A 112,890-nucleotide genomic window follows, 5' to 3' on the forward strand; every position below is an offset into this window, starting at 1 on the left:
CGCAGGCGGGCCGGTCGAAGGACGCCCTCGGCACGGTCAATTACCGGCTGATCGGCGTGCCCGCCTCGGTCACCTACGATTCCACCGACAGTCTCCTCGACCCGACCCGGGGCGTCCGGGCCATCGCGTCGCTGGCGGTCTATCCCGGCGCGATCTCCTCGCCCGGCATCGTCGTGGCCAAGGCGCAGGGCTCCACCTACTACGCCCTCGACGACGAGGCCCGCGTGATCCTGGCCGGCCGTGTCGGCTTCGGCTCGGTCTCGGGCGCGCCGCTGGGGGAGATCCCCGACAATTTCAGGTTCTTCGCCGGCGGCGGCGGCTCGGTGCGGGGCTACCCGTACCGGACCCTCGGGCCGATCGGTCCCTTCAACCTGCCGATCGGCGGCCGCAGCCTGCTGGAGGCCTCGCTCGAGGCGCGCATCAAGGTCACCGACACGATCGGCGTCGTGCCGTTCTTCGACGCGGGCACCGCCTTCGCCTCGGCGACGCCGGATTTCGACGAGAAGATCCGCAAATCCGTGGGCATCGGCCTGCGCTACTACACCGGCATCGGGCCGATCCGCGCGGACGTCGCCTTCCCGCTCGACCCCTACAAGGGCGGACACGTGCGTCCCGCCGTCCTGTATCTCAGCCTGGGGCAGGCGTTCTGAATGGTGTTCCGAACCGGACTCACGCCGCGCACCGCGCGTCCGACCGCCCGTCCCGGCCGGTGGAGCCTGGCGCTCGTCCTGGTCTGCCTCGCCCTGCTGCCCTGGACCCTCGCGGCGACGCGCGCCGACGAGGGCGACAAGTCCGTCCTCGGCGGCCTCCTGTCCCGCGCCCTGTCGACGCCCTCGTCGCGGGTGGCGATCGGCGCCATCGACGGCGCCCTGTCCTCGGACGCGACCATCCGGGACGTGGCGATCAGCGACCGCGACGGCGTCTGGCTGAAGCTCGACCGGGCCCGCATCGTCTGGCGGCGGCTGGCCCTCCTGTCGGGACGGCTGGAGGTCGACAGCCTCGAGATCGGGCATCTCGACGTGCTGCGCCGCCCGATCCCCGGACCGCCGCCGCCCGAGGCCAAGCCCGACGGGCGGCTCCTCCCGGACCTGCCGGTCAAGGTCGAGATCAAGGGGTTCAAGCTGGCCGAGCTGACGCTGGGCGAGGCGGTGGCCGGGCAGCCGGCGCGGCTGTCGGCGGAGGGCCGGGCGAAGCTCGGCGCCGCCAGCGAGGGGCTCGACCTGCAGGCGAGGGCGCAGCGCCTCGACGCGCCGGGCCGCTTCCTGCTGTCGCTGCTGTTCGTGCCGAACGGCGAGCGGCTGGAACTCAAGGCGAACCTGGTCGAGCCGGCGGGCGGCCTGCTCTCGAAGGCCGCCAACCTGCCCGGCACCCCGCCGATCGACTTCGAGCTCGACGGGACCGGGACACTGGATGCCTGGGGGGCCAAGCTCGACTTCACGGCCGGTCCCGACATCGGCGCCACGGGCGGGGCGAAGATCTCCCGCATCGGGGCCGAGCGGCGCCTCGCCCTCGACCTCGCGGCCCGGATCGAGGGACTGATGCCCGGTCCGGCGGCGGCGGTCTTCGCCGGCACCACCAAGCTCGACGGCGGCCTCGCCTTCGCGGATAGCGGCGCCTTCCGGATCGACCGGCTGGAGCTGACCTCCCGCACGGCGCGCCTGACGGCCGGCGGCAGCCTCACCCGCGACCGGGTCGCCGACCTGACGTTGCAGGCGCGCGCCCTGCCGACGGAGGGCGACGTCACCCGGGCCGGCGAGGCCGAGATCGGCAAGCTCGTCTTCGACGGCAGCCTCAAGGGACCGCTGGCGGCGCCCACCGTCCGGGGCCGTCTCGACGCGGCCGCCCTGCGCAGCCGCGATTCCAGCCTCGACCGGATCGAGGCCAGCCTCGGCATCGACCCGCAGGGCGAGCCGTCGGCGCAGCGTTTCGCCATCGCGGCGGACGGCCGGGTCGACGGGCTGAAGCTCGCCGACCCGGCCCTGCGTCGGGCGATCGGCAGCCGGGCCACCGTGACGCTCCGGGCCTCGGCCGGCGCCGACGGCGTTCTCGATATCGCGGCGCTCAACCTCGATTCCGACACGGCGCGGGCCGCCTATGCCGGCCGGGTCGGCCAGAACACCCTGACCGGCACCGTGGACGCGGCGCTGCCGGACCTCTCCGTCTTCTCGGGCCTCGCGGGCCAGGGTCTCGCGGGCAGCCTCGACGCCAAGGCGCGGCTCAGCGGCGATCCGGCGCGCAAGGCCGTCGCCGCCGACCTCGCCGTGACGACGAGCGGCGTCGTCACCGGGGTCCGGGCGGCCGACCGCACCCTCGGCCCCGCGCCGAGCCTCCAGGGGCGCGTCTCCCAGACCTTCGACGGGTACGGCTTCGACCATCTGCGCCTGGAAGGCTCCGGCGTCACCGCGACCCTGCAGGGCGAGGCGACGGCGACCCGCGCGGACGTCACCGGCAGGATCGACCTCAAGAGCCTCGCGGATCTCGACGGGCGCCTCACCGGCAGGGCGGGCGTCGACGCGCGCCTGACCGGATCCCTCGAGCATCCGGACGTGACCGCGACCCTGACGGCGCCCTCCGCCACGGCGGCCGGCAAGCCGATCCGGGACCTGCGCGTCGAGGCGGTCCTGCGGGACGCGCTCCTCGCGCCGGACGGCACGGTCCGGCTCGGCGGCGACGTCGGCGGCAAGCCGCTGACCGGCGGCGCGCACCTCGCGCGCGTCGGCGGGGACTGGGTCCTCGACCGGCTCGGCCTCGATCTCGGCTCGGTCTCCGTCGCGGGCCAGGCGACGGTCGCGGCCGACACGTGGCTGTCGGCCGGCGCGCTCACCGTGCGGGCCGGCGACCTGACGGACATCGCGCCCCTGGTCCCGGAACCGGTCGCGGGCCGCCTCGACGCCGCGCTGACCCTCGCCCGCGACGGCGGGCGCCAGGACGTGACCGTCCGTGCCACCGGGGCCGGTCTCCGCTACGGCGAGACCGCCCTCGCGCGGCTCGACGCGGACCTCTCGGGACGAGACCTGCGCGCCCACCCGGTCCTCGACGGGCGCGTCGAGGCCGACCGGCTCGTGGCCGCCGGCCAGCAGGTCGACACGATCCGGCTCCTCGCGAACGGCACGCCCGCCTTCAGCGACGTGAGCCTCACCGCCCGGGCGCGCGGCTTCACGCTCGACGGTGCCGCGCGGGTCGTCCCGGCCGCGGACACGCGGATCGAGATCCAGCGCCTGTCGGCGGCCCGCGGCAACGACCGCTTCGCCCTCACCGGGCCGGCGGCGATCACCCTCCGGGACGGCGGCGCGGTGATCGACGGCCTGTCGATCGCGGCGGGCTCCGGCCGCGTCACGGTCGCGGGCCGCGCCGGGCGGGATCTCGACCTCAAGGTGGCGATCCGGTCGCTGCCCCTGTCGCTCGCCCGAATCGCCGCACCGAGCCTCGCCCTCTCGGGGACCCTGGACGGGGAGGCGGATCTCCGCGGCCGCGCGACGCGGCCGGAGGGGCGCTACGCGGTCAGCGTCGCCAAGCTCGTCGCCCCGCAGACGCGGCAGGCCGGCTTGCCGGCGATCGACGCGACCGCCAAGGGCACGCTGTCGGACGGGCAGGCGAGCCTGGACGGGCGGGTCACGGCCGGGCGCGGCGTCGCCCTGACGGTCTCCGGGTCGCTGCCCGTGGAGGCCGGGGGTCCGCTGGACCTACGCGCGCGCGGGACGCTCGACGCCGCCCTCGCCAATTCCCTCCTGAGCGTCGGCGGCCAGAGCGTCACCGGCAAGATCGCCATCGACGGCGGCGTCACCGGCACGCTCGCGGCGCCGCGGGCCCAGGGCGCGGCGGTGCTGAGCGGCGGGAGTTTCACCGATCCGCTGAACGGGCTCCGCTTCACCGGGATCGAGGGCCGCGTCACCGGCCGCGGCGACAGCGTCGTGGTCGAGCGCCTGACCGCGACCGCCCGCAACGGCGGTCAGGTCTCCGTAACCGGCCGCGTCTCCCTCGCGCCCGACTTCCCGGGCAATTTCCACGTCGTCGCCGACAAGGCCGAACTCGTCTCGAGCCCTCTGATGACGGCCGTGTCGAGCGTCGACATCACGCTGGCGGGGCCGCTGGCGCGGACGCCGCGGATCGCCGGCCGGGTGAACGTCGTGTCGATCGACGTCGCGGTTCCGGACCGGCTGCCGGCCACTATCCGGCCGCTGCCGGGCGTCCGCCACGTCAACACGCCGCCGGCCCTGAAGGCGCGCCTGGCGCAGCGGGCGGAGCGGAAGGCCGCGACCCGGTCCGGGCGACGGGGCGGGAAGCCGGCCGTCCCGTTCGACGCCACCCTCGACGTGACGATCGACGCGCCGAGCCGCATCTTCGTGCGCGGGCGCGGCATCGACGCGGAACTCGGCGGTGCGCTGCGCGTCACCGGCACCTCCGCGTCGCCCAACGCCAACGGCGCGTTCTCGCTGCGGCGCGGACAGTTCGAGCTCGTCGGCCAGCGCCTGGATTTCAGCCGCGGCCGGCTGACCTTCGCCGGCAGCCTGACCACGCCGGAGCTCGATTTCGTCGCCGAGACCAAGGCCACCGACGTGACCGCCCGCATCGCGGTCTCGGGCTTCGCGGACGCGCCGCAATTCTCCCTGACCTCGGATCCGGTCCTGCCGCAGGACGAGATCCTGTCGCGGATCCTGTTCAAGAAGGCCTCGGCCGGCCTGTCGCCGTTCCAGGCGCTGCAGCTCGCCCAGGCGGTCGCCCAGCTCTCGGGGGGCGCCGCCGGTCCGGACGTGTTCGAGCAGGCGCGCAAGAGCCTCGGCCTCGACAGCCTCGACGTCTCCACCGGCGCGAGCGGCGGGCCGGCGATCGGCGCCTCGCGCTACATCTCGGATCGGGTCAGCGTCGGCGTGAAGGCCGGGGCGAAGCCCGCCGACACCGCCGTCGGGGTCGACTTCGACGTCACCCGCCGGATCAAGCTGAAGGGCGAGGCCGGGACCGACGGCCGCACCAGCCTCGGCGTCGGCGCCGAGTACGAGTGGTAGCCGGCACGGTCACACAGCCGCCCGTTCCACCGCGCCCGCGGGGCTGCGGGATCGACACGCCCGGTCAATGGTTTAGGTTCGGGACGAGCGGCCGCCAGGGCCGCCGATCGGGCGGGAAACACCACGGGCGATGGACGAGCTTTTCGAGACCGATGACGATCCGCCGGTTCCGGAGGGCGGCCTTATCCGCAAGCTCCCGATCATCAACAGGCGGGGCCTCCACGCCCGCGCCTCCGCGAAGTTCGTGCAGACCGTGGAGCGCTACGACGCCGCCGTGACGGTCACCCGGGCCGGCGAGACAGTCGGCGGACGCTCGATCATGGGCCTGCTGACGCTCGGCGCCGCCATGGGCACACGCATCGCCGTCACCGCCGTCGGCCCGGACGCGGAGAGCTGCCTCGACGCCATCGAGGCCCTGCTGGCCAACCGCTTCGGCGAGGACGAGTAGCGTCTAGGCCGTCGCCTTGCCCGGCCACGCGCACAGGTCGGAGACCGGGCACCGGGGGCAGGCGGGCTTCCGGGCCGTGCAGGTGTCGCGCCCGTGCCGGAACAGCCAGACATGGGCGTTGTCCTTGAACGCGTCCGGCACGACTCGGGCGAGGCCGTCGGCCACCGCGTCGACGGTCGCGGCCGGGGCGAGGGGGATCCGGTTCGCGATCCGGAAGATGTGGGTGTCGACCGCGATCACCGGCTCGTGGAAGGCGAAGTTCGCCGTGACCTCGGCGCTCTTCCGGCCGATCCCCGGCAGGCGGCGCATCTCCGCGGCGCTGCGCGGGACGGCGCCGCCGTGCTCCGCGAGCAGGACCGCCGACAGCCTGACGATGTTGCGCGCCTTGGAGGGCCCGAGCCCGACCGGCCGGACGATCTCGGTGATCCGGGCCTCCCCCAGGGCCGCCATGGCGGCGGGATCGCGGGCCTCGGCGAACAGCGCGTCCGCGATCCGCGAGACGGTCGGGCCGGTGGACTGGGCCGAGAGCAGCACGGTCACGAGCAGGCGGAACGGGTCGGTGCGGTCGAATCCGGCCTTCGGATCCGGGTCCCGCTCGGCGAGGCGCGCGAGGATGGCGGCCACCCGGTCGGCCTCGCCCGCCCCGCGCGAGCGCGGCACAGTCTGTGCGGCCGCCTTCCGGCGCGGAGCGGGTCGAACGCCGTGGGGCAGGTCGCGGGTCATGTCGGCCAGCTAGGGTTCGCCGCCCCCGTCGACAGGCGCCCCGGACGCGGCGGATTGACCGCTCACCGACCACTCAGGCCCGGGCGCGGCGCCAGGGCACCGCGTTGGCGCCGGCGCACAGGTGGAGCGTCCCGGCGACCACCGCGCCGGCCCGCCGGCGGAACTCGACCCGCAGCGCGCCGCGGCGGGCGAACAGCCGGGTGACCACACGCACCAGCGACGCCTCGGCCGGATCGGCGATGATCGGCCGCGCGGCCGTGCGGGCGTCGAGGGCGAGGAAGGTCTCGACGGCGTCGCGGACCGCTTCCGGCTCGGTGACGGCGAGCATCTCGGTCTCCGCGGGCTCCCAGCCCTCGGGACGCACGCCGAGCAGGTTCCCGGCCGGGATCGGCCGGGAACGCGCCGGGCGGCTGGCCGCCAGGACGGGGCGCCGCGGCTCCGGATCCGGGGCGGGTGCGGACTGGCCGGCGAGTCGGAGCGGGCGGCGCAGCGCCCCGAGCCGCTCCCGCAGCGCCCGGTCGACGGCCTCCGCGGCCGCGCGCTCCACGAGGGCAGCCGCGTCGGGCTCGGCGAGCTGCCAGGGCCGGGCGCGGCGGCCCCAGACCGGATGCGGCATCGCCAGCGGGACCACGCCGCGCAGGGTCTCGTGGCCGTCGCGCGCGTCGCGGCTCCAGGCGAGGGCGACGGCGACGGGACGACCGGCCGGGCGGTGCTGGGCGAGCGGGAGAAGGTGGTCCGGGTCGCGCAGCGGGTCGGTCACCGCGTTGCGCACCAGCATGGCCCGCCACGCGGCGACGGAGGCCGCGTCGACGGCACCGGGTCGCCGCAGATCGACCCGCCAGGTCCCGGTCTCGGCGCCGTCCTCGGCGCCGTCCTCGGCACCGGCTCCGGCTTCCGGATCCGCCGCGCGGTCCGGCCGCTCGGTGAGCCCGCCCTGTATCACGGTGAAGCGTCGCGCCATCCGCGTGTCCTGCCTCTCGACGACCCGTCCCGATCCGGGACGATCCGGCGCCTCCAGGGCGCCCTTCGCGTCGAGGGCTTCAAGGACGGTGCCGACCGCCGGCGTCAGGGGCCGGGGATCGCCAGGGGATTGTCGAAGAGGGCGGCGGCATCCGGCGCGTCGACCCGGGGTCGGCCGAGGAAGGCGTCCCAGAGCTGGCGCACGAAGGCCGGATCGAGGTCGCGCAGGATCAGGACGAGGCGCGAGGTGTGGTCGGGATCCGGCCAGGCCGGCAGGGTGACCGGCGCGTGGAACACGTGCTGGACGCCGTGGACGACGAGGGGACGCTCGGGATCGTCGGCGAGGGCGACGAGGCCCTTGAGCCGGAGCAGCTTCGGCCCGTGGCCGGAGCGCAGGAGATCCATGAACATCTCGAAGGCGGGGCGCGGCACGGGCGCCGCGCTGGTCAGGCAGATCGCCCGGATCGACGCGTCGTGGCGGTTCACGTCGGCGTGGCGGTGATGCGCCTGCTCCAGCGCCGCGTCGCCGAGCCACGCGCGCACGTCGGCGGTCTTGCCGTCGAGGCCGAACAGGCCGCCGAGGAGCGTGTCCGCGGGGGCGTCGGGCGCGACGATCGGGGCGGCCGGGTTGAGCGCCGCGAGGCGCGCGCGGATCCCCGAGAGGTCGCCCGCGAGGTCGGCCTTGGTCAGCACGATCCGGTCGGCGACCGCGGCCTGCCGCAGGGCTTCCGGATGGGCGTCGAGGGTCGCGGCGCCGGTAGCCGCGTCCACCACCGTCACCACGGCCTGGAGACGGTACCGCAGCACGAGGTAGGGATGGTAGATCAGCGCGTGCAGGATCGGCGCCGGATCGGCGAGGCCCGTCGTCTCGATCACGACCCGGCGGAACGGCCGGATCCGGCCGTTGTCGCGCTTGCGCAGCAGATCCTCGAGGGTCGCGATCAGGTCGCCCCGCACTGTGCAGCACAGGCAGCCGGCGCCGAGCAGGATCATGTCCTCGTCGACGGTCTCGATCAGCAGGTGGTCCAGGCCGATCTCGCCGAACTCGTTGACGATCACCACCGTGTCGGCGAGCGCGGGATCGCGCAGCAGCCGGTTCAGCAGGGTGGTCTTCCCGGCTCCGAGGAAGCCGGTGACCACGGTCAGCGGGATCGGCTCCGGGCGGCGCGGGTCCGGAGCGGGGGCGGGGGTCTCTGACAGAGGCGGCGACATGGGCGACGAAGTGGGGTGTGGCGGCCTCCGCGGCAACGCGGCGGCCGCACGGACACCCGCGCGGGCCTACTCGTCGGCCGCCGCCTTCTTGGCGGCCGGCTTCCTGGCCGGGGCCTTGGCCGCCGCCTTGTGGGACGTCGTATCGGCCTTGGCGGGCGACGGCTTGTGGGCGGCCGCCTTCGGAGCCGGCTTGGTCAGGCCCTTCCCGGGCTTGGCCTCCGGCATCCCGGGCGTGACGTCCGACGTGTAGGCGCTGGCGTTGCGCGGCACGCCGTGGCCCGGCTTCGCGGCGACCTTGGGAGCGGATTTGGCGGCCGCCTTCGCGGCCTCGGCCCGCTCCAGGCGCGCCGCGCGCGCCTGCTTGGCCGCCTCGAGGGCCGCCGCGCGCTTGGCCTTGGCGGCCTCGAGCTTGGCGGCGCGGGTGTTGGCGGCGGCGGCCTTCTGCTCGGCCTCCTGCGCCTCGAGGATCTGCTGGCCCTCGGCCGGGTTGCGACCGACCCAGACGGCGATCGGCTGGAGCGGCGCCCGCGGCGGCAGGGACCGCGCCCGCAGGGCCGGGTTGGAGAACGCGGCGAGCGCCAGCGCCGGCGAGTTCGCCGCCGAGCCGCCGATCAGCTGCGCGGCCGAACCGGGGGCGCTCAGCGCGCCGGGACCGTCCTCGATGGCCGGGGGCTTCTTGCCGCCGCACACGAAGGGACGCATGTCCGGCGGCGCCGGGATCGCGGAGGCCGGCAGCGCGTCGAGGGTCGGGCTGGTCCAGCCGGCGCTCTGGCCGAAGGCGTAGTCGAACAGGTCGGCGGTCTTCACGTCGCGCTCGCGCGGGGTCGGCTGCCCCATCACGATGGTGACGATCCGCCGGCCGTTGCGCGTGGCGGTCGCCACGACGTTGAAGCCGCCCGAGCAGATGAAGCCCGTCTTCATCCCGTCCGTGCCGGGATAGCGCCCGAGCAGGCCGTTGTGGTTCGCCATCACGGCGCGGCCGAACTGGATCGCCGAGATCGAGAACAGGTCGTGGGAATCCGGGAAGTCGCGGATCAGCGCCCGGGCGAGGACCGCCATGTCGCGGGCGGAGGTCCACTGGCGCGGGTCGGGCAGGCCGTTCGGGTTGAACCAGCGGCTGTCGTGCATGCCGATCCGCTGCCCGGTCTCGTTCATCAGCGCGGCGAAGTTCTCGACGGATCCCCCGAGCGACTCGCCGATCGCGTAGGCGACGTCGTTCGCCGACTTGACCATGATGATCTTCAGGGCGTTGTCGAGGGTGAGCTGCGTGCCCGGCTTGAAGCCCATCTTCGACGGCGGCTCGGCGGCGGCGGCGGCCGAGATGGTGATCATCGAGTCGAGCGAGACCTTGCCCTGGCGGACGAGGTCCAGGGCGACGTAGGTCGTCATCAGCTTCGTGATCGAGGCCGGGTACCAGGGATCGGTCGGCGCCTGCGCGTAGATGACCTTGCCCGAATCCACGTCGGCCACGAGGATCGGCACCGTCACGGCGTTCGCGGCGCCGATCCCGACCAGGCCTGCCCCGAGCAGACCCGTCAGCGCCGCAAGCCCGACGGTGAGGCGTCGGTAGAGAGAAGAGGACATTCGAGCCCGACTCGTCAGAGGATCGCCTGGATCGACGCCCTGGGGGCGTCGGATTTCCGGCCGGCCAGCCGGAGAGCGGCGCAGCCCGGTCGGCCGAAGGCGGTCGCCGGACTGCATCTCGGCATGAACGAGCCTACCGTGGCAAGAGCAAGGCGAGATCACATCGCGGGTCTGCACGGCGCGGTTGTCGGTGGCCCGCGCGGGCGGCACGGCTTATGTGCAGACCGGGCGCGCAAGCCGGATCGCGCGCGACGGTGACTGGGACGGTTGTGGCTTACGCGGTCAAGGAGATCTTCCACACGCTCCAGGGCGAGGGCGCGCAGGCGGGCCGTGCCGCCGTGTTCTGCCGGTTCGCCGGATGCAACCTCTGGTCCGGGCGCGAGGCCGATCGCGCCGCCGCGGCCTGCCGGTTCTGCGACACCGATTTCGTCGGGATGGACGGGGAGGGCGGCGGGCGCTTCGCGGACGCGGCCTCCCTCGCCGACGTGATCGCCGCCACCTGGGCGGGCGGCACCGCGAACCGCTACGTTGTCTTCACCGGCGGCGAGCCGCTGCTCCAGCTCGACACGCCGCTGATCGAGGCCGTCCACGCGGCCGGGTTCGAGATCGCCATCGAGACCAACGGCACGCTGCCGGCGCCCCCGGGGATCGACTGGATCTGCGTCAGCCCCAAGGGGAGCAACGCCCTCGCACAGGTCTCCGGCCACGAGCTGAAGCTCGTCTACCCGCAGGCGGACGCCGATCCCGCGGCCTTCGTGGATCTCGCTTTCCAGCACCGCTTCCTCCAGCCCATGGATGGCCCCGACCGGGTCGCCAGCACCGAGGCGGCGATCGCCTATTGCCGCCGGGACGCCCGCTGGCGGCTCTCGCTGCAGACCCACAAGATGATCGGCATTCCCTGAGAGGCCTGGATTCGGTCCCGGGATTGGGTTCGGACGAAGTGATCGCCAAGCCGGTGCCGCACGAGGCGCCGGTCCCCTCTCCCGTGCGGGAGAGGGACAGGGTGAGTCGCGGCCTGTCGGCAACCCGAGAGCGCGCCTGATCCTGAAGCTTCTCGTCCCTCACCCCGACCCTCTCCCGCACGGGAGAGGGGGTTACGGCGCGGTTGTCTCGACCGGGATCGCCGCCTCTCCGAACCATCAGGACGCGATCAGGGACGGCACTACCTGACGATAGCCCCCCGCTGGGCGCGCGCCGCACGGATCGCCGAGCGCGCGAACCGTCCGCCCGCGCGCGGCGGATCGGGATCCTGGCCGTCCAGCACAGCGCGGCGCAGGGCCACCAGCGCGGGATCGCCCCATCGGTCGAGGACGCGTCCGAACGCGGCGTGGCGCCCGGCATCGAACGGGACCGGTCGCCCGGCCCCGTCCCGCGCGGGATGGGCCGGATGCAGCGTCCCGCAGGGTATCCAACCCGGCGGGATCGGCGCGGTGGCCGCGTGCGTGCGTGCGAGTCGCAGGAGTTGCGGCAGCAGGTGGCACCGCGGCCCGGGCCCCGCGGCCGCCCGATCGGCCTCCGGCGCGAAGACCTCGACACGACCGATGCGGGTGATGACGATCTGGTCCAGGCTCGAGATGACAGCGGACGGCATCGCCGCGGCGCCGGCGGCGAGGAGCGGACGGCCCGCCAGCGCGCGCAAGCGGGCGATCCGCGCGGGGTCGGCGGTCCGGATGCAGGCATCCGCGGCGCGCAGACCGAGGCCGAGATCGAACAGGCGCGCGGCGCGGTCCTCCGGCCGGATTGCCGCCTCGTCGGGACCCAGTTCGGTCAGAACGGTGCGCCGGCCCATCGCGCAGGCGGCCTCGGGAAGGCAGAGCGCGAGCGTCTGGCTCCAGCCGTCGGCGAAGCCGGTCTCGTAGGCGAACGGCCTGAGATCCGGATGCACCCGGACCGCGAGCGCGCCGCGGGCCGTGCGGAGCCCGATCGCGTCGTCCTCGAGGGGCCGTGCCGGCTCGTCGGGTTCCCGCGCGAACACGGCGGCGGCTCCGTAGCCGCCGAGGCTCCACAAGCAGGCCGGATCGGCCAGCTGGGCACGCAGCAGGCCGTCCACCGCGGGTCCGGCTCCGCCCGTCATCGGCTCCCCTCGTGCACGCCACCGCAGCCCGCACGCCTTGACACGGACGGCGAATGACCGGAAGTCGCGGTGCATCACCGAGGTTGTGGTCGGCGAGGCGGGCGCGCGACCCGGAACGACCGACGCGGAGACGTCCGCTGGACCTCGCGACGGGATCCGCAAGAAGGGCGCTGGCATGGACGTCATCGAGACCGAGATCCCGGACGTGAAGCGCATCGTCCTGAAGCGCTTCGGCGACGCGCGGGGCTGGTTCTCGGAGACCTTCCGGGCCGACACCCTGGCGCGGGCCGGCATCACCACGCCCTTCGTGCAGGACAACCAGTCCTTCTCGGCCCCGCAGGGGACAGTCCGCGGCCTGCACTTCCAGATCGCCCCCCGCGCGCAGGCCAAGCTGATCCGCGTGCTGCAGGGCGCGATCCTCGACGTCGCGGTCGACATCCGCAGCGACTCGCCGACCTACGGGAAGTACGTCGCCGTCACGCTCGACGCCGAGAACGGCGAGCAGCTCTACATCCCGCACGGCTTCGCGCACGGCTTCTGCACCCTGACCCCCGACGTCATGGTCGCCTACAAGGTCGACGACTACTACAGCCCCGAGCACGACCGGGCGCTGTTCTGGAACGATCCGGCGATCGGGATCCCGTGGCCGGTCTCCGGCGAGGCGGCGATCCTGTCCGACAAGGATCGCCGGGCGCCGAAGCTCGCCGATCTCGGCCGCGTCTTCTGAAGAGCGCGGCCCGGCCGCAATTTTGTCACGACGGCCGGTCTTAGGCTGCCCCGGCTTTCTCAGTTCTCGATCGATCCGAAGAGGTAATCCGCCATGCGCATCCTGGTGACCGGAGGCTGCGGCTTCATCGGCTCGGCGCTGGTGCTGCACCTCGTCAACGATCTCGGCCACGACGTCTGCACCCTCGACGCGATGACCTACGCGGCCAACCCGGTCTCGCTGGCGCCGCTCGCCGACAACCCGCGCCATCGCCTGGTCGAGGCCGACATCTGCGACCGCGCCGCCGTGCAGAAGGCCTACGCGGACTTCAAGCCCGAGGCGGTGATGCACCTGGCCGCCGAGAGCCACGTCGACCGCTCGATCACCGACCCGGGCGCCTTCGTGCGCACCAACGTGATCGGCACGCAGACCATGCTGGACGGCGCCCGCGGCCATTACGAGACGCTGCCGGAGGCCGAGAGGAAGACCTTCCGCTTCCTCCACGTCTCCACCGACGAGGTCTACGGCTCGCTGCCGCCGGACGCGTTCTTCACGGAGGAGAGCCGCTACGATCCGCGCTCGCCCTACTCGGCCTCGAAGGCGGCCTCCGACCACCTCGCCCGCGCGTGGCACGAGACCTACGGCCTGCCGGTCCTGGTGACCAACTGCTCGAACAATTACGGGCCGCGTCACTTCCCCGAGAAGCTGATCCCGCTGATGATCCTCAACGCCCTCGAGGGCAAGAAGCTGCCCGTCTACGGCGACGGCCTGAACGAGCGCGACTGGATCCACGTGGAGGACCACGCCAAGGGCCTCGTGGCCGTGCTGGAGCGCGGCCGGATCGGCGAGACCTACCTGCTCGGCGGCCGCGCGGTACGCAACAACCTCGCGGTGGTCAAGGCGCTGTGCGCCGCCTTCGACCGGCTGCGCCCGCAGGGCGCGCCGCACGAGCAGCTGATCAGCTTCGTGGCCGACCGCCCGGGCCATGACCGGCGCTACGCGATCGACTGCACCAAGGCCGAGACCGAGCTCGGCTGGCGCCCGCAGAAGACCTTCGAGCAGGCGCTGGAGGAGACCGTGGCGTGGTACCTCGGCAACGAGGGCTGGTGGCGCCCGATCCGCGAGGGCCGCTACAAGGGCGAGCGCCTGGGGCTTAACGGCTGATGGACGTCCTCGTCCTCGGCGGCGCCGGCCAGGTCGGCACCGAGTTGCAGGCCCTGACGTGGCCGGACGGCGTCACCGTCCACGCGCCGGGCCGTGCGGACCTCGACATCACCGACGCGGACGCCGTCGCGGCGGCGCTCGCCGCCCGCGCCTACCGGGCGGTGATCAACACCGCCGCCTACACGGCGGTCGACAAGGCCGAGTCCGACGTCGTCGCGGCGTGGCGCCTCAACGCGCTGGCCCCGGCGATCCTGGCGGCCGCGACCGCCGCCAAGCGAATCCCGCTGGTGCACGTCTCGACCGACTACGTCTTCGCCGGGACCAAGCCCGACGGGGCCTACGCGCCCGACGCGCCGATCGACCCGCAGAGCGTCTACGGTGCCAGCAAGGCCGCCGGCGAGCTGGCGGTGCGCACCGGCAACCCGCGCCACGCCATCATGCGGACCGCCTGGGTGGTGAGCCCGCACCGGGGCAACTTCGTCAAGACGATGCTGCGGCTCGCGGCCGAGCGCGACGCCCTGACCGTGGTGAACGACCAGCACGGGTGCCCGACTTCGGCCGCCGACCTCGCCGCGGCCCTCGCGACGATCGCGCAGGCCATGGCCGCGGATCCGGAGGCGCCGACCGGCACGTTCCACTGCGTGAACCGGGGCGACACCACGTGGTGCGGCTTCGCCGAGGCGATCGTGGCGGGCTCGGCCCGGCGCGGCGGGCGCTCCGTGCCGGTCAAGGGCATCCCGACATCCGCCTACCCGACACCGGCCCGGCGGCCGGCCAATTCGCGCCTGTCCACCGACAGCCTCACGGCCGCCTACGGCATCGCGCCGCGGCCCTGGCAGGCGGCGCTCGACGACATCCTGGACCGGCTCGTCGGGCCGGTCTCAGAGGGAGTTTCCAAGCCATGAAGGGCATCGTTCTGGCCGGCGGATCCGGCACGCGCCTGCACCCGGCCACGCTGTCGATCAACAAGCAGCTCCTGCCGGTCTACGACAAGCCGATGATCTACTACCCGGTCTCGGTGCTGATGCTCGCCGGCATCCGCGAGATCCTGATCATCTCGTCGCCGGAGCACCTCGACAACTACAAGCGCCTGTTCGGCACCGGCGAGCAGTTCGGCCTCAAGTTCTCCTACGCCCTGCAGCCGCGGCCGGAGGGCCTCGCCCAGGCCTTCGTGATCGGGCGCGACTTCGTCGGCGACGACGACGTGGCGCTGATCCTCGGCGACAACCTGTTCTTCGGCGCCGGCATGGGCGAGCTCCTGGAGCGCGCGTCGAGCCGCAAGCAGGGCGCGACCGTCTTCGCCTACCACGTCGACAACCCCCAGGCCTACGGCGTCGTCAACCTCGACAAGTCGGGGCGGCCGACGAAGATCGTCGAGAAGCCGCAGAACCCGGAATCGACCTGGGCGGTGACCGGCCTGTACTTCTACGACAACCAAGTGCTCGACATCGCCGCCGACGTGAAGCCCTCGGCCCGGGGCGAGCTGGAGATCACCAGCGTCAACGAGGCCTACCTGCAGCGCGGCCAGCTGCACGTGGAGCGCATGTCGCGCGGCTACGCGTGGCTCGACACCGGGACCCACGACAGCCTGCTGGAGGCGAGCGAGTTCGTCCGCACCTTGCAGAACCGGCAGGGCCTGCAGGTGGCGTGTCTCGAGGAGATCGCCTACCTGCAGAAGTTCATCACCCGCGACCAGCTCGTGGCCCGCGGCGAGATGTTCGCCAAGACCGCCTACGGGCAGAACCTGCTGCGCCTCTCCCGCGAGAGCGAGGACGACCTGCGCCTGCGCCGCGGCAAGTAGCGCCGCCGGCGGCGCGGGGTCGCCACCCCGTCGCTGCCCCCCTTATCGGGGGGCGCAGCCGATGCAGATGCCGCGCATGAGCTTGTCGTTCTTCGCCTCGCGCGGCGTCCGCACGCGCCGGTCGTCCGGCGTCTCGGCACCGGCGCCGCGGCTCGGCGGCATGACGCGGCCGACCGACGAGGTGTTGGGGGCGGTCGCCGTGGAGGCGGGGCCGCCGCCGGTGCCGGTCTGGGCCTGAGCCAGCGCGGGGCCGGTCGCCAGGACCGGCAGGAGGATCGCGAGGCCGAGGGCGGTGAGGGGGCGGGTCATGGGTGCGGAACTCCGTGCCGGGCCATAACGCGGGTGTGACCGTCCGGTTCGATCGGGCCGCGCGATCCCCACCTTTGTTCGCCTTTGCAGAAGCGATGCGGCGCCGTATCAGGGGCCGCGTTCCCGCCGCCGCCATCCTGATGCGTCGAAACTCGGAGCCGCCGCGACGATGCGGGACCCCAACGCGATCGACTTCTGGCGCGGCTTCGCCCTGATCACGATCTTCATCAACCACATCCCCGGCAACACCTTCGAGCGCTACACCTTCTCGCAGTACGGCATCTCGGACGCGGCCGAGCTGTTCGTGTTTCTGGCCGGCTGGTCGATCGGGATCGCCACCCGCGGGCGAGACGGCAACCCGGAGCCGCCGGGCCGGAGCGTCGTGCGGCTCCTCGCCCGCACCGTCGAGGTCTACCGGGCGCAGCTCACCGTGATGCTGCTGGCGCTCGCGATCATCGCGGGGGCGGCGCTGCTGCTCGACAACCCGCTGATCCTCGAGTGGCACAATGCCGGCAATTTCTTCGCGGACCCGATCCAGTCGGTCTGCGGGATGGCGCTGCTGACCTACCAGCTCGGCTACTTCAACATCCTGCCGCTCTACGTGCTGCTGATCGGCATCGCGCCCGTCTTCGTCCTGGTCGGCCGCTTCAGCCTGCTCGGGGCCCTGGGCCTGTCCGTGAGCGTCTATCTCGCGAGCCTCGTCTTCGGGTGGAACGTCCCGTCCTGGCCGGGCGAGGGCGACTGGTTCTTCGATCCGCTCTGCTGGCAGCTCCTGCTCGTCCTGGGCTTCGTCCTGCAGGGCTGGAACCTCCGCTCCGACGCCCTGCGCCGCTGGTCGCGGCGCCTGATCCCGGCGGGCGTCGTGATCGTTATCCTCGGGATCGTGCTCGCCGTGACGGAGATCCGCCCGGATCCGATGCTCGTTCCGGAGCCGCGCCTGCTGTTCACGTTCGAGAAGACTTACCTGACCCCGGCGCGACTGGTTCATTTCCTGGGGGTATTGTTAGCGTTTGCACCGCTTTACGCGGTGCTCGCCCCCCGAATCGGCCGCGTCGTCGGTTATCTGAGTCAGATGGGCCGGAATTCACTGGCTGTCTTCTCGATGGGCTCGATCCTGAGCCTGATCGGACAGCTCGTGCGTTTCCAGACGGGCGGCGGCGCGCTGATCGATATGCTGGTCGCCGGCTCGGGCCTGGTCGGGCTGGGGTTTACGGCATGGTTCGTCGAATGGCGCAGCCGCAGCAGATCGTCGCGACCCCGCGCATGACGCGGGCCCGGCTCGCCGCGGCGCTGGCCGCGCTCCTGCTGTCGGGCCCCGCCGGCGGCGCGGCCGCGGCCGAGCAGGCCGCCGGCCCCGTGGCGGACGATCCGGCCCTGTCGCAGGAATGCCGGGTCCCGGGGGCGCAGCTCTACAGCGTCGCCCAGCTCGGCGCCGTCAAGGCGGCGCTGGCGGAGAACCGTCCGCTCAAGATCCTGGCGATCGGCGGCAGCGCGGCGCCGGGCGCCTCGGCCTCCTACCCGGCCAAGCTCGAGGCCGCGCTGGAACACGCCCTGCCGAAGGTCGACGTGGTGATCGACCACCGCGGCCTGCCGGGCGAGATCGCCTCCGGGGCCGCCGAGCGCCTGCGCACCATGGTGGCCGAGGCCGAGCCCGACCTCGTCGTCTGGCAGGTCGGCACCCACGACGCCATCGCCCGCGTCGACGTGGACGCCTTCGCGAGCGCGCTGGCCGAGGCCGTGGGCTGGATGCGGTCGCACGGGATCGACGTGGTGCTGGTCGACCCGATCTACACGGCCAGCATGGCGGCCGACGTCGACTACAACCGGATCGTCGAGGCCGTCCGGAGCGTCGCGACCCAGCAGGGCGTACCGCTGGTCCGGCGCTACGAGGCCCTGCAGTACCTGTCGCGCCGCAGCGACAAGGGCGAGGGTCACATGCTCGGCCGCCAGTTCCGGCTCAACGACCTCGGCCTGCGCTGCATGGCCGAGCACGTGGCGCTGACGATCGCCACCTCGCTGATGCGGACCGAGGCGCCCAAGGAGCCCAAGGCGGCCCCGGCCCAGCCGCCCTTAACCGAGCCGCAACGCGCCCCGGGCTAGACCGGACGGCCAGAGATCGGCCTCCCGCCGAGTTCGGGACCGGCGCGGAGCGCGTAGTGTCAGCCACGGCCCTCCCTGTCCTCGCGCTCCGGCACCTCCGGGCGCTGCGCAGCGGCCCGCAGCGGGCGGCCCTGACGGTCTTCGCGATCCGCGTGGGGTCGGCCGGCTTCGCCTACGGCGCCCAGGTGCTCGCGGCGCGGCTGATGGGCTGGGACGCCTACGGGATCTTCGCGTCGGTCTGGGTCTGGACCGCGATGCTGGGCCACACCCTGACCCTCGGCCTCTCGCAGGGCGCCTGCCGGTTCGTGCCGGGCGACCAGGCGCAGGGCGACCTCGACCTCGCGCGCGGCTACATCCGGGCCGGCGCCCTCGTGACAAGCGGGGCGGCGCTCGCCGTCGCCTGCCTCGGCGCGGCGCTGCTCGCGCTCGAGCCGGACCTGTTCGCCCCCGCCTACTGGGCACCGATCCTGGTCGCGCTCTGCGTGATGCCGCTCTTCGCGCTCCAGGACTACCTCGAGGGTGTGGCGCGCAGCCAGAACTGGGTCGGGCTCGCCATCGCGCCGCCCTACCTGCTGCGCCAGACTCTGATGATGGCCTGCATGGTCGCGGCGATCCTGCTCGGCGCGCCGCCCCGGGCCGAGGTCGCGATGGCCTGCATGCTGGTCGCCGCCGCGGTCGCGACCGCCCTGCAGGCCGCCCTCCTCGCCGCGCGGCTCCGGCGGGAGCTGCCGGCCGGGCCGCACCGCTACCGGTGGCGCACGTGGCTCGGCACGGGCCTGCCGATCGCCGCGATCGACCTCGCCAATGCCGGCTTCACCTTCGTCGACGTGATCGTGCTCGGCGCCCTGGTGAGCCCGGCCGAGGTCGGGATCTACTTCGCGGCGACCCGCATCCAGCAATTCGTGGTGTTCGTGCACTACGCGGTCAGCGCGGCGACGCTCCAGCGCTACAGCGCCGCCCAAGCGCAGGCCAACCGCTTCCTCCTCGCCGAGCTGGTCCGGCGCCAGGGCCGTCTGACGGCGGCCGCGACGCTCGTGGTCGGCGGCGCGATCCTGGCCGTCAGCCCCCTGCTGCTGGCCATGTTCGGGCCGGGTCTGGGCGACAGCGTGCCGATCCTGTGCATCCTGATCACCGGCAGCGTCGGGGCGAGCCTGTTCGGCCCGGGCGAGGATCTGCTGACCATGCTGGGCGGGGAGCGGCTCTGCGCCGGCATCACGGCGGGGAGTCTCCTCGCCGCCGCCGGCCTGTGCCTCGCCCTGGTCCCGGCGCTCGGGACGCTCGGCGCGGCCGTGGCGGTCGCGGTGGCGAGCGTGGGCCGGGCCGCCCTGCTCGCGCGCGCCGCGGGGCGGATCCACGGGCTTCCGACCCCGGTCTGGGCCGCCGGAGCGGTCCGATGATCCCGGCGAGCCCCCTCCGCGCGCCGTCCGGAGCCGTCGTCACCCTCGGCGACGCGCCGGAGCCGGAGGCCTGGGACGCGCTGGTCGCGGCGGCCGCCGCGGCGCACCCGCACTTCTCCCGGCACGTCATCGAGGCCCATCGGACCGCCGGGCTGCTGCCGGAGGCCCTCCGCTACGTCACGGTCCGCGCGGGCGACTGTCTCGTCGGGCTGCTCCCGTACCGTGAGGCCCGGGACCTGACGGGCCTTGGCGGCCGGGTCCTGCGGCCCTTCCTCTCGCCCTACGTGACCGCCACGGCTCCCCTGGTCGCCGACGGTCCGGACCGGGCCGCGCACGCGCTGGCCCTGGTGGCCGGCCTCGAGGCCGCCTCCGGCGGATGCCCCTGGCGCTGGCCGCTGCTGCCGACCGGGGAGGGCGCCGTGCCGGAGATGCTCGCGGCGATGCGCGCGCGCGGCTGGGCCATCGGCACGGTGGCGGGCTTCGACCGCCCGGTCATGGACCGGCGCGCCGACCACGCGGCGTTCCTCGCCGACCATCCCGGCCGGGCGCGCTTCAAGGATCTGCGCCGCCGGGCGCGCCGCCTGTCGGAGACCGGAACCGTCGCCCACGCGTGCGCCACGGGCGGATCGGACCTCGCCCGCCTCGTCGCGGCCTTCCTCGACCTGGAGCGCGCCGGCTGGAAGGGGCAGGCCGGCACCGCCATGGCCTGCCGGCCCGAGGGCGCCGCGCTGGCCAGGGCGCTGTTCAGCGCGGTTCCGGGCCCGGTCGCCGTCCGGGCCGACGCGCTGACCCTCGACGGCCGGCCTGTCGCCGTCAGCCTCGCCCTGGTCAGCGGCGGCACCGCGACCCTGCTGAAGACCGCCTACGACGAGGATCTGCGCGGCCACGCCCCGGGCCTGCTGCTCGAGGCCGAGATCGTGCGGGCCTGCCACGAGACCGGCTTCGCCGACCGGCTCGACTCGGCGACGCTGGAAGGATCGGCGCTGGAAGGTCTCTACCGCGACCGGGTTCCGGTCGCCGAGATCATCGCGGTCCCGCCCGGTCGACAGGTGATCTCGCTGGAGCGGCGCCTCCGGCTCGCCCGGTTCGAGCGGGACGCGCGCGCGGCCGCGAAGCGGGCCCTGCGGCGGCGCTAGGGCCGGTTCAGCGCGTTCCGCACGCGGCGCTGGTCCCCTCTCCCGTGCGGGAGAGGGACAGGGTGAGGGATCGGGTCTGTCCGAACGAAGCGCAGTCTGGCCGACCGGCAATGGCGCGCTCGACCGAGAGGCCTCTTGTCCCTCACCCCAACCCTCTCCCGCACGGGAGAGGGGGCGATGGCGCGGCTGTCGCGTTCGGAGCCGCCGCCCTATCAAACCGTTCCAGAGCGATCGGGACAGGTTCTCGCGCCTCAACCCCATCCTCTCGCGGCGAGTCCACGGCGCCCTGAAACCGCGGTGCGGCCCGCTACCGGCCCCGGTACAGACCGTCGCCCTGCACCCGATCGTAGACGCCGTGCCCGGTCCGGGCACGATAGGCGCGGCCGGCGATCGCGCCCGGGGTCGGCGGCGTGCCGGGCTGCGCGAAGCTCGTCTCGGGCCGGTAGGCCGGTCCCCAGCCGATCTCCTCGTCGCCCGCGGGATCCTTGCCCGGGAAGCCCGTGACGTAGCCCGTGCTCTGCGCGAGCGCGGGCCCGGCGGCGAGCCCGAGCAGGAGCGCCAGCGTGCAGCGGTACGTTGTCCTGAATCGCATCGGCCGTATTCTCCAGTCCGGTCCGCCGGGCGGACCACCTGCGGGGCAAACCCGGATCCGGAACGGGGGGTTTTCCGGCGTGTACTCATGCCGCGGGCGAGACGGCGGGCGGGCTGTTGGGAATTCCGGCCGGCCGCGGGGGCGGGCGATGATCGCGGAGGCGGGCGTCATGGACGACTGGAAGGCGGGGCTCCGGGCGGAAATGCGGGCCATCGACATCGCCACGGGCGAGGCGGCCTCGGCGCAGCTGCCGGACCTGCTGCGACGCCTGAGCCGGCATCAGGCCGGTCTCGGCGGCAACCCGGTCCTGTCGCTGTACCGGCGCTGGCGCATCCGGCGCCTGGCACGCGCCGTCGCGGACGCGCGCTGGCACGCGGAACAGGGCCGCCTCGCACGCCGCGGCGGGCTCGATCCGCGTCCGTGAACGGTCCCGCTCAGGCGGCGGAACGGCCCGCCCGCGGCGCCTCGCGCCTGACAATCGTGGAATCGGCCGTCGCGGAAGGGGCCGAGCCGGCCGGTACGACGGCCTCCGGGCGCTCGGCCGGCGTGGCCGGCAGGCGGACGAGCACGATGGTGCCCACCGTCTCCTCGGAGCGGATCCGCAGCGAGCCGCCGTGGAGCTCGACCATCGAGCGGGTGATGGCGAGGCCCAGGCCCGAACCCTTGTGGCACCGGGTCATCTGCCGCTCGACCTGCGTGAAGGGCCGGCCGAGGCGGGCGAGGTCGGAAGTCGGGATGCCGATGCCGTTGTCCTCGATATAGAGGTGGGTGCACGCGCCGGCGCGGCGGCCCCGGACGGCGACGCGGCCGCCGGCGGGCGTGAACTTCACGGCGTTCTGCACGAGGTTGGCGAGGATCTGCCGGATCGCCTGCGGATCGGCCAGCAGCTCGAGGCCGGGCACGACGTCGACGCTGACGGTAATCGCCTTCTCGCGGGCGGCCGCCTCGACGGGCGCGAGGGCCGCGCTGATCGCGGTCTCGGCGGAGATCGCCCTGGGGCTCAGGCGCACGCGCCGGGCCTCGAGCCGGGCCATGTCGAGGATGTCGTCGATCATGGACAGCAGGTGTGAACCGCTCTCGCGGATGTCGCGGCAATACTCGGTGTAGCGCGGGGTGCCGAGCGGCCCGAGAACCGCGTTCTCCATCACGTCGGCGAAGCCGATGATGGCGTTGAGCGGCGTGCGCAGCTCGTGGCTCATATTGGCCAGGAACTCGGCCTTGGCCTGGTTGGCCGCCTCGGCGGCCGCCTTCTGGTCGAGGTAGCGCTCGGCGAGGTCCGCGAGCTGCTGGGTCTGGAGTTCGAGGGTGCGGCGGGACCGTTTGAGGTCCTTGACGGTCTCGATCAGCTCGCGCTCGGAGGCGAGGAGCTGCTCCTGGTTGCGCTTCAGGCTGGTGATGTCGGTCCCGACCGACACGTAGCCCCCGTCCTTCGTGCGCCGCTCGCTGATCTGCAGCCAGCGGCCGTCGGCGAGTTCCGCCTCGAAGGTGCGGGCGGCCATGTCGGTCAGCGCCATCCCGGCCTCGGGCGATTCCCGCCGGACCTGGGGCAGCACGCCGCGTCCCATCACGTCCGTGTAGCTCCGGCCCGCCTGCGCATCCTCGGGGCTCAGGGCGTGGAGGTGGCGGAATTTCGAGTTGCACAGGACCAGGCGGTTGCCGGTATCCCAGAGCACGAAGGCTTCCGAGATCGCCTCGACGGCGTCGCGCAGGCGCATGTCGGCCGCGGCGTTGGTCTCCTCCAGGGCCCGCTGCTCGCTGATGTCGTTGGCGATGCCGACGAGGTGGCGGCCGCCGTCGGCGGCGTCCGCCACGACCTCGGCGCGGGCGCGCAGCCAGACGTAGGCCCCGTCGGCGCCGCGCATGCGGAAGGCGTGATCGATATGCGTCTGGTTGGCCGCGAGCCCCCGGGCGAGGCTGTACAGGTCGCCGTCGTCGGGATGGACGAGGCCGTTGACGTCCCCGAACGAGAGGTACTCGTGCTGCCGCCTGTAGCCGAGCAGCGTGTACATCGAATCGGACCAGTAGATCCGGCCGCGCGCGATGTCCCAGTCCCACAACCCGCAGGCGCCCCGGCGCAGGGCGGTCTCCAGGCGGCCGCGGATCTGCTCGCGGGCCCGGTCGGCGCGGGCGGCCTGGCGGGTCTGCAGGCCGTAGGCGAGCCCGACTCCGACGATCACGATCGCGGCGGCGGCGATCAGGACGATCTGGTCGCGGGTCCGGGCGCTCCAGCCACGCAGCAGCGGCTCGATGGGCTGGAGCACCGCCACCTGTCCCGCGCCGCCGGGCAGGCTGTGCACCGCGGCGAGCACGCTCTCGCCGCCGGGAAGCTCGAGGGCCATCGCGCCGGCGCGCTCGCCGAGGCCGGAGAGCGGCTCGCTCTCGCCGAGCACCGCCGAGAGGGTCGTGCGGTCGGCCGGCAGCGGCGGATGGGCGGCGACGATGCGGGTGTCGGGGCGGACCACCAGCAGGCGGCGGCCGGGATGCCGCTCGCTCTCGGGCATCAGGGCGCGCAGGTCCTCCGCCACGGTGCCGGCCGGATCCACCGCCCGCGCGGCCAGACGGGCGAAGCCTTCGACCTCGGCCTTCGCGCCCGCCAGGATCTCGGCACGCTGGCCCTGGATATGGAGGGTGGCGAGCCCGACGAGGCAGGCCAGGAACACCGCGAGCGTTCCCGGCACGGCGTAGCGCAGCCAGCGCTCGGCCTGGCCGAGCCGCGGATCCCGGCTCCGCATGGGCCACGAGATCGTGAGACTCGAATCCGCACGCGCGGAGAAGGAAGCGGAAGCCGCCTCCGGCATGGCCGAACCTCGCCCGTGGGAACTGTGATCCGGTGTGGGCACCCGGCCCCCGAAGGCCCCCCGAATCTGACTGAATACAATCACTTCGGGGGGCAGTTTGTCCACGGATTTTTTACCATAAGGGCTTGACGGAACCCAGGTGTTGCCCGGGAGCCCGAGAATCGATTTCTACCGCAGGTTCAGACGGTTAGCCGCCTCCGAGGGTGCGCGCGAGGATGTCGGCGGTGTCCCGGGAAAGCCCCGGGATCGCCTTGATCCCATTCAGCATTTCGACCGCTTTGGCGCCGCGTGATTTTTCCAGCCGGCGCCAGGATCCGAAGGCCGTGAGGAGCCGTGCGGCCACCTGTGGGTTGGTCGAATCGAGCGCCGCGACCGTCTCGGTCACGCGGGCGAATCCCGCCCCGTCCCGCCGGGCGAACTGGGTCGGGTTGCCGAACGCGAAGCTCCCGATCAGCGCCCGCACGCGGTTCGGGTTGGTCATGGTGAAGGCCGGGTGTTCCTGCAGCCGCGCGATCCGGTCGAGGGTGCCGGGCTCGGGGATCTGGGCCTGGAGGGCGAACCACTTGTCGAGGACCAGGGGCTCGTCGGCGTAGCGGGCCGCGAACTCCGCGAAGGCGGCCTCGCGGGTCTCCCCCGGGATCAGCGCCAGCGTGCCGAGGGCCGCGAGCCGGTCGGTCATGTTGGTGGCCTCGGCCAGCCGCGCGGCGGCGCGGGCGGCCCCCTCCCGGGGATCGCCGGCGGCGACCAGGTCGAGGGCCGCGTTGCGGAGCGACCGGCGCCCCGCCGAGGCGGCGTCGGGGCTGTAGGGCGCACCGGCCACCGGCGCGAGCGCCGCGTCGATCGATTCGAGCCGCGGCCGCAGGGCCTGGCCCAGATGCGCCCGCAGGTTGAATCGCGCCCGGTGGATCGCGTCGGGATCCACGTCGGCCGGCACCGCGTCGGCGGCCTCGCCCTCGCTCGGCAGCGCCAGGACCAGGGCCGCGAAGGCCGGGTCGGCCAGGGCCTCGTCTTCGAGGAACTGGCCGAGTGCCGCGGCGAACGCCTCCGTCCGATCGGCGTCTGGCTCGAGGATCAGCCGCAAAGCGACGTCCTGCGCGGCCTGCCAGCGGTTGAACGGGTCGCTGTCCTGCGCGAGGAGCCGCATCCGCTCCGCGTCGGTCAGGGCGAGGTCGAGCCGCACCGGGGCGGAGAAGTCGCGCAGGAGCGAGGGGACCGGCTCCTCGGCGACCGCGTCGAACACGATCTCGGCCTCGGGGCGGTCGAGCACGTAGACGCCGTCCCGCACGTCCGGGCAGGTCGCGCCGGTCAGCGACCCGGACGCCCCGACCAGCCCGAGGGCCACGGGGATCACCAGGGGCGGCCCGTCGGGCTCCGCGCCGCCGCCGGGCAGGCTCTGGGCGAACCGGAGGGTGTAGCGGGCGGCGGCCGGATCGTACGCGGCCGCGACGGCGAGGCGGGGCGTGCCGGGACGCTCGTACCAGCGGGCGAAGGCGCCGAGATCGCGCCCGGTCACCGCCGCGAAGGCCGCCAGGAAGTCCTCGACGGTGGCGGCGCGGCCGTCATTGTCGGCGTAGTACCGGTCCATGCCGGCCCGGAAGGCCTCGGGACCGATCAGCGTCCGCAGCATCCGGACGATCTCGGCGCCCTTGTCGTAGACGGTCGCCGTGTAGAAGTTGTTGATCTCCGCGTAGGCCCGCGGCCGCACCGGGTGCCGCAGCGGCCCGGCATCCTCGGGGAACTGGCGCGCCCGCAGGGAGCGCACCTCGGCGATGCGGTGCACCGGCCGGGAGCGCATGTCGGATGAGAATTCCTGGTCTCGGAAGACCGTGAGACCCTCCTTCAGGCAGAGCTGGAACCAGTCCCGGCACGTGACGCGGTTGCCGGACCAGTTGTGGAAGTACTCGTGCGCGATGATCGCCTCGATCGCCGCGTAGTCGCCGTCCGTCGCGGTCTCGGGACTCGCCAGGACGTATTTGTCGTTGAAGATGTTGAGGCCCTTGTTCTCCATGGCGCCCATGTTGAAGTCGGACACCGCGACAACGTTGAACACGTCGAGGTCGTAGGCGCGGCCGAAGGCGGTCTCGTCCCAGGCCATGGAGCGGATGACGGCGTCGAGGGCGTAGCCCGCCCGGTCCTCCTTGCCGGGCTCGACGTAGACCGCGCAGGTGACGGGGCGGCCCTCCATCGTGGTGAAGCGCGTCTCGACCTTCCCGAGCCGACCGCCCACGAGGGCGAACAGGTAGGCGGGCTTCGGGTGGGGATCGTGCCAGATCGCGAAGTGGCGGTCCGGCCCGGCCGCGCCGGTCTCGACGGGATTGCCGTTGCCGAGCAGGACCGGCGCCTCGGCCCGGTCGGCCTCGATGCGCGTGGTGTAGACCGACAGCACGTCCGGCCGATCGAGGAAGTAGGTGATCCGGCGGAAGCCGTCCGCCTCGCACTGGGTGCAGTAGACGCCGTTCGACCGGTAGAGGCCCATCAGCTTGGTGTTGGAGGTCGGATCCACCTCCGTGACGAGACACAGCGCGAAGGGCCGCTGCGGCGGATCGCGGAGGACGAGGCCGGACGGCGTCGCCGCGTAGGCGTCGGGCGCCAGCGGCGCGCCGTCGAGCGCGACCGAGACCAGCCGGAGATCGTCGCCGTCGAGGGTGAGCGGCGCCGCCGGCACGCCGGCCGGGTTCGGCCGCAGCGTCAGCGTCGCGTCGACGCGGGTCGCGTGCGGGTCGAGACGGATGTCGAGGTCGACGCGATCGATCAGGTAGTCGCTGGGCCGGTATTCCTCGAGGCGGATCAGCGGCGGCGTCTCGGTGCGCATTCGGCTCACTCCGGGTGCGGGGCGGGCCCGTTCTGGTCCCTCGGAGCGCGCGGCGCAACGATCGGAGCCGTCGAAACGGCCGGCGTGGCGCGGTCCTCGCCCGGCTCAGAGCCCCGGGGCGGGGCGGCCCTCCGCGCGGAGCGGCCGCTCGAGGCCGACCCTGTCGAGCGTGGCGGACAGGCGGGCGCGGACGAACGGCTCGGCCCAGCGCATCACGGCGTAGCTCAGCAGGAGCATGGCGCAGCACGCGGCCACGAGCGCCGCGTAGGGCGGAACCCCGCCGCCGACGAGGCGGTGGATCAGGGCGGCACCGTTGACGTTGTGCAGGAGGTAGAGCGGGTAGGTCATCAGTCCGATCCGTCGGGCCAGCGCGCAGCCCCGCTCGCCGAGCCGCGCGCGGAGCCACGCGTTGCCGAGCACGCTGGCCACGATCATCAGGACGCAGCCCGCGAAGACGAGGCGCGGGAGGAGCGGATCCTCGCTGCGGCCCATCTGGAACAGGAACGACCCGGCCGCGTCACCGATCTCGACGAGCGCCCCGACGGCGCAGACGGCGATCACGCAGAGCCGACCGGCCGTCGGCCCCTTGACGAGCGACAACCACAGGAAGACGCCGAGCGCGAAGAAGCAGCCGTGGCGCAGGAGCGTCAGCTCGGCCACGCGGTTCGCCGCCAGGGCGGGGAGGTTCGGCACGGCCAAGGTCGCGACCCAGAAGAGGGTGCTCACACCGCCGACCACGGCGCAGACCGGGCCGATGCTCCGGAATCGCCCGAGCCGCAGCAGCGCGAAGACGAGTGCGTAGAAGGCGATCTCCACGCCGAGGGTCCAGTAGACGCCGTCCAGCCACGGCTCGACCGGAACGAACAGGACGCAGTCGAGATAGGCCCGCAGCACGTGCCGACCGGACCCCATGCGGCCGATGGCGAGCGAGACCAGGGCGGTGAGCGTGGCGCAGATCCAGACCGCCGGCACGAGGCGCAGGATGCGGCTGCGCAGGAAGGCGCGCGCGGTCGCGTGCTCGGCCGAGTAGGCGATCACGAAGCCCGAGATGACGAAGAACAACTCGACCCCGATCCATCCGAACCACGTCCAGGCGAACAGGCCGGGGTAAGCTGCGGCGGAGTCGAAGGCACGCCCGGCCGTCGAGAGCGGCGCCTGCCACGCGTAGGCGCCGAGATGAAAGACCATGACCAGCATTGCGGCTAGGAATCGTGCCGCATCGAGACCGATCATCTGTGCATCATGCTTGCCGCCCTCGGATCCCTGCGTCCTCATCACGGCCCCCGACGTTCGAAACCGCTCTCATCATCCCACCGAGTAAGACGAATCCGTCGCAGCCGGGCTACATCTTGCTGGGTAAGACGCGCCCATACTTTCGGCCGAAGGGTCTCTCCTCCGGCGGATCGGGAGTTCGCGGCGGGGCCGACGGGACGCAAGCGGCGCGAGGCCCGCCGCCAGGCCGACGATGCCGGGGGCTGCCGAAACGCCCGCCCGGTCGGCTCGACGGGGTCCGACCGCGCGAACGCCCGGGCCCGATTGTCCCGAGTCTGTATCGGACGGCCTTCTCACCGCCGGACCGGCCGCTAGCTAGCGGGGCGAGTCAGCCGGAGCGGGCCGGTGGTCCGTCTTCGAAGAGAACAGGACAGGATCCGATGGAATTTCTGCACACCATGGTCCGGGTCGCCGACCTCGACCGGGCACTCGCCTTCTACGTCGACACGTTCGGCCTGAAGGAGGTGCGCCGCGTCGAGAACGAGAAGGGCCGCTTCACCCTCGTCTTCCTCGCCGCGCCCGGCGATGTCGAGCGGGCCTCAGCGACCAAGTCGCCCTTGATCGAGCTCACCTACAACTGGGATCCGGAAACCTACTCGGGCGGGCGCAATTTCGGCCATCTCGCCTATCAGGTCGACGACATCTACGGCTTCTGCGCCAAATTGCAGGAGAAGGGCGTCACCATCAACCGGCCGCCGCGCGACGGCTACATGGCCTTCGTGAAGTCGCCGGACGGCATCTCCATCGAGATCCTCCAGAAGGGCGGCGCCAAGGAGCCACAGGAGCCGTGGAAGTCGATGGAGAACACCGGCACCTGGTAGCGGGCCCGCGCCCTTGACCCGGACGGCCCCGCGGGCGCATCTGCCCGCGGATCAGCCGGCCGGGCGGCCGCTCCGGACGCGCGAGCGTTCGGGGAGGAAAGTCCGGGCTCCATGGAGAGACGGTGCCGGATAACCTCCGGCGGGGGCGACCCCAGGGACAGTGCCACAGAGAGCAGACCGCCCCGGATCCGTCCGGGGTCAGGGTGAAAGGGTGCGGTAAGAGCGCACCGCGGACGCGGCAACGCGGACGGCACGGCAAACCCCACCGGGAGCAAGACCGAATAGGGGCGGCGCGCCCTTCGCGAGAAGGGCAGGCCCGCTCTCCAGGCCAGTCGCCCGGGTTGGTTGCTCGAGGCGATCGGCGACGATCGTCCCAGAGGAATGGCTGCCACGCCGGCGCGCGCGAGCGCTCCGGCCCTACAGAACCCGGCTTACAGGCCGGCTGATCCACTTCCCGATAAGACTTGCACCTGCAAGGCTTTATCGCCCCGCCGGCGTTCCCGCGCGGACGGCCGGCGCGCCGAAGATTCCGCGGCGGTAAAAACCTTCGGTTAACCTTGCCGGGTTCAGATCGGTCCGCGCGGCAGTGCCAAGCTTGTGCGTTGACGATCCTCCGAGGCCCATGATACCCGGCATCCTCCCGTCAACGGCGTGTATCGGATCGCCGGGCGCACCCTGCCATCGCGCAGGTCCCGTCCGTGCGCGGCGTCTTGCGCGCTCCGCATCCGGTGCCGTTCCCGTCACGCGCGCCGCGCTCGCGCGGCCCGGCACAGGGCACCATGAGACGCACGAGCCGCATCCGCGCCCGGGTTTCCGGGACGCGCCGACAATCCGCCCATCCGCGCGCGCCACGGCGCGCCGGCGCGTCGAGGCGGCCATGAGCCGGCGCCGCTCCTCCCCCGAGAGTTCGCCCCGCTACGGCGGCGGCGATGCGGCGGCTGAACCGCACGTCCCCGTCCTCCTCGCGGAAGTCGTCGACGCGCTCGGCACCGCGGGCGGGATCGCGGTCGACGGCACGTTCGGTGCCGGCGGCTACACCCGCGCGCTCCTCGCGGCGGATCCGGCCCTGCAGGTCGTCGCGATCGATCGTGACCCCACGGCCATCGCGGGCGGACAGGCGCTCGTCGCGGAGTCCGGCGGGCGCCTGCGCCTCCTCTCCGGCCGCTTCGGCGACCTCGACAGCCTCCTCGCGGAGGCCGGCATCGCGCAGGTCGACCGGGTCGTCCTCGATATTGGCGTCTCGTCGATGCAGCTCGACGCGCCGGAGCGGGGCTTCTCGTTCCGCAGCGACGGCCCCCTCGACATGCGCATGGCCTGCGACGGGCCGAGCGCCGCCGACCTTGTGAACGAGGCCGACGAGACCGTTCTGGCCGACATCATCTACCATTTCGGCGAGGAGCGGCGCTCGCGCGCGGTCGCCCGGACCATCCTCGAGGCGCGGCGCCGCGGGCGGATCGAGACCACCGCGCAGCTGGCCGAACTCGTCGCCGGCGTGGTCCGGACCGAGCCCGGCAGCCACATCCACCCGGCGACGCGGACCTTCCAGGGCCTGCGGATCGCCGTGAACGACGAGCTCGGCGAGCTGGTCCGTGCCCTGCACGCGGCCGAGCGCGTGCTCAGGCCCGGCGGCCGGCTCGCCGTCGTGACGTTCCACTCGCTCGAGGACCGCATCGTCAAGCAGTTCTTCGCGGCGCGCAGCGGCCGCTCCGCGCAGGGCTCCCGCCACCTGCCCGGGGGCCCGGTCGACACCGTCCGCAGCTTCCGTCCCGTCACGAAGGGCCCGGTCCTGCCGGGCGAGGCCGAGACCGCCCGCAACCCGCGCGCGCGCTCGGCCAAGCTCCGGGCCGCGGAGCGCACCGAATCCGACGTTCCCGAGCCGCTGGCCGCGCTGACCGCGCTGGCGAGCCTGCCCGACGCGGCCCGCGGAGGCCATCGCCGATGATCCGCCTCCTGAACCTGCTGGCGGTGGCCGGCCTCGTCGCCTCGGCGATCTACGCCTACTCGATCAAGTACGACACGCTCTACCAGGGCGGTCAGGTCTCGAAGCTCCAGACCGCGCTGCACAAGGAGCGGCAGGCGATCGCCGTGCTGCGCGCCGAGTGGCAGCTCCTGACGCGGCCCGACCGGCTCCAGGCGGCCGTCGACAAGCATCTCGCCCTGGAGCCGATCGGCACCAGCCACTTGGCGCGCCTCTCGGATCTGCCCGCCCGGCCGGAGCGCGGCGACGAGATCGGCCGTCTGCTCGCCGCCACGGCGACGCCCAAGGACAAGGGCGCGATCGAGCCGCGCACGACCGGCTCGATCACCCGCACCGTCACCACGACCCGCACCCCGACGACGGCTTCGAGGTAAACCCCCGTGTCCGATCACGCCGACGAGACCCTAGACCCGGCGGTCGAGCCCGCCGTGTCGGACCACGAGGCGGCGCTGCTCGAAGCCGCCGCGCTGGCGCATGCCGCCGGCGCGCCGCGCCCCCTGGAGGAGGAGGCGCGCGAGCCCGAGCCGCGCGCCGACCGCGCCAAGGCGCTCCTGCGCAGCATGTTCCGGCTGGCGATCGAGCGCTCGCACCTGCGGGTCGCGATGGTCGGGCTGGTCTTCGTCGGCGTGTTCGGGACGATCTCGGCCAAGCTCCTGATGATGGCGATCTTCGGGGAGCCGCCCAGCCAGGAACACCGGGTCGCGGCCGCGTCCTCGACCGCCTTCCGGCCCGACATCATCGACCGCAACGGCGAGATCCTGGCCACCGACATCCGCACGGTCTCGGTCTTCGCCGAGCCGGGCAACATCTACGACAAGGACGAGGCGGTCGAGCTGCTCACCGCCGTCCTGCCGGAACTCAACGCCTCCGAGCTCCGCGCCAAGCTGACGCAGCGCAAGGACAAGAAGGGCGCGGGCTTCGTCTGGGTGAAGCGCGAGCTGACCCCGAAGCAGCAGGCCGAGGTCCACCGGCTCGGCATCCCCGGCATCGGCTTCCTGCCAGACCACAAGCGGGTCTACCCGAACGGCGTCGCGGCCGCCCACATCCTGGGCGCGACGAACCTCGACGGCATCGGCATCGCCGGTATGGAGAAGTACATCGACTCAACCGGGCTGCAGGCCCTCAACAGCTTCGGGCTGATCAACAAGCAGGCCGACCTGAAGCCGGTGCAGCTCTCGCTCGACCTGCGCGCGCAGTTCGCCGTGCGCGACGAGCTGGCCTGGGGCATCGACCACTTCAAGGCCAAGGCCGGCGCCTCGATGATCCTCGACGTGAAGACCGGCGAGGTCATCGCGCTCGTCTCCATGCCGGATTTCGACCCGAACGACCCCAAGGACGCGCTCTCGCCCGACCGCATCAACCGGATGAATGTCGGCGTCTACGAGATGGGCTCGACCTTCAAGGCGATGACCCTCGCCATGGCGCTCGATTCCGGCAAGTACAACGTCAACTCGACCTTCGACACCCGGGGCGGCGTGCTCAACTGGGGCCGGCAGAAGATCCACGAGTACCACGGCACGAACCGCGTCATCACCATGCCGGAGGTGTTCACCCACTCCTCCAACATCGGCTCCGCCAAGATGGCGCTCGGCGTCGGCGTGCCCGGCCACAAGGCCTTCCTGAAGAAGATGGGCCTGCTCGACCGGCTGCGCACCGAGCTGCCGGAGAGCGCGGCGCCGATCGTCCCGTCGCGCTGGACCGAGATCAACACCATCACCATCGCGTTTGGCCACGGCATCGCGGTGGCGCCGATCCAGGCCGCGGCCGCGGTGGCGGCCATCGCCAACGGCGGCGACCTGATGACGCCCACATTCCTCAAGACGACACCGGAGGCGGCGCGGGCGCGGGCCACGCACGTCCTCTCGGGCCAGACCTCCGAGGCGATGCGCTACATCATGCGGCTCAACGCGGCCGAGGGCTCGGCCAAGAAGGCGGCGGTCCCGTACTACTTCGTCGGCGGCAAGACCGGCACCGCCGAGAAGGTCATCGGCGGCCGCTACATCCACAACCGCCTGTTCACGACCTTCATGGCGGCGGCGCCGATGAACGATCCGAAGTACCTGTTCGTGACGATCATGGACGAGCCGCAGGGCCTGCCGGAATCGGGCGGCTACGCCACGGCGGCCTGGAATTCCGGCGTGGTCACCGGCAAGGTGATCGAGCGCGTGGCGCCGATCCTCGGCCTGCCGCCGCAGTTCGAGCCGCCGGTGAGGCCGTTCCCGCAGATGGTCAAGCTCAACGCCTACCACGTCAACCAGCTCGGCGGCCCGTGAGATCGGATCGATGAGGGTGCAGCGATGAGCGCGCGGCTCGCCGACCTCTTCCCCGAGGCTGCTGGCCCCGCCGCGGACCTGACCGTCTCGGACCTCACGGCCGACAGCCGGCAGGTCGCGACCGGCACGGTGTTCGTCGCCGTTCCCGGCACGAAGGCCGACGGCCGACGTTTCGCCGCGCAGGCCGCGCAGCGCGGCGCCGCCGCGGTCGCGGGGGAGGGGACTCGTCCCGCCGACCTGCCCGACGCGGTCGCCTGGATCCCGGTCGCCGACGCGCGCCGGGCGCTCGCCCTCGCGGCGGCCCGCCTCGCGGGCCCGCAGCCCGAGACCGTGGTGACGGTCACCGGCACCGCCGGGAAGAGCTCGGTGGCCGACTTCGTCCGCCAGATCCTGGCGCGTCTCGGCCGCGACTCCGCGAGCCTCGGCACCGTCGGCGTCGTCACCAACCGCGGCGCGCAGTACGGCTCCCTCACGACCCCGGACCCCGTGACGCTGCACCGGATGCTGGCGCAACTCGCCGCGGACGGCGTCACCGACCTCGCCATGGAGGCGTCCTCCCACGGGATCGAGCAGCGCCGGCTCGACGGCGTGCGCCTCGACGCGGCCGGCTTCACCAATCTCGGCCGAGACCATCTCGATTATCACGCGAGCATCGAGGAGTACCTCGCGGCCAAGCTACGCCTCTTCACGGACCTACTCCCGCCGGGCCGCCCGGCCATCGTCAACGCCGACGGCGCTTACGCCGAGCGCGTCATCGCCGCCGCCGCGGCCGCTGGCCGGCCGGTCCGCACGGTCGGGCGGGGCGGCCGGGACCTGCGGGTCGAGGCGGTCCGCACGGAGGGGTTCGCGCAGGTCGCCCGGATCCTGTTCGCGGGCCGGGCCCGGGAACTGCGCCTGCCGCTCGTCGGCGAGTTCCAGGTCGAGAATGCCCTGGTGGCGGCCGGCCTCGCACTGGCTACCCCGGCGGGGGCGGCCGATCCCGACGGCGTCCTGGCGGCCCTCGACCATCTCACCGGCGTCCCCGGCCGCATGGAGCGGATCGGCGAGGCACGGGGCGGCCTCTGCCTCGTCGACTACGCCCACAAGCCCGAGGCCCTGGAGAGCGTGCTCGCCGCGCTCCGCCCCTTCGCTTCGGGCCGGCTGATCGTGGTCTTCGGCTGCGGCGGCGACCGCGACCGGGGCAAGCGGCCGCTGATGGGCGCCATCGCGCAGCGGCTCGCCGACGTCGTCATCGTCACGGACGACAACCCGCGCACCGAGGACGCGGCCGCCATCCGCCGGGCCATCCTGGACGCGGCGCCGGGCGCCGAGGAGATCGGCGACCGGTCGGAGGCGATTCACAGCGCCGTCGACCGGCTCGGGCCGGGCGACGTGCTGGTTGTGGCCGGCAAGGGTCATGAAACCGGCCAGATCGTGGGAGATCGCACGCTGCCGTTCTCGGACCACGCGGTCCTGCGCGCCGCGATCGCCGCGGCGGCCTGAGGACGACGGGGGACCGACGATGACCGCACTCTGGACGCGGGAGGAGCTGGAATCCGCGACGGGCGGCCGGTTGGCCGGCGCCGGGCGCGCGATCGGCGGCGCCTCGATCGACACCCGCACGCTCCAGCCCGGCGACCTGTTCTTCGCGATCCGCGGCGACACCCGCGACGGCCACGACTTCGTCCCCGACGCCCTGGGGCGCGGCGCCGGCGCCGCCGTGGTGAGCGCCGCGCGCGCCGAGGCGCTCGCGGTCCACGGCCCCGTCCTGGCGGTGCCCGAGGGGGGCGCCGACCCGGTTCTCACCGCGATGGTGCGCCTCGGTGCCGCCGCCCGGGACCGGACGCGCGCGCAGGTCGTGGCGGTCACGGGCTCGGTCGGCAAGACCGGGACCAAGGAGGCCCTGCGCCACGTCCTGTCCGAGCAGGGCGAGACCCACGCCTCGGCGGCCTCCTACAACAACCACTGGGGCGTGCCCCTGACCCTGACGCGGATGCCGCGCTCCGCGCGCTACGGCGTGTTCGAGATCGGCATGAACCACGGCGCCGAGATCGTGCCGCTGACCGCGCAGGTCCGGCCGGACATCGCGCTGATCACCACGATCGCGCCCGCCCATATCGAGCATTTCGCCTCGCTGGCCGCGATCGCGGACGCGAAGGGCGAGATCTTCTCCGGGCTCCAGCCCGGCGGCGTCGCCATCCTGAACCGCGACGCCCCGCATTTCGACCGCCTGGCCGCCCACGCCCAGGCCTCCCGGGCGGGCCGGGTGGTGACCTTCGGCGAGCACGCGGATGCCGACGTCCGCGCCCTGAGAATCGTGCTGCGGCCCAACCTGTCGGTGATCGACGCGGTGGTGATGGGCCAGCCCGTCACTTACAAGCTCGGCACCGCCGGCCGGCACGCGGCGCTGAACTCGCTGGGCGTCATGGCGGTGGTCCACAGCCTCGGGGCCGACCTCGCCCGTGCGGCCCTGTCGCTCGGCGGCCTGACGCCGCCGGCGGGACGCGGCGAGCGCACCGCCCTCGAGATCGGCGGCGGCACCGCCTACCTCGTGGACGAGAGCTACAACGCCAATCCCGTCGCCGTCCGCGCGGCGCTGGCGACCCTGGCGGGGATCGAGACCGGGCCCCGCGGCCGCCGGATCGCGGTGCTGGGCGACATGCTCGAGCTCGGCGCCGCCGCGCCCGACCTGCATCGCGGCCTGGCGGAGGCGATCGAGGCGGCCCGGGTTGACCTCGTCTTCACGGCCGGTCCGCTGATGCGCCACCTGTTCGAGGCCCTGCCGGTGAGCCGCCGCGGCGCGGTGGCCGACACCGCGGCCGACCTGCTCGAGCCGCTCGCCCGGACCCTGCGGTCCGGCGACGCCGTCATGGTGAAGGGATCGAACGGCAGCCGCATGGGCCGGATTGTCGAGGCGCTGAAAGCCCGCTACGCGGTCGATCCGACCCGGCGGACCCAGGCCGTCCCGTGACCGGCACGCCTGCGCGTGCGGCGCCGTCCCCCGAAACCTGAGCCTGAACAAGGGGGCCGAGCGCCCGGATGCTGTACCTTCTCTCGGACCTGAGCAGCAGCTTCACGCCGCTCAACGTGTTCCGCTACATCACCTTCCGCACCGGCGGCGCGCTGTTCACGGCGGGCCTGTTCGTGTTCTGGTTCGGGCCCTGGATCATCTCGCTGCTGCGGATCCGCCAGGGCAAGGGCCAGCCGATCCGCGAGGACGGGCCGCAGACCCATCTGCTGACCAAGCGCGGCACGCCGACCATGGGCGGCCTGATGATCCTGGCCGGCGCCGTCGTGGCGATCCTGCTCTGGGCCAACCCGCGCAACCACTACGTCTGGGTGACGCTGACCGTCACCCTCGGCTTCGGCGCGATCGGCTTCTACGACGACTACCTCAAGGTCACGAAGCAGTCGCACAAGGGCTTCTCGGGCAAGTTCCGCCTCGCCCTCGAGGCGGTGATCGCCATGGCGGCCTGCGTGACCATCGCGGTCTACTCGCCCGCCGCGCTGCAGAACCAGCTCGCCTTCCCGGTGTTCAAGGACGCGCTGCTGAACCTCGGCTGGTTCTACCCGCTGTTCGGCGCCTTCGTGATCGTCGGGGCGGGCAATTCCGTGAACATGACCGACGGCCTCGACGGCCTCGCGATCGTGCCGGTGATGATCGCCTGCGGCACGTTCGGCTTCATCGCCTACCTCGTCGGCAACTCGTTCACCGCCAGCTACCTGCAGGTGAACTACGTCCGCGACACGGGCGAGCTCGCCGTCGTCTGCGGCGCGGTCATCGGCGCCGGGCTCGGCTTCCTCTGGTTCAACGCGCCGCCGGCCCAGATCTTCATGGGCGATACCGGCTCCCTGGCGCTGGGCGGCCTGCTGGGCTCCATCGCGGTGGCGACGAAGCACGAGATCGTCCTGGCGATCGTCGGCGGCCTGTTCGTGCTGGAGATGATGTCGGTGATCATCCAGGTCGCGTCGTTCAAGCTCACGGGCAAGCGCGTCTTCCGCATGGCGCCGATCCACCACCATTTCGAGCAGAAGGGCTGGAAGGAGCCGCAGGTCGTGATCCGCTTCTGGATCATCGCGGTGATCCTGGCGATGGCCGGCCTGGCGACGCTGAAGCTGCGCTGAGAAATCGTGCTAGAGGGGCGGCCTGAGAGGTCGATCCGATCCTCGCCCTCGTCCTGAGGCGCGGCCGCGGAAGGGAGCCTCGAAGGAGGCTCCCGGCCGGCCGCGCGATCCCGGGAGCCCGCCTTCGGGGTCGCCGAGGCGGGGCGCCCGGGACGAGGGTCCGGTTCGGGTCGGCCGGGTCCGGCCGCCGCATCCAGAGTTCCGCATGACACCCGTCACCGTCTTCCAGGACAAGACCGTCGCCCTGTTCGGGCTCGGCGGCTCGGGGCTCGCCACGGCGCTGGCGCTGAAGGCCGGTGGCGCGGGCGTGCAGGCCTGGGACGACAATGCCGACAGCCTCGCCCGCGCGCGGGAGGCCGGCATCGAGACGCGGGACCTGCGCGCGGCCGACTGGTCCGCGTTCGCCGCCTTCGTGCTGAGCCCGGGCGTGCCGCTGACCCATCCCGAGCCGCACTGGAGCGTCCGGCTCGCCCGGGATGCCGGCGTCGAGATCATCGGCGACATCGAGCTGTTCTGCCGGGAGCGGCGGGCGCAGGCGCCGGGGGCGCCGTTCGTGGCGATCACCGGGACCAACGGCAAATCGACCACCACGGCGCTGATCGCCCACGTGCTCGCGCAGGGGGGCCGCGACGTGCAGATGGGCGGCAACATCGGCACCGCGATCCTGTCGCTGGAGCCGCCGGCCGCCGACCGCGTCCACGTGATCGAGATGTCGTCGTTCCAGATCGACCTGACGCCGAGCCTCGACCCGAGCGTCGGCGTGCTGATGAACATCACGCCGGACCATCTCGACCGGCACGGCACGATGGAGCAGTACGCGGCCATCAAGGAGCGTCTGATCCAGGGCGCCGGCCTCGCGGTGGTCGGCGTCGACGACGCCCCGAGCCGCGCCATCGCGGACCGCCGCGGCGCCGACCTCGTGCGTGTCCACGTGCCCCACGGCGACGTGCTGTGCGCCGACGCGCTGACGGTGCGCGACGGGATCGTCCGGGAGCCGGACGGGACGGCCCTCGCCGACGTCAACGGGATCGGCTCGCTCCGGGGGGCGCATAACTGGCAGAACGCCGCGGTGGCGGTGGCCGTCGCGCGGGCCCTCGACCTGTCGCCGGAGCAGATCCAGGCCGGCCTGACCTCGTTCCCGGGCCTGCCGCACCGGATGGAGGAGGTCGGGCGGCGCGGCCACGTGCTGTTCGTCAACGATTCCAAGGCGACGAACGCGGATTCCACCGAGAAGGCCCTCACCGCCTTCCGGGACATCCACTGGATCCTCGGCGGCAAGGCCAAGGAGGGCGGGATCTTCCCGCTGGTGCCGTATTTCGAGCGGGTCGCGCACGCCTACCTGATCGGCGCGGCGTCGGACGCCTTCGCGGCGACCCTGGAGGGCGCCGTGCCCTACACGCGCTGCGAGACCCTCGAGAACGCCGTCCCGAAGGCCGCCGAGAACGCCGCCGCCTCGGGCGCACCGGAGCCGGTGGTGCTCCTGTCGCCGGCCTGCGCGTCCTACGACCAGTTCCGGAACTTCGAGATCCGCGGCAACCGCTTCCGCGAGCTGGTTCAGGCGCTGCCCTGAGGCAGCGCCACTTCAGCGCGCCAGAACCTCAGCGCGCCAGAACCTCAGCGCGCCAGAACCTTGGCGGCGTCGCGGGTGGTGTCGACCGCATGCGAGACGTTGGCCACCGACTGGACGATCGCCCCGATGTTGCCTGTGATCTCCGTGACGGCCCCCGCGGCGCTCTGCATGCTCTCGGCCAGATCCCGGGTCACGGCACTCTGCTCCTCGATGGCGGCCGCGGTGGCCACCACGGTCTCGCGCATCACCGAGACCGAGGACCCGATCGAGCTGAGAGCCTGCACGACCTCCTGCGAGACGCGCTGCACGCTGGCGATCTCGCCGTTGATCTGACCGGTGGCGCGCGCCGCCTGGTCGGCCAGCGCCTTAACCTCGGAGGCGACGACCGCGAAGCCGCGGCCCGCCGCGCCCGCGCGGGCGGCCTCGATGGTGGCGTTCAGCGCCAGCAAGTTGATCTGGCCGGCGATGTCCTGGATCAGGCCGACGATGCCGGTCATGGCGGTGGCGGTCTCGGCCAGCCGCTTGGTGTGGCCGTCCGCGTCCTGAACGCAAGCATAGGCGGTGTCGGTGGCGCTCTGGGAGCGCACGATGCTCTGGGACATCTCCGCCACCGAGGCCGCCAGCTCCTCGGCGGCGGCCGCCACGGTCTGGACGTTCCCGGAGGTCGAGTCCGCCGCCGACGAGGCCAGCGAGGCCGCCGTGGTCGAGTGCGTCACCGCCTGCTCGATCTCGCCGAAGTTCTGATCGATCAGGGTCCGCAGGTTGGCGAACAGCCGGACCTGGTCGCTGATGTCGGTGGCGAATTTCACCACCTTGTAGGGCCGGCCGGCGGCGTCGAGGATCGGGTTGTAGGAGGCCTGGATCCAGACTTCGCGCCCGTCCTTGCCGATCCGCCGGAACTGGGCCGCCTGATAGGTGCCGTTCCGCAGGGCCGCCCAGAAGGCCCGGTAGGCCTCGCTCTCCCGGTAGGCGGGCTCCACGAACAGGCTGTGATGCTGCCCGAGCACCTCGGCGCGGCTGTAGCCCATCGCGGCGAGGAAATTGTCGTTCACCGCGATCACCGTGCCGTCGAGGTCGAAGGCGATGACCGCCTGCACCTTATCGATCGCGGCGATCTGCCCGGCGCGGTCGGCCTCCTCGGTGCGCTGCTGCGTGATGTCGGTGGCGAACTTCACCACCTTGTAGGGCCGGCCGCGGACGTCGAGCATCGGGTTGTAGGAGGCCTGGATCCAGATCGACCGGCCGCCCCGGCCGACCCGCTGGAACTGGCCCGACTCGAAGGTGCCGGAGCGCAGGCGTTCCCAGAAGGCCCGGTAGTCCGGCGCGTCCCGCTGGGCCGGCTCCATGAACATGCTGTGGTGCTGGCCGACGATCTCCGGCAGCGTGTACCCGACGACGTCGAGGAAATTCCGGTTCGCCGACAGGATCCGCCCCGCCAGGTCGAACTCGATCACGCCCTGAACCCGGTCGAGGGCCGCGAGCTTGGCATGCGCTTCACGGACGTTCAGGGCAGAGAACATGGCGCGTCGGCTTCCGCTGGGCGGATCGGGCGCGGCGCACCGCGACCCGCCGGGTCGATACATCCGAAAGTTGCAATGGGAAGATTAACATAGAGTGTCTTTTTACTAGTATTGCGCCGTCCTAATACAGCATCCCAGGGGCCGCCGGCTGCGTGGCCGGCGCGTTCTGACGTGCCCCGACGCGCCCCGACCCGTCGGTCATAAGGCTCCGTTTACCATTCCTGCCGAGGATCCCGGCCGACCCGCGCGGATCGGCATCCGCGCGGCCTGGAGTCGTTGCCCGGCATGATGTCACGCGCGGAACGCACCCCCCTGACGGACTGGTGGTGGACGGTGGACCGCGGCCTGCTCGCGGCGCTGTTCGCGCTGATGGTCGCGGGCCTCGTCTTCCTGATGGGCGGCGGCCCGCCCGTGGCCGAGCGGATCGGCCTGCCGACCTTCTACTTCCTCAACCGGCAGGCGATGTACCTCGCGCCGACCATCCTGCTGATCTGCGCGGTCTCGTTCCTGTCGCTCCGCGGCATCCGGCGGCTCGCGCTCGTCACGTGGATCCTGGGCGTCATCCTGTGCCTGCTCGCCGGCAAGTTCGGGCCCGAAATCAAGGGCGCGCATCGCTGGATCCAGTTCGGCTCCTTCGGCCTGCAGCCCTCGGAGTTCGTGAAGCCGGCCTTCGTGGTCGTCGCCGCCTGGGCCTTCTCGGAGGGCGCCCAGCGCCGCGACATGCCGGGCGGCATCCTGGCGCTGCTGCTACTGCCGATCACCATCGTGCCGCTGCTGCTCCAGCCCGATTTCGGCCAGACCATGCTGATTACCATGGTGTGGTGCGCGCTGTTCTTCGTGGCCGGCCTCCACCTGATCTGGGTGGCCGTCCTCGGCGTGCTGGGCCTCGGAGGTGTGTTCGCTGCCTATCTGTTCTTCCACCACGTGCGTGAGCGCTTCAACAAGTTCCTCGACCGGGATTCGGGCGGCGGCTTCCAGGATTTCTGGTCGCGCGAATCGTTCCGCTCGGGCGGCTGGTTCGGCACCGGGCCGGGGGAGGGCGTGGCCAAGCGCCACCTGCCGGACGCGCATACCGACTTCATCTTCTCGGTCACCGGCGAAGAGTTCGGCGTGATCGTCTGCCTCTGCCTCGTGGCGCTGTTCGCCTTCATCGTCCTGCGCGGCCTCAAGCTGGCGCGGCGCACCGACGACACCTTCTCGCGGCTGGCGATCACCGGCCTGACCACACTGTTCGGCCTGCAGGCCTGCATCAACATGGCGGTGAACACCCAGCTGATGCCCGCCAAGGGCATGACGCTGCCGTTCGTCTCCTACGGCGGCTCCTCGCTGATCTCGCTGGCGCTCGGCACCGGCTTCCTCGTCGCCCTGACCCGCAAGCGGCCCCGCACCGTCATGCTCAGCCAGAAGCCCCCCGGCACCGCGCCCGCCACCGTCGCCGGGGTGATGCGGTGACCGTCTTCACGCCCACGATCCTGCTCTGCGCTGGCGGCACCGGCGGCCACCTGTTCCCGGCCGAGAGCCTCGCCCACGTCCTGCGCGCCCGCGGCATCCGCGTGGCGCTCGCCACCGACGCCCGGGTCGATTCCATCGCGTCCGAGTTCCCGGCCTCGGAGGTCGTCACCATCGCGTCGGCGACGCCGTCCGGCCGCTCGCCGCTGAAGCGGGCCGGCGCCGTGCTGACCCTCGGCCGGGGCTTCGGCGTCGCCGCGAAGGAGATCCGCCGGATCAACCCGGCCGCCGTCGTGGGCTTCGGCGGCTACCCGACCGTCCCACCGGTGCTCGCCGGCCAGATCCTGCGCGTGCCGACGATCCTGCACGAACAGAACGCCGTGATGGGCCGGGCCAACGCCTTCCTGGCGCGGGGCGCCCGCACCATCGCCACCGGCTTCAAGGTCGTGCGCGGCGTGCCCGACAAGGCCAAGGCCCCGCGGATCCACACCGGCAATCCGCTCCGCCCGGCGGTGATCGAGGCGGCCAAGGTCCCGTATCCCGCTTTCGGCGAAGGCGACGCCCTGCGCCTCCTCGTCTTCGGCGGCAGCCAGGGCGCGCGCGTGATGGGCGAGGTCGTGCCGGAGGCGATCGCCCGCCTGCCCGACGCGCTGCGCGCCCGCCTGCACCTCGTCCAGCAGGTCCGCCCCGAGGACCTGACGGCCGTTCAGAACCGCTATCTCGCCATGGGGCTCGCCGGAATCGAGGCGGCGCCGTTCTTCAAGGACCTGCCGGCGCGGATGGCCGCGAGCCACCTCGTGGTCTCGCGCTCCGGCGCCTCGACGGTCTCCGAGCTCGCGGCGATCGGCCGCCCGTCGATCCTCGTGCCGCTGCCGGGCTCCCTCGACCAGGACCAGGCCGCCAACGCCGCGACCCTCGACGCCATCGGCGCGGCGCTGGCGGTGAAGCAGCCGGATTTCACGCCCGAACGGCTCGCCGCGGAGCTGACCGCCTGCTTCGAGACGCCGGCAAAATTGACCGCGGCGGCCGATGCGGCCAGAAGCGCGGGCATCCACGACGCCGCCGAGCGGCTGGCCGAGGTCGTCGTCGAGACGGCCGCCCGCACCTGATTTCTTGAGGGATTCCGCACCGGCGGTCCCGCCACCAGACGGTTCGACCCATGAAGCTGCCCGACAAGCTCGGCCCCATCCACTTCATCGGCATCGGCGGCATCGGCATGTCCGGCATCGCCGAGGTGATGCACAACCTCGGCTACACGGTGCAGGGCTCGGACGCCTCCGACAACGCCAATGTCCGCCGTCTCGCCGAGAAGGGCATGCGCACCTTCGTGGGCCACGATGCCAAGAACGTCGAGGAGGCCGCCCTCGTCGTCGTCTCGACCGCGATCCGGCGCGACAACCCCGAGCTGCAGGCTGCCCGCGAGCGACGCCTGCCCGTGGTGCGACGGGCCGAGATGCTGGCGGAGCTGATGCGCTTCAAGTCCTGCGTGGCGATCGCCGGCACGCACGGCAAGACCACGACCACGTCGCTCGTCGCCACCCTGCTCGACGCCGGCAACCTCGACCCGACCGTGATCAACGGCGGCATCATCAACGCCTACGGCACCAACGCCCGCATGGGGGCGGGCGAGTGGATGGTGGTGGAGGCCGACGAGTCCGACGGCACCTTCCTGAAGCTGCCGGCGGACGTCGCGATCGTCACCAACATCGATCCCGAGCATCTCGACCATTTCGGCTCGTTCGACGCGATCAAGGACGCGTTCCGGCGCTTCATCGACAACATCCCGTTCTACGGCTTCGCGGTGATGTGCATCGACCACCCGGTGGTCCAGGACCTCGTCGGCCATATCGAGGACCGGCGGATCATCACCTACGGCGAGAACCCGCAGGCCGACGTGCGCCTGATCGACGTGGACCTGCGCGGCGGCCAGAGCCGCTTCCGCGTGATGATCCGCGACCGTCGGCCCGGCTACCGGATGGAGATGGAGGATCTCGTCCTCCCGATGCCCGGCAAGCACAACGCCCTCAACGCCACCGCGGCGCTCGCCGTCGCGCACGAGCTCGGCGTGAAGCCGGACGCGATCCGCCAGGCGCTCGCGGGCTTCGGCGGCGTGAAGCGGCGCTTCACCCGCACCGGCGAGTGGAACGGCGCGACGATCTTCGACGATTACGGACACCATCCGGTGGAGATCAAGGCGGTGCTCAAGGCCGCCCGCGCCTCGACCGAGCACGGCGTCGTCGCCATCGTGCAGCCGCACCGCTACACCCGGCTGCAGTCGCTGTTCGACGATTTCTGCACCTGCTTCAACGATGCCGACACGGTCATCGTCGCGCCGGTCTACGCGGCCGGCGAGCAACCGATCGAGGGCTTCGACCGCGACAGCCTCGTGGCCGGCCTGCGCTCCCGCGGTCACCGCGACGCCCGGGCCCTGGAGCGGCCGGAGGAACTCGCGGGCATCATCGCGGACCTCGCCAAGCCCGGCGACTACGTGGTCTGCCTCGGCGCCGGCACGATCACCCAGTGGGCCTACGCCCTGCCGGACGAACTCGCCGCGCGGGGACGGTAGGCGCGGTGCGCGCGCCTGCCCCGGGAGGCCTCTCGGGTCGGCGGCACCCTCGACCGTCCACACTGGGCTGCGCTCCGAGGATGAACCCGGCGGTGACTCTCCGGACCCCGGCCTCGCAGCGTCCGCTGCCACCCCGATGCGACGACACCAGGATCGCCGCATCCCTCTCCCCGCGGGCGGGGCGAGGGGAGACACACAGATGACCGCCTCTCTGCACGATCGCATCCGGGCCGCCGCGCCCGACCTCCGCGGGCGCCTGCTCGCCGACCAGCCGCTCGCCGACCTCACTTGGTTCCGGGTCGGCGGACCGGCCGAAGTGCTGTTCACCCCGGCCGACGAGGAGGATCTCGCCCGCCTCCTCGCCGCTCTCGATCCGGACGTGCCGGTCACGGTCATCGGGCTCGGCTCGAACCTGATCGTGCGGGACGGCGGCGTGCCGGGCGTGGTCGTGCGCCTCGGCGGCAAGGCCTTCGGCAGCATCGCGATCGACGGCGACGCGCTGACCGTCGGTACCGCGGTCCCGGACATGCGCCTCGCCAAGGCGGCGGCCGAGGCCGGGCTCGACGGGCTCGCCTTCTACCGGGGCATCCCCGGCTCGATCGGCGGGGCGCTGCGCATGAACGCGGGCGCGCATGGTGGCGAGACCACCGACGTGCTGGTCGAGGCCCGCGGCATCGACCGCGGGGGCGCGCTGCGCACCTTCAGCCACGCCGACATGGGCTTCTCCTACCGACATGCTGATGCGCCCGAGGACGTGATCTTCACGCGCGCCGTCTTCCGCGGGCGGCCCGGCGACCGGGTCGCCATCGAGGCCGAGATGGAGCGGGTCACCGCCGCCCGCGAGGCCGCGCAGCCGATCCGCGAGCGGACCGGCGGCTCGACCTTCGCCAACCCGGACGGCGGCAAGGCGTGGCAGCTCGTCGACGCCGCCGGCTGCCGCGGATTGAGGCGGGGCGGCGCCCAGGTCAGCGAGATGCACTGCAACTTCCTGATCAATACCGGTACTGCGAGCGCGGCCGATATCGAGGGGCTCGGCGAGGAGGTCCGCCGCCGCGTCCGGGAGACCAGCGGGGTCGCATTGCGCTGGGAGATCCGGCGCATCGGCCAGCCCGCCGGCACGACGTGAGAGCGGTGTTCCGGACGGACCGGTGCGCTCAGATCCTGATTGAAGCCGACCTATTCGAGGTGCCCTGATGTCCAAGCACGTCGCCGTCCTGCTGGGCGGCACCTCCGCCGAGCGCGAGGTCTCCCTCAGTTCCGGCAAGGCCTGCGCCGACGCGCTCGAAGGGGAGGGCTACCGGGTCACCCGGGTCGATGTCGGCCCCGACATCGCCGCGGTGCTGACGGCGCTCCGGCCGGACGTGGCCTTCAACGCGCTCCACGGGCCGGACGGCGAGGACGGCACCATCCAGGGCCTGCTGGAGATCCTCAAGATCCCCTACACCCATTCCGGCGTCCTCGCGTCGGCGCTCGCGATGAACAAGGAGCGGGCCAAGACCGTCATGCGCGCCGCCGGCGTCGACGTGCCCGAGGGCCGGATCGTTAACCGTCGTGAGGCCGCCAGGACACACCCCCTGCCGCCACCCTACGTCGTGAAACCGATCGCGGAAGGCTCATCGGTGGGTGTGATCATCGTGCGCGACGGCCGCTCGCACCCGCCCCAGATCCTCGCCTCCGAGGAGTGGACGTTCGGCGAGCAAGTCCTTGCAGAACCTTACATTGCTGGCCGCGAACTCACCTGCGGCGTGATGGGCGACAAGGCCCTCGGGGTGATCGAGGTGAAGGCCGCCACGGGCGATTGGTACGATTACGACGCCAAGTACGCCCCGGGGGGCTCGGTGCACGTGCTCCCGGCCGAACTTAAACCAAATGTTTACCAGCGTGTCCAAGAACTGTCGTTAACGGCGCATCAAGCACTGGGCTGTCGGGGCGTCAGCCGTGCCGACCTTCGCTACGACGACACACCGGGTGGAACCGGTCTGCTCGTGGTGCTGGAGGTCAACACGCAACCCGGCATGACCCAGACGAGCCTTGTGCCGGAGATGGCGGCCCATGCGGGCCTGAGTTTCGGTGAGCTCGTCCGATGGATGGTGGAGGACGCTTCCCTGAATCGCTGAGCGGCGACGCCGCCGGCCGGAGCGGTCCCGCGCGCCTCGCAGGCGCGATCCTGGGCCGGCTCACCGGCCGCGGCACGTCCCGGTCGCTCTCGGTTCGTCGGGCCCGCCCGAGTCAGCGCCTGAGCGAGCGCCTGCCCCGCGGCGCCGGGATCGTGGCGGTCTCCGTCTCCGCCGCCGCCGTGGCGCTCGCCGGTTTCGTGGCGAGCGGCCGCTACGACGCGTTCGTGGCCGAGCAGGGCCGCCCCCTCGACATCGCCGCGCGCGTCGCCGGCTTCGGCGTCGAGCGCGTCACCATCTCGGGCATCTCCCGCATGTACGAGCGCGAGGTCCTGGCGGCCGCCGGGATCGACTGGCGCTCCTCGGTTCCCTTCCTCGACGTCGCCGACGTGCGCGAGCGGCTGCTCCGCGTGCCGCTGATCGCGCAGGCCTCGGTCCGGAAGATCTACCCCAACGAGATCGCCATCACCCAGGTGGAGCGCGAGCCCGCGGCCCTCTGGCAGAAGAACGGCGAGATCAGCGTGATCGCCGCCGACGGCACCGTCATCGACGCCATGCGCGACGACCGCTACGCCAGCCTGCCCCTGGTGGTCGGCGAGGACGCCAACACCAAGCTTCCGGAATACCTCGCCCTCATCGCCGCCGCGGGGCCGCTCGCCGAGCGGATCAAGGCCGGCACCTACGTGTCGGGCCGGCGCTGGACCCTCAAGTTCGACGGCATCGACGTGCGCCTGCCCGAGGTCGATCCGGCCGCGGCGCTCGCCCGCCTCGTCCGGTTCGAGCGCGAGGCCCACCTGCTCGAGAAGGACGTCATCGCGGTGGACCTGCGCATGCCGGACCGCCTGGTGGTGCGCCTGACCGAGGAGGCCGCCGCCGCCCGCGCGGAAGCCCAGAAGGCGAAGAAGAAGGGCGCGGCCAGCTGATGCCCTTCCTGTCGATCTCCGCCCGTCCCGCATCCCGCGCCCGGTAGCGTCAATGCACAGCCAACACGGCCTCACGCCGCGCTTGAAGCCGCTCTCCGCCCGGCGCTCGACCACCCTCTCGGTGCTCGACATCGGCACGAGCAAGGTGGTCTGCCTCATCGCCGAGCTGCAGCCCGCCGAAGCGCTCACGACGCTCCGCGGCCGCACGCACCTCGCGCGCATCATCGGCATCGGCCACCAGCGCTCCCTGGGCCTGAAGGGCGGCGCCATCGTCGATCTCGCCGCGGCCGAGAGCGCGATCCGTCAGGCGGTCCACGCCGCCGAGCGGATGGCCAAGGTCGAGGTCCAGTCGGTCATCGTCAACATGTCGGGCGGCCGGCTCGCCTCGCAGCATTTCCAGGCGCGGGTGAACGTCCGCTCGGGCACCGTCACGGGCAGCGACGTCGAGCGGGTGCTCGAGACCGCCAGCGCCCACGGCGTCAGCCCCGGCCGGGCCGTGCTGCACGCGCTGCCCACCGGCTACGCCCTCGACGGGCAGGGCGCCGTCATCGACCCGTCGGGCATGATCGGAGAGGCGCTCAGCGTCGACCTGCACGTGGTGACCAGCGAGCTCGCGGCCGCCCGCAACGTCATGCTGGCGGTGGAGCACTGCCACCTCGGCGTCGAGGCGGTGATCGCCACGCCCTACGCAGCCGGCCTCTCGGCGCTGGTCGACGACGAGGCCGAGATGGGCGTCTGCGTCGTCGACATGGGCGGCGGCACCACCAGCGTCGGCGTGTTCTCCGGCGGCCACCTCGTTCACGTGGACGCCCTGGCGGTCGGCGGCCACCACGTCACCATGGACATCGCCCGCGGCCTCTCCACCCGCATGGCGGCGGCCGAGCGGCTGAAGACCCTCTACGGCTCGGCCCTCTCCACTCCCTCCGACGACCGCGACATGATCGCCGTGCACGGCGTCGGCGAGGACGAGGGCGAGGCGCCGGCCCACATCCCGCGCTCGCAGCTCGTGCGGATCATCAAGCCGCGCGTCGAGGAGGTGGTCGAGCTGGTGCGGGACCGCCTGCGCGATGCGGGCTTCGCCGCCCAGGCCGGGCGGCGCGTCGTCCTCACCGGCGGCGCCAGCCAGCTCGTCGGTCTGCCCGAGGTCGCCCGCCGCGTCCTCCAGGGTCAGGTGCGGATCGGACGGCCCCTCGGCATCCGGGGCCTGCCGGAAGCCGCCAAGGGTCCGGCCTTCTCGGCGGCGGTCGGCCTGCTCGTCTACCCGCAGGTCGCCCATGCCGAGCATTTCGAGCCGCGGGGGCACGGCGCCTTCGCGGCGACCGGGACCGACAACTACCTGAACCGGGTCGGCCGCTGGCTCCGGGACAGCTTCTAGGTTTCACGCCCGCCCGCTCGCGCGGGGGGATCGAAGGGATCCGGCGCCCAGGCGTCGCACGGACAGCACAGTTAGCGAGAGGCTCGACACCATGGCCATCACCCTCCAGGCGCCGGACATCCGGGAACTGAAGCCCCGCATCACCGTGTTCGGCGTCGGCGGCGCCGGCGGCAACGCCGTCAACAACATGATCGAGTCGGGCCTCCTCGGCTGCGAGTTCGTCGTGGCCAACACCGACGCGCAGGCGCTCACCTCCTCGAAGGCCGAGCGGGTGATCCAGATGGGCCTGGGCGTCACCCAGGGCCTCGGCGCCGGATCGCACCCGGAGGTCGGCTCGGCCGCCGCCGACGAGGTGATCGACGAGATCCGCGACCAGCTCTCCGGCGCCCACATGTGCTTCATCACCGCCGGCATGGGCGGCGGCACCGGCACTGGCGCCGCGCCGGTCATCGCCCGGGCGGCCCGCGACATGGGCATCCTGACGGTCGGCGTCGTGACCAAGCCGTTCCAGTTCGAGGGCATGCGCCGCATGCGGACCGCCGAGTCCGGCATCCAGGAGCTGCAGGCCGCGGTCGACACCCTGATCGTGATCCCGAACCAGAACCTGTTCCGGGTCGCCAACGAGAAGACCACCTTCGCGGACGCCTTCGCGATGGCCGACCAGGTGCTCTACTCGGGCGTCGCCTGCATCACCGACCTGATGGTGAAGGAGGGCCTCATCAACCTCGACTTCGCCGACGTCCGGGCGATCATGCGCGGCATGGGCAAGGCCATGATGGGCACCGGCGAGGCGTCCGGCGAGAAGCGCGCCAACCGCGCCGCCGAGGCCGCCATCGCCAACCCGCTGCTCGACGACGTCTCGATGAAGGGCGCCCGCGGCCTGCTGATCTCGATCACCGGCGGCTCCGACCTGACCCTCTACGAGCTCGACGAGGCCGCCACCCGCATCCGCGAGGAGGTCGACCAGGACGCCAACATCATCCTGGGCGCCACCTTCGACGAGAGCCTCGACGGCATCATCCGCGTGTCGGTGGTCGCCACCGGCATCGAGCCGGCGCTGATCTCGGCGAACTCGCCCAACAACCCGGCCATCGCCGAGACCGAGCAGCGCATCGCCGAGGTTGCCGAGCGCCTGCGCGCCGAGGCCCGCTCGCGCGCCGCCTCGCCGGTGCCGAGCATCCGCACCGAGTCGGTCGCTCCGGCGCCGATGCCCGCCCCGGCCCCCGCGCCGCTCGCGGCCCCCGAGATGCGCCCCGAGTCGCGGATCGACAGCCGCATCGAGGCCGCCGCGCCGATGACCCGCGACGACGTCGTGCTCGCCCCGGTCCAGGCGCGCGCCGCGTCGCCGTTCGTCCCGGCCCCCGCGCCGCAGCGCGTCGAGGCGGCGCCCGCCGTCGAGGCCGGCCCGTTCGTGCCGCCGCGTCCGGCCGCCCCGACGGGCACGCCGCTCGCCCGCGCCCCGCGCATGCCGCAGATCCACGAGCTGCCGCCGATCGCCCAGACGCAGATCATGGCGAACCGCGCTGCCGAGGAGGCCGCCCCGGAATCCAAGCGGACCTCGCTACTGCGCCGGCTCGCGACGGTGGGCTTCGGCGGCCGCCGCGAGGACATGGACGGCGCCCCGGCGGCCCGGCCGGCCTCGCCCGCCGCCCCGCAGCCGCATATGGCCCAGTCGCACATCGCCCAGTCGCACATGGCCCAGCCCCACGTGCCGCCGGCCCCGCGCGCTCCGGCCGCCCCCGCGGTCCCGCAGTACCGCCCGGCCCAGGGCAACCTCGACGGTCAGGGACGGGCCGCGCCCCAGCCGCGGATGATGGACGACGATCAGCTCGAGATCCCGGCCTTCCTCCGCCGTCAGGCGAACTGACCGGGTCGGGTCTCCGGCACGGCCCGGGGCTGGCGGGAAACCGCCGGCCCCTTCGCGCTGCAGCAAAGCAACTCATGGTTGTTGCGGTGAGAAATAGGGCTCGACGAGGCTGTGCGCCGCGGCTCTCGAGCCGTGGCGCATGGTGCATCCGCGCCACAGAACGGCCGCGGGTTAGTCACGCATTAACCAACCTTTAAGCCTTTGGTGGAGCAGCGCTTTGTGGTGACGAACCGCTAAGCGTGTCTGTAACAGACCGTAAGAATCCGTGATTTGGCTGCCCTGTGCGGCGCAGCTATAGAAACCATGTGATCGAGACGACACGCAGCAGGACACAACCTGATCGCGTGGGCTAGGGCATCAAGCAGCGGACGGATCAGTCAGTTTCTCCTCACCCCCAGTCGGGGTGGCGGAAATGATCGCGCCCGGGGGCTAAGGAATGCGAACGCATAAACAGACGACCCTCAAAGGGCCGGCGACTCTCTCGGGGATCGGAGTTCACTCCGGCAACCCCGCCGAGATCACCATCCGACCCGCTCCGGCCAATCACGGCATCGCCTTCCTCCGCACCGGCACCACCCACGGCAACGACCGCCTGATCAAGGCGCATCACGCCCTCGTCTCCGCCACCGAACTCTGCACCGTCCTGGGTGACGTCGAGACCGGCGCGGTCGCCACCGTCGAGCACCTGATGTCCGCCCTGTACGGGCTGGGCGTCGACAACGCTCTGGTCGAGATCGACGGCCCCGAGATGCCGATCCTCGACGGGTCCGCGCTCCCCTTCGTCCAGGCGATCGACCAGACCGGCATCGCCACCTGCGACACGCCGCGACGCTGGCTCAAGATCCTCCGCCACGTCCGCATCGAGACCGGGACATCCTTCGCGGAACTGCGCCCGATCGACCGCGGCTTCCGCCTCGACGTCGAGATCGACTTCGAGAGCCCGGTGATCGGCCGTTCCCGCAAGGCGATGGACCTGTCGCCCGCGACCTACCGCCGCGAGATCGCCGGCGCCCGCACCTTCGGGATGATGCGGGACGTGGAGCGGTACTGGAAGGCGGGCTTCGCCCTCGGCGCCTCCCTGGAGAACACCGTGGCGGTCGGCGAGACCGCGGTGGTGAATCCCGAGGGCCTGCGCTTCCAGGATGAGTTCGTCCGCCACAAGATCCTCGACGCCATCGGAGACCTCGCCCTGGCCGGCCTGCCGATCCAGGGAGCCTACCGCTCCTATTGCGGCGGCCACCGGATGAATGTCGGGGTGCTGTCGGCCCTGTTCGCCGACCGTGCGAACTACGCCATCGTCGAGGCGCAGGGCTCGCGCCGCGAGACCGTACTGTCCGAACTCGGCGCCGGCCTGGGCCTCGCCGCCTTCGCGGGCGACCTGTAGCCCCTGTGACCGACGGGCCACAGCCCGCAACCGATCCTGACTGCCGCAGCCTTGCCGCTTTCGTGCCCGAATCGAACGGCACGGTTTAACGGTCCGTGAACGGCGGGCACGGCCCGGGGCGGGCCGGATCCACCCACGCGATGGCATGACGGCGCGCAACGGCGCCGGTTCCGGGAAAGAGCGCCAGATGCCTGTCACCATTCGTCATCGCCGGGCAGCGGCCTTCGCGGCGCCCCTCGTGGCCGTCCTCGGCCTGGGCCTCGGCGGCTGCGACTTCGACCCGACGAGCATTTTCGCCGAGAAGTACAAGCCCGAGGTCGTGCCGGACGTTCCGGCCGACAAGCTGTACAGCGACGGCCTCGCCAAGCTCGAGGACAGCGACTACGAGGGCGCGGTCAAGAAATTCGACAGCCTGGACAAGCAGTACCAGTACTCCGATTGGTCCCGGAAGGCGCTGCTGATGACGGCCTACGCCAATTACGAGGGCCAGAAGTACGACGACGCGATCAGCGCCTCGAAGCGCTACCTGCAGCGCCATCCGGCCAGCAAGGATGCGGCCTACGCGCAGTACCTGATGGCGATGTCGAACTATAAGCAGATCCCGGACGTCACCCGCGATCAGGAGCGCTCCGAGAAGGCCCTCGTCGCGCTGCAGGAGCTGGTGCAGAAGTACCCGACCTCCGAATACGCCGCGGACGCGAAGGCGAAGATCCAGATCACCCGCGATCAGCTCGCCGGCAAGGAGATGGAGATCGGCCGCTTCTACCTCGAGAAGCGCAATTTCCCGGCGGCGATCAACCGCTTCCGCGACGTGGTCGCCAAGTATCAGACCACCCGGCACGCCGAGGAGGCGCTCGAGCGCCTGACCGAGGCCTACTGGGCGCTCGGCATCACCCAGGAGGCGCAGAACGCCGCCGCGGTGCTCGGCCACAACTTCCCGGAGAGCCCCTGGTACAAGGACGCCCACGCGCTGCTCGCGCAGGGCGGTCTTGAGCCCCGCGAGGAGAAGAGCTCGTTCCTCTCGAAGATCTACCGGACCGTCACGGGCAAGACCGCCTCGGCCCAGTAAGCCGCCGCGCCCGCGCGGGGACTGCCCACGAAACCTCGAGGCCCGGAGCCGCCGCTCCGGGCCTTGCCCATTGCGGCGCCCGGCGCGTTGCACCGACCGCGCGGTGCGACGCATTTTTGGGGTGAATCCGCGCCGCGGCGGCCTTATGTCTGCGGTCCCATCCTGAGGAATCCCCGTCGCCGCATGCTGGCGCAGCTCGCGATCCGCGACATCGTCCTGATCGACAGGCTCGAACTGAATTTCCGATCGGGACTCAGCGTCCTGACCGGGGAGACGGGCGCGGGCAAATCGATCCTGCTCGACGCCTTCGCCCTGGCGCTCGGCGGCCGCGGCGACGGCCGCTTGGTCCGCCACGGCGAGGCCCAGGGCGCGGTCACGGCCGTGTTCGATCTGCCCCTCGACCATCCGGCGCGCCGGATCGCGGCCGAGGCCGAGATCGACACCGAGGGCGACCTGATCCTGCGCCGGACCCAGATGGCGGACGGCCGGACCCGCGCCTTCGTCAACGACCAGCCGGTGGGCGTTCAGGTCCTGCGGGCGATCGGCGCGGCTCTCGTGGAGATCCACGGTCAGCACGATGACCGGGCGCTGGCCGACCCCGCCTCGCACCGGGCGATCCTCGATGCCTTCGGCGGCCTCCAGACCCAGCTCGCGAAGGTCGCCGCCGCGTCGCGGACCGTGCGGCATGCCCGCACCGAACTCGCCGAGCACCGCGCCCGCGTGGAGGCGGCCCGCAAGGAATCCGACTTCCTGCGCCACGCCGTGGAGGAGCTCGCCGCACTGGCGCCGCTCGCCGGTGAGGAGGCCCAGCTCGCCGAGCGCCGCACGATCATGCAGCAATCCGAGAAGGTCGCGCGCGAGCTCAACGAGGCGCTCGAGGCCGTCGGCGGCCCCCATTCCGGCGTGCCGCACCTCTCGGCCGCCCTGCGCAAGCTGGAGCGGCGCGCGGCGCAGCTACCGGCCCTGGTGGACCCGTGCGTGAACGTCCTCGACGCCGCGATGGTCGCCCTCGACGAAGCCCGCGCGGTCCTCGAGGCGGCGGTGGCCGAGACGGAGTTCGATCCCCGCGACCTGGAGCGCGTCGAGGAGCGGCTCTTCGCCCTGCGCGCCGCCTCGCGCAAGTACGACGTCGCGGCCGACGACCTCGCGGCCCTGGCGGAGCGCTACGCCGGCGACGTGGCGGCGATCGATGCCGGCGAGGCGGCGCTGGCCGGGCTGGAGCAGGCGCTCGCGACGGCGGAGGCCGCCTACGCCGAGGCGGCCGAGAAGCTCAGCGCCGGGCGGCGCCGGGCGGCCAAGCAGCTCGACGCGGCCGTGAAGGCCGAGCTGCCGCCGCTCAAGCTGGAGCGCGCCCGCTTCATCACCGAGATCGCCACGGACCCGGATTCCCGCGACCCGGCCGGCACCGACCGGGTCGAGTTCTGGGCCCAGACCAATCCCGGGACCAAGCCCGGCCCGATGATGAAGGTCGCCTCGGGCGGCGAGCTGTCGCGCTTCATGCTGGCGCTGAAGGTCGTGCTGGCCGACAAGGGCTCGGCCCCGACGCTCATCTTCGACGAGATCGATACCGGCGTGGGCGGCGCGGTGGCGGATGCCATCGGGATGCGGCTCGCCCGGCTGGCGGCGACCGTGCAGGTGGTCGCGGTCACCCACGCGCCCCAGGTCGCCGCGCGGGCGGAGACGCATTTCCTGATCGCCAAGGCCCCCGTGAAAGGGGCCGGCCGCGTCGCCACGCGGGTGGCGAGCCTGCCGGTCGCCGAGCGCCGCGAGGAGATCGCCCGGATGCTGGCGGGCGCCACCGTCACCGACGAGGCCCGGGCGGCCGCCGCGCGACTCCTCCAGGGCGCCGACGCGTGAACCGGCGTCAACCTTAACCGTTGGTTGAAGGTAACAATTCGTTAACTATTCATCGTGAGAATGCTGCCATCCCGGTACCGCGGCAGGGTTGGGCGGTCGAAGGGCGGGAGGAGCCATGAAGCCGTCAGTCGTCGACTCCGATGGGTCTCTGCCTGCGGGGCAGCCCCTGAAGCGGGCGGTCGACACCCGCCAGCTCGGCCTCACGCTCCGCACGGTCTACGAGGGCAGCGTCGACACGCAGCCGATCACCGACACGCATGTCGAGCTGCTCCTGCGCCTGCGCCAGAAGGAGCGGGAGCTGCGCCGGGCGGTCTGACCCGGGGCGGCGGCCTCACCAGCGGCGCGCCCCCGGCCGGCGACGGTACTCGGCCGCACGAATCAGGGTCAGCACGCGGTCGAGGCTCACCAGCAGCTCCGCCTCCTCGACGCGCGCCGCGGCGGCCGCGTCCGGGTCGGGGCTGAATTTCTGCCGGGCCTGCGCCAGCGCGAGCGCCCGCTCCACGGCCTCCCGCTCGGCGTGCAGGGCCAGCCAGGCCGGATCGGATTCCGTCGCCGCATCCACCTCGTCGCCGCCCACGATCCGCGCGTCCTTCTGCTGCCGGCTGCCGCTCCTGGCGGAGAGGAACGCGCGAGAGGCCGGAACCGTGCCGCGCCCGGCCGACGCGCGGTGTCGTCCCCCGTGTCGTCCCCCCCGTCATCCCCCGTGTCATCCCGGTGTCATCTACTTGTCGTAACCGCCCGGCCATCGGGCGGCCGGCGCTGGGTCTCTTCGGAAGATCGGCCGCAGGGCTCTGCCGCGGGCACGGGCCCGCCGGCGGGGCAGCGCAGGCTCTAGCCCGACGGCAACGGAGATTCCTTTGAGACCCTTCGCTTACGCGCTCGCCGTCGGCCTCGCGACGGTTCAGCTGGCGTCCGCGGCGCTCGCCGCCGATATCACCGGCGCCGGCGCCACCTTCCCGTTCCCGGTCTACTCGAAGTGGGCCGAGGCCTATCGCAAGGAGACCGGCTCGGGCCTCAACTACCAGTCGATCGGCTCCGGCGGCGGCATCAAGCAGATCCAGGCCAAGACGGTCGATTTCGGCGCCACCGACGCGCCCCTGAAGCCCGAGCAGCTGGCCAAGGACGGCCTCGTCCAGTTCCCGACCGTGATGGGCGGCGTCGTGCCGGTGGTGAACATCCCCGGGATCGAGCCCGGCAAGCTGAAGCTCACCGGCGACGTGCTGGCCGACATCTACGCCGGCAAGATCGCGAAGTGGAGCGATCCGCGCATCGCCAAGCTCAATGACGGGCTGAAGCTGCCCGACGCCAACATCACCCCGGTCTACCGCTCCGACGCGTCGGGCACGACCAACATCTTCACCACCTACCTGTCCCAGGTCTCCGAGCCCTGGAAGAAGGAGTACGGCGCGGCCACGACGATCTCCTGGCCGGTCGGTCAGGGCGGCAAGGGCAACGAGGGCGTGACCGCCACCGTCAAGCAGGTTCCGAACGCCATCGGCTACGTCGAGTCGGCCTACGCCAAGCAGAACAAGCTCTCCTACGCCCTGCTGCAGAACAAGGCCGGCCAGTACCCGCAGCCCGACGACAAGGCGTTCCAGGCCGCGGCGGCGAGCGCCGACTGGAAGGCGACCCCGGGCTTCGGCATCTCGCTGACCAACCAGCCGGGCGAGGCGGCGTGGCCGATCACGGCGGCGACCTTCATCCTGGTCCACAAGGACGCCGCCGACCCGGCCAAGTCCGCCGCCGTGCTCAAGTTCTTCGACTGGGCCTACAAGAACGGCGACACGCTCGCCACCGACCTCGACTACGTCCCGCTGCCGGACAACGTCGTCGAACTGATCCACCAGGAGTGGAAGGACGTGAAGGGCAAGGACGGCAAGCCTGTCCTCAACATGTGAGCGTGACGGGGAGGGGGTGAGAACCTCCTCCCTCGCTTCCGGGAACGCACCGCGCTACCACGCCCCCCTTCGCAGAGAACCGCGGATGCCCGCTTTGACCGAATCGATCGCCCTCGGCCGAACCCGTTCCGCGACCGCGCGGAAGGCGCCGAGCCGGAGCCTCGACACGCTGTTCCGGACCTGCTCGTACGGCGCGGCCCTGCTGGTGCTGCTCGTGCTCGCCGGCATCCTCGGCTCGATCCTGTACGGCGGCTGGCCCGCCTTCCGCGAGTTCGGCTTCGGCTTCCTGACCTCCAGCGCCTGGAACGTCGGGACCGAGCAGTACGGCGCCCTGGTCGCGGTGATCGGGACCGTCGCCTCCGCCTTCCTGGCCCTGCTGATCGGCGTGCCCGTCTCGCTGGGCATCGCGGTCTACCTCACCCAGCTCTGCCCGGGCTGGGCCCGCAAGCCGGTCGCCATGACGATCGAGCTGCTCGCGGCCGTGCCGAGCATCATCTACGGCATGTGGGGCCTGTTCGTGTTCGCGCCGCTCCTCGCGCGCTACGTCCAGATCCCGGTCTCGAACCTCGTGGAGGGCATGCCGATCGTCGGCACGCTGTTCTACGCCCGGGTGCCGTCGGGCGTCGGCGTCTTCACCGCCGGGATCATCCTGGCGATCATGATCGTGCCGTTCATCGCCTCGATCGCCCGCGATATGCTCGACCAGATCCCGACCGTGCTGCGCGAGAGCGCCTACGGCATCGGCTGCACCACCTGGGAGGTCGTGCGCCACGTGCTGGTGCCGCAGGCGGCCGTCTCGATCATCGGCGCGATCATGCTCGGCCTCGGCCGGGCGCTCGGCGAGACGATGGCGGTGACCTTCGTGGTCGGCAACGCCAACCGGCTCTCCGCCTCGATCTTCGACCCCAGCTCGACCATCGCGTCGCGCATCGCCAACGAGTTCAACGAGGCGGACGGCCTCCAGCTGAACGCGCTGATGGCTCTGGGCTGCATCCTGTTCGTGATCACCTTCGTGGTGCTCATCATCGCCCGGCTGCTGACGCGCCGCGTCCAGGCCGCCTGAGGAGCACGCGCGATGGTTTCCTCCAGCACGATCGCCGCCACCGCCCAGCGCCGCCCCGGCCGGGTCCGCCAGGGGCGCCGCGTCGCCGACCGGACCCTGCGCGTCGCCTGCGCCGCCGCGACGGTGGTCGGCGCCCTGGTTCTCGGCTCGATCCTGGTGATGCTAATCGTCCAGGGCGTGCGCGGCTTCACGCCGACCCTGTTCACCAACCCGACCCCGGGCCCGGGCTCCGAGGGCGGCGGCATCGCCAACGCCATCCTGGGCAGCCTCGTGCTGACCGGGATCGGCATCCTGATCGCGACGCCGGTCGGCGTCATGGCCGGGACCTTCCTGGCCGAGTACGGGCGCGGCTCGAAGCTGGCGGCCCTGATCCGCTTCCTCAACGACGTCCTGCTCTCGGCGCCGTCGATCCTGATCGGCCTGTTCGTCTACACGCTGATGGTGCGGCCGATGGGCACCTACTCGGGCTGGGCCGGCGGCGTGGCGCTGGCGATCATCGCCGTGCCGGTGATCGTTCGCACTACCGAGGACATGCTGCGCCTCGTGCCCGGCACCCTGCGGGAGGCCGGCGCGGCGCTCGGCGCGCCGCCCTCGACGGTGATCATGAGCGTGACCTGGCGGGCGGCCTCGGCCGGCATCGTCACCGGCATCATCCTGGCCCTCGCCCGCATCGCCGGCGAGACCGCGCCGCTGCTGTTCACCGCGCTCAACAACAATTCTTGGTTCTCGGCCAACCTGATGGGCGGCGTCGCGAACCTGCCGGTGATGATCTACCAGTTCGCCCTCTCGCCCTACCCGAACTGGCAGGGCCTGGCCTGGGCGGGCGCGCTCCTGATCACCACCACCATCCTGGCGCTGTCGATCATCGCGCGCCTCGTGATCAAGCCGCAGGCCTCGCGCTGAGCCCCCTTTCGAGGACACGACGATGAACGCCGCCTCCGCGATCCCGACGGTCGAGCTGAACCGCAACCGCGCCGAAGAGGGCGGCCCCGTGCGGATCGCCGTCAAGGACCTGAACTTCTACTACGGCAGCTTCCACGGGTTGAAGGACGTCAACCTCAACTTCCACGACCGGCAGGTGACGGCGCTGATCGGCCCCTCGGGCTGCGGCAAGTCCACCCTGCTGCGCTGCTTCAACCGGATCTACAGCCTCTACCCGGAGCAGCGGGCGGAGGGCGAGATCCTGCTCGACGGCGAGAACATCCTCAGCCCCTCCGTCGACCTGAACGAGCTGCGCTCGCGCATCGGCATGGTGTTTCAGAAGCCGACGCCGTTCCCGATGTCGATCTACGACAACGTGGCCTTCGGCCTGCGCCTCTACGAGAAGCTGCCGAAATCCGAGCTCGACGGCCGGATCGAGGAATCCCTGCGCAAGGCCGCCCTCTGGGACGAGGTGAAGGACAAGCTCCGGCAGCCCGGGACCGGCCTGTCGGGCGGCCAGCAGCAGCGCCTGTGCATCGCCCGGACGGTGGCGCAGAAGCCGGAGGTGATCCTGTTCGACGAGCCGACCTCGGCCCTCGACCCGATCTCGACCGGCCGCATCGAGGAGCTGATCGAGCAGCTGCGCGACGAGTTCACCATCGTGATCGTCACCCACAACATGCAGCAGGCGGCGCGCATCTCGCAGTTCACCGCCTTCATGTATCTGGGGCAGCTCGTCGAGTTCGGTCCGACCAACCGGATGTTCATGAACCCGACGGAACGCCGCACGCAGGACTACATCACCGGCCGCTTCGGCTAGTCTGCCGGGCCGCTCCGGTCCCGGGACCGCCGCTCGCGTCTCCGGCGCCCCGGCGGGTCCCGCAAGCCTCCCGGAGGGCCGTCCCCGGGACCCCATCGAAGGATCTGCCATGCCCGGCCATATCGTCACCTCCTACGACACCGACCTGGAGAACCTGCGTCGCTCGATCTCGGAGATGGGCGGCGTCGCCGAGAAGATGACCGCGGAGGCGACCGACGCCCTCGTGCGTCGGGACGACACGCTCGCCCAGGCGGTGATCCTCGCCGACAAGCGGCTCGACGCGCTGCAGCGGGACATCGAGGAGCGCGCCGTGCTGCTGATCGCCCGCCGCCAGCCCCTGGCCATCGACCTGCGCGAGACCATCTCGGCGATCCGCGTCTCCGGCGATCTGGAGCGGATCGGCGACCTCGCCAAGAACGTCGCCAAGCGCGTGGTGGCGATCTCCGACCAGGCGCCGGCCCAGAAGATCGTGCTCGGCGTGCGCCACATGAGCGACCTCGCCGAGGGTCAGCTGAAGGACGTGCTCGACGCCTACGGGAGCCGCGACGTCCAGGCGGCCCACGACGTCTGGGAGCGCGACGGCGAGATCGACGCCCTGTACAATTCCCTGTTCCGCGAGCTCCTGACCTACATGATGGAGGATCCGCGCAACATCTCGTTCTGCACGCATCTCCTGTTCTGCGCGAAGAACGTCGAGCGCATCGGCGACCACACCACCAACATCGCCGAGACGATCCACTACCTCGCCACGGGCGAGACGCTGGCGGGTGACCGGCCGAAGAACGACGCGTCGAACTACGCGACCGTGGACGGCGTGCAGGCGCCGTGAGGCGCCGACCCCGGCGCCTTCCTGTGGGCGCGGCCGGGGTCACTCTCCGTGCGGGTTGAGGCGGGGCGGCGCCTCCTGCACCATCCGGGGACCGCCCGCAGAACGAGTCTTCGAACGTGAGCATGCAAGTCCTGATCGTCGAGGACGAGGAGGCCCTGAGCACGCTGCTCCGCTACAACCTGGAGGCCGAGGGCTTCCTGGTGGATTCGGCGGCGCGCGGCGACGACGCCGAGCTGCTCCTCGCGGAGCGGATCCCGGACCTCGTCCTGCTCGACTGGATGCTGCCCGGCCTCTCGGGGATCGAGCTGTGCCGCCGGATCCGGGCGCGCCGGGAGACCGAGCGCCTGCCGGTGATCATGCTCACCGCCCGGGGCGAGGAGGGCGACCGCGTCCGCGGGCTCGGCACGGGCGCCGACGACTACATCGTCAAGCCGTTCTCGGTCCCGGAGCTGCTGGCCCGGATCCGCGCGCTCCTGCGCCGGGCCAAGCCCGCCCACGTCTCGGACCGGCTGGCGGCCGGCGACCTGGAACTCGACCGCACCGGCCACCGCGTCCGCCGCGGCGGCGAGGAGCTGCATCTGGGCCCCACGGAGTTCCGGCTCCTGGAATTCCTGATGCTGGCGCCGGGCCGGGTCTTCTCCCGCGAGCAGCTCCTCGACGGGGTGTGGGGCCACGACGTCTACATCGACGAGCGCACCGTCGACGTCCATGTCGGGCGGCTGCGCAAGGCGCTGAACGGCCCGCGCCAGACCGACCCGATCCGCACGGTCCGGGGCTCGGGCTACGCCTTCGACGAGACCTTCTCGCTGGAGGCCTGAGGCGGCCTCACGGGCCGTCCGGATAGGACTTCGCTCCGGCGCGCCGTCATCGCGAGCGGAGCGAAGACGGTGGGACGGGCCCGCGAAGATTCGCGCGTCCCGGCCTCCAGGGACTCAGCGCGCCAGCGCCGCGCTCCGGCCCGAGGCGGCCGGCACCGCCTCCAGCGCCGCCAGGACCGTCCCCTCGGTGAGGATCTGCGGCAGCACCTGGGACTCTCCCGTCCCGGTATAGAGCAGGTAGAGCGGGACGCCGCTGCGCCCGTGCTTCTCCAGGAGGCGGGTGATCTCGGGGTTCTGGTTGGTCCAGTCGCCCTTCATGTAGGTCACGCCGCGCTCGGCCATCGCGGCCCGCACGGCCTTGGTGTTGAGCGAGGTCGCCTCGTTGACCGCGCAGGTGATGCACCACGCGGCGGTCATGTCCACGAAGACGGGGCGGTGCGCGTCGACCAGGGCGTCGAGGCGCGCCTGCGTGAACGGCTCGATCCCGTCGGCGGCGGCCTGCGCGGCCGGCGCGGCGCGGTCCCGGGGCAGGGTGACGGCGAGGGCCCCGACGGCGATCAGCGCCAGCGCGGCGGCGGCCTGCGCGACCCGGCCGGCCCGCGGCGGGGCGGCGCGGCCGTGCTCCCAGGCCCAGGCGGCGAAGCCCACGAGGACGAGGCCGATCAGCGCCGCCAGCAGCCCGCGCGGGTCGACCTGCTGCGCCAGCACCCAGATCAGCCACGCCACGGTGGCGTAGACCGGGAAGGCCAGCACCTGCTTGAGGGTCTCCATCCAGGCGCCCGGCCGCGGCAGCGCCCGCAGGGCCGGCGGCCAGAGGGTCAGGAGCAGGAAGGGCAGGGCGAGGCCGAGGCCGAGGCTCGCGAAGACGGCGAGCGCCACGCCGGCGCTCTGGGTCAGCGCGAAGCCCACCGCCGAGCCCATGAACGGCGCCGTGCAAGGCGTCGCCACCAGGGTCGCGAGCACGCCGGTGAAGAACGAGCCGCTCAGGCCGCCGCGCCGGGTGAGGCCGTCGCCGAGGCCGGCGAGCCGGCCGCCGACATGGACCGCGCCCGAGAGGCTCAGGCCCATCGCGAACAGCAGGTAGGCGAGCCCCGCCACGATGGCGGGCGACTGGAGCTGGAACCCCCAGCCGATCGCGGCCCCGCCGCTCTTCAGGCCGATCAGCGCGGCGGCGAGCGCCAGGAAGCTCGCCAGGACGCCGGCCGTGTAGGCGAGGCCGTGGAGCCGCAGCCGGGCCGGCCCCTCGCCCGCGTGCCGCACGAGGCCGAGCACCTTGATCGACAGGACCGGGAAGACGCAGGGCATCAGATTGAGGATCAGGCCGCCGAGGAAGGCGAAGGCCGCGGCGGTCGCCAGCGTCAGCGCGTCGAAGTCGGCGGCGGCCGGCGCGGTCGCGGGCGGCGCGGTCGCGGCCGGCGCCGCGGCGGCCGGGAGGACCGGCTCGTCGCCGTACGCGAAGGCGAGCCGGCGGGTCCCGGCGGCGTCGACCTCCTCGACCGTCAGGACGCCGGGCAGCGCGGCAGGCACCGGGTCGGTCGGGCTGCTCCGGGCGAGGGTCAGGTGCAGGCCGGTCTCGTCGACGGTCATCACCTGCGCGGCGGCGTTGTCGATCGCGGTCTCGGCGTAGGGGAAGTACGCGGCGTTCCGGACCGCCTCGGGCTTGAGGCCGGCCGCGGCGAAATCGAGGCGCAGGGTGTCGCCCTGGCTCGACAGGCTCAGGGGCCAGAGCGCCGGCACGGGGAGCGCGGCGCGGGCGCGGGCGAACAGCGCGGCGTTGGCCGGGTCCGGCTCGGCCTTGCCGACCGACAGTGTCAGGGCGAGATCGGCCGAGCCGGGCACGCACTCGGTCTCGCAGACGAGGTAAGTCAGCTTGGCCTGGATCCGCACCGGGTCGGCCGGGTCGAGGCTCGGCGGCGGCGTCACCGGGACGAGGAGCGTGACCTCGCCCTCGTAGCCGTAGTTCATGAGGGTCGCGATCGGGATGCGCTCCGGCGCCGGCCACCGGATCGCGCCGGCGTTGAAGCCGGCCGGCAGGGTCCAGGTCACCTCCGGGGGCAGGCCGGAATCGCCCGGGTTGCGCCAGTAGACGTGCCAGCCGGGCTTGACCTGCATCCGCACCGCCAGCGTGAAGAGCTGCGCGCCGGCAACGGCGGCCGGCTCGGCCACGAGGCTCGCGCGCACGAGGTCCGCGGGCGTGCGGAACCCCTGTGCCGCGGCGGCCGAGAGGCTCGCGGCGAGGGCCAGGATCAGGAGGGCGAGGCGGCGGATCATGCTGTCCCTTCGCGCGCGGGGCGGTCGCGGTTTCACGCGCGGCGTGTCGGGCTCGGCGCGGGCGTTTCCATGGCGTCCGGTCTTACCATGGCGTCGGGTCTTACCATGGACCGCGTCCGGGATCCCCTGCGGCCGGCTCACCCCTCGAGCGGCGCCGTCGCCCGCTCGAGCCAGTCGCGCGTCGCGGTGTCGAGCCCGGGCGCCAGGGTCTCACGGACCCTCGCATGATAGGCGTCGATCCAGGCCCGCTCCCCGGGTTCGAGCAGGTCCGGCCGGATCAGCCGGCGGTCGTAGGGAGCGAGCGTCAGCGTCTCGAAGCCGAGCATCGGGCGCTCCCCGCCCGCGATCGCGCGGGCCTCGACCAGGACGAGGTTCTCGATCCGGATGCCGTAGGCGCCGCGGGCGTAGTAGCCCGGCTCGTTCGACAGGATCATGCCGGGCTCGAGCGCCACCGTGCCGGTCTTGGCGATCCGCTGCGGCCCCTCGTGCACCGACAGGAAGGCGCCGACGCCGTGACCGGTGCCGTGGTCGAAGTCGAGGCCCGCCTGCCAGAGCGGTGCCCGCGCGAAGGCGTCGATCTGGGCGCCGGTCGTGCCGACCGGGAACACCGCCCGGGCGATGGCGACGTGCCCCTTCAGCACCCGCGTGAACCGGTCGCGCATCTCCGGGCTCGGCGCGCCGACCGCGACCGTCCGGGTGATGTCGGTGGTGCCGTCCGGGTACTGCGCTCCCGAATCGATCAGGAACAGCTCGCCCGACTGGACCGCCCGGTCCGTAGCGCGGCTCACCCGGTAGTGGACGATCGCGCCGTTCGGTCCGGAACCCGAGATCGTGGGGAACGAGACCTCGCGCAGGTCGCCGCCGGCGGCCCGGAAATCCTCCAGGGCCTCGACGGCGGCGATCTCGGTGAGGCCGCCGGCCACGGCCGCACCGTCGAGCCAGGCGAGGAAGCGCACGACGCTCGCCCCGTCCCGGACATGGGCCGCGCGGGCGCCCGCGATCTCGGCGGCGTTCTTGACCGCCTTCATGCCGGTGATCGGGTCCTTGCCGACATCGGCCGTGCCGCCGGCGGCCTCGATCTTCTCCTTCAGGGCGACGGCGCCGGTCGCGGCGTCGAGGCGGACGCGCACGCCCGCCAGGGATGCCAGCCCGTCGTCCAGCTCCGCCCGCGGCAGGATCTCGGCGATCGGCGCGAGTGCGGCCCGCAAGGCCGGATCGACGTTCGGCGAGACGAGGAACAGCCGGGCCAGCCCCTCGCGCGGCAGGATGGCGTAGCCCAGCGCCAGGGGCGTATGGGCGACGTCGGACCCGCGCAGGTTGAAGGCCCAGGCCAGATTGTGCGGGTCGGAGATCACCAGGGCATCGCAGCCGCCCTCGGCGAGCGCCGCCCGGATCCGGGCGAGCTTGTCGGCGGACGCCTCGCCGCACAGCGCGTCCGGGTGGACCACCACCGGACCGGCCGGCGGCCGCGGCCGACCGGCCCAGACCGCGTCGACGAGGTTCGGCACCGCCCGCACGGTCCCGCCGGCGCGGGTCACGGCCCGCTCCAGGCGCGCCAGACCGTCCGGGGTGTGCAGCCAGGGATCGTAGCCGAGCACCTGATCCCGCCGCAGGTTGGCCCCGACCCAGGCCTCCGGCGTCGATTCGGCGAGCGGCACCACCGTGACGAGGCCAGTATCGACCTGCTCGGGCGCCTGCAGGGTGTAGCGCCCGTCGACGACCAGCGCCGCGGAGTCCATCAGGATGACGGCCGTCCCGGCCGAGCCGGTGAAGCCCGTGAGCCAGGCCAGCCGCTCGGCGTCGGCGGGAACGTATTCCGACTGGTGCTCGTCGGCCCGCGGCACGACGAAGCCGTCGAGCCCGGTCTCGCGCAAGGCGGCCCGCAGCGCCTCGATCCGCTCGGCACCCTTCCGGTGGCTCGGGTCGTCGAAGCTCTGGAAGCGCTGGCGCTGTCGGGACGGACGGGTCTCGGTCATGCGGCGAGCCTAGCGCCCGCCGCTCCCGCGTCGCAACACCCTGTTGTCATGAGAAAGAGGTTGGTCAGAGGTCGGTTGCGGTGCTTAAAGATCGTTAGCAATCTTATCACGCCGCGGATTCTCGCTTATTACTCAGACATGCCACGCCGCGTTTACTACCGGATCAGCGACAGACCCGACGGCCGCTTCGACGCCGTCGTGACGATCGAGCCCGACACGGTCGTCCGCCGCGACGGCTTCGATTCGCTCGCCGAACTCGAAGAGTGGATCGACGGCCTGCGCGCGCTGATGGCGGCGCTCGGCGCGCCGGTGTCGCAGGCGGACGCACCGGGGTCGCCGGCCGAGACCGCAGGCGCTCCGGACCGGCCGGGCCGGCTGCGCACCGCGCGCTGATCAGCCGTTCGTGATCGGCAGGTCCGGCGCCCGGTCCGCGGGTGCCCCATCGTAGCCCTCGATCCAAGCCCGGCGCGCGGGCGAGTCGGCCGGATAGGGGCAGGCATCCTTGGGCCGCCCCTGCGCCCGGGCGCGGGCGCCCTCGGCGATGGGGTCAGCGGGCGGATCGTGGAGCGGCGTCTGGCTCATGGCCGGACAACACGCCGGCGCGCGGGGAGTTCGGGGCGATGCCGCGCGGGTCAGCGCCGCGGACGCTGCGCCGCGCCGCCGCGCGTCAGGACCAGGGCGACCCACCCCTCGATCACGCCGCGGCGCACGAGGGAGAAACCCTGGAGGCGGTAGGCGGAGAGCACGCCCGGCACGTCGCGCTCGATCAGGCCGGACAGGACCAGCACGCCCTCGGTGGCGACGACCCGCGCCAGGGTCGGGGCGAGGAGCCTGAGCGGCCGAGCCAGGATGTTGGCGAAGACGAGATCGAAATGGCGCGGCCGGTCGGCGAGGCGGTGGCGGACCCCGGGCCCCTCGTAGAGCTTGAGATAGGGGCCGAGCCCGTTGGCGCGGGCGTTCTCGCGGGCCGTGCGCACGGCCTCCGCGTCGAGGTCGCCGGCCACCACGGGCTGACGCAGGGCCTTGGCGGCCGCGAAGGCGAGGATCCCGGTTCCCGTGCCGACATCGAGGACGTGGACCGGGCGCCGGCGCTTGAGTTCCGAGACCAGGGCGCGGAGGCAGCCCAGCGTCGTTCCGTGATGCCCGGTCCCGAAGGCGAGGGCGGCCTCGATCTCGATGGCCAGATCGTTGCCCCGGACATGATCGCGGTCGTGCGAGCCGTGGACGAGGAACCGGCCGGCCCGGACCGGCTTCAGGCCCTCCAGCGACGCGCGCACCCAGTCCTGCTGCGCGATGGTGCGGAACTCCGCCGCGTCGGCCGCGTCGCCGATGACCGGTCGGATGAGCTCGCGGACGTACTCCTCGTCGGGCGCGTCCGCGAAGTAGGCCTCAAGCCGCCACGTGCGCCCGTCCTCGTCCTCGAAGGCCGCCACCGCGGTCTCCGTGGGATCGAACATCTCGCCGAGGAGGTCGGTCATCGCGCGGGCTGAGCGTTCGTCGGTCAGCAGACGCAGGACGTGGGACGGGCGATGGGGCGGCAGGCCTTCGAGCATGGTGCCCGGCTGTAACGCCGGGGCGCGCCGCAGCCCAGGGGCTGGCGCGAAAAAATCCGGGCCCGGCAAGGGTGGGGCCGCGGGGCGGGGCGGCGGAGCGGACCGGCGGCCCCGCCCGTTGTTGCCTGACGGTCACAAGCGCCAATACTTATCTTCTGCGCGACTCAAACCAGTGTCCACAGCCATCGCGTGTGCTTAAACAATCTCGGCTTACCCAAGGCCGGACCCTCAACTCGGGCGCGCCGCACTTCCCGGAGCGGCGCGCCTGTTTTGACAGACGATCGTGCTGCCATGACCGCGCCTCTCCTCATCAGCGTCGCCTTCGCGGCCGTGACCGCGGGCGCCGCCACGCTCTGGGCCTTGCTGGTCGCGAACGGCATGAACGGCATGCCGGAGGCGCGCCCAACCGAGCGGCACGACATCCGGACCTGGTGACGGCGCGACACCGATTCGCGCGAGCGGGCGCCCAGGAATGAGGCAGGTTGTTCGCGCGTTAACCAAATGATGTACGGCAGCTGCGGAACTGGCCGACTTGCGCGGCGTTTTTGCCGGCTTTTTACGTGAATCACGATTGAGCAGGGTGCGTACAGCGTGACCAAGTCCCGGCGTTCCGGCCCCCGTGGGCCCGTGGTCGTCAACGGTGCGGCCGTGCCTGCCCGACCACGCGAGCGGATCTTCGGCGGTCCCGCACCGGACGGGCCGCTCCCGGGCCATCTCCTCGTCCTGCTGAGCCGCCTCCACCGGGCCGAGGCCGAGCCCAAGGACCGGCCGGAGGCCAAGCTCGGCTGACGCGCGGTCACCCGGGTCGGCCGGGCCTTGGCCGTCCGCCCGCGCGCGCCTATGATCCCCGTCGTTCCCCGCCGTATATAGCGGGTCGCGACCGGAGAGATCTGCGTGATGCCCCTGACTCGACGGATCCTGGTCGCCTGCGCGCTCGCGGCGCTGGTCCTCGCGCCGACCGACAGGGCCGCTCGGGCGGACGAGCCGGTCGTCGTGTTCGCGGCCGCGAGCCTCAAGAACGCCCTCGACGACGCCGCGGCAGCCTGGACGAAGGCGACCGGCAAGACCGCGCGGATCTCCTACGCCGGCTCGAACGCCCTCGCGAAGCAGATCGAGGCGGGGGCGCCGGCGGACCTGTTCATCTCGGCCGACCTCGCGTGGATGGATTACGTCGACCGGGCCGGGCTGCTGAAGGCCGGCTCGCGGATCGACCTCCTGCGCAACGCCCTGGTGCTGATCGCCCCGGGGCCGAAGGACAGCGCGGCGGATCCGCAGGTGGCCCTGGCGCCGAACCTCGGCACCACGCTGACGCAAATCCTCGGCGGCGGGCGGCTGGCGATGGCGACGATCGACGCCGTTCCCGCGGGCAAGTACGGCAAGGCCGCCCTGCAGAAGCTCGGCGCCTGGGACGCCGTGAAGGGGCAGGTCGCCCAGGCCGAGAACGTGCGCGCCGCCCTCCTGCTGGTCGCCCGGGGCGAGGCGCCGCTCGGCATCGTCTACGCCACCGACGCGGCCGCGGACCCGAGCGTCCACGTGGTGGCGACCTTCCCGGCCGACAGCCACCCGCCGATCGTCTATCCGGCGGCGGTGACCCGGGAGTCGCGCAACCCGGATGCCGGGACGCTGCTCGGCTACCTGCGCGGCCCGGAGGCCCGGGGCTCCTTCGAGCGCCAGGGCTTCACGGTGGTCGCGCAGCCCGGCGCCAGCCAGTAGCGGCGCGCCGCCCCCTTGCTCGGGCTCACGCCGGACGAGTGGACCGCCGTCGGCCTGAGCCTGCGGGTGGCGACGGTGGCGACGCTCGCGAGCCTCGTGCCCGGCCTCGCCGTGGCGTGGCTGCTGGCGCGGCGCCGGTTTCCCGGCCGCGCCCTGCTGGACGGGCTGGTCCACCTGCCGCTGATCCTGCCCCCGGTCGTGACCGGCTACCTGCTGCTGCTGGCCTTCGGCCGGCGCGGCCCGCTCGGCGCGCCCCTCGCCGAGATCGGCGTGGTCTTCTCCTTCCGCTGGACCGGGGCGGCGCTGGCCTGCGCGGTGATGGGCTTCCCGCTCATGGTGCGGGCGATGCGGCTGTCGATCGAGGCCGTGGACCGGCGCCTGGAGCAGGCGGCCGGGACGCTGGGCGCGAACCCCTTCGCGGTGTTCCTGACGATCACGCTGCCGCTCAGCCTGCCCGGGTGCCTCGCGGGCGCCGTGCTGGCCTTCGCCAAGGCGATGGGGGAGTTCGGCGCGACCATCACGTTCGTCTCGAACATCCCCGGCGAGACCCAGACCCTGCCGTCGGCGATCTACACGCTGACGCAGGCTCCGGGCGGGGAGGGGCCGGCCCTGCGCCTCACCCTGATCTCGATCGCGCTGTCGGTCGCGGCCCTGCTGGTGTCGGAATTCCTGGCGCGGCGGGCCGGTGGGCGCCTGGGGGCGGGCTGAATGGCGACCGATCCGGGGCGGGACGCCCGCTCAGGCATACGCGTAGGGCCCGCCCTGCTGCAGGGCCCTCTGGTAGGCCGGACGGGCGTGGATGCGCGCGAGCCAGTCCGCGACGCGCGGGCCCGCGCCCGTGCCGCGCGCCGCGAAGGCCTCCAGCGGGAAGCTCATCAGGATGTCGGCCGCGGTGAAATCGGCGCCGCAGAAATACGGGCGGCCGGCGAGTTCCGTCTCCCAGAAGGCCGCGTGCCGGCGCAGGTCCGGATCGACGAAGCCCCGCAGCACCGTGTCGGCGATCCGCCGGACGAGGGGCCGCAGCGGCCAGGGACTGCCCGGCGCCAGCCGCCCGAAGACCAGCTTCAGCAGCAGCGGCGGCATCGCCGAGCCCTCGGCGTAGTGCGACCAGTAGATGTAGCGCCGCCGCTCCTCCGTCCCGGGCCCGGGCACCAGCCGCGCGCCGGCCAGATCCGTCAGGTAGGCGACGATCGCGCCGGTCTCGGCGACCACCGTCCCGCCGTCGGTGATCACCGGCGCCTTGCCCAGCGGGTGGACGGCCAGGAGTTCAGGGGGCGCGCGCAGGGTCCGCGGATCGCGGGCGTGGCGGATCACGCGGTAGGGCAGCTCCAGTTCCTCCAGCAGCCAGAGCACGCGCTGCGAGCGGCTGTTCTCGAGGTGGTGGACCGTGATCATCGCGGGCAAGTCCGGGCCGGCGCCGGGACGCGCCGGGGCTCCTGTTACGCGAGTCTGTCCGCGTGAGCATCCAGGTCGACGTTCAGCTCCGGCGCGGCGCCTTCGCGCTCGCTGCCGCCTTCGAGGCCGGGCCGGGGCTGACCGCCCTGTTCGGGCGCTCGGGCTCGGGGAAGACCACGCTGATCGACCTGATCGCCGGCCTCGCGCGGCCGGACCGGGGCCGGATCGTCGTCGGCGGCACCCCGTGGGTCGACACCGCGTCCGGCCTGGTGCTGCCGTCGCACCGGCGCCAGGTCGGCGTGGTGTTCCAGGACGCGCGGCTGTTCCCGCATCTCAGCGTCCGGACCAATCTCGGCTACGGCCGGGTCTTCGCGCGGCGCCGCGCCGACCCGGCGGCCTTCGCGGCCGTGACCGACATGCTCGGCATCGACCATCTCCTCGACCGGCGGCCCGCGGGTCTCTCGGGCGGCGAGCGCCAGCGGGTGGCGATCGGCCGAGCGCTGCTGGCGAGGCCGCGCCTCCTGCTGATGGACGAGCCCCTGGCGGCCCTGGACGAGGCCCGCAAGGCCGAGATCCTTCCCTACATCGAGCGCCTGCGCGACGAGGCCGGCGTGCCGATCCTCTACGTCAGCCACGCCGTCTCCGAGGTGGCCCGGCTCGCCAACACGGTGATCGTGCTGGAGGCCGGGCGGGTGGCCGCCGCCGGCCCCGCGGAGACGATCCTGCGCCGCGCCGATCTCGTGCCGATCCACGAGGCCGAGGCCGGCGCGCTCCTCGACATGGTCGTCGAGGCCCTCGACGCCGCCACCGGGCTCACGCGCCTGACGGGCGCCGCCGGGAGCCTGCTGGTGCCGGGCCTGTCGCGCCCGGCCGGGACGCGGCTGCGGGTGCGCATCCCCGCCCGCGACGTGCTCGTCGCCACCGAGCCTCCCCGCGGCCTCAGCGCCCGCAACGTGCTGGCCGGCCGGATCTGCGGCCTGACGGCCGCGGGCGCCGAGACGGCGGTGGAGATCGACTGCAACGGCGCCCGTCTTGTGGCGCGCGTGACCGGCGCGGCCGTCCGCGAACTCGGCCTCGCCCCGGGGCGCGAGGTCCACGCCATCGTCAAGAGCGCGTCCTTCGATCCGGCGGGGATCGGCCTGCTGCGGCCTCCGCGGGCGATCTGAGACCGCGATGCGGCTCGGCGCGACGAGCCGGTCGAGCCCGGGAGGCACACCCGGGACGCGAACCACTCGCTTTGGTTGTAAAATTGAGCATTAAAACAACCATTAGTTAGAACATCGCCGCCACGATGGATCGTGCAGTGGTCGTGCTGCGCGAGTCGCGGAGGGCGATGCGATGGGCATGCGGCGCTTGCGCCGGCGGAGTGCGCCGAACGGGTGGACCTGCCGGCGCGGCAGTTCCGCGGTGGAGTTCGCCCTCGTGGCGCCCGTGCTGTTCCTGCTCTTCGCCGGGATCGCGGTGTTCGGGATCTGCCTCGGCGCCGCCCACAACCTCCGCCAGATCGCCGCCGAGGCGGCCCGCGCCTCTGTGGCCGGCGTCACGGATGCCGAGCGCGCGAATCTCGCCCAGTCCATGGTGAATCGGAGCCTGAGCGCCGGCGCGATGTTCCGGCCGGGCAGCATCGTCGTGCAGGTCGGGCCGGATCCCAGCGACGCGACGGTGTACACGGTCACCGTCACCCTCGACGCCAACACGCTCGGCATCAACGCCTTCGCGCGCCTGCTGCCGATGCTCCCGACCGTGCTGCGCAGCACCGTCAGCGTCCGGAAGGGCGGCCTGTGATCGGCCGGGGCGGGCGCCTGCGCCGCTTCGGGGCCGCGCGCGGCGGCAACGTCGCGATCCTGGTGGCGCTCGGCAGCGCGATGCTGATGGGGGCGGGCGCGGTCGGGATCGATCTCGGCCTGGTCTTCCAGGCGCGGCGCAAGGCGCAGGGGGCGGTGGACATCGCCGCCATGCTGGCGGCCGTCGATCCGAGCCAGGCCGACACGGTCGCCCGCCGCTCCCTCGGCGACAACGGCTACGGCGCGGCGACCGCCACGGTCGCGCCCGGCAGCTACGACGCGAGCACCAAGGGCGTCGCCCCGGGCGGCCGGTTCAGCGCCGGCGGCAGCCCGGCGAACGCGGTGCGGGTCGGCCTCGCGACCTCGGTCCCGGTGACCTTCGGCCGGGCGATCGGCCTGCCCGCCGCGGTGCCGCTGCGGGTGACCGGCACCGCCGCGAGCGCGCAATTCGCCGCCTTCACGATCGGGTCCGGCACGCTGAAGCTCGACGGCGGCATCGCCAACGCCCTGCTCGGCGCGCTGCTCGGGGCCAAGCTGTCGCTCAGCGTCAGCGACTACGATGCCCTGGCCAGCGCCCGCGTCGACGGGCTGCGCGTCCTCGACGCCCTCGGGGCGAGCCTCAACATGCAGGCCGCGAACTACACCGACATCGTTCAGGCGAATGCCAGCGTCGGTCAGATGCTGATGGCGCTCCGGGTCGCCGCGGCGGACAACGGCAGCGCGGTGTCGGCCCTGTCGGGGATCCTCAACGCCCTGCCGAATGCCGGAAACCTCGTCGCGATCGGCCAGGTGGACGGGCTCGGCGACGCCGCCGCGCTGGCGCCGCCGCGGGGCTTCGCCGGCCCCTCGCTCAACGTGCTGAACCTGCTGGGCGCGGCCGCCTCTCTGGCGAACGGCCAGAATCAGGTGGCGATCGATCTCGGAGCCACGGTGCCCGGCCTGCTCTCGACGCGCCTGACCCTGGCGATCGGAGAGCGCAAGCGCAGCTCCGGCTGGGTCCGGCCGGGCAGCCGGAACGCCACCGTGCAGACGGCGCAGACCCGGCTGCTGATCGAGACCACCGTCACGGCGCTCGGGCTCGGAACCATCACCCTGCCGGTCTACGCGGAGGTGGCACCGGCGCAGGCGACCCTGCGGTCGCTCAGCTGCGCCGGGTCCGGCGGACGCAAGGTCACCCTCGACGCGCAGACGGGACTGGCGACGCTGGCGATCGCGCAGGTGCCGCGCACCGCGATCAACGGGGGCAGCGCGAGCCCCGACCTGTCGCAGCCCGCGCCCCTGGTCACGGTGCTCGGGATCACCGTCTCCGGGCGCGCCCTGGCGACGCTCGGCACCGGGTCGCAGACCCTCGTGTTCTCGGACGCGGACATCGCCAACCACACGGTGCGCACGGTCGCCTCGGGCAACCTCACCCAGTCGCTCACCGGCAGCCTGCTGCGCAATCTCGTGCTGAGCGTCGGCGACGTCGGCGTGCCGCCGCTGATCCAGTCGACCCTGACGACCGCCCTGGGCACCGTGACGCCGGGTGTCGACCTCGTGCTCGACACCGTCCTGCGCAGCCTCGGCCTGCGTCTGGGCTACGCCGACCTCGAGGTCGACGGCACCCTCTGCAACCAGGCCGTGCTGGTGCAGTGAGCCGGGCCGGACGGCCCGGCAGAGCCCCGACAGGACGCGGCAGCCCCGCTCAGTGGCCGCCGCGGCGCGCACCGGTCGTGGAGGCCTTGGCGATGCGCCGTCCGAGGTGCAGCAGCAGCATGTCGATCAGGAGTTGAAGCTCGGAATCCGCCACCCCCTCCAGGGCGTCGCGGCATTCGAGAGCGCGGTCGACCGCCTGGGTGAGCGCGTCCGCGGGCTCGGGCATCGCGCGCGTCGCCGACGGCTCGTCGGTCACGTCGATGATGACACCGTGCCCGAGGCGCCGGCTCGAGGCGCCCGGCGGGATCCGGCCGCGATCGAGGATCCGGCGGACCTGCCCCGAGGGCGACAGCGTCCGGTACTCCGCCACGAACAGGCCGCCGCGCTCGCGCAGAGCCTTGAACTGCCGCACCACGGCCGGCCGATCCTCGGGATGGACGCAGGCCTTGGCGACCGAGAGCGGGAGGGGGCGCCCGGCGAGCCCGGCATCCCCGGCCAGCACCTCGGCGGCGCCGGCATCGAGGACGCACCGCTCGGCGCGCGGCGACCACGACCACGCGCCGATGATCCCGGAGGCGTCGAGGGCGGCCGAGAGGTCGACCGGCCGAGGGCGGGGGCCCTGGATTGCGTCGGCCATCATGGGCGAACTCCGGTTCCAGCGCGCACCGTGCCCGCCTTCGTCGGAGACATACAACCGCTGATGGAATTAATGAGCAGTTAACTCAACTCGATAGCCCGTGAAGCATCAACGGCATTCCCCTGCGCGGACGGCGGAATCCCGATCGTCGGGCCGCCGGGCCGCGCCGATCGGGGCCGGGATCGACCCGCTCAGGTTGCAATCGCGGTCGCGCCTCAGCCGAGCTGCGTGAGCAGCGTGAAGGCGCCGAAAATCAGGACCGCCCCCACCGAGGCGGCGAGCAGGATGAGCGCCGCGCGCGATTCCCGCATCTCCGGTGACATGGCGCCCTCCCTTCGCGGCCCGCGTTGGCTCGCGGGCGAGTTCCGTCAGGATTCGCACCGGCCGGCCGCGCTGTCGACGGCCGATCGGGCTCGCGCGGCGACATCGCCCGCCATCCGGAAAGTCCCGGAGGGCGGGGACGGCGCCCGGCGTCAGGCCGCGGTGCGGCGCTCGACCATCCGCGCCAGGAAGGCGCTGCCGATCGGGATGATCGAGTCGTCGAAGTTGTAGCCGGCATTGTGCAGGCCGGGCCCCGGATTGGCGCCGAGCCAGACATAGGCGCCGGGGACCGCCATGGTCATGTCGGCGAAGTCCTCGCTGCCCATCTTGGGCACGACGTTCGACTCGACCTTGTCGGCGCCCAGGAGCTCGGTGGCGACCTCCGTGGCGGCGGCCGCCTGCGCGGGGGCGTTCTCCAGGACGGAGAACACGTCCTGCAGGTCGACCGTGACCTCGGCGCCGTAGGCCGCGCCGAAGCCGGCCGCCAGCTCGCGCATGCGGGTTCCGGCGAGCGCCCGGATCTCCTTGTCGAAGGTGCGGATCGTGCCGGCGAGATGGGCCGTCTCGGGGATCACGTTGTAGGCGGAGCCCGCCTCGATCCGGGTGATCGACAGGACGATGGACTTCAGCGGGTCGGCGTTGCGCGACACGATCGACTGGAGCGCCTGGGCGAGGCCGGTGGCGATGATGATCGGGTCGACGCCCCGGTGCGGCTGGGCGGCGTGGATGCCCTTGCCGCGGATGTGGATGTCGAAGAAGTCCGCCGCCGCCATGATCGGCCCCGGCCGGAGCTTGATCATGCCGTGGCCGCCGCCGGGCTGGTTGTGCAGGCCGTAGATCTCGTCGCAGGGGAAGCGCTCGAACAGGCCGTCCTTCAGCATGGCCCGGGCGCCGCCGCGGCCCTCCTCGGCCGGCTGGAACACGAACACCGCGGTGCCGTCGAAATCGCGGGTCTCGGCGAGGTAGCGCGCCGCGCCGACCAGCATGGTCGTGTGCCCGTCATGGCCGCAGGCGTGCATCTTGCCCGCGTAGGTCGAGCGATAGGGAAGGTTGGTCTCCTCCTCGATGGGCAGCGCGTCCATGTCGGCGCGCAGCCCGATGCGCTTGCCGTTGTCGGTGCGGCCCTTGAGCAGGCCCACCACCCCGGTGCCGCCGACGCCGCGATGCACCTCGCAGCCGAACGTCTCGAGGAGGTCGGCCACGATGCCGGCGGTGCGCACCTCCTCGAAGCCGAGCTCCGGATGGGCGTGCAGGTCGCGGCGCAGGGCCGTCAGCTCGTCGGCGTAGGTCTTGATGCGGTCGATCGGGCTCATGGCTCGGAACTCTCGGGGGGGGAGGTGTTGGGGGACGAGGCGTCGGGGGGCGTCGCGCAGGCGTCGCCCGCGTCCGCGCGCCGGAACGGCGTCAGCGTGTCGAGGACGTCGACCGCCTCGGCGACGTGGGCGCGCTCCCGCTGCAAGTAATCGGCCACCGCCCGGCGCAGCGCCGGGTCGGCGATGTCGTGGGCCGAGTGCATCAGGACCGGCCGGTAGCCGCGGGCGAGCTTGTGCTCGCCCTGGGCACCCGCCTCGACCCGCTTCAGGCCCCGGGCGATCGCGAAGTCGATCGCCTGATAGTAGCAGATCTCGAAATGCAGGAAGGGGTGGTCCTCGATGCAGCCCCAGTTGCGCCCGTAGAGCGCGGTATCGCCGATGAGGTTGATCGCCCCCGCGATGTAGGCGTCCCCGCGCTTCGCCATCACGAGGAGCACCCGGTCGGCCATGCGCTCGGACAGGAGCGAGAAGAACCGGCGGTTGAGGTAGGGCCGCCCCCACTTCCGCGAGCCCGTGTCCATGTAGAAGGCGTAGAACGCGTCCCAGTGGGCCTCGGTGATGGCCGCGCCGGTCAGGTGCTCCACGGTGATGCCCGGCGCCAGGGCGTCGCGGCGCTCCTTGCGGATGGTCTTGCGCTTGCGCGAGGCGAGGGCGGACAGGAAGTCGTCGAAGGTCGCGTAGCCGTCGTTCTGCCAGTGGAACTGCTGGTCGGTGCGCTGCAGGAAGCCGGCCGCGCCGGCCCGCTCCCACTCCGCCTCGCGCATGAAGGTGACGTGGATCGAGGAGGCCTTGGTCTCGCCCCGCAAGGCCCGCAGGCCCGCGACGAGGCCGGCCGTGGCCTCGTCGGGATCGGCCCCCGGGGCGATCAGGAAGCGCGGCCCGGTCACCGGCGTGAACGGCACGCTGACCTGGAGCTTGGGGTAGTAGGCGCCGCCGGCCCGCTCGTAGGCGTCGGCCCAGCCGTGGTCGAAGACGTACTCGCCCTGGCTGTGCGATTTCAAGTAGCAGGGCGCGACGCCGAGGCGGACGCCGTCGCGCTCGACCGAGACGTGGAGCGGCAGCCAGCCGGTCCTGCGCGAGACGCAGCCCGAATCCTCCAGCGCCGACAGGAAAGCGTGCGACAGGAAGGGGTTGTGGGTCTCGTCGCCCGCCGCCAGGGTCTCGGGCGAGAAGGCGCAGGCATCCCATTCCGCCGCGCCGATCTCCTTCAATCCGGGAAGCGCCCGCACGGTCAGTGCGGCGGTCTCCGGCGTCGGCCCGGGTGCTTGCTTCATGGGCCGGACTCTAGCCCCTGACCGGCCGGGGGCAAGCGGGCGGATGCGCGCGGCGACCATGGCAGCGTTGTCAGACGGCCGCCGACGTCACCCGCCCCGCGCTTTCGCGCGGCCTCCAGGACGGCGCGCGGCGACGCGCGCGCGCTCCGAACCGGACGGCGCCGTCGCGGCCCGCGCTCACTCGCCGAGGCGGCCGACGCACGACACGTCGTCCGCCTTGCAGTCGAGGTAACCCTTCAGGACCTTGATCCGCGCGTCGGTCAGCCCCTTCAGGCAGCCGTTGTACTCCATCGCGTAGGCCGAGCCCCCGTCGAGGCCCATGGTCTCGAGGAAGCAGGTCGCGTCCCGGTACGACAGCCAGGCCTTCTGGGCGCCCCGCAGGGCGTCCTTCGTCTTCGGGCCGATCTTCTTCATCAGCTGCCCGTAGACGGCGTTCAGCGCCGTGTCGGCGGCCCGGTAATCGGCAGCCGCGCAGGCGTTGAGATCCGCCTGGGTCGTGCCCGCGCACGGGTCGGCCGCCGAAGCGGGCGCCGGGGAGAGCAGGGTGGCGGCGAGGGCGAGGCCCCCGCAGAGCCGCGCGAAGCGGGCGCGCGCGTCACTCGAAGCGGTCATGGCGATCTTGGTCGGACAGAATCGGACAGGGCGTAGGAAAATTTACGGGACGAAGCCCTCGAACACCATCTGGTCCGCGTGCGCGGCCGCGCGGGCGCGCTGCTCCGCATTCCGGACCGTCCAGGTCATGACGGGGATCTGACCGAGCAGCCGGCAGAGGTAGGTCGGCGCGCAGGGCAAGTCGTCCACCCGCCAGGACAGGAAGTCGGGCCGCGTGTCGGCGAGGTGCAGCAGGTCGGAGAGGGACCGGCGGAGCGAGGGGGTCAGGGCCGCGTAGACCGGGTCGTCCTGCGTCGTCTCCGCCACGATGCCCCGCGGGATCGCGGCGGGGCAGAGGCCGCGCAGGGCCGCGACCACCTGCGGGTCGAAGGATTTCAGCGCCACCGGCCCGTCATAGGCGGCGGCCACTTCGGCGGCGCGGGTCGCGAGCCGCAGGTCGCCGTCGTAGCGGGACTTCACCTCGATCACCACCGGCACCGCCCCGGCCACCGCCGCCAGGAAGGCCGGCAGCGTCGGGATCGTCTCCGCGGACCCGGCGACGGTGAGCGTCCCGAGTTCGGTGGCCGACCGGTCGGCCAGAGCCGCGCTCGCCCCGGTCAGGCGCCCGAGCGCGGCGTCGTGGAAGACCATCGCCTCGCCGTCGGCGCTGAGCTGGACGTCGCACTCGATGGCGAAGCCGCCCGCGACGGCCGCCCGGGCCGCCGCCAGCGTGTTCTCCGGCCGGCCCGCCGCGCGGTCGTGCAGGCCGCGATGGGCGATCGGCCGCGCGGTGAGCCAGTCGGGGGCGGCCACCGTCAGCGGACCTCGAACATCGCCTCGACCTCGACGGCGGCGTCGAGGGGCAGCTCGGCCACGCCGACGGTGGAGCGCGCGTGGCGCCCGCGGTCGGCGAGGAGCTCGACCATCAGGTCGGAGGCGCCGTTCATCACCCCGGCCACGGCCGAGAAGCCCGGCGCCGCGTTGATGAAGCCGCCGAGCCGCACGCACTGGACCACCGCGCGGTCGAGGTCGCCCACCGCGGCCTCGAGCTGGGCGAGCACGTTGAGGGCGCAGAGGCGCGCGGCCGCCTTGCCGGCCTCGGCCGAGACGTTGCCGCCGACCTTGCCCTTGTGCTCGGCGGCGATGGCGCCGTCCGCGCCGAAGCAGACCTGGCCGGAGATCACCACGAGGTTGCCGGCGCGCACGAACGGCACGTAGTTGGCGACCGGCGCCGCCGCCTTCGGCAGCGTCAGGCCCAGCGCCGCCAGGCGTTCCTTGATCGAGCTCATCGGGTTCTCCCAGGTTCCTGCGAATCCGCGGGAGCAGGAGCACGGCCGCCCCCCGCGGCGCAAGGGCCGCCGCCGCGAAGGCCGGGATCGCGGCCCCGCGATTCTCCGGTGATCCGGGACGGGACCGCCGCAGATTCGCCGTCAGGATCGGCTCTATCGGTGCCGCGCGCAGGGCTGCCCGCCGGGCCCGCCGGGCACTGAAACGTTGACAGGCGCCGGCTCTTTCATAGTAATCGCGCGCGTGCCGCCCAGGACTGAGGCGGCACTTTCATTTGGAGCCGGCTCAACGCTCGCTCCGGGATCCTGCGTGAAACGGAGATGGGACCCGTGACGTCAGCCCTTCTGCCGACCTACGTCCGCGCGCCGCTCGCTTTCGAGCGCGGCGAGGGCGCCTGGCTCGTGACGGAGGGTGGGGAGCGATATCTCGACTTCGGCGCCGGCATCGCGGTGAACGGCCTCGGCCACGCGCACCCGCACCTCGTCGGCGCGCTGACCGAGCAGGCGGGCAAGATCTGGCACACCTCGAACCTGTTCCAGATCCCGGGCGGCGAGCGCCTCGGGCAGCGCCTCGTCGACGCGACCTTCGCGGACGTGGTGTTCTTCTGCAACTCGGGCGCGGAGGCGAACGAGGCGGCGATCAAGATCGCCCGCAAGTACCACGCGGCCGGCGGGCAGCCGGAGCGCTACCGGATCGTCACCTTCGCGGGCGCCTTCCACGGGCGGACGCTGGCGACGCTCGCGGCCGGCGGCCAGCAGAAGTACATCGAGGGCTTCGGTCCGAAGGTCGAGGGCTTCGACCAGGTCCCGGCCGGCGACTGGGCGGCACTGGAGGCGGTGATCGGGCCGGAGACGGCGGCGCTGATGATCGAGCCGATCCAGGGCGAGGGCGGCGTGCGGGAGATCCCCCACGCGGACCTGCGCCGGCTGCGCGAGATCTGCGACGCCAACGGCCTCCTGCTGATCATGGACGAGGTCCAGACCGGCGTCGGCCGCACCGGGCGGCTGTTCGCGCACGAGTGGTCCGGCATCACCCCGGACATCATGAGCGTCGCCAAGGGCATCGGCGGCGGCTTCCCCCTGGGCGCCTGCCTCGCGACCCGCGAGGCCGCCCGCGGCATGACCGCCGGCACGCACGGCACCACCTTCGGCGGCAACCCGCTCGCCATGGCGGTGGGCAACGCCGTGCTGGACGTCGTGCTGGAGGAGGGCTTCCTCGCGCGCGTCGCCCGCTCCGGCCTGCTGCTCAAGCAGAAGCTCGCGGCCCTGCGCGACCGCCACCCGCACGTCATCCAGGAGATCCGCGGCGAGGGGCTGATGCTCGGCCTCAAGCTCGGCGTGCCGAACACCGACTTCGCCGCCGCCGCGCGGGACGCGCACCTGCTGGTGATCCCGGCGGGCGACAATATCGTCCGCCTGCTGCCGCCGCTGACCATCGGCGAGGCCGAGATCGACGAGGCGGTCCGCCGCCTGGACGCGGCGGCGTCCGGCTTCGAGGCCGTGCGCGGCGCGGCCGAGTAGGATCGATCCGCGCGATTGAGAACACCGCCCCCCGGACCCTGGAGGGCGGCCCGAAGCATTTCCGGGCGCGGTCGATCCCGCCGCGCGTGACGGAGATGCCCCTGCCAGGAGGTAGAGTGCGGTTCATGATCAGGTGATCGGTGAGCAGACTCTAGTGATTGTGACGCGATGAAAGCCCAGATTGACGGCCGGGCACAGGCCCCGGCCAGGCACCTGAACGGTGCCGGCCCTCGTCATTTCCTCGACCTCAAGGATTTCTCCGGTGCGGAGCTGCGCCGGGTCCTCGATGCCAGCGCCGCCATCAAGGCGCGCCGCCGCAAGGGCGAGCTGGCGGCCGAGCGCCCGCTCACCGGCAAGACCCTGGCCATGGTGTTCGACCGGCCCTCGACCCGCACCCGTGTCTCCTTCGACGTGGCGATGCGCGAGCTCGGCGGCGAGACCCTGATGCTCACCGGCTCCGAGATGCAGCTCGGCCGCGGCGAGACCATCGGCGACACCGCGCAGGTGCTCTCGCGCTTCGTCGACGCGATCATGATCCGCATCCTCGACCACGGTCAGATGCTGGAGCTGGCCGAGTACGCCACCGTCCCGGTGATCAACGCCCTGACCAAGGTCTCCCACCCGTGCCAGATCATGGCCGACGTGCTGACCTTCGAGGAGCATCGCGGGCCGATCCGCGGCCGCAAGGTCGCGTGGTCGGGCGACGCGAACAACGTGCTGGCGAGCTGGGTCCACGCCGCCGCCCGGTTCGACTTCACGCTCAACGTCGCGAGCCCGCCGGAGCTCGCGCCGCCGCCGGCGCTCCTCGCCTGGGCGCAGCAGGAGGGCGCCGACGTCCACGTCACCACCGACGCCTTCGCGGCCGTCGACGGCGTCGATGCCGTGGTCACCGATTGCTGGGTGTCCATGGGCGACGACGACGAGGCGCACCGCCACAACCTGCTCAGCCCCTATCAGGTCAACGACAAGCTGATGGCGGCGGCGAATCCGGGCGCGATCTTCATGCACTGCCTCCCGGCCCACCGCGGCGAAGAAGTGACGGCCGAGGTGATGGACGGCCCGCGCTCCGTGGTGTTCGACGAGGCCGAGAACCGCCTGCACGCGCAGAAGGGCATCCTGGCCTGGTGCCTCGGCGCCAGCGGGCTCTGATCCCGCTCTCATACTGTCCGGCCTCGCGCTCGCGGGTTCGGCGCACCATATAGGCGTGAGCGGGCGGCCCGTGCTGCCCGTCTCCCCATCACGGCCGCCGGAAGGCGGCATCCCGGCGACGAACGGAGCGCGCTGCGCCGCCGCTCCCGCTCCGGGCTGGACGGGGTGAGGGATCCGATCGCTCCGCCAAGGTCATCGCCTCACGCCGCCCGGCCCCCGGGAGGACGGATCCCCGCTTTGCCGGCACGCGCCGCCGGACGCATCGATCGGAGAGGGCATGACCTCAGGAACGCAGTCGCACCCCCAGTCGCCATCCCAGCCCCAGAATGCCGGCAACGGCCATGCCGGCACGGACGACGCCGTCCTGCCCTTCGCCGTCGAGGCGCTGGACGTCCGCGGCCGCGTCGTCCGGCTCGGCCCGGCCGTCGACACGATCCTGCGCCGCCACGGCTACCCGGACCCGGTGGCGCGCCTCCTCGGCGAGGCCGCGGCGCTGACGGTGCTGCTCGGCTCCTCCCTCAAGTTCGAGGGCCGGTTCCAGCTCCAGACCAAGACCGACGGTCCGGTCGCGATGATCGTGGTCGATTTCGAGGCCCCGGACCGGCTGCGCGCCACCGCGCGGTTCGAGCCGGAGCGGGTCGCGGCCCTCGGGACCGGCCCGCTCAAGGATGCCGAGCTGATCGGCACCGGGCATCTCGCCATGACCATCGACCAGGGCACCGCCGCGAGCCGCTACCAGGGCGTCGTCGCCCTCGAGGGCCAGAGCCTGGAGGAGGCCGCGCACCAGTATTTCCGCCAGTCGGAGCAGATCCCCACGCAGGTGCGCCTCGCCGTGGCCGAGGCCGTGGAGGAGGGGGCCGGGCGCTGGCGGGCCGGTGGCCTGCTCGTGCAGTTCCTGCCCCAGTCGGTGGACCGGGCGCGCCTCGCCGACCTGCCCCCGGGCGATATCCCGGAGGGGCACGCGCACCTCTCGGGGGAGGCGCCGGAGGACGATGCCTGGGTCGAGGCCCGCTCGCTGGTCGCGACCATCGAGGATCACGAGCTGGTCGACCCGAACGTGTCCAGCGAGCGGCTGCTCTACCGGCTGTTCCACGAGAGCGGGGTGCGGGTGTTCGACCGCCAGCCGGTTCAGGAGACCTGCCGCTGCTCGCGGGAGCGCGTGATGGGCATGATCCGCTCGTTCACGCCGCAGGAGCGGCACGAGATGGTGGCGGATGACGGGCGCATCGTCATCACCTGCGAGTTCTGCTCCCGGCGCTACGACCTCGATCCCCAGGAGGTCGAGGCCGAGATCGCCGGACAGCCCGGCCAGTAGAGCGCAGGACAGCGGGCCTGCGGACCAGCATGCCCGCGTCTACGGCCAAGCTTTTCCGCGCGAAACGCACGAAGATCGGTATTCGTTGCGTAAATTTTTGGGCCCTCCAGGCTGAACCGTTTCGCGACCTTTGACGTTGCGTCGCAGATTCAACATTGGAGGGTACGCCATGCGGAAATTATCGATCGGATTGGCCGCGCTGCTGATCAGCACCTCGGCCTACGCCCAGCAGGGTGGCGCCGATCGCGGCGCCGGGATGGGCGGTCGCGGCGGTCAGGGTGGCGCCGAGTCCGGCATGAAGGCCGGTGGCGGCGAGCGCGGCGGCATGCAGGGCGGCGCCCAGGGTGGCATGCAGGGTGACATGAAGGGCGGCCGCCAGGCGGCGTCCGAGCGCTCCGGTGCCGAGGCAGGCCGCTCCGCGCAGGGCCGCGAGGCCGGCGGCGAGGGCCGCACGGGCCAGGATCGCATGGCTCAGGACAAGGACCGGGCCGGCGCCGAGCGGGGCGACCGTCGCGGTGATCGCGCCGACCGCGACGAGCGCGGGGATCGCGACGGCGCGCGTGCCGATCGCGGTGACCGTCGCGGTGACCGCCGCGCCGACCGCGCCGATTTCCGGGGCCGGACCGACGTGAGCCGGACGGATGTCCGGTCCGAGCGGGTCGAGGGCGGCTTCCGCCGCGAGGGCCGCTACGTGTTCATCGGCGGTCGCCGGGTGGTCTTCGGCTCGCCGGAGTATCGCCGCCTGATCGTCACCGAGAACCGCGGCCCGCGCGCGCGCTACGTCGTGATCCGCGGCCAGCGCGTGCTCTACGGTTCGCCCGAGTACCGCCGCCTCGTCAGCGTCCGAGAGACCGGCCCGCGCGAGCGCTACGTCGTCATTCGCGGCCAGCGCGTGGTGTACGGCTCCCCCGAGTACCGCCGCCTCGTCTCCGTCCAGGAGGACCGCTTCGTGACGATCCGCGGCCAGCGGGTGCGCTACGGCTCCGCCGAGTACCGGCGCCTGAGCGGCGGCGGTGCGGTCAGCGCGAGCTTCCGCTCCGAGCAGCGCGCCGGCGCGCGCTTCGACAACCGCGGCGAGCGCGACGGCATCCGCAACGCGTCGCGGAACGAGGGCCGCAACGAAGGCCGGATGGACCGGAACGACCGCGGCCAGGATCGCGGGATGGACAAGGCCTCCCGTCAGCAGGAAGGCAAGAACGACGGCATGCGCAACAGCGACATGCGCGGCGGCCAGCAGGACGGCATCCGCAACGCGTCCGATCGTGGCGGCCAGCAGGGCGGCATGAAGTCCGGCGCCGAGGGCGGCCGGACGGGCGGCGCGGAGCGCGGCGGCATGAGCGGCGGCAGCGGGGGCGGCAACGGCGCCATGGGCGGCGCCCAGGGTGCCGGCCGGAGCGGCGGCCAGACGGGCGGTGCCGGCCGCAACTGAGCGGCGTGAGCGCGGGAGCGGGGCCGACGGGCTCCGCCCCCGCGTCGTTTCGAGCTCGTCCGTCGCCCGTCGGCGGCGGACGAGACCTGGTTCAGACCTTCAGGACGGGCTCGGCGATGTCGCCGCCTCCGCCGCGGGCCCTCAGGTAGTCCGGCTGGAACAGGCACATCCGCACGGCGTCGCGGTAGCGCCCGTTCACGAAGAACTCGTCCTTCAACACGCCCTCGGGGTGGAAGCCGCAGCGCTCGTAGATCCGCACGGCCCGGGCGTTATCCCGGTCGACGTGCAGGTAGAGCTTGTGGATGTTGAGCACGCTGAACGCGTAATCCATGGCGATCCGGGTGGCCTGCCACGCGTAGCCGCGGCCCTGGAAGCTCGGGTGGATCGCGATCTGGAACTCGCAGCGCCGGTGCAGGTGGTTGATCTCGACGAGCTCGATCAGCCCGGCCGGCTCCCCGCTCGGATCGGCCACGATGAAGCGCCGCTCGGTCTGGTTGTGGATGTTGCGCTCGTAGAGCTGCTGCAATTCGGCGAAGGACTCGTAGGCCTCCTCGAACCAGTAGCGCATGATGCTGTCGTTGTTGTTGAGCTGGTGGACGAAGCGCAGGTCCTCCCGCTCCAGCGGACGCAGCTTGATGGTGATACCGGTCACCGCATTCATGACGCACTGGCCTCGATCAGCTCGCGCAGGAAGTGCTCACCCTGGCCCAGGGCGTCGAGGGTGATGAACTCGTCGGGCTGGTGCGCCTGGGCGATGTCGCCGGGGCCGCAGACCACCGTCGGGAGACCGGCCGCCTGGAAGCGCCCGGCCTCGGTGGCGTAGGGGACCGCGACGGTGTGGTTGCGTCCGGCGAGGCGCAGGCAGAGGCGCTCGGCCGCCGAGCCCGGCTCCGGGGCGAGGCCGGGGATGTCGACCTCCTCCAGCGTCTCGATCCGCCCGAACGCGCCGTAGCGGTTGAGGCGCTCGCGGGTGACCCGCTCGACCTCGGCCGCGAAGAGCCGCGGGATCTCGGCCGGGTCGAGATCCGGCAGGCCGCGATACTCCCAGAGGAAGCGGCACTCCTTGGCGAGGATGTTGCGGGCGGTGCCACCCTGGATCGTCCCGACATGGACCGTGGTCGAGGCCGGGTCGAACCGCCCGGACGGGTCGCCGCGCTCGATCATCAGGTCGGCGATCCGGTTGAGGCCGGCGACGAGGTCGCAGGCGGCCGATACGGCGTTCGCGCCGAGGGCGGGGCGGGCGGAATGGGCCTCGTGGCCGTGGACCGTGGTGAGGCAGGTGACGATGCTCTTGTGGGCGTCCGCCACCTCCATCCCGGTGGGCTCGCCGACGATCACCGCGGCCGGCCGCGGCAGGCCGTCGCCGAACCGCGCGATCCCGTCCATCGAGCCGAGGCAGGTCGTCTCCTCGTCGTAGGAGAGCAGGATGTGGATCGGCCGCTTCAGGCCGGCGGCGAGCATGTCGGGCACGAGCGCCAGGGCCAGCGCGTCGAAGCCCTTCATGTCGACCGCGCCCCGTCCGTAGGCACGGCCGTCGGCGACGCGCAGGGTGAACGGGTCGCCGGTCCAGGCTTGGCCCACCACCGGCACCACGTCGGTGTGTCCGGACAGGACGGTGCCGCCGTCGACCATCGGGCCGACCGTGGCGAGGATCGCGGCCTTGTCGCCCGCCGCGTTCGGGAGGCGCAGGTACGGGACGTCCCAGCCGTCGAGATAGGCGCAGACGGCGTCGATCAGGGCGAGGTTGGACTTGTCGCTCTCCGTGTCGAAGGACACGAGGCGGGCGAGCATGTCGAGCGGGCTCAGCCGCTCGCCGGTCGCGGACATGGATTCCTCCGGGGCGAGGCCCCGGCCGGGACCTCAGTGCAGGCTGCGGCGGACGTGCGGGCTGTCGAGGGAGAAGGCGGGGATCTCGGCCTCGAAGCTCTCGCCGGCCACCGTCGCCATGGTGTAGCTGCCGGCCATCAACCCGTCGGGCGTGTTGAGCGGACAGCCGCTGGTGTAGCAGAAGGACTCGCCCGGCTCCAGCACTGGCTGCTTGCCGACCACACCGGTGCCGCGCACTTCCTGGCAGGCCCCGTGCCCGTCGATGATCCGCCAGTGGCGCGAGCGCAGCTGGACCTGCTCGCTGCCGTTGTTCACGATCTCGACCGTGTAGGCGAAGAAGTACCGGCTCTCGGTCGGCGAGGACTCCTCCTCGACGAAACGAGACTGGACCGTCACACTTATTCCCCGCGTCTCGGCCTTGTACATCGCCCTAATTGGCCCTTCTTCGGACGGTACGACTCGCTGAAGCCGAATGGAACGCGCTTCCCGGCCGGTGGTAGTGGGCGGCGGAATCGCCGTCAATTGCGGCGGACTACCTCGCGCGGCGCGGCGGGCCGCCGGTCGCGGCGCCGGCCTCGCGAGGCCTCCGGACGCGGTTAAGCCCGCGTTAGCGGGTCCCGGCGGACAACGCTGCTCGGCGTGACGCGGACCGGCCGGGGCGCGCGAGGGAGTCAGGGGCGCGATGAACGCGGGCGCAGCCACGGGAGCCGCCGAGTCGAGCGCGGACGGCCGATCCGGCATCCTGCCGGCCCAGGCGATCGCCGCCCTCGCGCGGGCGGGCGGCATCCGCAATGCGAGCCCCTTCGCGGCCGATCAGATCCAGCCCGCGAGCCTCGACCTGCGCCTGGGCGCCAGGGCCTACCGGGTGCGGACGAGCTTCCTGCCGGGCTCGGGGCGGACGGTCCAGGCCTGCGTCGACCGGCTGTCGCTGCACGCCGTGGACCTGCGCCCGGGCGCCGTTCTGGAGACGGGCTGCGTCTACATCGCGGAGCTCCAGGAGAGCCTCACCCTGCCGGCCGATCTCGCGGCGGCCGCGAACCCGAAGAGCTCGACCGGGCGCATCGACGTCTTCACCCGCGTGATCACCGACCGGGGCGAGGCCTTCGACCAGGTCGAGCCCGGCTACGACGGGCCGCTCTACGCGGAGATCTCGCCGCGCACCTTCCCGGTCCTCGTGCGCAGCGGCTCGCGGCTGTCGCAGATCCGCTTCCGCCGCGGGGCGCCGCGGCTGACCGAGGCCGAGCTCGGCCTGCTGCACGCCCGCTCGGCCCTAGTCGACGCCGGCAGCCCGTCCTTCCAGGGCGGCGTGGCGGTCTCGGTCGACCTCGCCGGCTTCGACGGCCTCGTCGGCTACCGGGCGAAGCGCCACACCGGCCTCGTCGACGTCGACGCCCCCGGTCGCCACCGGGCGGCGGATTTCTGGGAACCCCTCGCCGCCGACGGATCGGGCAGCCTGATCCTCGATCCCGGCCAGTTCTACATCCTGGCCTCCAAGGAGGCGGTGCAGGTCCCGCCGGACCACGCCGCCGAGATGGTGCCGTTCGATCCCCTCGTGGGCGAGTTCCGCGTCCACTACGCGGGCTTCTTCGACCCGGGCTTCGGCTATGCCGGGGCCGGCGGGGCGGGCGCGCGGGCCGTGCTGGAGGTCCGCTCCCGCGACGTGCCCTTCCTTCTGGAGGACGGGCAGATCGTCGGCCGCCTCGTCTACGAGCGGATGCTCGACCTGCCGGAGACGCTCTACGGGGCGGGGGCCGGCTCGAACTACCAGGCCCAGGGGCTCAAGCTCTCGAAGCACTTCGCCCTGTAGTCCGGCCCGGACGCGCCGACGGGAGCATCGATCGCATGGACGCCGTGGACCGGAAGATCCTCGATCTCCTCCAGCAGGACGCGACGCTCCCGGTGGCCGAACTCGCCGAGCAGGTCGGCATCAGCGCGGCGCCGTGCTGGCGGCGGGTGAAGAAGCTGGAGGCGTCCGGGGTGATCCGCCGCCGGGTCGCCCTGGTGGACCGCCGCAAGGTCAACGTCCCCACCACGGTGTTCGTGGCCGTGAAGGCACCGCGCCACGCCGCAGACTGGTCGGACGCGTTCCGGCGGGTGGTCGCCGGCTTCCCGGAGATCGTCGAGGCGTGGCGCCTGACCGGCGAGATCGACTACCTGCTGCGGATCGTGGTGCCCGATATCGAGGCCTACGACGCGGTCTACCAGCGCCTCATCGCCAAGCTCGACTTCTCGAACCTGTCCTCCTCCATCGCCATGGAGGAGATGAAGTACACGACTGCCGTCCCGACGATCTACGTGGCGTGACGCGGCCGCGCCGCGGCGGGGCTCAGCCCGCCGCCACCGCGTAGGTCCGGTGGATCGACGAGTCCTGCGCCCGGTGGTCGTAGCCGTAGACGTGGATCGAGACGGCCGCCTCCGGCCCGTCATTGGCGATCCGGTGCAGGTTCGGCCCCGTGGGCATCATGCAGGCGACGAAGCCGGGCATGCGGACGGCGTCCATGGTCGCCACCGCGTGGGTCTCGCTGATCGGACGGTACCACGTCTCCCGCAGGCTGCCGCGCAGCAGGCCGAAGCAGCACGAGCAGTGGTGGTCATGGACCGGCGTGACCGTGCCGGGCGCCCAGACCATCGCCCAGACGCTGATCGCCTCGGTGCCGAACAGGAGGTTCCGGCTCAGGCCGGGCCCCCGGCCGACCAGCCGCGACGGGTCGAGCAGATCCGGCTGGGCCAGCAGGCGCACCAGGGTCGCCCGGGCCGAGGCCAGATAGGCCTCCGGCGAGCGGCTCGCGGAGCGCGCGAGGTTCGCCAGCATCGCCTCGACGTCGGTCGGGGTGGTGGTCTGCGGCATCGGCAGGTCTCCTTCGGTGCCCTTTCACGAGGCTGCACGAAGGATACCCAGAGGCTGGCGATGACGGGTTGCGTTCTCGAACGTCATCACGTGCGACGTGGCAATGCCATTGCCCGGTGACGCCCGAGTAGGAAATGGTGTTGCGCGCGCCCGATCATTCCCGCGCGGCTGACGCCGGCGCGGCGGGTTCAGCCGGCCGCGGCCTCGTCGAGCAGCCACGCCACGGCGCCCGCGCTGGTTACGCGGCCGGCCGGCAGGGTCTCGCCGGCGGCCAGCCGGGCCAGCGGGGCCCGCTTGCCGGCCCCGGTGACGAGGAACAGCACGTGCCGGGAGGACGCGAGCGCCGGCAGCGTCAGGCTGATCCGCGGAACGAACGGCTCCAGGCCGGCCTCGGGCACGGCGACGACGAGCCGCCGGGTCTCGTCGACGGCGGGCTTGCCGGGAAACAGCGAGGCGGTGTGCCCGTCCTCGCCGAGGCCGAGGAGCACGAGGTCGAACAGCGGGCGGGCCGGATCGAGGTGCTCGGCCCCGTAGAAGTCGAGGAGCGTCCGCTCGTAGGCGCGGGCGCCCGCCTCCGGACCCTCGTCCGACGGGATGAAGTGGAGATGCGTCGGCGGGATCCGGGACCCGTGCCCGAACGCCTCCCGAACCATCCGGACATTGCTGCGCTGATCGTCCCACGGCACGGCGCGGTCATCGCCGAAGAACCAGTGGATCCGCTCCCACGGCACCCGGGCCGCGTAGTCCGGCCCGGCCAGCAGGCCGTACAGCACCTTGGGCGTCGAGCCGCCCGAGAGGCAGAGCGCGATCCGGTCGGACCGGCTCTCGCCGCAGGCCACGATGATCCGCTCGGCCGCCTCGCGGGCGACCGCCTCCGGATCCTTCAGGACGTGGGTTCCGACGGGAAGACTCATGGGTTCGGGCCCTGCGGCTTCGGGGGTCGGACAGGTCGGCCTGCGGGCGTCCCGCTCAGCCCTTCGGCTCCTGGTGGCCGCCGAAGCCCTTGCGCATCGCCGAGAGCAGCTTGTCGGCGTAGCTCGCGTGCTCGCGGGAGCGGAAGCGGCGGTAGAGGGCGGCGGAGAGCACCGTCGCCGGGACGCCCTCCTCGACGGCGGCGTTGATGGTCCAGCGGCCCTCGCCCGAATCCTCGACGTAGCCGGAGAAGTCGGTGAGCTGCTCGTCGCCCGCGAGTGCCTGGGCGGTCAGGTCGAGCAGCCAGGACGAGACGACGCTGCCGCGGCGCCAGACCTCGGCGATGTCGCCCATGTTGAGATCGAAGCGGCGCTCGGCCGGCAGGTCGGACGCGTTGGCGTGGCGGAGGATGTCGAAGCCCTCCGCGTAGGCCTGCATCAGGCCGTACTCGATGCCGTTATGGACCATCTTGACGAAGTGGCCGGCGCCGGTCGGGCCCGCGTGGATGTAGCCCTGCTCGGCGCGGGGGTCGCGCCCCTCGCGGTTCGGCGTCTTCGGGATGTCGCCGATGCCGGGCGCCAGGGTCTTGAAGATCGGGTCGAGGCGGTCGACGGCCTCCTTGTCGCCGCCGATCATCATGCAGTAGCCGCGCTCCAGGCCCCAGACGCCGCCCGAAGTGCCGACATCCACGTAGTGCAGGCCCTTCTCCTTCAGGGCGGCCCCGCGGCGGACATCGTCGCCGTAGAAGGAGTTGCCGCCGTCGATGACGCAGTCGTCCGCCTGCATCAGCCCCGAGAGCGCCTGGACGGTCTGCTCGGTGATCGCCCCGGCCGGCAGCATCACCCAGGCCGCGCGCGGCACCTCGAGCTTCGAGACCAGGTCCTCCAGGCTCGACGCGCCGACCGCGCCGGCCTCGACCAGGGCGGCGACGGCCGCCGGGTTCTGGTCGAACACCACGGCTGTGTGCCCGTCGCGCAGGAGACGCCGGACGATGTTGCCGCCCATCCGGCCGAGGCCGATCATGCCGAGTTGCATTGCTGCCCTTCCTTACCGATTGCCCCCGCGCGGCGAGGGTCAGGCCCCTACGGCTTCACCGACGTCACAGGCGATCCGCGAGCCTCGCCCGCTCGCGGGACGAGGTCTGCCGCGGCGGGCCGACGGCGGGCCGGGAAGCCCCCCGCCGCCGGTCCGGGGCGGCTAGACGACCGCCATCTTCAGCGCCGCCGCGACCCGCACGAGGCCGGCCTTCGTGTCGCCGCCCTTGAGGTGGACCCGCAGCGCCCGCCGGCCGCGCTCGGCGAGGACGGCGAAATCGCCCCGCGCCTGCGCCGCGACGACGGTGCTGAACCCGAGCTTCCGGCCCGGGATCGGCAGGTCCTCGGCAGCGTCCGACGTGATCTGCAGGAACACGCCGGTGTCCGGGCCGCCCTTGTAGGCCTGGCCGGTCGAGTGGAGGAACCGCGGCCCGAACTCCAGGCAGGTCGCGACCTTGCGGGCGTCGCGCACGGCGATCCGCGGCTCCTGCAGGATCGCGGCGGCCTCGGCGTCGCGCGGGACGTAGGCCAGGAGCCCCAGGTAATCGCCGTCCTTCAGGCGGCCGATCTGCGCCTTGATCGCGGCCTCGAGCCCCTCGGCGGCCGGCTTGAGGGCGTCGGCGTTCCGCGGATCAGCGTAGAGCGCGACCCAGTCGTCCTCGTAGAGCGGCGTCTCGGCGGGGAGGGCGCCCTTCGCCTCGGCCTCGGCGAACAGCTTCTTCGTCTCGACCTTGCTGGCCTCGACGTCGGGCTGGTCGAACGGGTTGATCCCGATCACCGCACCGGCCACCGCGGTCGCCATCTCCAGGCGGTAGAATTCCTGCGGCAGCTGCTCGATCGAGTCGAGGGTGATGCGGGCGATCGGGTGGCCGTCCCGCTCCAGGGCGCGCAGGGCCTCGTCCTGCGCGGCCTCGGCGTTGCCGTCGAGGCGCAGGTAGATGAAGAACCGGTCGTGGCCGTAGACGGCCGGGACGCCGACCGGCTCGCCGTCCACCGGCACGAGGCCCTTGCCCTGCTTGCCGGTCGATTCCGCGATCAGCTGCTCGGCCCAGGCGCCGAAGCTCGCGATCGCCGGCGAGGCGACGATCGTCACCTTGTCGCGCCCGGCGAGCGCCGCGGCGCCGATGGCCGTGCCGAGCAGGACGCCCGGGTTCACGGCCGGCGGCACGGCCGGGCCGCAGGAGCGGACCATGATGCGGGCGGTCTCGAGGAGCGCCTTCACGTCGAGGCCCATGGCGGCGGCCGGCACGAGGCCGAAGGCCGAGAGCACCGAGTAGCGCCCGCCGATCTGCTTCACGCCGTAGAAGATCTTTTTGAACTTATCGCTCTGCGCGGCGCGCTCCATGTCGGAGCCGGGATCGGTCACGGCCACGAAGTGGTCGCCGGCGCGGTCGCCCAGCACGTCCTTCGCGCGGGCCAGGAAGTAGTCGCGGAAGACGTTCGGCTCCAGGGTCGAGCCGGACTTGGACGCGACGATGAAGAGCGTCTTGCCGAGGTCGATGCTCGCCTCCAGGGCGCGCACCTGATCCGGGTGGGTCGAGTCGAGGATCTGGAGCTTCGGGAACCCCTCGCGCTGACCGTAGGTCAGGCTCAGGACCTCCGGGCCGAGGCTCGACCCGCCCATGCCCAGCACCACGGCGTCGGTGAAGCCCTGCGCCTTCACCCAGTCGGAGAAGGCGGCGTAGTCGGCGGCCTTCTCCAGCTCCTCCTCGACGATGTGCAGCCAGCCGAGCCAGTTCGCCTCGTCGTGGCCGGACCAGACCGCGGCGTCGCCCGCCCAGAGCCGGCGGATCGACCCGCTGGCGCGCCAGGATTCGACGGCCTTCTTGGCCTCGGCCGCCAGGGTGTCGTCCATGGCGAGGCTCTGCCCGTCCAGACGGTGCCCCAGCAGCGCGACGCGCTTGCCGGCGACGGCGCCCAGCAGGTTGTCGGCGGCGTCGATGAAGAGCTGCACGCCCTCCTTCACCAGCTGCTCGGCCACCGCCTCGATGTCGATCCCGGCCCGGGCGAGGCGGTTCATCATCGCCTCGGCGCCGGGCACGTCCTCCTCGATCGTGGCCCGCACCACGCCGTGGTCGCGGAACGCGTCCATGGTGGCCGGCGGCATCGTGTTGACGGTGTTCGGCCCGATCAGCTCCTCGACGTAGAGGACGTCGGAATAGGCCTTGTTCTTCACGCCCGTGGAGGCCCAGAGCAGCCGCTGCGCCTTGGCGCCCTTCTCGGCCAGCGCGGTCCACTTGGATTCGGCGAAGATCGTCTTGTAGCGCTGGTAGGCGAGCTTTGCGTTGGCGATCGCCACCTTGCCCTTCAGCTGCTCCAGGGCGAACTTCTCGTCCGGGTCGTTGGCCTGCGCGATCTTCTCGTCGAGGAGCTTGTCGACCAGGACGTCGATGCGGCTGATGAAGAAGCTCGCCACGCTGGCGATCCGCGAGACGTCGTGGCCGGCCTTCGCGCGCGCGTCGAGACCGTCGATGAAGGCGCGCGCCACGGCCTCGTAGGCCTCCTGCGAGAACAGCAGGGTGACGTTGATCGAGATGCCCTCGCTCGTCAGCTGCCGGATCGCCGGGATGCCCTGCGGGGTGGCCGGCACCTTGACCATCAGGTTGTCGCGCGACACCGCCTTGTGCAGGCGCCGCGCTTCCGCGAGGGTCTCCTCGGTGTCGAGGGCGAGGTAGGGCGAGACCTCCAGGCTGACGTAGCCGTCGGCACCGTCGCTCGCCTCGTAGACCGGGCGGAGCACGTCGGCGGCCGCCTGGATGTCGGCGATGGCGAGCCCCTCGTAGAGGTCGATGACGCGGCTGTCGCCGGTCGCCTGCACGGCCTTCAGGCTGTCGTCGTACTCGTCCGAGTGGCCGATCGCCTTCTCGAAGATCGACGGGTTGGAGGTGACGCCCCGCAGGCCGTCGCGCTCCACGAGCTGCTTCAGCTCGCCCTTCTCGATGAATCCGCGGGCCACGAAGTCGAGCCAGACCGCTTGATCCTGTTCGTCGTGCAGGGCCTTGAGCGCGTTCATGTCGGTTCCTCGCCTCGCGTACCGCGTACTCTCGCCCGAACGCACCCTCCCGCCCGGACCGGGCGGGAGAGCAGGCCCCCGGGCTACTTCCTGTGCTTGGCCACCTGCGCCTTCGCGGCGTCCAGGACCTTCTCGGGGGTAAAACCGAACTTGGTCTGGAGATCCTTGATCGGCGCCGAGGCGCCGAAGGTGTGCATGCCGATGATCGCGCCCTCGGAACCGGCGTAGCGGTCCCAGCCGATGACGCTGCCCTGCTCGACGGCCACCCGGGCCTTGACGGCGGGGGGCAGCACCGAGTCGCGGTAGGCCTCGTCCTGGCGCTCGAACAGGTCCCAGGACGGCATCGACACGACCCGGGCCTTCACCCCCTCGGCCTTCAGGGCCTCGTAGGCACCGACGCAGAGCTGCACCTCGGAGCCCGAGGCGAGCAGGATCACGTCGGGCGTGCCCTCGCTGTCGGCCAGCACGTAGCCGCCCTTGGCGGTGCCGGAGGCGGCCCCGTACTTCGCGCGGTCGAGGGTCGGCAGCGGCTGGCGCGAGAGGGCGAGAACCGCCGGCTGGTTCTTCAGCGTGAAGATCACCCGGTAGGCCTCGGCGACCTCGTTGGCGTCGGCCGGGCGCAGGGTCACGAGGCCCGGGATGCAGCGCAGCGACAGGAGCTGCTCCACCGGCTGGTGGGTCGGCCCGTCCTCGCCCACGCCGATCGAGTCGTGGGTGAAGATGTGGAAGACCGGCAGCTCCATGAGCGAGGCGAGCCGGATCGGCGGCCGCATGTAGTCGGCGAAGACCAGGAAGGTCGCGCCGTAGGCCCGCAGCCCGGAGAGGCCGAGCCCGTTCACGATCGAGCCCATGGCGTGCTCGCGGACGCCGAAATGCAGGTTGCGGCCGCCCGGCGAGAACGGGCCGAACGAGCCCGCGCCCTCGAAGGTCAGGTTCGACTTGTTGGACGGCGCCAGATCGGCCGAGCCGCCGAGCAGGAACGGCACGTGCTGGGCGATGGCGTTCAGCACCTTGCCGGAGGATTCGCGGGTGGCGAGGCCCTTGGCGTCCGGCTCGAAGACGGGGATGTCCTTGTCCCAGCCCTCCGGCAGGCGGCCTTCCAGGAAGGCGTTCAGGTCCTCGGCGTGGGCGGCGTCCGCCTCCTTCGCCTTGGCGAGCAGGCCCTGCCACGAATCGTAGAGGCCGGCGCCGCGCTTGCCGATGCCGTTGCGGAAGTTCTCCTGCACGCCGTCCGGCACGAGGAACTGCGCGTCCTCCGGCCATCCGTAGGCGCGCTTGGCGCCCTTCACCTCGTCCTCGCCGAGCGCGTCCGAGTGGGCCTTGGAGGTGCCCTGCTTCTTCGGGGCGCCGTAGCCGATCACCGACTTGACGATGATGAGCGTCGGGCGGTCGTTGGTGGCCAGGAAGGTCTCGATCGAGCCCGCCAGCGCGTGCACGTCGTTGGCGTCGGCGACGCGCAGCACCTGCCAGCCGTAGGCCAGGAAGCGGGTCGCGACCTCCTCGCCGAAGGCCAGCTCCGTGTGGCCCTCGATGGTGACGGTGTTGTCGTCGTAGATCCAGCAGAGGTTGGCGAGCCGCAGGTGGCCGGCGAGCGAGGCGGCCTCGGAGGCGACGCCCTCCATCAGGTCGCCGTCCGAGCAGACGGCGTAGACGTTGTAGTCGAACAGCGGCAGGTTCGGCCGGTTCAGGTGCTGGCCGAGGAAGCGGCTGCCCATGGCCATGCCGACCGAGTTGGCGACGCCCTGGCCGAGCGGGCCCGTCGTGGTCTCGACGCCGGTGGTGAAGTGGTATTCCGGGTGGCCCGGGGTCCGGCTGTCGAGCTGCCGGAACTTCTTGATGTCCTCCAGCGACACCGCCGGGGCATTGCCGCCGTCGCTCTCGGCGACGCCCGCGAGGTGCAGCAGCCCGTAGAGCAGCATCGAGGCGTGGCCGCAGGACAGCACGAACCGGTCGCGGTTCGGCCAGTGCGGGTGCGCCGGGTCGTAGCGCAGGTAGCGGTTCCACAGCGTGTAGGCGACCGGCGCCAGCGCCATGGGCGCGCCGGCATGGCCCGAATTGGCCTTCTGCACCGCGTCGATCGCGAGCGTCCGGATCGTGTTGATGCTGAGCGTATCGATCTCAGCGAGGGCCGCCTTGGCGGGAGTGTCAGCACCGCTCATGATGTCGCGTCTTCCAGTTCGCCTCGCGCGGTCCGCTTCGCGGCTTCGCGCTGCCGTAGGACGGCGGGAGGAGCTCCGTTGGCCTTACCACCCTGCCGATCCGCCGGCCCTTCGCCGCGCGTATAGCTGAGGAGCGTGTTGACGAGGGCGACGTGGGTGAACGCCTGAGGGAAGTTACCCACAAGACGCTTGGCTTGCACGTCGTATTCCTCGCTGACGAGGCCGAGATCGGTGCAGATGCCGATCAGGCGCTCGATCAGTGCCCCGGCCTCGTCGCGCCGCCCCAGGCCGATGAGGTTGTCCACGTACCAGAAGGTGCAGGGCAGGAAAGCCCCCTCGGAGCCGGTCAGCCCGTCGGTGGTCTGGCCCTCGGTCTCGTAGCGGAGGATGAAGCCGTCCCGCATCAGCCCCTTGCCGATCGCCTCCACGGTGCCGACCACCCGGGGATCGTGCTGCGGCAGGAAGCCGGTATGGGCGATGAGCAGGAGGCTCGCGTCCAGGGCCTTCGCGCCGTAGGACTGGACGAAGCTGTTGAGGGCGGGGTCGAAGCCCTTCTCGCAGACCTCGGCGTGGATCTCGTCCTTGACGGCGCGCCAGCGCTCGGCCTGCTCCTGCGTGGCGCCGTTCTCGTGCATCTCGTGCATGCGCAGGGCCCGGTCGAACGCCACCCAGGCCATGACCTTCGAGTGCGTGAAGTGGCGACGCCCGCCGCGCACCTCCCAGATCCCCTCGTCGGGCTCGCGCCACGCGGTCTCCAGGTGGTTCAGGATCGCGAGGCCGACCCGCAGGCCGTCCTTGCTCACCGGCAGGCCGCGGGCATGGGCCTGGTAGAGCGCGTCGAACAGCTCGCCGTAGACGTCGAGCTGGAACTGGCTGGCGGCGGCGTTGCCGATGCGGACGGGCCGCGAGTTCTCGTAGCCCGGCAGCCAGTCCAGCTCGATCTCGGGCAGCAGCCGCTCGCCCGCGATGCCGTAGAGGATGTGCGCCTGCTCGGGATTGCCCGCCACGGCCCGCAGCAGCCAGCCCAGCCAGTCGCGCGCCTCGTCGATGTAGCCGCCGTCCATCAGGGCGATCAGCGTCAGGGTCGAGTCGCGCAGCCAGCAGAACCGGTAATCCCAGTTCCGGATCCCGCCGAGCCCCTCCGGCAGGGAGGCCGTGGGCGCCGCCACGATGCCGCCGGTGGGCTCGTAGATCAGCGCCTTGAGGGTCAGCAGGGAGCGCTGGAGCATCCGGTCCCAGCCCGTGCCGCCGGCACAGCGCGACGACCATTCGCGCCAGTGCTGGTCGGTGGTCTCGAGGACCTTGCGCGGCTCGATCGGGGGCGGGTCGTCCTCGTGGGAGGGACCGTAGCTCAGGACGAACCGGTGCTTGTCACCGGCATGGACGGTGAACTCGGACACCGTCGTCTGCGCGTCCGATCCCTTGAGATGGACGTCGGTGCGCAGCACGACCTTGTGCGGGCCCGAGACGGCGCGCAGGTCGCCCAGCTCCGAGCGGGAGACCCAGGGCACGGCCGAGCCGTAATCGAACCGGACCGCCATCTCCATCCGCATGGCGACGCGCCCGTGCACGCCCTCGACGAGCCGCACCAGATGGGACCCGTCGCCGACCGGCATGAAATCCGTGACCAGGACCTCGCCCTGCCGCGTGGTGTGGCGGGTCTCCAGCACGAGGCTGCCCGGCCGGTAGGACCAGCGCGTCTCGACGTGCTCGGCCTCGGGGAAGATCTTCCAGAAGCCGTGCGCCTCGGTTCCCAGGAGGCTGGTGAACAGGGCGGCCGCGTCGAAGCGCGGCCAGCACAACCAGTCGACGCTGCCCTGACGGCTGATCAGCGCCGCGCTCCGGCAATCCCCGACGAGCGCGTAATCCTCGATGCGTGCAGCCATCCGGCCCCGGCCCCGGTCCGCGGCCGGCAGTCCGGGCCGTCCGCTGCGACGCACCTAGGACGTCCGGTCACGAGATCCAGAGGTCGGGGTGCCCGCTGCCCGACGCGGTCAGCGCAGGCAGTCGGCCACCGCCAGGGCCACCGTGCCCTGGACCACCCTCGCGCTGCTGCGCACGAGATTCGCCGCGTCGCCGACGGCCCGCGCGGCCGGAACCAGGGTCTCCACCACCGAGGCCGCGAAGGGCATGGCCTGCGACGGGAGCAGGGCGTCCTCGGCCTCATCGGCCGCCCCGCGGGCGGGCGCCATGGGATCGGTGTTGCTGCGGGGCGTCTCGGGGCAGCGCCGGCCGGGGCAGGCGCGCCGGCCCGCGGCCGCGACGTGGGCGTTCGCCCGTGCGGCCACGGCCGGACGGGCGGGCAGGGACCCCGTCCGCGCGATCACGGCGTCGAGCGGGTACTGCTCGGCGAACGCGATCACGGCGGGCGGGCGGCCCGGCGCCGCGACGGCGGCGATCGGCGCGAAATCCGTGGGTCCGGGCGCGGCGGACACGCCCGCTTCGACCCGGGCGCCGGGCTGTCCCGGCTTCGAGGTCGGGCAGTAGAGCGAGGCCACGCCCAGGATTGCCACGACGGCCAGCGTCGGCAGGAAGGGCATGGACACGCGGCCGTGGGCGGCGGCCGTCAGGGCGGGCTGATCTGGCCTGCGCATCCGAATCACCGATCTCCTTGACCGCCGCGAGGCCTGTACAGTGCGGCCAGCATTGCGGCGGAAGCTGGACCGTTTCTTTGCGCAGCGGTTACTGGTGCCGCAAGGTGGGATTCCGCGGAAACGGGCGCCGCGGGCCCAGCACGGGCACGGGCCTTGCTTAGCTCGCGGCGGCCCGCGCCGGGCCGGCCTCGAGAAGAAGACCCGCCCCGTACCGGGCCACGATGACTGAAACCAATCTCACCGTCGCCGTGATCGACCCGAGCCGCGCCCGCGCGGCCATCCTGGAAGAGGGCCTGCGCGCCGCCGGGATCGGGCGCGTGGTCGTGATTCCCGACACCGCCGACCTCATGGAGCGCGTTGCCGCGCTCAAGCCCGACGTGGTGGTGATCCATCTGGAGAGCCCGAGCCGGGACATCCTGGAGCAGATGTCGGGTGTCTCCCGGCAGGTCGAGCGGCCCGTGGCGATGTTCGTCGACCGCTCGGACTCGACCATGATGCAGGCCGCCGTCGATGCCGGGATCTCCGCCTACGTGGTGGACGGGCTGCGGGCGGAACGGATCAAGTCGATCCTCGACATCGCGATCCTGCGCTTCAACGCCTTCGCGCGCCTCCAGCGCGAGCTGACGGAGGCGCGGGGCGAACTCGCCGACCGCAAGCTGATCGAGCGGGCGAAGGGCATCCTGATGACCATGAAAGGTCTCTCCGAGGACGAGGCGTACAAGCAGCTGCGCCGCAAGGCCATGAACGAGAAGCGCAAGATCGCCGACATCGCCCGGGCGATCGTCACCACCGCGGACCTGCTCGGATGAGGCTCCAGCTCGGCTACGTTCCGCTCTGCGACGCGGCGCCCCTGATCGCGGCCCACGAACTCGGCTTCGCCCGGGCCGAGGGGCTCGACCTCGACCTCACCGCCGAGCCCTCGTGGGCGACGCTGCGCGACCGGCTGGCGCTGGGCCATCTCGACGGCGCGCACATGCTGGCGCCGCTGGCGCTGGCGAGCCGGCTCGCCCTGTCGGGGCCGCCCTCCGACCTGATCGTGCCGCTCCAGCTCAGCACCGACGGCAACGCCGTCACGCTGTCCAACACCCTCTGGGGCGCGATGGACCCGGCCAGCGAGGCCCTGGCGGATGTCGCCCGCGCCTTCGCGGGCGTGGCGGAGGCCCGGCACCGCGCCGGCACCCCGCTGAGCCTCGGCACGGTGCATCCCTTCTCGTGCCACAGCTACCAAGTGCGGCTGTTCGCCGAGGCCGGCGGCCTCGACGCGGCGGCGTTCCGCACCGTCGTGGTCCCGCCGCAGCACTGCGTGGAGGCGCTGGCGCGCGGTCTGGTCGACGGGTTCTGCGCGGGCGCGCCCTGGAACGACGTGGCGGTCGCGGCCGGCCACGGGCGTGTGGCGGTCCACGGCAGCGCCCTCGCGCCGAACGCGACCGAGAAGGTGCTGGCCGTCTCCGCGCGGCTCGACGGCGCGATCCTGCCGCTGGTGCGGGCGGTCGCCCGGGCCGGACGCTGGTGCGCGGATCCGGAGAACCGGACCGAACTGATCCATCGCCTCGCCCGCCGGACCTATCTCGACCTCGATCCCGCCCTGGTCGGCCGGGCCTTCGGCGATCCGGACCCGTCCGCCGGGCCCGGCACGCGCATCCGCTTCGGCGCGGCGGTCGAGGAGCCGCGCGCCGCGCAGGCCCGGTGGCTGCTGGAGCAGATGCGGGCGTCGCAGCAGGTGCCCGCGCAGTTCGACATCGCGGCGGCGATCGCGACCGTCTACAGGGCGGATCTGTACCGGGCGGCGATGGCGGATCTCTGACGACGGCGACACTTCGCGCGGTTCGTCACCGGCCCGCGGAATCGCGGCGAACAGCGGCGGAACGCGGGGCACGCTCGCCCGTTGTGCTTGAGCCATGCCCGGATGCCGCAAACTCGAAACTGGATCGTTGATCTCGCATCCGCGCGGGCGGGTCGAGCTTCGACGCTACGTCACGCGGGGCGGCCGCGTGCCCCGCGCCTGCAACGACAACCGTCGGGCGGGATCGCACCACGCCTGGTACTGGGTCCTGGCCGCCGGCGCGATGCCGACGCTGGGGCTCCTGGCGATGCTGTCGACACTCCTTTAATGGACGCGACGTCGATGAGGGCGCGTTCCAGGCGCCGGCATTGCACGTCTGCGACTCTATACCTCGAGAATCGGTCCGACTCGCGGCGTTATAGTCGCGCGAACTGACGTGATACGTTCATCATAATCCGAAGCTGCGCGTTGCCGGTCAGCCCATCGGGGCCGACGCGGCGATCGCGTGCGCGCGGTAGCCCCCGTCGACGCGCCTCCGGAAATTTCTCGACCCTCCTGTCGCTGCCGGAAAGCGCGGTCCGCCCGTGATCGCTTTTGCGACGGGTCGCACAGTTTTTGTGCAGTGCCGAAGCCGCCGCCTCGACGGCCGAAACGTCCCGGCCGCCCCACCGATCCTGCGGGTCCGCGCGGCGCTCGCGGGCCGCGCGGCGTCTGGCACGGAACCTGCAAACCTCCCCCCCGTCCGTCAACGGCGACGGACAGCGCCGTCAGCGAGGCCGCTGATCCGGTTCTCCCTGGGGCTGAAGCCTGCCGGGAGACGACCGGCAGCGGCTTTTTCGTGGGCGGTCCGCCAACGACCCTGCACTCGAGGTTCCAGACGCGATCGAGCGATGGCGACATCCCCCATGGACACACGCGGACACGACGCGGGCGCCGGGAACGGCCCGCCGCGCGAGAGGCTGGTCGTCGTCGGCAACGGCATGGCCTCGCTGCGCTTCCTGGAGCGGCTGACCGAGGCCGCGCCCGGCCGCTACGACATCACCTGCATCGGGGCCGAGCCCACGGCCGCCTACAACCGGGTCCTGCTCTCCTCGCTGCTCGGCGGCGAGGTCGACGAGGCGGCCTGCGCCTTCCGGGGCCTCGACTGGTACGCGGATCACGGCATCCGCCTGATCACCGGCGCGCCGGCGACGCGGATCGACCGGGAGAACGGGCTCGTCATCGTGGGCGAGACCCACGTCCTGCCCTTCGACAGGCTGGTCCTCGCGGTCGGCTCCCTGCCGATCCGCCTGCCCAAGCCCGGCATGGACCTCCCGGGCGTCATCACCTTCCGCGACCTCGCCGACGTGGCGGCGATCCGCCGTGCCGCCGTGCAGCACGCGAAGGCGATCGTCATCGGCGGCGGCCTCCTGGGCCTCGAGGCGGCGGTCGGGCTCGCGCGCCTCGGCGTCGAGACCACGCTGCTCCACGTCATGGACCGGCTGATGGAGCGCCAGCTCGATCACCACGCCGCCGGGCTGGTGAAGCGCGCCATGGAGGCGCGGGGCGTGCGCGTCATCCTCAAGGCCGACACCGCCCGGATCGAGGGCGCGTCCCGGGTCGAGCGCCTCGTGCTGGCGGACGGCACCGCGCTCCCGGCCGACCTCGTGGTGATGTCGGTGGGCGTGCGCCCCTCGGTGGCGCTGGCGCAGGAAGCCGGGCTGGCGACCGGCCGGGGCATCACGGTCGACGACCGGATGACCACCTCGGACCCGCGGATCTTCGCGCTGGGCGAGTGCGCCGAGCACCGCGGCCAGATCTACGGTTTGGTCGAGCCCGCCTACGAGCACGCCGACACGCTCGCCCGCCACCTCTCGGGCGAGCCGGCCGAGTACCGGGGCACGGCCCTGTCCACGAGCCTGAAGGTTTCGGGCCTGCCGGTCTTCTCGGCCGGGATCGTGGACACGCCCGACGACGCGGAGGCGATCGTGCTCTCCGACCCCGGCGCCGGCCTCTACCGCAAGCTGCTGGTGCGCGGCGGCCGGCTGATCGGCGCGGTATTCGTCGGCGACATCGCCGAGCAGGGCGCCTGCAAGGGGCTGATCCGCTCCGGCGACCCGATCGAGAACGTGGACGACTTGATGTTCGGGCGCCCCGCGCCCGAGCCCCTAGCTGCTTGAGGAGGCGCGGATGTCCGAGACCACCACCCAGACCGCCGCGGGCGCGTTCGAGGCCGAGCAGAAGCGCTACCTCGAGGGTTTCGCCTCCGGCATCGCCGCCGTCCGCCTGACCGGCGGCCTCGCCGCGGGCGGGGCGGGGGCGGCCGCGCCGCCGGCCGAGCCGACGGGCCCGGACGCGATCCACATCAAGGCGCAGGACCGGACCGTCAAGGACGGCGGCAAGCTCTGCGACCAGGAGAAATGGAAGCGCGCCGAGAACCCGTTCGACGGCCACAACCGCCTCATCCGGGAGGCCGCCTCCGGCAAGCAGCCGAAGCCCGAGGACAATTTCCGCTGGCGCTACCACGGGATGTTCTGGGTGGCGCCGAACCAGGTCTCGTACATGTGCCGGCTGCGGATCCCGAACGGGATCCTGCACCACTGGCAGTTCGCCGGCATCGCCGACCTCGCAGACCAGCACGGCGGCGGCTACGTCCACGTGACCACCCGGGCGAACCTGCAGGTGCGGGAGATCGATCCCGAGCACGCCCAGCCCTTCCTCGACGGGCTCACCGATATCGGTCTCACGGCCCGGGGGGCGGGCGCCGACAACATCCGCAACGTCACCGGCTCCTCGACCGCCGGCATCGACGCCCAGGAGCTTCTGGACACGCGCCCGCTCGCCAAGTCCTGGCACAACTGGATCCTGAACGACCGCTCGCTCTACGGCCTGCCGCGCAAGTTCAACGTCGCCTTCGACGGCAGCGGCGTGATGCCGACGCTCGAGGAGACCAACGACATCGGCTTCCAGGCCGTGGAAGTGCTGGACGGCGCCGCCGTGCCGCCCGGCATCTACATGCGCCTCGTGCTCGGCGGCATCTCGGGCCACCGGGACCTCGCCCGCGACACCGGCATCGTGCTGAAGCCGGAGGACTGCAACGCCGTCGCCGACGCGATCATCCGGGTGTTCATCGAGAACGGCGACCGGACGAACCGCAACAAGAGCCGGATGAAGTACGTCCTCGACGCTTGGGGCTTCGACAAGTACCTCGCGGCCGTCGAGGACAAGCTCGGCCGCAAGCTCGACCGGGTCGCGCCAGAGCAGGTCGCGCCGCGGAAGGCCACCGACCGGTTCGCCCATGTCGGCGTCCACGCCCAGAAGCAGCCCGGCCTCAACTGGATCGGCGTGGTCCTGCCGGTCGGCAAGATGACCAGCGATCAGGTCCGGGCGCTCGCCAAGATCGCCGCCGAGTGCGGCGACGGCCAGATCCGCCTCACCGTCTGGCAGAACTTCATCTTCTCCGGGGTTCCGGACGCGAAGGTCGCCGAGGTTGAGCAGCGGGTGCTCGATCTCGGCCTCACCACCAAGGCGGCGGGCATCCGCTCCGGTCTCGTGGCCTGCACGGGGGCGAAGGGCTGCAAGTTCGCGGCCTCCGACACCAAGGGCCACGCGCTGATCATCGCCGACCACGTCGAGACGGCCCTGCCGAACCTCGACGTGCCGGTGAACGTCCACCTCACCGGCTGCCATCACAGCTGCGCCCAGCACTACATCGGCGATATCGGGCTGATCGGCGCCAAGGTCGTCGTCTCGGAGGAGGGCGACACCGTCGAGGGCTACGACGTCGTGGTCGGCGGCGGCTTCGCCGAGAACCCGAAGATCGGCACCGAGATCTGGAAGGCCGTGAAGGCCGAGGATGCGCCCGCCCGCGTCGAGGCGCTGCTGCGCGCCTACCTCGCCCTCCGCCAGGGCCCGGAGGAGAGCTTCCAGGCCTTCACCAGCCGCACCGGCGCGGAGGCGCTCCGCGACGCCGCCGAGGACCAGCCCGCCCTGAAGGCCGCCGCATGACCCAGCACGTCTCGCCCCCCCTCGTCCTGATCCCCGAGACCGCGCCCTTCAACGAGGACCAGCGCGCCTGGCTCTCGGGCTACTTCGCGGCCCTGCTCGGCCCCGCCGTCGCGGGCGCGACGGCGCTCGCGCCCGGCGAGGGCCCCGCCACGGGCCCCAAACTCGCCGACAACGACGACGCCCCCTGGCACGACCCGTCCGTGCCGATCGCCGACCGGATGGCGATGGCGAAGGACCGGCCCGAACCGCAGAAGCTGATGGCCGCCATGGCCCAGCAGGATTGCGGCCAGTGCGGCTACAACTGCGCCGACTACGCCAACGCCATCTTCCTCAAGAACGAGGCGCGCCTGAACCTTTGCCAGCCCGGCGGCAAAGAGACCCTGCGCATGCTCAAGAAGCTGGACGAGGAGTTCGGCGCCGCAGGCGGCGCCCCCGCGGCGCCGAAGGCGGAGGACGATGCCCCGAAGGCGGCGGCCGATCTCGGCCCGCTCGGCTACTGCCGCGAGAACCCGGTCGAGGCGCTGTTCCTGTCCCGCCGACGCCTCAATGATCCGGGCGGCGAGAAGGAGACGTGGCACATCGAGATCGGGCTCGACGGCACGCCGATCCAGTACGAGGTCGGCGACTCGCTGGGCCTGTTCCCCGCCAACGCCCCGGCACTGGTGGATGCCGTGATCGCGGAACTCGGCGCCCGGCCCGAGCGGGTGATCGGGGAAAGGACCCTGCGCGAGCACCTGCTGATCAACTACGCGCTCGGCGCGGCGCCCGACAATCTGTACCAGCTCCTGTCGCTGCTCACCTCGGGCGCAGCGCGCAAGAAGGCGCAGGCGCTCGCCTCCGGCGAGGATCCGGACGGCGACGCCGCCTATCTCGACGTGCTCGGCGCGCTGCACAAGTTCCCGGGCGCGCGGCCCGACGCCGAGGTCTTCCTGGAGGCCTTGGACGAGCTGCAGCCGCGGCTCTACTCGATCTCGTCCTCGCCCAAGATGGATGTCGGCCGCGTGTCGCTGACCGTGGACGCGGTGCGCTACAACCACCGCTCGCGGCTGCGGCTGGGCGTGGCCTCGACGCACCTGGGCGAGCGCCTGCCCGAGCAGACCAGGGTGAAGGTCTACCTCCAGAAGGCGCACGGGTTCGGCCTGCCGGCCGATCTGTCGAAGGACGTGATCATGTGCGGCCCCGGCACCGGCATCGCGCCGTTCCGGGCCTTCCTGCGCGAGCGCGCCGCCACGCGGGCGTCGGGCCGCAACTGGCTGTTCTACGGCCACCAGCGGCAGGCCTCGGACTTCTTCTACAAGGACGAGCTGAACAGCCTGAAGGACGACAAGGTGCTCACCCGCCTGTCCCTGGCCTGGTCGCGGGACGGGACGGAGAAGACCTACGTCCAGGACCGGATGCGCGAGAACGGCGCCGAGCTGTGGAAGTGGCTCGAGGGCGGCGCGCATTTCTACGTCTGCGGCGACGCCAAGCGCATGGCCAAGGACGTCGAGCGGGCGATCATCGACGTGGCGGCGCAGTTCGGCGGCAAGAGCCCCGAGGACGCGGTGGCCTATCTCGCCGCGCTCAAGAAGGCCGGGCGGTATCAGGCCGACGTGTACTGAACCGCAACTTGCTCTCCTCCCCTGGCGACCCCGGGCTTGCCCGGGATCGCTCGAGCTTGTGGGGAGGAGCCGGAGGTGGGGGTGGCGCAGGACGGGGCTCGGGCGGTGCCTTCTGCATCACCCCCACCCCTAACCCCTCCCCAAAGGGGGGAGGGGAACGGCGGCGCGAAGCTTGCTCCCGCCCAGGACGACCCTGCGAGGATTCAGCCATGACCCAGCCAGTGGCGGCGCCGACGGTGCGGACCACCTGCCCCTATTGCGGGGTCGGGTGCGGCGTGCTCGCGACCCCGGACGGGCAGGGCGGCGCCACCATCGCGGGCGATTCCGAGCACCCGGCCAATTTCGGCCGCCTGTGCTCGAAGGGCTCGGCGCTGGGCGAGACCCTGTCGCTCGAGAACCGCCTGCTCCACCCGCAGGTCGACGGCGCCCAGGTCTCGTGGGATGCCGCGCTCGACACGGTCGCGGGCAAGCTCCGCGCGGTGGCGGACGAGCACGGGCCGGACGCGATCGCCTTCTACCTCTCGGGCCAGCTCCTCACCGAGGATTACTACGTCGCCAACAAGCTCGCGAAGGGCTTCATCGGCACGCCGCACGTGGACACCAACTCGCGCCTCTGCATGTCGAGCGCGGTCGCGGCCCACCGCCGGGCCTTCGGCTCCGACACGGTCCCGGGCTGCTACGAGGATCTCGACGAGGCCGACCTGATCGTGCTGGTCGGCTCCAACACCGCGTGGTGCCACCCGGTCCTGTTCCGCCGCATGGCCGACGCCAAGGAGCGCCGCGGCACCAAGTTCGTGGTCATCGACCCGCGCCGGACCCAGACCGCGCAGGAATGCGACCTGTTCCTCGGCATCCGGCCGGGCACCGACACCGCCCTGTTCTCGGGCCTGCTGGTCTACCTGTCGGACAACGGTTTCCGCGACCGCGCCTTCATCGATTCCCACACGGCCGGCCTCGACGGCGCCCTCGACCGCGCCCGCCAGATCGCGCCGGACCTCGCGGCTGTCGCCGCCGTCACCGGCGTGACCGAGGCCGACATCGCGGCCTTCTACGCCCTGTTCGCCGGCACCCGCCGGGTGGTCACGGCCTTCTCGCAGGGGGTGAACCAGTCGGCGCAGGGGACCGACAAGGGCAACAGCATCATCAACTGCCACCTCGTCACCGGCCGGATCGGCGAGACCGGGATGGGGCCGTTCTCGCTGACCGGCCAGCCGAACGCCATGGGCGGGCGCGAGGTCGGGGGGCTCGCCAACATGCTGGCCGCCCACATGCACTTCACCCCCGAGGAGGTGGACCGGGTGCGCCGCTACTGGGGCGCCCCGCGGATCATCACCGGCGAGGGCATGAAGGCGGTGGCGCTGTTCGAGGCGATCGCCCGGGGCAAGATCAAGGCGCTGTGGGTGATGGGCACCAACCCGCTGGTCTCGATGCCGCGGGCCGATGCGATCCGGGACTCGCTCGCCGGCCTCGACCTCTACGTGGTGTCCGAGGCGGTGGCAGATTCCGACACCGCGCGGGGGCGGGCCAAGACCACCGTGCTTCTCCCCGCCCAGGCCTGGGGCGAGAAGGACGGCACGGTCACCAATTCCGAGCGCCGGATCTCGCGCCAGCGCCGCTTCCTCGCGAGCCCCGGCGAGGCCAGGCCGGACTGGGCGGCGCTGGCGGATGTCGGGCGCCGCCTCGGCCACGGCCGGGCCTTCGCGTTCGATTCCGCCGCCGCGATCTTCCGCGAGCATGCCGGGCTCTCGGCCTACGAGAACAACGGCACCCGCGATTTCGACCTCGGCGCGCTCGCGGACATCGGCGACGCCGCCTACGAGGCGGCCCTGCCGGTGCAGTGGCCGATCCCGAAGCGCTCCGGCTTCCGGGGCGCCCAACAGGGGAAGGCGAGGCTGTTCGGCGACGGCCGGTTCTACACCTTCGACCGGCGCGCCCGCTTCGTCGCGGTGCAGCCGCCGGCCCTCGCGCTCGCGGCCTCGGCGGCGTTCCCGCTCATGCTCAACACCGGCCGGGTCCGCGACCACTGGCACACGATGACGCGCACCGGGAAGAGCCAGCGGCTCTCCGCGCACCGGGCCGTGCCGTTCGTCGAGGTCCATCCGGACGACGCGGCGGTCCACGGCCTCGCGGAGGGCGACATCGCCCGGCTCACGACCGCGCACGGCGCGGCCGAGCTGGAGGTGACGGTCACCGACACGGTGGTGCCGGGCAGCCTGTTCATGCCGATGCACTGGGGCGGCGCCTTCGCGTCGCGGGCCCGGGTCGGCGCGCTGGTGCGGGGCATGACCGACCCGGTCTCGGGTCAGCCCGAGCTCAAGGCGACCCCCGCGGCGGTCGAGTCCGTCGGCTACCGCGCCCGCGGCTTCCTGCTGACGCGCCGACAGGTGGCGCTGCCCGAGGGCTGGTGGTGGGCGCGCGCCGCGATCACCGGCGGCTGGGGCGCGCAGTTCGCCACCGCCGACAGCTCCCGCGCCGTGGCGCTGATGGTGCGCGGGCTGATCCAGAGCGAGGCGCTGCCGGGCGGCGAGCTGGCGGAATACGCCGACCACGCCCGCGATCGCTACCGCTGCGCGGTCTACGACGGCGACCGCCTCGTCGCCTGCCTCGCCTACGCCCCCGCCGCCGAGCGGCCGGACTGGGAGGCCGCCAAGGTCCTGTTCGCCGCCGAGGCGCCCGACGCCGCCGAGCGGCGGGCGCTGCTCTCGGGCCGCGCGGCGACCGCCTCGGCGGGACCGGTGGTCTGCGCCTGTCACGGCGTCGGCGCGGACGTCATCGCCGCGACCATCGCCGGAGGCGCCGGCTCCGTGGAGGCGGTGGGTGCCGCCTGCAAGGCCGGGACGAATTGCGGCTCGTGCATACCGGAGATCCGCAAGATGCTGGCCGGGCAGACCGCATGCGCCGCGTGATTTTCTGATACACTCGCCGGCGAGGATGGATCGGCTTCTCCTGTCAGATCACCTCATCCTGAGGTGCCCGCGTCAGCGGTCCTCGAAGAAGAGCTCCAGGGATCGCGGCCGACTGGAGCCTCCTTCGAGGCCTCCGCTCCGGTACCCGAGGATGAGGGGGCAGTCGGGACCGGCCGGATCAGGACGATTCAGGACAGGCCCGTGACCGAGACCCCCCTGCGCGCAGCCCGCGCCCCCCGCGAGACCAAGGCTGCCGGCCTGGAGCCGCTGGCGGTGCTGCCCGTCTTCGTCCCCCTGCGCGGCAAGCGGGTGGTGCTCGCCGGCTCGTCCGGCGGCGCCCCCTGGAAGGTGAAGGTGCTGGCCGCCGCCGGCGCCCATGTCGACGTCTACGCGCCCGAGCCCGGCGAGGAGCTGCGCGCCGTGCCGGGCGAGATCGTCGACGGGCAGGTGGTCCTGCACGAACGCCCCTGGAGCCCGGACGATCTCTGGGGCGCGGCCTTCTGCATCGGCGCGATGGAGGACGAGGCCGAGTGCGTCGCCTTCGTGGCGGCCGCCCGCGGCGCCGGCGCCATCGTCAACGCGGTGGACCGGCCACACCTCTGCGACGTGAAGTTCGGCGCCATCGTCAACCGCTCGCCGCTCGTGGTCGGCATCTCGACCGAGGGCGCGGCCCCGGTCTTCGGGCAGACCGTGCGCGCCCGGATCGAGGCGATGCTGCCCCGCGGGTTCAGTCGCTGGGTCGCGGCCGCCCGCGACTGGCGCGACGGCGTCACGGCCCGCTTCCACGGCTTCGCCGACCGGCGGTTCTTCTGGGAGCGCTTCACCGACCGGGCCTTCGCGGAGCCCGACCGGGCGCCGTCGGACCGGGATCTCGCCGAGCTGCTCGGCGAGACCGAGACCGCCCCGAAGGGCGGCGCCGTGACGCTGGTCGGGGCCGGCCCCGGCGACGCGGAGCTGCTCACGCTCAAGGCGCTGCGGGCGCTGCGCAACGCCGACGTCATCCTCTACGACGACCTCGTCGCGCCCGAGATCCTGGACTACGCCCGCCGCGAGGCCCGCACCATGCTGGTGGGCAAGACCGGCCACGGCCCGTCCTGCCGCCAGGACGACATCAACGCGCTGATGGTGCAACTCGCCCGCTCCGGCAAGCAGGTGGTGCGGTTGAAATCCGGCGACCCGCTGGTCTTCGGCCGGGCCGGCGAGGAGATCGAGGCCTGCCGGGCCGCCGGCATCCCGGTGACCGTGGTGCCGGGCGTCTCGGCCGCGCAGGGTGCGGCGGCGTCCCTCGGCCTGTCCCTGACCCATCGCGACGCCGCGCGCCGGCTCCAGTTCGTCACCGGCCACGACCGCCGCGGGGCGCTGCCGGACGACCTGAACTGGGGCGCTCTCGCCGATCCGAGCGTCACCACGGTCGTCTACATGCCGAAGCGGACCCTGCGGGCCTTGCTGGCGCGCGCCGTGGAGGAGGGGCTGGCGCCCACGACGCCGGCGCTGCTGGTGTTCAACGCCACCCGCCCGAACCAGCAGGCCCTGCGCGGCACGGCCGCCGACCTCGCCGACCGGGTCGAGGCGGCGGGCCTCGACGGTCCGGCGCTGCTGATGGTGGGCGAGGCCTTCTCGGAGATGCGGGGCGCGCTCCCGGCCCAGGCGGAGCAGGCCCGCGTGGCGGTCTGAGGCCGCTGGCACGGGCGCGGCGGGGGAGCTGAAGATCAGCGGCTCCGGCGCGTCCGGCTGATCCGGATCAGGTCTCGCCGGCCACGAAGGCGCGCATCAGGTAGTTGGCGATCGCCATGGGCGGCGGCGCCAGGATCCCCTCGGGATGCGTTCCCGCCAGCATGGCCGCGACGTCGGCCCGGCTGAACCAGCGCGCATCCTCCAGCTCGCTGGGATCGGTCACGATAACCTCGTCGAGCGCCTCGGCGGCGCAACCCATCATCAGCGATGACGGGAACGGCCAGGGCTGCGACGTCCGGTAGGTGACGGCGCCGACGCGGATCTGCGTCTCCTCGAACACCTCGCGGCGCACCGCGTCCTCGATCGTCTCGCCGGGCTCCAGGAAGCCCGCGAGGCAGGAATACATGTGCGGGCGGAAATGCGGACCCCGGCCGAGCAGGCAGGTGTCGCCCCGGCGCACCAGCATGATCACCACCGGGTCGACCCGGGGGAAATGGTGGGCGCTGCAACTCGGGCATTCCCGGCGGAAGCCGCCGGCCTTCGAGACGGTGGCGGTGCCGCAATTGGCGCAGAAGCCGTGGCGGGCGTGCCAGTCGAGCATGGACTTGGCCACGGCGAGCAGGCCGAGCTCCTCGGCCTCCACGGCGGAGTCGGTGGCGATCGACCTCAGGTCGAGGGTACGGGTCGGCCCCTCGGAGAAGCGCTCCGCGGCCTCGGCCGGCGCGGCGGCGGCGAAGACGGGCTGCCCGTCCCGGTGCCCGAGGAAGATGCGCGTCCCGCCGGCGAGGTCCGCCGCCTCCGCGACCGCGATCAGTGCGGTCTCCCCGCGCAGCACGATCCGGTCGCCGCAGATCAGCACGAGGCGGGCTTCGGGCGTGTCGAAGGCGGGCACCGCCTCCTCGGGCTGCTCGGCCGAGTGCCGGTCGAGGCGGTTTCGGACGAAGCCGAGGGTGTCGCGGGGATCGGTCATGCGAGGGTCAGGCCGCGGAGAAGAGGGCGCCGGCGCGCTCGAGGAGCTGGGCGCGGGCGTGGGGCGGGTAGGGCTTGCGGGTCTCGAACCCCCAGACCGGCCCCGGCCAGGCGGGATCCGACCGGAAGCGGCCGACCACGTGGACGTGGAGTTGCGACAATACGTTGCCCAGGGCGCCGACATTCACCTTGTCGGGCTTGGACAGGGCCTGCATCACCCCCGTGGTGAGGCGGATCTCCTTCCAGAGCGCCGCGGCATCGGTCTCGGAGAGGTCGGTGATCTCGGTGAGGTTCGGGCGGCGCGGCACTAGGATCAGCCACGGGAACCGGGCATCGTCCATCAGCAGCACGCGGCACAGGGCGAGGTCGCCCACTTCGGCGGTGTCAGCCGACAGGCGCGGGTCGAGGGTGAAGGCGGGCTCGGTCATCGCCGACCGGTGTAGCGCAGCTTCCGCGTCGGCGCGCGGGTTTGCTGCGCCGTCGGTGACGCAGCGGCCCGATCGGCTCAGAGACCCGGCACGACGCCCTGGCGGCCCACCGCGATCGTCCCCGCCATCAGCCCGCCGGCCTCGTCCGGGCGCGCGAAGATCGTCACGGCGGCGCCCCGCTGGAGCATCGCCTTCTCACCAGGCGAGAACTGCGTCACCGGCGTGTCGTCGGGGATCGCGAAGGACGATTGGCCGCCGTTATAGGCGAGGATCAGACGCATCGGCGCGCCCCGCTGCACGTCGGCCACCCAGCCGGCGGTGAGGCGCGCGCCCTGCGCGGTGTCCCAGGGCTGGCTGCCGGCCTCGAACCCGCGCTCGGACGGAGAGTACAGGGTCACGGCGGTCGCCTGCCGCGGCTCGGAATCGGACGCACCGAGGACGCTGACGTAGCTCTCCGGCTTGATCGCCCGCAGGCTGGCGCCGTTCACCGCGTAGATGCGGGTCCGGGGGCCCATCCGCACGGCCAGGGTGCTGCCGCTGGTGCGGCGGATCTCCACGCGTTCCGAATCGGCCTGGACCACGGTGCCGCGGAACCGGACGGTCGCCGGCTCAGCGCGGGCGGCGGGGATGGTCGCGATCGCCAGAAGGCCGGCGAGGAAGAGACGTCTCACGGGGCTCTTCA

97 protein-coding genes and 1 other RNA gene (1 of these 98 running past the window's edge) are annotated in these 112,890 nt (G+C 72.5%); 62 read left to right on the forward strand and 36 right to left on the reverse strand.

Annotation, left to right across the window (positions count from 1 at the left end):
* From ACX9MN_RS13235 to ACX9MN_RS13245, 3 genes are all read left to right on the forward strand, one after another.
* Window positions 1-650, forward strand: the 3' portion of a protein-coding gene (locus ACX9MN_RS13235; protein WP_489724673.1) for an autotransporter assembly complex protein TamA. 1,309 nt of this gene lie to the left of the window's left edge; 650 of the gene's 1,959 nt are visible here — the last part of the coding sequence; its start codon lies off the left edge, out of view; the stop codon is at window positions 648-650.
* Complete coding sequence (locus ACX9MN_RS13240) at window positions 651-5,003, forward strand: translocation/assembly module TamB domain-containing protein (protein ID WP_489724674.1); 4,353 nt, start codon at window positions 651-653, stop codon at window positions 5,001-5,003.
* A 130-nt stretch (window positions 5,004-5,133) separates the two neighbouring features.
* Window positions 5,134-5,451, forward strand: a complete 318-nt coding sequence (locus tag ACX9MN_RS13245) for an HPr family phosphocarrier protein (protein ID WP_020094097.1) — start codon at window positions 5,134-5,136, stop codon at window positions 5,449-5,451.
* Between the two features lie 3 nt (window positions 5,452-5,454).
* On the opposite strand, the gene ACX9MN_RS13250 is transcribed toward ACX9MN_RS13245, so the two are convergent.
* The 4 genes from ACX9MN_RS13250 to ACX9MN_RS13265 form a co-directional block, all read right to left on the reverse strand.
* The gene (locus ACX9MN_RS13250; protein ID WP_026605075.1) at window positions 5,455-6,174 is read right to left on the reverse strand and encodes an endonuclease III domain-containing protein; all 720 of its coding nucleotides are present in this window, start codon (window positions 6,172-6,174) and stop codon (window positions 5,455-5,457) included.
* 73 nt (window positions 6,175-6,247) lie between these two features.
* Window positions 6,248-7,135, reverse strand: coding sequence for a GNAT family N-acetyltransferase (locus tag ACX9MN_RS13255; protein WP_489724675.1), 888 nt, complete (start codon window positions 7,133-7,135; stop codon window positions 6,248-6,250).
* 104 nt (window positions 7,136-7,239) lie between these two features.
* Window positions 7,240-8,346 (reverse strand): CobW family GTP-binding protein, encoded by a 1,107-nt coding sequence (locus tag ACX9MN_RS13260; protein ID WP_489724676.1) that lies wholly within the window; start codon window positions 8,344-8,346, stop codon window positions 7,240-7,242.
* 66 nt (window positions 8,347-8,412) lie between these two features.
* Window positions 8,413-9,930, reverse strand: a complete 1,518-nt coding sequence (locus ACX9MN_RS13265; protein WP_447699626.1) for a D-alanyl-D-alanine carboxypeptidase family protein — start codon at window positions 9,928-9,930, stop codon at window positions 8,413-8,415.
* Between the two features lie 269 nt (window positions 9,931-10,199).
* On the opposite strand from ACX9MN_RS13265, the gene queE reads away from it, so the two are divergent.
* A complete protein-coding gene (gene queE / locus ACX9MN_RS13270; protein ID WP_427509950.1) occupies window positions 10,200-10,832 on the forward strand; it encodes a 7-carboxy-7-deazaguanine synthase in 633 nt (210 codons plus the stop codon).
* A 260-nt stretch (window positions 10,833-11,092) separates the two neighbouring features.
* Here the strand turns inward: queE and ACX9MN_RS13275 are convergent, their stop codons facing one another.
* Window positions 11,093-12,004, reverse strand: coding sequence for a DUF6925 family protein (locus ACX9MN_RS13275; RefSeq protein WP_489724677.1), 912 nt, complete (start codon window positions 12,002-12,004; stop codon window positions 11,093-11,095).
* A 175-nt stretch (window positions 12,005-12,179) separates the two neighbouring features.
* Here ACX9MN_RS13275 and rfbC point away from each other — a divergent pair, with 175 nt between their 5' ends.
* From rfbC to rfbA, 4 genes are all read left to right on the forward strand, one after another.
* Entirely contained in the window at window positions 12,180-12,731 is a 552-nt protein-coding gene (gene rfbC, locus ACX9MN_RS13280; RefSeq protein WP_020094104.1) for a dTDP-4-dehydrorhamnose 3,5-epimerase, read from the forward strand.
* Between the two features lie 93 nt (window positions 12,732-12,824).
* The gene (rfbB, locus tag ACX9MN_RS13285) at window positions 12,825-13,874 is read left to right on the forward strand and encodes a dTDP-glucose 4,6-dehydratase (protein ID WP_056534093.1); all 1,050 of its coding nucleotides are present in this window, start codon (window positions 12,825-12,827) and stop codon (window positions 13,872-13,874) included.
* Window positions 13,874-14,779 carry a dTDP-4-dehydrorhamnose reductase gene (rfbD, locus tag ACX9MN_RS13290; protein ID WP_489724678.1) on the forward strand — a complete coding sequence of 302 codons (906 nt, stop codon included), beginning with the start codon at window positions 13,874-13,876 and terminating at the stop codon, window positions 14,777-14,779. The genes rfbB and rfbD overlap by 1 nt, the downstream gene beginning before the upstream one ends.
* Complete coding sequence (gene rfbA, locus ACX9MN_RS13295; protein WP_056534087.1) at window positions 14,776-15,675, forward strand: glucose-1-phosphate thymidylyltransferase RfbA; 900 nt, start codon at window positions 14,776-14,778, stop codon at window positions 15,673-15,675. Before rfbD ends, rfbA begins: the two co-directional genes overlap by 4 nt.
* Before the next feature lie 42 nt (window positions 15,676-15,717).
* Here the strand turns inward: rfbA and ACX9MN_RS13300 are convergent, their stop codons facing one another.
* Window positions 15,718-15,984: a hypothetical protein gene (locus tag ACX9MN_RS13300; protein WP_331298934.1), complete on the reverse strand. Its 267-nt coding sequence runs from the start codon at window positions 15,982-15,984 to the stop codon at window positions 15,718-15,720.
* 169 nt (window positions 15,985-16,153) lie between these two features.
* Between ACX9MN_RS13300 and ACX9MN_RS13305 the strand changes: the two genes are divergently transcribed.
* The 4 genes from ACX9MN_RS13305 to ACX9MN_RS13320 are packed head-to-tail and all read left to right on the forward strand — an operon-like array spanning window position 16,154 to window position 20,617.
* Window positions 16,154-17,251 (forward strand): OpgC family protein, encoded by a 1,098-nt coding sequence (locus tag ACX9MN_RS13305; RefSeq protein ID WP_489724679.1) that lies wholly within the window; start codon window positions 16,154-16,156, stop codon window positions 17,249-17,251.
* Complete coding sequence (locus ACX9MN_RS13310) at window positions 17,212-18,084, forward strand: SGNH/GDSL hydrolase family protein (protein ID WP_447696117.1); 873 nt, start codon at window positions 17,212-17,214, stop codon at window positions 18,082-18,084. The genes ACX9MN_RS13305 and ACX9MN_RS13310 overlap by 40 nt, the downstream gene beginning before the upstream one ends.
* 56 nt (window positions 18,085-18,140) lie before the next feature.
* Window positions 18,141-19,481, forward strand: a complete 1,341-nt coding sequence (locus tag ACX9MN_RS13315) for a lipopolysaccharide biosynthesis protein (RefSeq protein ID WP_489724680.1) — start codon at window positions 18,141-18,143, stop codon at window positions 19,479-19,481.
* Entirely contained in the window at window positions 19,478-20,617 is a 1,140-nt protein-coding gene (locus ACX9MN_RS13320) for a GNAT family N-acetyltransferase (protein WP_489724681.1), read from the forward strand. Before ACX9MN_RS13315 ends, ACX9MN_RS13320 begins: the two co-directional genes overlap by 4 nt.
* A 307-nt stretch (window positions 20,618-20,924) precedes the next feature.
* On the opposite strand, the gene ACX9MN_RS13325 is transcribed toward ACX9MN_RS13320, so the two are convergent.
* The gene (locus ACX9MN_RS13325) at window positions 20,925-21,209 is read right to left on the reverse strand and encodes a hypothetical protein (protein WP_482960396.1); all 285 of its coding nucleotides are present in this window, start codon (window positions 21,207-21,209) and stop codon (window positions 20,925-20,927) included.
* 169 nt (window positions 21,210-21,378) lie between these two features.
* Between ACX9MN_RS13325 and ACX9MN_RS13330 the strand changes: the two genes are divergently transcribed.
* Entirely contained in the window at window positions 21,379-21,633 is a 255-nt protein-coding gene (locus ACX9MN_RS13330; RefSeq protein WP_026605077.1) for a hypothetical protein, read from the forward strand.
* A 10-nt stretch (window positions 21,634-21,643) separates the two neighbouring features.
* Here ACX9MN_RS13330 and ACX9MN_RS13335 read toward each other — a convergent pair whose 3' ends face one another.
* From ACX9MN_RS13335 to ACX9MN_RS13345, 3 genes are all read right to left on the reverse strand, one after another.
* The gene (locus ACX9MN_RS13335; RefSeq protein ID WP_244540790.1) at window positions 21,644-23,941 is read right to left on the reverse strand and encodes a PAS domain-containing sensor histidine kinase; all 2,298 of its coding nucleotides are present in this window, start codon (window positions 23,939-23,941) and stop codon (window positions 21,644-21,646) included.
* Between the two features lie 253 nt (window positions 23,942-24,194).
* The gene (pepN, locus tag ACX9MN_RS13340; protein ID WP_489724682.1) at window positions 24,195-26,819 is read right to left on the reverse strand and encodes an aminopeptidase N; all 2,625 of its coding nucleotides are present in this window, start codon (window positions 26,817-26,819) and stop codon (window positions 24,195-24,197) included.
* Window positions 26,820-26,924: 105 nt separating this feature from the next.
* Window positions 26,925-28,052 (reverse strand): acyltransferase family protein, encoded by a 1,128-nt coding sequence (locus tag ACX9MN_RS13345; protein ID WP_489724683.1) that lies wholly within the window; start codon window positions 28,050-28,052, stop codon window positions 26,925-26,927.
* Between the two features lie 419 nt (window positions 28,053-28,471).
* On the opposite strand from ACX9MN_RS13345, the gene ACX9MN_RS13350 reads away from it, so the two are divergent.
* The 9 genes from ACX9MN_RS13350 to murD all read left to right on the forward strand — a co-directional run bounded on the left by ACX9MN_RS13350 (window position 28,472) and on the right by murD (window position 38,837).
* Window positions 28,472-28,912, forward strand: coding sequence for a VOC family protein (locus ACX9MN_RS13350; protein ID WP_056534063.1), 441 nt, complete (start codon window positions 28,472-28,474; stop codon window positions 28,910-28,912).
* Between the two features lie 51 nt (window positions 28,913-28,963).
* Window positions 28,964-29,362: RNase P RNA component class A (gene rnpB, locus ACX9MN_RS13355), an RNA gene on the forward strand.
* Window positions 29,363-29,789: 427 nt separating this feature from the next.
* Complete coding sequence (gene rsmH / locus ACX9MN_RS13360) at window positions 29,790-30,854, forward strand: 16S rRNA (cytosine(1402)-N(4))-methyltransferase RsmH (RefSeq protein WP_489724684.1); 1,065 nt, start codon at window positions 29,790-29,792, stop codon at window positions 30,852-30,854.
* The gene (ftsL, locus tag ACX9MN_RS13365; protein ID WP_012319332.1) at window positions 30,851-31,264 is read left to right on the forward strand and encodes a cell division protein FtsL; all 414 of its coding nucleotides are present in this window, start codon (window positions 30,851-30,853) and stop codon (window positions 31,262-31,264) included. The genes rsmH and ftsL overlap by 4 nt, the downstream gene beginning before the upstream one ends.
* Window positions 31,265-31,318: 54 nt before the next feature.
* Window positions 31,319-33,163, forward strand: a complete 1,845-nt coding sequence (locus ACX9MN_RS13370; protein ID WP_376738867.1) for a peptidoglycan D,D-transpeptidase FtsI family protein — start codon at window positions 31,319-31,321, stop codon at window positions 33,161-33,163.
* A gap of 24 nt (window positions 33,164-33,187) precedes the next feature.
* Window positions 33,188-34,645: a UDP-N-acetylmuramoyl-L-alanyl-D-glutamate--2,6-diaminopimelate ligase gene (locus ACX9MN_RS13375; protein ID WP_489724685.1), complete on the forward strand. Its 1,458-nt coding sequence runs from the start codon at window positions 33,188-33,190 to the stop codon at window positions 34,643-34,645.
* A gap of 19 nt (window positions 34,646-34,664) precedes the next feature.
* Window positions 34,665-36,113, forward strand: a complete 1,449-nt coding sequence (locus ACX9MN_RS13380) for a UDP-N-acetylmuramoylalanyl-D-glutamyl-2,6-diaminopimelate--D-alanyl-D-alanine ligase (protein WP_489724686.1) — start codon at window positions 34,665-34,667, stop codon at window positions 36,111-36,113.
* 68 nt (window positions 36,114-36,181) lie between these two features.
* Complete coding sequence (gene mraY, locus ACX9MN_RS13385) at window positions 36,182-37,267, forward strand: phospho-N-acetylmuramoyl-pentapeptide-transferase (RefSeq protein ID WP_012319328.1); 1,086 nt, start codon at window positions 36,182-36,184, stop codon at window positions 37,265-37,267.
* Window positions 37,268-37,472: 205 nt separating this feature from the next.
* Window positions 37,473-38,837 carry a UDP-N-acetylmuramoyl-L-alanine--D-glutamate ligase gene (gene murD / locus ACX9MN_RS13390; RefSeq protein ID WP_489724687.1) on the forward strand — a complete coding sequence of 455 codons (1,365 nt, stop codon included), beginning with the start codon at window positions 37,473-37,475 and terminating at the stop codon, window positions 38,835-38,837.
* Window positions 38,838-38,881: 44 nt separating this feature from the next.
* On the opposite strand, the gene ACX9MN_RS13395 is transcribed toward murD, so the two are convergent.
* Window positions 38,882-40,357, reverse strand: a complete 1,476-nt coding sequence (locus tag ACX9MN_RS13395; protein WP_020094125.1) for a methyl-accepting chemotaxis protein — start codon at window positions 40,355-40,357, stop codon at window positions 38,882-38,884.
* A 285-nt stretch (window positions 40,358-40,642) separates the two neighbouring features.
* Between ACX9MN_RS13395 and ACX9MN_RS13400 the strand changes: the two genes are divergently transcribed.
* The 12 genes from ACX9MN_RS13400 (at window position 40,643) to ACX9MN_RS13455 (ending at window position 55,277) form a co-directional block, all read left to right on the forward strand.
* Window positions 40,643-41,809 (forward strand): FtsW/RodA/SpoVE family cell cycle protein, encoded by a 1,167-nt coding sequence (locus ACX9MN_RS13400; RefSeq protein ID WP_020094126.1) that lies wholly within the window; start codon window positions 40,643-40,645, stop codon window positions 41,807-41,809.
* The gene (gene murG, locus ACX9MN_RS13405) at window positions 41,806-42,915 is read left to right on the forward strand and encodes an undecaprenyldiphospho-muramoylpentapeptide beta-N-acetylglucosaminyltransferase (protein ID WP_489724688.1); all 1,110 of its coding nucleotides are present in this window, start codon (window positions 41,806-41,808) and stop codon (window positions 42,913-42,915) included. Before ACX9MN_RS13400 ends, murG begins: the two co-directional genes overlap by 4 nt.
* A 50-nt stretch (window positions 42,916-42,965) precedes the next feature.
* A complete protein-coding gene (murC, locus tag ACX9MN_RS13410; RefSeq protein ID WP_091927097.1) occupies window positions 42,966-44,372 on the forward strand; it encodes a UDP-N-acetylmuramate--L-alanine ligase in 1,407 nt (468 codons plus the stop codon).
* Window positions 44,373-44,571: 199 nt separating this feature from the next.
* A complete protein-coding gene (murB, locus tag ACX9MN_RS13415; RefSeq protein ID WP_489724689.1) occupies window positions 44,572-45,498 on the forward strand; it encodes a UDP-N-acetylmuramate dehydrogenase in 927 nt (308 codons plus the stop codon).
* Window positions 45,499-45,565: 67 nt separating this feature from the next.
* The gene (locus ACX9MN_RS13420) at window positions 45,566-46,489 is read left to right on the forward strand and encodes a D-alanine--D-alanine ligase (protein ID WP_020094130.1); all 924 of its coding nucleotides are present in this window, start codon (window positions 45,566-45,568) and stop codon (window positions 46,487-46,489) included.
* On the forward strand, window positions 46,456-47,409 hold the full coding sequence (locus tag ACX9MN_RS13425; protein ID WP_091927095.1) for a cell division protein FtsQ/DivIB: 954 nt from the start codon (window positions 46,456-46,458) through the stop codon (window positions 47,407-47,409). The genes ACX9MN_RS13420 and ACX9MN_RS13425 overlap by 34 nt, the downstream gene beginning before the upstream one ends.
* A gap of 52 nt (window positions 47,410-47,461) precedes the next feature.
* Window positions 47,462-48,784 carry a cell division protein FtsA gene (gene ftsA / locus ACX9MN_RS13430; RefSeq protein ID WP_012319319.1) on the forward strand — a complete coding sequence of 441 codons (1,323 nt, stop codon included), beginning with the start codon at window positions 47,462-47,464 and terminating at the stop codon, window positions 48,782-48,784.
* Window positions 48,785-48,875: 91 nt separating this feature from the next.
* Window positions 48,876-50,651, forward strand: coding sequence for a cell division protein FtsZ (gene ftsZ / locus ACX9MN_RS13435; protein WP_489724690.1), 1,776 nt, complete (start codon window positions 48,876-48,878; stop codon window positions 50,649-50,651).
* Between the two features lie 436 nt (window positions 50,652-51,087).
* Complete coding sequence (gene lpxC, locus ACX9MN_RS13440; RefSeq protein ID WP_020094133.1) at window positions 51,088-52,035, forward strand: UDP-3-O-acyl-N-acetylglucosamine deacetylase; 948 nt, start codon at window positions 51,088-51,090, stop codon at window positions 52,033-52,035.
* Window positions 52,036-52,222: 187 nt separating this feature from the next.
* A complete protein-coding gene (locus ACX9MN_RS13445) occupies window positions 52,223-53,104 on the forward strand; it encodes an outer membrane protein assembly factor BamD (RefSeq protein ID WP_091979221.1) in 882 nt (293 codons plus the stop codon).
* Between the two features lie 183 nt (window positions 53,105-53,287).
* On the forward strand, window positions 53,288-54,961 hold the full coding sequence (recN, locus tag ACX9MN_RS13450) for a DNA repair protein RecN (RefSeq protein ID WP_056534038.1): 1,674 nt from the start codon (window positions 53,288-53,290) through the stop codon (window positions 54,959-54,961).
* Between the two features lie 115 nt (window positions 54,962-55,076).
* Window positions 55,077-55,277 carry a hypothetical protein gene (locus ACX9MN_RS13455; protein WP_020094136.1) on the forward strand — a complete coding sequence of 67 codons (201 nt, stop codon included), beginning with the start codon at window positions 55,077-55,079 and terminating at the stop codon, window positions 55,275-55,277.
* Window positions 55,278-55,292: 15 nt separating this feature from the next.
* Here the strand turns inward: ACX9MN_RS13455 and ACX9MN_RS13460 are convergent, their stop codons facing one another.
* Window positions 55,293-55,538, reverse strand: coding sequence for a hypothetical protein (locus ACX9MN_RS13460; RefSeq protein WP_331318349.1), 246 nt, complete (start codon window positions 55,536-55,538; stop codon window positions 55,293-55,295).
* Between the two features lie 280 nt (window positions 55,539-55,818).
* Between ACX9MN_RS13460 and pstS the strand changes: the two genes are divergently transcribed.
* The 6 genes from pstS to phoB all read left to right on the forward strand — a co-directional run bounded on the left by pstS (window position 55,819) and on the right by phoB (window position 61,310).
* Complete coding sequence (gene pstS, locus ACX9MN_RS13465) at window positions 55,819-56,859, forward strand: phosphate ABC transporter substrate-binding protein PstS (protein WP_020094138.1); 1,041 nt, start codon at window positions 55,819-55,821, stop codon at window positions 56,857-56,859.
* A gap of 85 nt (window positions 56,860-56,944) precedes the next feature.
* Window positions 56,945-57,922: a phosphate ABC transporter permease subunit PstC gene (gene pstC, locus ACX9MN_RS13470; protein WP_026605081.1), complete on the forward strand. Its 978-nt coding sequence runs from the start codon at window positions 56,945-56,947 to the stop codon at window positions 57,920-57,922.
* A 12-nt stretch (window positions 57,923-57,934) separates the two neighbouring features.
* A complete protein-coding gene (pstA, locus tag ACX9MN_RS13475; RefSeq protein WP_354456103.1) occupies window positions 57,935-58,825 on the forward strand; it encodes a phosphate ABC transporter permease PstA in 891 nt (296 codons plus the stop codon).
* Window positions 58,826-58,847: 22 nt separating this feature from the next.
* Window positions 58,848-59,663: a phosphate ABC transporter ATP-binding protein PstB gene (pstB, locus tag ACX9MN_RS13480; RefSeq protein ID WP_020094141.1), complete on the forward strand. Its 816-nt coding sequence runs from the start codon at window positions 58,848-58,850 to the stop codon at window positions 59,661-59,663.
* 109 nt (window positions 59,664-59,772) lie between these two features.
* On the forward strand, window positions 59,773-60,492 hold the full coding sequence (phoU, locus tag ACX9MN_RS13485; protein ID WP_020094142.1) for a phosphate signaling complex protein PhoU: 720 nt from the start codon (window positions 59,773-59,775) through the stop codon (window positions 60,490-60,492).
* A 122-nt stretch (window positions 60,493-60,614) separates the two neighbouring features.
* Complete coding sequence (gene phoB / locus ACX9MN_RS13490; protein WP_042671704.1) at window positions 60,615-61,310, forward strand: phosphate regulon transcriptional regulator PhoB; 696 nt, start codon at window positions 60,615-60,617, stop codon at window positions 61,308-61,310.
* Window positions 61,311-61,424: 114 nt separating this feature from the next.
* Here phoB and ACX9MN_RS13495 read toward each other — a convergent pair whose 3' ends face one another.
* The gene (locus ACX9MN_RS13495; protein WP_489724691.1) at window positions 61,425-63,581 is read right to left on the reverse strand and encodes a protein-disulfide reductase DsbD family protein; all 2,157 of its coding nucleotides are present in this window, start codon (window positions 63,579-63,581) and stop codon (window positions 61,425-61,427) included.
* 137 nt (window positions 63,582-63,718) lie between these two features.
* On the reverse strand, window positions 63,719-65,557 hold the full coding sequence (locus tag ACX9MN_RS13500) for an aminopeptidase P family protein (RefSeq protein ID WP_489724692.1): 1,839 nt from the start codon (window positions 65,555-65,557) through the stop codon (window positions 63,719-63,721).
* A 198-nt stretch (window positions 65,558-65,755) separates the two neighbouring features.
* On the opposite strand from ACX9MN_RS13500, the gene ACX9MN_RS13505 reads away from it, so the two are divergent.
* Window positions 65,756-65,950: a hypothetical protein gene (locus tag ACX9MN_RS13505; RefSeq protein ID WP_244492334.1), complete on the forward strand. Its 195-nt coding sequence runs from the start codon at window positions 65,756-65,758 to the stop codon at window positions 65,948-65,950.
* On the opposite strand, the gene rmf is transcribed toward ACX9MN_RS13505, so the two are convergent.
* Window positions 65,951-66,139 (reverse strand): ribosome modulation factor, encoded by a 189-nt coding sequence (gene rmf, locus ACX9MN_RS13510; protein WP_489724693.1) that lies wholly within the window; start codon window positions 66,137-66,139, stop codon window positions 65,951-65,953.
* Between the two features lie 50 nt (window positions 66,140-66,189).
* A complete protein-coding gene (locus ACX9MN_RS13515; protein WP_489724694.1) occupies window positions 66,190-67,110 on the reverse strand; it encodes a 50S ribosomal protein L11 methyltransferase in 921 nt (306 codons plus the stop codon).
* Window positions 67,111-67,401: 291 nt separating this feature from the next.
* Here ACX9MN_RS13515 and ACX9MN_RS13520 point away from each other — a divergent pair, with 291 nt between their 5' ends.
* The 4 genes from ACX9MN_RS13520 to modB all read left to right on the forward strand — a co-directional run bounded on the left by ACX9MN_RS13520 (window position 67,402) and on the right by modB (window position 69,531).
* Window positions 67,402-67,545, forward strand: a complete 144-nt coding sequence (locus tag ACX9MN_RS13520; protein ID WP_020094149.1) for a hypothetical protein — start codon at window positions 67,402-67,404, stop codon at window positions 67,543-67,545.
* 213 nt (window positions 67,546-67,758) lie between these two features.
* A complete protein-coding gene (locus ACX9MN_RS13525) occupies window positions 67,759-67,899 on the forward strand; it encodes a hypothetical protein (RefSeq protein ID WP_234082796.1) in 141 nt (46 codons plus the stop codon).
* Window positions 67,900-68,007: 108 nt separating this feature from the next.
* Window positions 68,008-68,823 (forward strand): molybdate ABC transporter substrate-binding protein, encoded by an 816-nt coding sequence (modA, locus tag ACX9MN_RS13530; protein ID WP_489724695.1) that lies wholly within the window; start codon window positions 68,008-68,010, stop codon window positions 68,821-68,823.
* 15 nt (window positions 68,824-68,838) lie between these two features.
* Window positions 68,839-69,531, forward strand: coding sequence for a molybdate ABC transporter permease subunit (modB, locus tag ACX9MN_RS13535; protein WP_489724696.1), 693 nt, complete (start codon window positions 68,839-68,841; stop codon window positions 69,529-69,531).
* 30 nt (window positions 69,532-69,561) lie between these two features.
* On the opposite strand, the gene ACX9MN_RS13540 is transcribed toward modB, so the two are convergent.
* On the reverse strand, window positions 69,562-70,218 hold the full coding sequence (locus ACX9MN_RS13540) for a glutathione S-transferase (protein ID WP_489724697.1): 657 nt from the start codon (window positions 70,216-70,218) through the stop codon (window positions 69,562-69,564).
* Window positions 70,219-70,280: 62 nt separating this feature from the next.
* Here ACX9MN_RS13540 and modC point away from each other — a divergent pair, with 62 nt between their 5' ends.
* From modC to ACX9MN_RS13555, 3 genes are all read left to right on the forward strand, one after another.
* Complete coding sequence (gene modC, locus ACX9MN_RS13545) at window positions 70,281-71,384, forward strand: molybdenum ABC transporter ATP-binding protein (RefSeq protein WP_447693868.1); 1,104 nt, start codon at window positions 70,281-70,283, stop codon at window positions 71,382-71,384.
* A 241-nt stretch (window positions 71,385-71,625) separates the two neighbouring features.
* Window positions 71,626-72,003: a TadE/TadG family type IV pilus assembly protein gene (locus ACX9MN_RS13550; RefSeq protein ID WP_244539964.1), complete on the forward strand. Its 378-nt coding sequence runs from the start codon at window positions 71,626-71,628 to the stop codon at window positions 72,001-72,003.
* Window positions 72,000-73,637, forward strand: a complete 1,638-nt coding sequence (locus ACX9MN_RS13555; protein ID WP_091927085.1) for a TadG family pilus assembly protein — start codon at window positions 72,000-72,002, stop codon at window positions 73,635-73,637. Before ACX9MN_RS13550 ends, ACX9MN_RS13555 begins: the two co-directional genes overlap by 4 nt.
* Before the next feature lie 49 nt (window positions 73,638-73,686).
* Here the strand turns inward: ACX9MN_RS13555 and ACX9MN_RS13560 are convergent, their stop codons facing one another.
* The 6 genes from ACX9MN_RS13560 to ACX9MN_RS13585 all read right to left on the reverse strand — a co-directional run bounded on the left by ACX9MN_RS13560 (window position 73,687) and on the right by ACX9MN_RS13585 (window position 79,062).
* Window positions 73,687-74,277, reverse strand: coding sequence for a PAS domain-containing protein (locus tag ACX9MN_RS13560; protein ID WP_020094157.1), 591 nt, complete (start codon window positions 74,275-74,277; stop codon window positions 73,687-73,689).
* Between the two features lie 470 nt (window positions 74,278-74,747).
* Entirely contained in the window at window positions 74,748-75,908 is a 1,161-nt protein-coding gene (locus ACX9MN_RS13565) for a M20 aminoacylase family protein (protein WP_056534002.1), read from the reverse strand.
* A complete protein-coding gene (locus ACX9MN_RS13570) occupies window positions 75,905-77,182 on the reverse strand; it encodes a GNAT family N-acetyltransferase (protein ID WP_091927082.1) in 1,278 nt (425 codons plus the stop codon). Before ACX9MN_RS13570 ends, ACX9MN_RS13565 begins: the two co-directional genes overlap by 4 nt.
* 177 nt (window positions 77,183-77,359) lie before the next feature.
* Entirely contained in the window at window positions 77,360-77,794 is a 435-nt protein-coding gene (locus ACX9MN_RS13575) for a lysozyme inhibitor LprI family protein (protein WP_020094160.1), read from the reverse strand.
* Between the two features lie 42 nt (window positions 77,795-77,836).
* On the reverse strand, window positions 77,837-78,586 hold the full coding sequence (locus tag ACX9MN_RS13580; protein WP_489724698.1) for a glycerophosphodiester phosphodiesterase family protein: 750 nt from the start codon (window positions 78,584-78,586) through the stop codon (window positions 77,837-77,839).
* A 2-nt stretch (window positions 78,587-78,588) separates the two neighbouring features.
* Entirely contained in the window at window positions 78,589-79,062 is a 474-nt protein-coding gene (locus tag ACX9MN_RS13585; RefSeq protein WP_020094162.1) for a RidA family protein, read from the reverse strand.
* Between the two features lie 327 nt (window positions 79,063-79,389).
* Between ACX9MN_RS13585 and ACX9MN_RS13590 the strand changes: the two genes are divergently transcribed.
* The 4 genes from ACX9MN_RS13590 to ACX9MN_RS13605 all read left to right on the forward strand — a co-directional run bounded on the left by ACX9MN_RS13590 (window position 79,390) and on the right by ACX9MN_RS13605 (window position 84,473).
* The gene (locus tag ACX9MN_RS13590; RefSeq protein ID WP_026605084.1) at window positions 79,390-80,580 is read left to right on the forward strand and encodes an aspartate aminotransferase family protein; all 1,191 of its coding nucleotides are present in this window, start codon (window positions 79,390-79,392) and stop codon (window positions 80,578-80,580) included.
* A 168-nt stretch (window positions 80,581-80,748) separates the two neighbouring features.
* Window positions 80,749-81,729: an ornithine carbamoyltransferase gene (gene argF / locus ACX9MN_RS13595; RefSeq protein WP_056533996.1), complete on the forward strand. Its 981-nt coding sequence runs from the start codon at window positions 80,749-80,751 to the stop codon at window positions 81,727-81,729.
* A 277-nt stretch (window positions 81,730-82,006) separates the two neighbouring features.
* Window positions 82,007-83,044: an Hsp33 family molecular chaperone gene (locus tag ACX9MN_RS13600; RefSeq protein ID WP_489724699.1), complete on the forward strand. Its 1,038-nt coding sequence runs from the start codon at window positions 82,007-82,009 to the stop codon at window positions 83,042-83,044.
* Window positions 83,045-83,213: 169 nt separating this feature from the next.
* The gene (locus tag ACX9MN_RS13605; protein WP_489724700.1) at window positions 83,214-84,473 is read left to right on the forward strand and encodes a hypothetical protein; all 1,260 of its coding nucleotides are present in this window, start codon (window positions 83,214-83,216) and stop codon (window positions 84,471-84,473) included.
* Window positions 84,474-84,564: 91 nt separating this feature from the next.
* Here the strand turns inward: ACX9MN_RS13605 and speG are convergent, their stop codons facing one another.
* The 3 genes from speG to apaG are packed head-to-tail and all read right to left on the reverse strand — an operon-like array spanning window position 84,565 to window position 86,726.
* Window positions 84,565-85,134 (reverse strand): spermidine N1-acetyltransferase, encoded by a 570-nt coding sequence (speG, locus tag ACX9MN_RS13610; protein ID WP_056533992.1) that lies wholly within the window; start codon window positions 85,132-85,134, stop codon window positions 84,565-84,567.
* Window positions 85,131-86,300 (reverse strand): acetylornithine deacetylase, encoded by a 1,170-nt coding sequence (gene argE / locus ACX9MN_RS13615; protein WP_489724701.1) that lies wholly within the window; start codon window positions 86,298-86,300, stop codon window positions 85,131-85,133. The genes speG and argE overlap by 4 nt, the downstream gene beginning before the upstream one ends.
* 33 nt (window positions 86,301-86,333) lie before the next feature.
* On the reverse strand, window positions 86,334-86,726 hold the full coding sequence (apaG, locus tag ACX9MN_RS13620) for a Co2+/Mg2+ efflux protein ApaG (protein WP_012319280.1): 393 nt from the start codon (window positions 86,724-86,726) through the stop codon (window positions 86,334-86,336).
* 256 nt (window positions 86,727-86,982) lie between these two features.
* On the opposite strand from apaG, the gene ACX9MN_RS13625 reads away from it, so the two are divergent.
* Entirely contained in the window at window positions 86,983-88,107 is a 1,125-nt protein-coding gene (locus tag ACX9MN_RS13625; protein ID WP_447699656.1) for a 2'-deoxycytidine 5'-triphosphate deaminase, read from the forward strand.
* A gap of 35 nt (window positions 88,108-88,142) precedes the next feature.
* On the forward strand, window positions 88,143-88,604 hold the full coding sequence (locus tag ACX9MN_RS13630; protein WP_012319278.1) for an Lrp/AsnC family transcriptional regulator: 462 nt from the start codon (window positions 88,143-88,145) through the stop codon (window positions 88,602-88,604).
* Window positions 88,605-88,626: 22 nt separating this feature from the next.
* Here ACX9MN_RS13630 and ACX9MN_RS13635 read toward each other — a convergent pair whose 3' ends face one another.
* The 7 genes from ACX9MN_RS13635 to ACX9MN_RS13665 form a co-directional block, all read right to left on the reverse strand.
* Window positions 88,627-89,148: a cysteine dioxygenase gene (locus ACX9MN_RS13635; protein WP_020094171.1), complete on the reverse strand. Its 522-nt coding sequence runs from the start codon at window positions 89,146-89,148 to the stop codon at window positions 88,627-88,629.
* A 188-nt stretch (window positions 89,149-89,336) separates the two neighbouring features.
* Window positions 89,337-90,062, reverse strand: coding sequence for a 6-phosphogluconolactonase (gene pgl / locus ACX9MN_RS13640; protein WP_489724702.1), 726 nt, complete (start codon window positions 90,060-90,062; stop codon window positions 89,337-89,339).
* Between the two features lie 55 nt (window positions 90,063-90,117).
* A complete protein-coding gene (gnd, locus tag ACX9MN_RS13645) occupies window positions 90,118-91,095 on the reverse strand; it encodes a phosphogluconate dehydrogenase (NAD(+)-dependent, decarboxylating) (protein WP_091681135.1) in 978 nt (325 codons plus the stop codon).
* 162 nt (window positions 91,096-91,257) lie between these two features.
* Entirely contained in the window at window positions 91,258-94,107 is a 2,850-nt protein-coding gene (locus tag ACX9MN_RS13650; RefSeq protein ID WP_489724703.1) for a bifunctional transaldolase/phosoglucose isomerase, read from the reverse strand.
* Between the two features lie 83 nt (window positions 94,108-94,190).
* Window positions 94,191-96,266 carry a transketolase gene (tkt, locus tag ACX9MN_RS13655; protein WP_091681140.1) on the reverse strand — a complete coding sequence of 692 codons (2,076 nt, stop codon included), beginning with the start codon at window positions 96,264-96,266 and terminating at the stop codon, window positions 94,191-94,193.
* Complete coding sequence (locus ACX9MN_RS13660) at window positions 96,263-98,152, reverse strand: glycoside hydrolase family 15 protein (RefSeq protein WP_489724704.1); 1,890 nt, start codon at window positions 98,150-98,152, stop codon at window positions 96,263-96,265. Before ACX9MN_RS13660 ends, tkt begins: the two co-directional genes overlap by 4 nt.
* Window positions 98,153-98,260: 108 nt before the next feature.
* Window positions 98,261-98,860, reverse strand: a complete 600-nt coding sequence (locus tag ACX9MN_RS13665) for a hypothetical protein (RefSeq protein ID WP_091681144.1) — start codon at window positions 98,858-98,860, stop codon at window positions 98,261-98,263.
* 221 nt (window positions 98,861-99,081) lie between these two features.
* Here ACX9MN_RS13665 and ACX9MN_RS13670 point away from each other — a divergent pair, with 221 nt between their 5' ends.
* The 8 genes from ACX9MN_RS13670 to cysG all read left to right on the forward strand — a co-directional run bounded on the left by ACX9MN_RS13670 (window position 99,082) and on the right by cysG (window position 110,811).
* Window positions 99,082-99,669 (forward strand): ANTAR domain-containing response regulator, encoded by a 588-nt coding sequence (locus tag ACX9MN_RS13670; protein WP_026605088.1) that lies wholly within the window; start codon window positions 99,082-99,084, stop codon window positions 99,667-99,669.
* Window positions 99,666-100,664, forward strand: a complete 999-nt coding sequence (locus tag ACX9MN_RS13675) for a CmpA/NrtA family ABC transporter substrate-binding protein (protein ID WP_489724705.1) — start codon at window positions 99,666-99,668, stop codon at window positions 100,662-100,664. Before ACX9MN_RS13670 ends, ACX9MN_RS13675 begins: the two co-directional genes overlap by 4 nt.
* Before the next feature lie 127 nt (window positions 100,665-100,791).
* The gene (locus ACX9MN_RS13680) at window positions 100,792-100,971 is read left to right on the forward strand and encodes a hypothetical protein (RefSeq protein ID WP_020094181.1); all 180 of its coding nucleotides are present in this window, start codon (window positions 100,792-100,794) and stop codon (window positions 100,969-100,971) included.
* A 577-nt stretch (window positions 100,972-101,548) separates the two neighbouring features.
* On the forward strand, window positions 101,549-102,802 hold the full coding sequence (locus ACX9MN_RS13685; protein WP_489724706.1) for an NAD(P)/FAD-dependent oxidoreductase: 1,254 nt from the start codon (window positions 101,549-101,551) through the stop codon (window positions 102,800-102,802).
* 10 nt (window positions 102,803-102,812) lie between these two features.
* Window positions 102,813-104,630 carry a NirA family protein gene (locus ACX9MN_RS13690; RefSeq protein WP_489724707.1) on the forward strand — a complete coding sequence of 606 codons (1,818 nt, stop codon included), beginning with the start codon at window positions 102,813-102,815 and terminating at the stop codon, window positions 104,628-104,630.
* Window positions 104,627-106,231, forward strand: coding sequence for a sulfite reductase subunit alpha (locus ACX9MN_RS13695; RefSeq protein WP_489724708.1), 1,605 nt, complete (start codon window positions 104,627-104,629; stop codon window positions 106,229-106,231). The genes ACX9MN_RS13690 and ACX9MN_RS13695 overlap by 4 nt, the downstream gene beginning before the upstream one ends.
* 209 nt (window positions 106,232-106,440) lie before the next feature.
* Complete coding sequence (locus ACX9MN_RS13700) at window positions 106,441-109,137, forward strand: nitrate reductase (protein ID WP_489724709.1); 2,697 nt, start codon at window positions 106,441-106,443, stop codon at window positions 109,135-109,137.
* A gap of 201 nt (window positions 109,138-109,338) precedes the next feature.
* Complete coding sequence (cysG, locus tag ACX9MN_RS13705) at window positions 109,339-110,811, forward strand: siroheme synthase CysG (protein WP_091681147.1); 1,473 nt, start codon at window positions 109,339-109,341, stop codon at window positions 110,809-110,811.
* A gap of 67 nt (window positions 110,812-110,878) precedes the next feature.
* On the opposite strand, the gene nudC is transcribed toward cysG, so the two are convergent.
* The 3 genes from nudC to ACX9MN_RS13720 form a co-directional block, all read right to left on the reverse strand.
* Window positions 110,879-111,781: an NAD(+) diphosphatase gene (gene nudC / locus ACX9MN_RS13710; RefSeq protein WP_020094187.1), complete on the reverse strand. Its 903-nt coding sequence runs from the start codon at window positions 111,779-111,781 to the stop codon at window positions 110,879-110,881.
* 7 nt (window positions 111,782-111,788) lie between these two features.
* A complete protein-coding gene (locus tag ACX9MN_RS13715; RefSeq protein WP_489724710.1) occupies window positions 111,789-112,208 on the reverse strand; it encodes an HIT domain-containing protein in 420 nt (139 codons plus the stop codon).
* 77 nt (window positions 112,209-112,285) lie between these two features.
* Window positions 112,286-112,879, reverse strand: a complete 594-nt coding sequence (locus ACX9MN_RS13720) for a hypothetical protein (protein ID WP_489724711.1) — start codon at window positions 112,877-112,879, stop codon at window positions 112,286-112,288.
* Window positions 112,880-112,890: the final 11 nt, after the last annotated feature.

It is taken from the genome of Methylobacterium sp. 1A (assembly GCF_058072805.1).

Bases quoted from the DNA above. Each gene is read 5' to 3' on its own strand.
- ACX9MN_RS13240 (WP_489724674.1), top strand. From the start codon at position 651: ATGGTGTTCCGAACCGGACTCACGCCGCGCACCGCGCGTCCGACCGCC.
- ACX9MN_RS13245 (WP_020094097.1), top strand. From the start codon at position 5,134: ATGGACGAGCTTTTCGAGACCGATGACGATCCGCCGGTTCCGGAGGGC.
- ACX9MN_RS13250 (WP_026605075.1), bottom strand. From the start codon at position 6,174: ATGACCCGCGACCTGCCCCACGGCGTTCGACCCGCTCCGCGCCGGAAG.
- ACX9MN_RS13255 (WP_489724675.1), bottom strand. From the start codon at position 7,135: ATGGCGCGACGCTTCACCGTGATACAGGGCGGGCTCACCGAGCGGCCG.
- ACX9MN_RS13260 (WP_489724676.1), bottom strand. From the start codon at position 8,346: ATGTCGCCGCCTCTGTCAGAGACCCCCGCCCCCGCTCCGGACCCGCGC.
- ACX9MN_RS13265 (WP_447699626.1), bottom strand. From the start codon at position 9,930: ATGTCCTCTTCTCTCTACCGACGCCTCACCGTCGGGCTTGCGGCGCTG.
- ACX9MN_RS13275 (WP_489724677.1), bottom strand. From the start codon at position 12,004: ATGACGGGCGGAGCCGGACCCGCGGTGGACGGCCTGCTGCGTGCCCAG.
- rfbC (WP_020094104.1), top strand. From the start codon at position 12,180: ATGGACGTCATCGAGACCGAGATCCCGGACGTGAAGCGCATCGTCCTG.
- rfbB (WP_056534093.1), top strand. From the start codon at position 12,825: ATGCGCATCCTGGTGACCGGAGGCTGCGGCTTCATCGGCTCGGCGCTG.
- rfbD (WP_489724678.1), top strand. From the start codon at position 13,874: ATGGACGTCCTCGTCCTCGGCGGCGCCGGCCAGGTCGGCACCGAGTTG.
- rfbA (WP_056534087.1), top strand. From the start codon at position 14,776: ATGAAGGGCATCGTTCTGGCCGGCGGATCCGGCACGCGCCTGCACCCG.
- ACX9MN_RS13300 (WP_331298934.1), bottom strand. From the start codon at position 15,984: ATGACCCGCCCCCTCACCGCCCTCGGCCTCGCGATCCTCCTGCCGGTC.
- ACX9MN_RS13305 (WP_489724679.1), top strand. From the start codon at position 16,154: ATGCGGGACCCCAACGCGATCGACTTCTGGCGCGGCTTCGCCCTGATC.
- ACX9MN_RS13310 (WP_447696117.1), top strand. From the start codon at position 17,212: ATGGCGCAGCCGCAGCAGATCGTCGCGACCCCGCGCATGACGCGGGCC.
- ACX9MN_RS13320 (WP_489724681.1), top strand. From the start codon at position 19,478: ATGATCCCGGCGAGCCCCCTCCGCGCGCCGTCCGGAGCCGTCGTCACC.
- ACX9MN_RS13325 (WP_482960396.1), bottom strand. From the start codon at position 21,209: ATGCGATTCAGGACAACGTACCGCTGCACGCTGGCGCTCCTGCTCGGG.
- ACX9MN_RS13330 (WP_026605077.1), top strand. From the start codon at position 21,379: ATGGACGACTGGAAGGCGGGGCTCCGGGCGGAAATGCGGGCCATCGAC.
- ACX9MN_RS13335 (WP_244540790.1), bottom strand. From the start codon at position 23,941: ATGCGGAGCCGGGATCCGCGGCTCGGCCAGGCCGAGCGCTGGCTGCGC.
- pepN (WP_489724682.1), bottom strand. From the start codon at position 26,819: ATGCGCACCGAGACGCCGCCGCTGATCCGCCTCGAGGAATACCGGCCC.
- ACX9MN_RS13345 (WP_489724683.1), bottom strand. From the start codon at position 28,052: ATGATCGGTCTCGATGCGGCACGATTCCTAGCCGCAATGCTGGTCATG.
- ACX9MN_RS13350 (WP_056534063.1), top strand. From the start codon at position 28,472: ATGGAATTTCTGCACACCATGGTCCGGGTCGCCGACCTCGACCGGGCA.
- rsmH (WP_489724684.1), top strand. From the start codon at position 29,790: ATGAGCCGGCGCCGCTCCTCCCCCGAGAGTTCGCCCCGCTACGGCGGC.
- ftsL (WP_012319332.1), top strand. From the start codon at position 30,851: ATGATCCGCCTCCTGAACCTGCTGGCGGTGGCCGGCCTCGTCGCCTCG.
- ACX9MN_RS13375 (WP_489724685.1), top strand. From the start codon at position 33,188: ATGAGCGCGCGGCTCGCCGACCTCTTCCCCGAGGCTGCTGGCCCCGCC.
- ACX9MN_RS13380 (WP_489724686.1), top strand. From the start codon at position 34,665: ATGACCGCACTCTGGACGCGGGAGGAGCTGGAATCCGCGACGGGCGGC.
- mraY (WP_012319328.1), top strand. From the start codon at position 36,182: ATGCTGTACCTTCTCTCGGACCTGAGCAGCAGCTTCACGCCGCTCAAC.
- murD (WP_489724687.1), top strand. From the start codon at position 37,473: ATGACACCCGTCACCGTCTTCCAGGACAAGACCGTCGCCCTGTTCGGG.
- ACX9MN_RS13395 (WP_020094125.1), bottom strand. From the start codon at position 40,357: ATGTTCTCTGCCCTGAACGTCCGTGAAGCGCATGCCAAGCTCGCGGCC.
- ACX9MN_RS13400 (WP_020094126.1), top strand. From the start codon at position 40,643: ATGATGTCACGCGCGGAACGCACCCCCCTGACGGACTGGTGGTGGACG.
- murC (WP_091927097.1), top strand. From the start codon at position 42,966: ATGAAGCTGCCCGACAAGCTCGGCCCCATCCACTTCATCGGCATCGGC.
- murB (WP_489724689.1), top strand. From the start codon at position 44,572: ATGACCGCCTCTCTGCACGATCGCATCCGGGCCGCCGCGCCCGACCTC.
- ACX9MN_RS13420 (WP_020094130.1), top strand. From the start codon at position 45,566: ATGTCCAAGCACGTCGCCGTCCTGCTGGGCGGCACCTCCGCCGAGCGC.
- ACX9MN_RS13425 (WP_091927095.1), top strand. From the start codon at position 46,456: ATGGATGGTGGAGGACGCTTCCCTGAATCGCTGAGCGGCGACGCCGCC.
- ftsA (WP_012319319.1), top strand. From the start codon at position 47,462: ATGCACAGCCAACACGGCCTCACGCCGCGCTTGAAGCCGCTCTCCGCC.
- ftsZ (WP_489724690.1), top strand. From the start codon at position 48,876: ATGGCCATCACCCTCCAGGCGCCGGACATCCGGGAACTGAAGCCCCGC.
- lpxC (WP_020094133.1), top strand. From the start codon at position 51,088: ATGCGAACGCATAAACAGACGACCCTCAAAGGGCCGGCGACTCTCTCG.
- ACX9MN_RS13445 (WP_091979221.1), top strand. From the start codon at position 52,223: ATGCCTGTCACCATTCGTCATCGCCGGGCAGCGGCCTTCGCGGCGCCC.
- recN (WP_056534038.1), top strand. From the start codon at position 53,288: ATGCTGGCGCAGCTCGCGATCCGCGACATCGTCCTGATCGACAGGCTC.
- ACX9MN_RS13455 (WP_020094136.1), top strand. From the start codon at position 55,077: ATGAAGCCGTCAGTCGTCGACTCCGATGGGTCTCTGCCTGCGGGGCAG.
- pstC (WP_026605081.1), top strand. From the start codon at position 56,945: ATGCCCGCTTTGACCGAATCGATCGCCCTCGGCCGAACCCGTTCCGCG.
- pstA (WP_354456103.1), top strand. From the start codon at position 57,935: ATGGTTTCCTCCAGCACGATCGCCGCCACCGCCCAGCGCCGCCCCGGC.
- pstB (WP_020094141.1), top strand. From the start codon at position 58,848: ATGAACGCCGCCTCCGCGATCCCGACGGTCGAGCTGAACCGCAACCGC.
- phoU (WP_020094142.1), top strand. From the start codon at position 59,773: ATGCCCGGCCATATCGTCACCTCCTACGACACCGACCTGGAGAACCTG.
- phoB (WP_042671704.1), top strand. From the start codon at position 60,615: ATGCAAGTCCTGATCGTCGAGGACGAGGAGGCCCTGAGCACGCTGCTC.
- ACX9MN_RS13495 (WP_489724691.1), bottom strand. From the start codon at position 63,581: ATGATCCGCCGCCTCGCCCTCCTGATCCTGGCCCTCGCCGCGAGCCTC.
- ACX9MN_RS13500 (WP_489724692.1), bottom strand. From the start codon at position 65,557: ATGACCGAGACCCGTCCGTCCCGACAGCGCCAGCGCTTCCAGAGCTTC.
- rmf (WP_489724693.1), bottom strand. From the start codon at position 66,139: ATGAGCCAGACGCCGCTCCACGATCCGCCCGCTGACCCCATCGCCGAG.
- ACX9MN_RS13515 (WP_489724694.1), bottom strand. From the start codon at position 67,110: ATGCTCGAAGGCCTGCCGCCCCATCGCCCGTCCCACGTCCTGCGTCTG.
- ACX9MN_RS13520 (WP_020094149.1), top strand. From the start codon at position 67,402: ATGACCGCGCCTCTCCTCATCAGCGTCGCCTTCGCGGCCGTGACCGCG.
- modA (WP_489724695.1), top strand. From the start codon at position 68,008: ATGCCCCTGACTCGACGGATCCTGGTCGCCTGCGCGCTCGCGGCGCTG.
- ACX9MN_RS13540 (WP_489724697.1), bottom strand. From the start codon at position 70,218: ATGATCACGGTCCACCACCTCGAGAACAGCCGCTCGCAGCGCGTGCTC.
- ACX9MN_RS13560 (WP_020094157.1), bottom strand. From the start codon at position 74,277: ATGATGGCCGACGCAATCCAGGGCCCCCGCCCTCGGCCGGTCGACCTC.
- ACX9MN_RS13565 (WP_056534002.1), bottom strand. From the start codon at position 75,908: ATGAGCCCGATCGACCGCATCAAGACCTACGCCGACGAGCTGACGGCC.
- ACX9MN_RS13570 (WP_091927082.1), bottom strand. From the start codon at position 77,182: ATGAAGCAAGCACCCGGGCCGACGCCGGAGACCGCCGCACTGACCGTG.
- ACX9MN_RS13575 (WP_020094160.1), bottom strand. From the start codon at position 77,794: ATGACCGCTTCGAGTGACGCGCGCGCCCGCTTCGCGCGGCTCTGCGGG.
- ACX9MN_RS13585 (WP_020094162.1), bottom strand. From the start codon at position 79,062: ATGAGCTCGATCAAGGAACGCCTGGCGGCGCTGGGCCTGACGCTGCCG.
- argF (WP_056533996.1), top strand. From the start codon at position 80,749: ATGAAAGCCCAGATTGACGGCCGGGCACAGGCCCCGGCCAGGCACCTG.
- ACX9MN_RS13600 (WP_489724699.1), top strand. From the start codon at position 82,007: ATGACCTCAGGAACGCAGTCGCACCCCCAGTCGCCATCCCAGCCCCAG.
- ACX9MN_RS13605 (WP_489724700.1), top strand. From the start codon at position 83,214: ATGCGGAAATTATCGATCGGATTGGCCGCGCTGCTGATCAGCACCTCG.
- speG (WP_056533992.1), bottom strand. From the start codon at position 85,134: ATGAATGCGGTGACCGGTATCACCATCAAGCTGCGTCCGCTGGAGCGG.
- argE (WP_489724701.1), bottom strand. From the start codon at position 86,300: ATGTCCGCGACCGGCGAGCGGCTGAGCCCGCTCGACATGCTCGCCCGC.
- apaG (WP_012319280.1), bottom strand. From the start codon at position 86,726: ATGTACAAGGCCGAGACGCGGGGAATAAGTGTGACGGTCCAGTCTCGT.
- ACX9MN_RS13625 (WP_447699656.1), top strand. From the start codon at position 86,983: ATGAACGCGGGCGCAGCCACGGGAGCCGCCGAGTCGAGCGCGGACGGC.
- ACX9MN_RS13630 (WP_012319278.1), top strand. From the start codon at position 88,143: ATGGACGCCGTGGACCGGAAGATCCTCGATCTCCTCCAGCAGGACGCG.
- ACX9MN_RS13635 (WP_020094171.1), bottom strand. From the start codon at position 89,148: ATGCCGCAGACCACCACCCCGACCGACGTCGAGGCGATGCTGGCGAAC.
- pgl (WP_489724702.1), bottom strand. From the start codon at position 90,062: ATGAGTCTTCCCGTCGGAACCCACGTCCTGAAGGATCCGGAGGCGGTC.
- gnd (WP_091681135.1), bottom strand. From the start codon at position 91,095: ATGCAACTCGGCATGATCGGCCTCGGCCGGATGGGCGGCAACATCGTC.
- ACX9MN_RS13650 (WP_489724703.1), bottom strand. From the start codon at position 94,107: ATGAACGCGCTCAAGGCCCTGCACGACGAACAGGATCAAGCGGTCTGG.
- tkt (WP_091681140.1), bottom strand. From the start codon at position 96,266: ATGAGCGGTGCTGACACTCCCGCCAAGGCGGCCCTCGCTGAGATCGAT.
- ACX9MN_RS13660 (WP_489724704.1), bottom strand. From the start codon at position 98,152: ATGGCTGCACGCATCGAGGATTACGCGCTCGTCGGGGATTGCCGGAGC.
- ACX9MN_RS13665 (WP_091681144.1), bottom strand. From the start codon at position 98,860: ATGCGCAGGCCAGATCAGCCCGCCCTGACGGCCGCCGCCCACGGCCGC.
- ACX9MN_RS13670 (WP_026605088.1), top strand. From the start codon at position 99,082: ATGACTGAAACCAATCTCACCGTCGCCGTGATCGACCCGAGCCGCGCC.
- ACX9MN_RS13675 (WP_489724705.1), top strand. From the start codon at position 99,666: ATGAGGCTCCAGCTCGGCTACGTTCCGCTCTGCGACGCGGCGCCCCTG.
- ACX9MN_RS13685 (WP_489724706.1), top strand. From the start codon at position 101,549: ATGGACACACGCGGACACGACGCGGGCGCCGGGAACGGCCCGCCGCGC.
- ACX9MN_RS13690 (WP_489724707.1), top strand. From the start codon at position 102,813: ATGTCCGAGACCACCACCCAGACCGCCGCGGGCGCGTTCGAGGCCGAG.
- ACX9MN_RS13695 (WP_489724708.1), top strand. From the start codon at position 104,627: ATGACCCAGCACGTCTCGCCCCCCCTCGTCCTGATCCCCGAGACCGCG.
- ACX9MN_RS13700 (WP_489724709.1), top strand. From the start codon at position 106,441: ATGACCCAGCCAGTGGCGGCGCCGACGGTGCGGACCACCTGCCCCTAT.
- nudC (WP_020094187.1), bottom strand. From the start codon at position 111,781: ATGACCGATCCCCGCGACACCCTCGGCTTCGTCCGAAACCGCCTCGAC.
- ACX9MN_RS13715 (WP_489724710.1), bottom strand. From the start codon at position 112,208: ATGACCGAGCCCGCCTTCACCCTCGACCCGCGCCTGTCGGCTGACACC.